The 111,783-nt window shown below is 62.7% G+C and carries 113 protein-coding genes, 1 tRNA gene and 3 pseudogenes; 42 read left to right on the forward strand and 75 right to left on the reverse strand.

Annotated features, from left to right (window positions below):
- Positions 1-22: 22 nt before the first annotated feature.
- From uraH to AYK65_RS11890, 6 genes are all read right to left on the reverse strand, one after another.
- The gene (gene uraH / locus AYK65_RS11865) at positions 23-385 is read right to left on the reverse strand and encodes a hydroxyisourate hydrolase (RefSeq protein WP_026618019.1); all 363 of its coding nucleotides are present in this window, start codon (positions 383-385) and stop codon (positions 23-25) included.
- Entirely contained in the window at positions 382-894 is a 513-nt protein-coding gene (locus AYK65_RS11870) for an ureidoglycolate lyase (RefSeq protein WP_046118584.1), read from the reverse strand. The genes uraH and AYK65_RS11870 overlap by 4 nt, the downstream gene beginning before the upstream one ends.
- 84 nt (positions 895-978) lie before the next feature.
- Complete coding sequence (gene uraD, locus AYK65_RS11875) at positions 979-1,482, reverse strand: 2-oxo-4-hydroxy-4-carboxy-5-ureidoimidazoline decarboxylase (RefSeq protein ID WP_081158484.1); 504 nt, start codon at positions 1,480-1,482, stop codon at positions 979-981.
- Positions 1,482-2,411 carry an allantoinase PuuE gene (gene puuE, locus AYK65_RS11880; protein ID WP_046118582.1) on the reverse strand — a complete coding sequence of 310 codons (930 nt, stop codon included), beginning with the start codon at positions 2,409-2,411 and terminating at the stop codon, positions 1,482-1,484. Before puuE ends, uraD begins: the two co-directional genes overlap by 1 nt.
- A 108-nt stretch (positions 2,412-2,519) precedes the next feature.
- Entirely contained in the window at positions 2,520-3,317 is a 798-nt protein-coding gene (locus tag AYK65_RS11885; protein ID WP_081158486.1) for a DUF1045 domain-containing protein, read from the reverse strand.
- Between the two features lie 171 nt (positions 3,318-3,488).
- The gene (locus AYK65_RS11890) at positions 3,489-4,619 is read right to left on the reverse strand and encodes an NAD(P)/FAD-dependent oxidoreductase (RefSeq protein ID WP_081158488.1); all 1,131 of its coding nucleotides are present in this window, start codon (positions 4,617-4,619) and stop codon (positions 3,489-3,491) included.
- A gap of 39 nt (positions 4,620-4,658) precedes the next feature.
- Between AYK65_RS11890 and mnmC2 the strand changes: the two genes are divergently transcribed.
- On the forward strand, positions 4,659-5,378 hold the full coding sequence (gene mnmC2 / locus AYK65_RS11895; protein ID WP_081158490.1) for a tRNA (5-methylaminomethyl-2-thiouridine)(34)-methyltransferase MnmC2: 720 nt from the start codon (positions 4,659-4,661) through the stop codon (positions 5,376-5,378).
- A 7-nt stretch (positions 5,379-5,385) separates the two neighbouring features.
- Here mnmC2 and AYK65_RS11900 read toward each other — a convergent pair whose 3' ends face one another.
- Positions 5,386-5,838, reverse strand: a complete 453-nt coding sequence (locus AYK65_RS11900) for a host attachment protein (protein WP_026618025.1) — start codon at positions 5,836-5,838, stop codon at positions 5,386-5,388.
- A 323-nt stretch (positions 5,839-6,161) separates the two neighbouring features.
- Positions 6,162-6,836 (reverse strand): helix-turn-helix transcriptional regulator, encoded by a 675-nt coding sequence (locus AYK65_RS11910; protein ID WP_026618026.1) that lies wholly within the window; start codon positions 6,834-6,836, stop codon positions 6,162-6,164.
- 85 nt (positions 6,837-6,921) lie between these two features.
- Between AYK65_RS11910 and AYK65_RS11915 the strand changes: the two genes are divergently transcribed.
- The 3 genes from AYK65_RS11915 (at position 6,922) to AYK65_RS11925 (ending at position 10,141) form a co-directional block, all read left to right on the forward strand.
- The gene (locus AYK65_RS11915; protein WP_081158492.1) at positions 6,922-7,221 is read left to right on the forward strand and encodes a hypothetical protein; all 300 of its coding nucleotides are present in this window, start codon (positions 6,922-6,924) and stop codon (positions 7,219-7,221) included.
- A gap of 18 nt (positions 7,222-7,239) precedes the next feature.
- Complete coding sequence (locus tag AYK65_RS11920) at positions 7,240-8,340, forward strand: DNA alkylation repair protein (protein WP_081158494.1); 1,101 nt, start codon at positions 7,240-7,242, stop codon at positions 8,338-8,340.
- Between the two features lie 298 nt (positions 8,341-8,638).
- Positions 8,639-10,141, forward strand: coding sequence for a DEAD/DEAH box helicase (locus AYK65_RS11925; RefSeq protein WP_081158496.1), 1,503 nt, complete (start codon positions 8,639-8,641; stop codon positions 10,139-10,141).
- Between the two features lie 158 nt (positions 10,142-10,299).
- Here AYK65_RS11925 and AYK65_RS11930 read toward each other — a convergent pair whose 3' ends face one another.
- The 3 genes from AYK65_RS11930 to AYK65_RS11940 form a co-directional block, all read right to left on the reverse strand.
- Positions 10,300-10,857: a cysteine hydrolase family protein gene (locus AYK65_RS11930; protein ID WP_081158498.1), complete on the reverse strand. Its 558-nt coding sequence runs from the start codon at positions 10,855-10,857 to the stop codon at positions 10,300-10,302.
- A 30-nt stretch (positions 10,858-10,887) separates the two neighbouring features.
- On the reverse strand, positions 10,888-11,808 hold the full coding sequence (locus AYK65_RS11935; protein ID WP_046118574.1) for a DMT family transporter: 921 nt from the start codon (positions 11,806-11,808) through the stop codon (positions 10,888-10,890).
- A gap of 104 nt (positions 11,809-11,912) precedes the next feature.
- The gene (locus AYK65_RS11940; protein ID WP_026618031.1) at positions 11,913-12,374 is read right to left on the reverse strand and encodes a GyrI-like domain-containing protein; all 462 of its coding nucleotides are present in this window, start codon (positions 12,372-12,374) and stop codon (positions 11,913-11,915) included.
- Between the two features lie 342 nt (positions 12,375-12,716).
- Between AYK65_RS11940 and AYK65_RS11945 the strand changes: the two genes are divergently transcribed.
- Genes AYK65_RS11945 through AYK65_RS11955 form a run of 3 tightly spaced genes read left to right on the forward strand, consistent with a single transcriptional unit; the run spans position 12,717 to position 15,928 of the window.
- Positions 12,717-14,111, forward strand: a complete 1,395-nt coding sequence (locus tag AYK65_RS11945) for a circularly permuted type 2 ATP-grasp protein (RefSeq protein ID WP_081158500.1) — start codon at positions 12,717-12,719, stop codon at positions 14,109-14,111.
- A gap of 4 nt (positions 14,112-14,115) precedes the next feature.
- Positions 14,116-15,057: an alpha-E domain-containing protein gene (locus AYK65_RS11950; RefSeq protein WP_026618033.1), complete on the forward strand. Its 942-nt coding sequence runs from the start codon at positions 14,116-14,118 to the stop codon at positions 15,055-15,057.
- Between the two features lie 16 nt (positions 15,058-15,073).
- A complete protein-coding gene (locus AYK65_RS11955; RefSeq protein WP_081158502.1) occupies positions 15,074-15,928 on the forward strand; it encodes a transglutaminase family protein in 855 nt (284 codons plus the stop codon).
- Between the two features lie 193 nt (positions 15,929-16,121).
- Here the strand turns inward: AYK65_RS11955 and araD are convergent, their stop codons facing one another.
- The 6 genes from araD to chvE all read right to left on the reverse strand — a co-directional run bounded on the left by araD (position 16,122) and on the right by chvE (position 24,732).
- On the reverse strand, positions 16,122-17,867 hold the full coding sequence (araD, locus tag AYK65_RS11960) for an L-arabinonate dehydratase (RefSeq protein ID WP_026618035.1): 1,746 nt from the start codon (positions 17,865-17,867) through the stop codon (positions 16,122-16,124).
- Between the two features lie 98 nt (positions 17,868-17,965).
- The gene (locus AYK65_RS11965) at positions 17,966-19,399 is read right to left on the reverse strand and encodes an aldehyde dehydrogenase family protein (RefSeq protein ID WP_081158504.1); all 1,434 of its coding nucleotides are present in this window, start codon (positions 19,397-19,399) and stop codon (positions 17,966-17,968) included.
- A 72-nt stretch (positions 19,400-19,471) separates the two neighbouring features.
- A complete protein-coding gene (gene araD1, locus AYK65_RS11970; protein ID WP_081158506.1) occupies positions 19,472-20,467 on the reverse strand; it encodes an AraD1 family protein in 996 nt (331 codons plus the stop codon).
- A 255-nt stretch (positions 20,468-20,722) separates the two neighbouring features.
- Positions 20,723-21,937, reverse strand: coding sequence for a multiple monosaccharide ABC transporter permease (gene mmsB / locus AYK65_RS11975; RefSeq protein ID WP_081158508.1), 1,215 nt, complete (start codon positions 21,935-21,937; stop codon positions 20,723-20,725).
- Positions 21,937-23,472, reverse strand: a complete 1,536-nt coding sequence (gene mmsA / locus AYK65_RS11980) for a multiple monosaccharide ABC transporter ATP-binding protein (RefSeq protein ID WP_081158510.1) — start codon at positions 23,470-23,472, stop codon at positions 21,937-21,939. Before mmsA ends, mmsB begins: the two co-directional genes overlap by 1 nt.
- Positions 23,473-23,664: 192 nt before the next feature.
- Positions 23,665-24,732, reverse strand: a complete 1,068-nt coding sequence (gene chvE / locus AYK65_RS11985) for a multiple monosaccharide ABC transporter substrate-binding protein (RefSeq protein WP_026618040.1) — start codon at positions 24,730-24,732, stop codon at positions 23,665-23,667.
- 272 nt (positions 24,733-25,004) lie between these two features.
- Between chvE and AYK65_RS11990 the strand changes: the two genes are divergently transcribed.
- Positions 25,005-25,988, forward strand: coding sequence for a LysR family transcriptional regulator (locus AYK65_RS11990; RefSeq protein WP_081158511.1), 984 nt, complete (start codon positions 25,005-25,007; stop codon positions 25,986-25,988).
- Between the two features lie 171 nt (positions 25,989-26,159).
- The gene (locus AYK65_RS11995) at positions 26,160-26,615 is read left to right on the forward strand and encodes a hypothetical protein (protein WP_081158513.1); all 456 of its coding nucleotides are present in this window, start codon (positions 26,160-26,162) and stop codon (positions 26,613-26,615) included.
- Positions 26,616-26,618: 3 nt separating this feature from the next.
- Here the strand turns inward: AYK65_RS11995 and AYK65_RS12000 are convergent, their stop codons facing one another.
- The gene (locus AYK65_RS12000; RefSeq protein ID WP_081158515.1) at positions 26,619-26,846 is read right to left on the reverse strand and encodes a hypothetical protein; all 228 of its coding nucleotides are present in this window, start codon (positions 26,844-26,846) and stop codon (positions 26,619-26,621) included.
- A 484-nt stretch (positions 26,847-27,330) separates the two neighbouring features.
- On the opposite strand from AYK65_RS12000, the gene iolG reads away from it, so the two are divergent.
- Positions 27,331-28,323: an inositol 2-dehydrogenase gene (iolG, locus tag AYK65_RS12005; RefSeq protein WP_081158516.1), complete on the forward strand. Its 993-nt coding sequence runs from the start codon at positions 27,331-27,333 to the stop codon at positions 28,321-28,323.
- 54 nt (positions 28,324-28,377) lie between these two features.
- On the opposite strand, the gene AYK65_RS12010 is transcribed toward iolG, so the two are convergent.
- Entirely contained in the window at positions 28,378-29,589 is a 1,212-nt protein-coding gene (locus tag AYK65_RS12010; protein WP_081158518.1) for an ROK family transcriptional regulator, read from the reverse strand.
- Between the two features lie 240 nt (positions 29,590-29,829).
- Here AYK65_RS12010 and xylF point away from each other — a divergent pair, with 240 nt between their 5' ends.
- The 4 genes from xylF (at position 29,830) to AYK65_RS12030 (ending at position 33,490) form a co-directional block, all read left to right on the forward strand.
- The gene (xylF, locus tag AYK65_RS12015; RefSeq protein ID WP_026618046.1) at positions 29,830-30,870 is read left to right on the forward strand and encodes a D-xylose ABC transporter substrate-binding protein; all 1,041 of its coding nucleotides are present in this window, start codon (positions 29,830-29,832) and stop codon (positions 30,868-30,870) included.
- Positions 30,871-31,029: 159 nt separating this feature from the next.
- Entirely contained in the window at positions 31,030-32,343 is a 1,314-nt protein-coding gene (locus AYK65_RS12020) for a sugar ABC transporter permease (RefSeq protein WP_026618047.1), read from the forward strand.
- 14 nt (positions 32,344-32,357) lie between these two features.
- Complete coding sequence (locus tag AYK65_RS12025; RefSeq protein WP_026618048.1) at positions 32,358-33,143, forward strand: ATP-binding cassette domain-containing protein; 786 nt, start codon at positions 32,358-32,360, stop codon at positions 33,141-33,143.
- Between the two features lie 270 nt (positions 33,144-33,413).
- A tRNA-Arg gene (locus AYK65_RS12030) sits at positions 33,414-33,490 on the forward strand.
- Positions 33,491-33,588: 98 nt separating this feature from the next.
- Here AYK65_RS12030 and AYK65_RS33625 read toward each other — a convergent pair.
- The 5 genes and pseudogenes from AYK65_RS33625 to AYK65_RS12055 form a co-directional block, all read right to left on the reverse strand.
- Positions 33,589-33,866 (reverse strand): annotated as a pseudogene (locus AYK65_RS33625) (hypothetical protein).
- 308 nt (positions 33,867-34,174) lie between these two features.
- Positions 34,175-34,552 (reverse strand): DUF488 domain-containing protein, encoded by a 378-nt coding sequence (locus AYK65_RS12040; protein ID WP_081158519.1) that lies wholly within the window; start codon positions 34,550-34,552, stop codon positions 34,175-34,177.
- A gap of 80 nt (positions 34,553-34,632) precedes the next feature.
- On the reverse strand, positions 34,633-35,055 hold the full coding sequence (locus AYK65_RS12045) for an EF-hand domain-containing protein (protein ID WP_026618050.1): 423 nt from the start codon (positions 35,053-35,055) through the stop codon (positions 34,633-34,635).
- Positions 35,049-36,524, reverse strand: coding sequence for a pyridoxal phosphate-dependent decarboxylase family protein (locus AYK65_RS12050; protein WP_081158521.1), 1,476 nt, complete (start codon positions 36,522-36,524; stop codon positions 35,049-35,051). The genes AYK65_RS12045 and AYK65_RS12050 overlap by 7 nt, the downstream gene beginning before the upstream one ends.
- A 79-nt stretch (positions 36,525-36,603) precedes the next feature.
- Positions 36,604-38,043 carry an FAD-binding oxidoreductase gene (locus AYK65_RS12055; protein WP_046119715.1) on the reverse strand — a complete coding sequence of 480 codons (1,440 nt, stop codon included), beginning with the start codon at positions 38,041-38,043 and terminating at the stop codon, positions 36,604-36,606.
- 227 nt (positions 38,044-38,270) lie between these two features.
- Between AYK65_RS12055 and rfbF the strand changes: the two genes are divergently transcribed.
- The gene (rfbF, locus tag AYK65_RS12060; RefSeq protein ID WP_081158522.1) at positions 38,271-38,984 is read left to right on the forward strand and encodes a glucose-1-phosphate cytidylyltransferase; all 714 of its coding nucleotides are present in this window, start codon (positions 38,271-38,273) and stop codon (positions 38,982-38,984) included.
- A 377-nt stretch (positions 38,985-39,361) separates the two neighbouring features.
- Positions 39,362-39,891, forward strand: a pseudogene (locus AYK65_RS12070) (dTDP-4-dehydrorhamnose 3,5-epimerase family protein).
- Positions 39,892-39,902: 11 nt separating this feature from the next.
- Here the strand turns inward: AYK65_RS12070 and AYK65_RS12075 are convergent.
- From AYK65_RS12075 to AYK65_RS12110, 8 genes are all read right to left on the reverse strand, one after another.
- A complete protein-coding gene (locus AYK65_RS12075; protein ID WP_026618053.1) occupies positions 39,903-40,664 on the reverse strand; it encodes an ABC transporter ATP-binding protein in 762 nt (253 codons plus the stop codon).
- Complete coding sequence (locus tag AYK65_RS12080) at positions 40,661-41,494, reverse strand: ABC transporter ATP-binding protein (RefSeq protein WP_026618054.1); 834 nt, start codon at positions 41,492-41,494, stop codon at positions 40,661-40,663. The genes AYK65_RS12075 and AYK65_RS12080 overlap by 4 nt, the downstream gene beginning before the upstream one ends.
- Positions 41,491-42,423 (reverse strand): ABC transporter permease, encoded by a 933-nt coding sequence (locus AYK65_RS12085; RefSeq protein WP_081158526.1) that lies wholly within the window; start codon positions 42,421-42,423, stop codon positions 41,491-41,493. Before AYK65_RS12085 ends, AYK65_RS12080 begins: the two co-directional genes overlap by 4 nt.
- Positions 42,420-43,463, reverse strand: a complete 1,044-nt coding sequence (locus AYK65_RS12090; RefSeq protein WP_081158593.1) for an ABC transporter permease — start codon at positions 43,461-43,463, stop codon at positions 42,420-42,422. The genes AYK65_RS12085 and AYK65_RS12090 overlap by 4 nt, the downstream gene beginning before the upstream one ends.
- 41 nt (positions 43,464-43,504) lie before the next feature.
- Positions 43,505-45,145, reverse strand: coding sequence for an ABC transporter substrate-binding protein (locus AYK65_RS12095; RefSeq protein ID WP_026618057.1), 1,641 nt, complete (start codon positions 45,143-45,145; stop codon positions 43,505-43,507).
- A gap of 50 nt (positions 45,146-45,195) precedes the next feature.
- Positions 45,196-46,251: a dipeptidase gene (locus AYK65_RS12100; RefSeq protein ID WP_026618058.1), complete on the reverse strand. Its 1,056-nt coding sequence runs from the start codon at positions 46,249-46,251 to the stop codon at positions 45,196-45,198.
- A gap of 206 nt (positions 46,252-46,457) precedes the next feature.
- Positions 46,458-46,787, reverse strand: coding sequence for a DMT family transporter (locus tag AYK65_RS12105; RefSeq protein ID WP_034886101.1), 330 nt, complete (start codon positions 46,785-46,787; stop codon positions 46,458-46,460).
- Between the two features lie 83 nt (positions 46,788-46,870).
- Complete coding sequence (locus tag AYK65_RS12110; RefSeq protein WP_026618060.1) at positions 46,871-47,431, reverse strand: TetR/AcrR family transcriptional regulator; 561 nt, start codon at positions 47,429-47,431, stop codon at positions 46,871-46,873.
- Positions 47,432-47,628: 197 nt separating this feature from the next.
- Between AYK65_RS12110 and AYK65_RS12115 the strand changes: the two genes are divergently transcribed.
- Positions 47,629-48,015, forward strand: coding sequence for a globin domain-containing protein (locus AYK65_RS12115; RefSeq protein WP_026618061.1), 387 nt, complete (start codon positions 47,629-47,631; stop codon positions 48,013-48,015).
- A gap of 6 nt (positions 48,016-48,021) precedes the next feature.
- Complete coding sequence (locus AYK65_RS12120) at positions 48,022-48,396, forward strand: DUF423 domain-containing protein (RefSeq protein ID WP_026618062.1); 375 nt, start codon at positions 48,022-48,024, stop codon at positions 48,394-48,396.
- Positions 48,397-48,426: 30 nt separating this feature from the next.
- Here the strand turns inward: AYK65_RS12120 and hmuQ are convergent, their stop codons facing one another.
- The 5 genes from hmuQ to AYK65_RS12145 all read right to left on the reverse strand — a co-directional run bounded on the left by hmuQ (position 48,427) and on the right by AYK65_RS12145 (position 51,140).
- The gene (hmuQ, locus tag AYK65_RS12125) at positions 48,427-48,741 is read right to left on the reverse strand and encodes a heme-degrading protein HmuQ (RefSeq protein ID WP_026618063.1); all 315 of its coding nucleotides are present in this window, start codon (positions 48,739-48,741) and stop codon (positions 48,427-48,429) included.
- Positions 48,742-48,744: 3 nt separating this feature from the next.
- Complete coding sequence (locus tag AYK65_RS12130; protein ID WP_081158527.1) at positions 48,745-49,020, reverse strand: hypothetical protein; 276 nt, start codon at positions 49,018-49,020, stop codon at positions 48,745-48,747.
- A gap of 54 nt (positions 49,021-49,074) precedes the next feature.
- Positions 49,075-49,491: a DUF2325 domain-containing protein gene (locus tag AYK65_RS12135; RefSeq protein WP_026618065.1), complete on the reverse strand. Its 417-nt coding sequence runs from the start codon at positions 49,489-49,491 to the stop codon at positions 49,075-49,077.
- Positions 49,492-49,746: 255 nt separating this feature from the next.
- A complete protein-coding gene (locus AYK65_RS12140) occupies positions 49,747-50,667 on the reverse strand; it encodes an energy transducer TonB family protein (protein WP_026618066.1) in 921 nt (306 codons plus the stop codon).
- 35 nt (positions 50,668-50,702) lie between these two features.
- Complete coding sequence (locus AYK65_RS12145) at positions 50,703-51,140, reverse strand: hypothetical protein (protein ID WP_026618067.1); 438 nt, start codon at positions 51,138-51,140, stop codon at positions 50,703-50,705.
- Between the two features lie 190 nt (positions 51,141-51,330).
- Here AYK65_RS12145 and hemP point away from each other — a divergent pair, with 190 nt between their 5' ends.
- From hemP to AYK65_RS12180, 7 genes are all read left to right on the forward strand, one after another.
- Entirely contained in the window at positions 51,331-51,513 is a 183-nt protein-coding gene (gene hemP / locus AYK65_RS12150; RefSeq protein ID WP_026618068.1) for a hemin uptake protein HemP, read from the forward strand.
- Positions 51,514-51,523: 10 nt separating this feature from the next.
- Entirely contained in the window at positions 51,524-52,585 is a 1,062-nt protein-coding gene (locus AYK65_RS12155) for a hemin-degrading factor (RefSeq protein WP_026618069.1), read from the forward strand.
- 9 nt (positions 52,586-52,594) lie between these two features.
- Positions 52,595-53,545, forward strand: coding sequence for a heme/hemin ABC transporter substrate-binding protein (locus AYK65_RS12160; protein WP_026618070.1), 951 nt, complete (start codon positions 52,595-52,597; stop codon positions 53,543-53,545).
- Positions 53,532-54,650, forward strand: a complete 1,119-nt coding sequence (locus AYK65_RS12165; RefSeq protein WP_081158529.1) for a FecCD family ABC transporter permease — start codon at positions 53,532-53,534, stop codon at positions 54,648-54,650. The genes AYK65_RS12160 and AYK65_RS12165 overlap by 14 nt, the downstream gene beginning before the upstream one ends.
- Positions 54,651-54,657: 7 nt before the next feature.
- Positions 54,658-55,449: a heme ABC transporter ATP-binding protein gene (locus AYK65_RS12170; RefSeq protein ID WP_026618072.1), complete on the forward strand. Its 792-nt coding sequence runs from the start codon at positions 54,658-54,660 to the stop codon at positions 55,447-55,449.
- Between the two features lie 186 nt (positions 55,450-55,635).
- Positions 55,636-55,989, forward strand: coding sequence for a DUF883 family protein (locus tag AYK65_RS12175; protein WP_026618073.1), 354 nt, complete (start codon positions 55,636-55,638; stop codon positions 55,987-55,989).
- Positions 55,990-56,145: 156 nt separating this feature from the next.
- Complete coding sequence (locus tag AYK65_RS12180) at positions 56,146-56,577, forward strand: hypothetical protein (RefSeq protein ID WP_026618074.1); 432 nt, start codon at positions 56,146-56,148, stop codon at positions 56,575-56,577.
- A gap of 25 nt (positions 56,578-56,602) precedes the next feature.
- On the opposite strand, the gene AYK65_RS12185 is transcribed toward AYK65_RS12180, so the two are convergent.
- The 3 genes from AYK65_RS12185 to rsiA1 all read right to left on the reverse strand — a co-directional run bounded on the left by AYK65_RS12185 (position 56,603) and on the right by rsiA1 (position 59,058).
- Positions 56,603-58,105, reverse strand: a complete 1,503-nt coding sequence (locus tag AYK65_RS12185; protein ID WP_081158530.1) for a sensor histidine kinase — start codon at positions 58,103-58,105, stop codon at positions 56,603-56,605.
- Between the two features lie 196 nt (positions 58,106-58,301).
- Positions 58,302-58,856, reverse strand: a complete 555-nt coding sequence (locus AYK65_RS12190) for an RNA polymerase sigma factor (protein WP_026618076.1) — start codon at positions 58,854-58,856, stop codon at positions 58,302-58,304.
- 7 nt (positions 58,857-58,863) lie between these two features.
- Positions 58,864-59,058 (reverse strand): anti-sigma factor RsiA1, encoded by a 195-nt coding sequence (gene rsiA1 / locus AYK65_RS12195; protein WP_026618077.1) that lies wholly within the window; start codon positions 59,056-59,058, stop codon positions 58,864-58,866.
- A 151-nt stretch (positions 59,059-59,209) separates the two neighbouring features.
- Between rsiA1 and AYK65_RS12200 the strand changes: the two genes are divergently transcribed.
- Entirely contained in the window at positions 59,210-60,004 is a 795-nt protein-coding gene (locus AYK65_RS12200) for a response regulator (RefSeq protein ID WP_026618754.1), read from the forward strand.
- Between the two features lie 418 nt (positions 60,005-60,422).
- Here AYK65_RS12200 and AYK65_RS12205 read toward each other — a convergent pair whose 3' ends face one another.
- The 9 genes from AYK65_RS12205 to AYK65_RS12245 form a co-directional block, all read right to left on the reverse strand.
- Positions 60,423-62,006, reverse strand: coding sequence for an FGGY-family carbohydrate kinase (locus AYK65_RS12205; protein WP_046119708.1), 1,584 nt, complete (start codon positions 62,004-62,006; stop codon positions 60,423-60,425).
- Positions 62,007-62,089: 83 nt separating this feature from the next.
- The gene (locus tag AYK65_RS12210; protein WP_026618080.1) at positions 62,090-62,758 is read right to left on the reverse strand and encodes an HAD family hydrolase; all 669 of its coding nucleotides are present in this window, start codon (positions 62,756-62,758) and stop codon (positions 62,090-62,092) included.
- Between the two features lie 4 nt (positions 62,759-62,762).
- Entirely contained in the window at positions 62,763-64,247 is a 1,485-nt protein-coding gene (locus tag AYK65_RS12215; protein WP_046119707.1) for a mannitol dehydrogenase family protein, read from the reverse strand.
- A 39-nt stretch (positions 64,248-64,286) separates the two neighbouring features.
- On the reverse strand, positions 64,287-65,060 hold the full coding sequence (locus AYK65_RS12220) for an L-iditol 2-dehydrogenase (protein ID WP_046119706.1): 774 nt from the start codon (positions 65,058-65,060) through the stop codon (positions 64,287-64,289).
- The gene (locus AYK65_RS12225) at positions 65,057-66,058 is read right to left on the reverse strand and encodes an ABC transporter ATP-binding protein (protein WP_026618083.1); all 1,002 of its coding nucleotides are present in this window, start codon (positions 66,056-66,058) and stop codon (positions 65,057-65,059) included. The genes AYK65_RS12220 and AYK65_RS12225 overlap by 4 nt, the downstream gene beginning before the upstream one ends.
- Positions 66,059-66,088: 30 nt before the next feature.
- Positions 66,089-66,919 (reverse strand): carbohydrate ABC transporter permease, encoded by an 831-nt coding sequence (locus tag AYK65_RS12230; RefSeq protein ID WP_026618748.1) that lies wholly within the window; start codon positions 66,917-66,919, stop codon positions 66,089-66,091.
- A 5-nt stretch (positions 66,920-66,924) separates the two neighbouring features.
- Entirely contained in the window at positions 66,925-67,797 is an 873-nt protein-coding gene (locus tag AYK65_RS12235) for a carbohydrate ABC transporter permease (RefSeq protein WP_026618085.1), read from the reverse strand.
- Between the two features lie 188 nt (positions 67,798-67,985).
- Positions 67,986-69,296 carry an ABC transporter substrate-binding protein gene (locus tag AYK65_RS12240; protein ID WP_046119703.1) on the reverse strand — a complete coding sequence of 437 codons (1,311 nt, stop codon included), beginning with the start codon at positions 69,294-69,296 and terminating at the stop codon, positions 67,986-67,988.
- Positions 69,297-69,504: 208 nt separating this feature from the next.
- Positions 69,505-70,458, reverse strand: a complete 954-nt coding sequence (locus AYK65_RS12245) for a sugar-binding transcriptional regulator (protein ID WP_046119702.1) — start codon at positions 70,456-70,458, stop codon at positions 69,505-69,507.
- Positions 70,459-70,656: 198 nt separating this feature from the next.
- Here AYK65_RS12245 and AYK65_RS12250 point away from each other — a divergent pair, with 198 nt between their 5' ends.
- Positions 70,657-72,018: an NAD(P)-dependent oxidoreductase gene (locus AYK65_RS12250; protein ID WP_081158532.1), complete on the forward strand. Its 1,362-nt coding sequence runs from the start codon at positions 70,657-70,659 to the stop codon at positions 72,016-72,018.
- Between the two features lie 30 nt (positions 72,019-72,048).
- Entirely contained in the window at positions 72,049-73,362 is a 1,314-nt protein-coding gene (preA, locus tag AYK65_RS12255) for an NAD-dependent dihydropyrimidine dehydrogenase subunit PreA (RefSeq protein WP_026618089.1), read from the forward strand.
- 62 nt (positions 73,363-73,424) lie between these two features.
- Here preA and AYK65_RS12260 read toward each other — a convergent pair whose 3' ends face one another.
- Positions 73,425-74,447: a zinc-dependent alcohol dehydrogenase family protein gene (locus tag AYK65_RS12260; RefSeq protein ID WP_026618090.1), complete on the reverse strand. Its 1,023-nt coding sequence runs from the start codon at positions 74,445-74,447 to the stop codon at positions 73,425-73,427.
- Between the two features lie 103 nt (positions 74,448-74,550).
- Here AYK65_RS12260 and AYK65_RS12265 point away from each other — a divergent pair, with 103 nt between their 5' ends.
- Together AYK65_RS12265 and AYK65_RS12270 are read left to right on the forward strand one after the other, a co-directional pair.
- A complete protein-coding gene (locus tag AYK65_RS12265) occupies positions 74,551-75,450 on the forward strand; it encodes a LysR family transcriptional regulator (protein ID WP_026618091.1) in 900 nt (299 codons plus the stop codon).
- 177 nt (positions 75,451-75,627) lie between these two features.
- Positions 75,628-77,301, forward strand: coding sequence for an adenylate/guanylate cyclase domain-containing protein (locus AYK65_RS12270; protein WP_046119700.1), 1,674 nt, complete (start codon positions 75,628-75,630; stop codon positions 77,299-77,301).
- Between the two features lie 50 nt (positions 77,302-77,351).
- On the opposite strand, the gene AYK65_RS12275 is transcribed toward AYK65_RS12270, so the two are convergent.
- Positions 77,352-77,993: a TetR family transcriptional regulator C-terminal domain-containing protein gene (locus AYK65_RS12275; RefSeq protein WP_026618093.1), complete on the reverse strand. Its 642-nt coding sequence runs from the start codon at positions 77,991-77,993 to the stop codon at positions 77,352-77,354.
- A gap of 258 nt (positions 77,994-78,251) precedes the next feature.
- Here AYK65_RS12275 and AYK65_RS12280 point away from each other — a divergent pair, with 258 nt between their 5' ends.
- Both AYK65_RS12280 and hydA read left to right on the forward strand, forming a co-directional pair.
- On the forward strand, positions 78,252-79,502 hold the full coding sequence (locus AYK65_RS12280; protein WP_081158533.1) for a Zn-dependent hydrolase: 1,251 nt from the start codon (positions 78,252-78,254) through the stop codon (positions 79,500-79,502).
- A gap of 82 nt (positions 79,503-79,584) precedes the next feature.
- Complete coding sequence (gene hydA / locus AYK65_RS12285; RefSeq protein WP_046119698.1) at positions 79,585-81,039, forward strand: dihydropyrimidinase; 1,455 nt, start codon at positions 79,585-79,587, stop codon at positions 81,037-81,039.
- A 58-nt stretch (positions 81,040-81,097) separates the two neighbouring features.
- Here hydA and AYK65_RS12290 read toward each other — a convergent pair whose 3' ends face one another.
- Complete coding sequence (locus AYK65_RS12290; protein ID WP_026618096.1) at positions 81,098-81,511, reverse strand: cupin domain-containing protein; 414 nt, start codon at positions 81,509-81,511, stop codon at positions 81,098-81,100.
- Positions 81,512-81,632: 121 nt separating this feature from the next.
- On the opposite strand from AYK65_RS12290, the gene AYK65_RS12295 reads away from it, so the two are divergent.
- From AYK65_RS12295 to AYK65_RS12330, 7 genes are all read left to right on the forward strand, one after another.
- Positions 81,633-82,424: an ABC transporter ATP-binding protein gene (locus AYK65_RS12295; RefSeq protein WP_046119721.1), complete on the forward strand. Its 792-nt coding sequence runs from the start codon at positions 81,633-81,635 to the stop codon at positions 82,422-82,424.
- A 46-nt stretch (positions 82,425-82,470) separates the two neighbouring features.
- Complete coding sequence (locus AYK65_RS12300) at positions 82,471-82,902, forward strand: GNAT family N-acetyltransferase (protein ID WP_244559969.1); 432 nt, start codon at positions 82,471-82,473, stop codon at positions 82,900-82,902.
- A gap of 1 nt (position 82,903) precedes the next feature.
- Complete coding sequence (locus AYK65_RS12305; protein ID WP_026618099.1) at positions 82,904-83,788, forward strand: ABC transporter permease; 885 nt, start codon at positions 82,904-82,906, stop codon at positions 83,786-83,788.
- Positions 83,785-84,654 carry an ABC transporter permease gene (locus AYK65_RS12310; RefSeq protein WP_026618100.1) on the forward strand — a complete coding sequence of 290 codons (870 nt, stop codon included), beginning with the start codon at positions 83,785-83,787 and terminating at the stop codon, positions 84,652-84,654. Before AYK65_RS12305 ends, AYK65_RS12310 begins: the two co-directional genes overlap by 4 nt.
- Positions 84,655-84,683: 29 nt before the next feature.
- On the forward strand, positions 84,684-85,676 hold the full coding sequence (locus AYK65_RS12315; protein WP_046119697.1) for an ABC transporter substrate-binding protein: 993 nt from the start codon (positions 84,684-84,686) through the stop codon (positions 85,674-85,676).
- 590 nt (positions 85,677-86,266) lie between these two features.
- A complete protein-coding gene (locus AYK65_RS12325) occupies positions 86,267-87,457 on the forward strand; it encodes an efflux RND transporter periplasmic adaptor subunit (RefSeq protein ID WP_026618103.1) in 1,191 nt (396 codons plus the stop codon).
- 14 nt (positions 87,458-87,471) lie between these two features.
- Positions 87,472-90,783 carry an efflux RND transporter permease subunit gene (locus AYK65_RS12330; RefSeq protein WP_081158535.1) on the forward strand — a complete coding sequence of 1,104 codons (3,312 nt, stop codon included), beginning with the start codon at positions 87,472-87,474 and terminating at the stop codon, positions 90,781-90,783.
- Positions 90,784-90,919: 136 nt separating this feature from the next.
- Here the strand turns inward: AYK65_RS12330 and ureG are convergent, their stop codons facing one another.
- From ureG to AYK65_RS12405, 15 genes and pseudogenes are all read right to left on the reverse strand, one after another.
- Complete coding sequence (ureG, locus tag AYK65_RS12335; protein ID WP_026618105.1) at positions 90,920-91,531, reverse strand: urease accessory protein UreG; 612 nt, start codon at positions 91,529-91,531, stop codon at positions 90,920-90,922.
- 115 nt (positions 91,532-91,646) lie between these two features.
- Positions 91,647-92,318, reverse strand: coding sequence for an urease accessory protein UreF (locus AYK65_RS12340; RefSeq protein ID WP_026618106.1), 672 nt, complete (start codon positions 92,316-92,318; stop codon positions 91,647-91,649).
- Positions 92,311-92,790 (reverse strand): urease accessory protein UreE, encoded by a 480-nt coding sequence (gene ureE, locus AYK65_RS12345; RefSeq protein WP_026618107.1) that lies wholly within the window; start codon positions 92,788-92,790, stop codon positions 92,311-92,313. The genes AYK65_RS12340 and ureE overlap by 8 nt, the downstream gene beginning before the upstream one ends.
- Before the next feature lies 1 nt (position 92,791).
- Positions 92,792-93,088 (reverse strand): putative quinol monooxygenase, encoded by a 297-nt coding sequence (locus AYK65_RS12350; protein ID WP_051440723.1) that lies wholly within the window; start codon positions 93,086-93,088, stop codon positions 92,792-92,794.
- A gap of 132 nt (positions 93,089-93,220) precedes the next feature.
- Complete coding sequence (locus AYK65_RS12355) at positions 93,221-93,760, reverse strand: peroxiredoxin (RefSeq protein WP_026618109.1); 540 nt, start codon at positions 93,758-93,760, stop codon at positions 93,221-93,223.
- 196 nt (positions 93,761-93,956) lie between these two features.
- Positions 93,957-94,626, reverse strand: a pseudogene (locus AYK65_RS12360) (TIGR02117 family protein).
- 25 nt (positions 94,627-94,651) lie between these two features.
- Positions 94,652-96,364, reverse strand: coding sequence for an urease subunit alpha (ureC, locus tag AYK65_RS12365; RefSeq protein WP_026618110.1), 1,713 nt, complete (start codon positions 96,362-96,364; stop codon positions 94,652-94,654).
- A 4-nt stretch (positions 96,365-96,368) separates the two neighbouring features.
- The gene (locus AYK65_RS12370; protein WP_081158537.1) at positions 96,369-97,019 is read right to left on the reverse strand and encodes a Urease operon accessory protein; all 651 of its coding nucleotides are present in this window, start codon (positions 97,017-97,019) and stop codon (positions 96,369-96,371) included.
- Positions 97,020-97,021: 2 nt separating this feature from the next.
- Positions 97,022-97,444 carry a lysozyme inhibitor LprI family protein gene (locus AYK65_RS12375; RefSeq protein WP_081158539.1) on the reverse strand — a complete coding sequence of 141 codons (423 nt, stop codon included), beginning with the start codon at positions 97,442-97,444 and terminating at the stop codon, positions 97,022-97,024.
- The gene (locus AYK65_RS12380; protein ID WP_026618113.1) at positions 97,441-97,746 is read right to left on the reverse strand and encodes an urease subunit beta; all 306 of its coding nucleotides are present in this window, start codon (positions 97,744-97,746) and stop codon (positions 97,441-97,443) included. The genes AYK65_RS12375 and AYK65_RS12380 overlap by 4 nt, the downstream gene beginning before the upstream one ends.
- Positions 97,747-97,758: 12 nt before the next feature.
- Positions 97,759-98,013 carry a DUF1272 domain-containing protein gene (locus tag AYK65_RS12385; RefSeq protein ID WP_026618114.1) on the reverse strand — a complete coding sequence of 85 codons (255 nt, stop codon included), beginning with the start codon at positions 98,011-98,013 and terminating at the stop codon, positions 97,759-97,761.
- Positions 98,014-98,023: 10 nt separating this feature from the next.
- A complete protein-coding gene (locus AYK65_RS12390; protein WP_026618115.1) occupies positions 98,024-98,326 on the reverse strand; it encodes an urease subunit gamma in 303 nt (100 codons plus the stop codon).
- A 25-nt stretch (positions 98,327-98,351) separates the two neighbouring features.
- Positions 98,352-99,185 carry an urease accessory protein UreD gene (locus tag AYK65_RS12395; RefSeq protein WP_139793172.1) on the reverse strand — a complete coding sequence of 278 codons (834 nt, stop codon included), beginning with the start codon at positions 99,183-99,185 and terminating at the stop codon, positions 98,352-98,354.
- Between the two features lie 128 nt (positions 99,186-99,313).
- Positions 99,314-100,279 (reverse strand): 2-hydroxyacid dehydrogenase, encoded by a 966-nt coding sequence (locus tag AYK65_RS12400; protein WP_081158540.1) that lies wholly within the window; start codon positions 100,277-100,279, stop codon positions 99,314-99,316.
- A 139-nt stretch (positions 100,280-100,418) separates the two neighbouring features.
- On the reverse strand, positions 100,419-101,420 hold the full coding sequence (locus AYK65_RS12405; RefSeq protein WP_081158542.1) for an alpha/beta fold hydrolase: 1,002 nt from the start codon (positions 101,418-101,420) through the stop codon (positions 100,419-100,421).
- Positions 101,421-101,611: 191 nt separating this feature from the next.
- Here AYK65_RS12405 and AYK65_RS12410 point away from each other — a divergent pair, with 191 nt between their 5' ends.
- Entirely contained in the window at positions 101,612-102,064 is a 453-nt protein-coding gene (locus tag AYK65_RS12410) for a MarR family winged helix-turn-helix transcriptional regulator (protein ID WP_026618118.1), read from the forward strand.
- Positions 102,065-102,423: 359 nt separating this feature from the next.
- On the opposite strand, the gene AYK65_RS12415 is transcribed toward AYK65_RS12410, so the two are convergent.
- From AYK65_RS12415 to AYK65_RS12440, 6 genes are all read right to left on the reverse strand, one after another.
- Positions 102,424-103,542, reverse strand: coding sequence for a branched-chain amino acid ABC transporter substrate-binding protein (locus AYK65_RS12415; protein ID WP_026618119.1), 1,119 nt, complete (start codon positions 103,540-103,542; stop codon positions 102,424-102,426).
- A gap of 115 nt (positions 103,543-103,657) precedes the next feature.
- Positions 103,658-104,002 (reverse strand): DUF6867 family protein, encoded by a 345-nt coding sequence (locus AYK65_RS12420; RefSeq protein ID WP_026618120.1) that lies wholly within the window; start codon positions 104,000-104,002, stop codon positions 103,658-103,660.
- Between the two features lie 24 nt (positions 104,003-104,026).
- Positions 104,027-104,752, reverse strand: coding sequence for an ABC transporter ATP-binding protein (locus tag AYK65_RS12425; protein WP_026618121.1), 726 nt, complete (start codon positions 104,750-104,752; stop codon positions 104,027-104,029).
- Positions 104,749-105,636 (reverse strand): ABC transporter ATP-binding protein, encoded by an 888-nt coding sequence (locus tag AYK65_RS12430; RefSeq protein ID WP_026618122.1) that lies wholly within the window; start codon positions 105,634-105,636, stop codon positions 104,749-104,751. Before AYK65_RS12430 ends, AYK65_RS12425 begins: the two co-directional genes overlap by 4 nt.
- On the reverse strand, positions 105,636-107,021 hold the full coding sequence (livM, locus tag AYK65_RS12435) for a high-affinity branched-chain amino acid ABC transporter permease LivM (RefSeq protein ID WP_046119691.1): 1,386 nt from the start codon (positions 107,019-107,021) through the stop codon (positions 105,636-105,638). The genes AYK65_RS12430 and livM overlap by 1 nt, the downstream gene beginning before the upstream one ends.
- A 4-nt stretch (positions 107,022-107,025) precedes the next feature.
- Positions 107,026-107,928: a branched-chain amino acid ABC transporter permease gene (locus tag AYK65_RS12440; RefSeq protein WP_046119690.1), complete on the reverse strand. Its 903-nt coding sequence runs from the start codon at positions 107,926-107,928 to the stop codon at positions 107,026-107,028.
- Between the two features lie 510 nt (positions 107,929-108,438).
- Between AYK65_RS12440 and cysQ the strand changes: the two genes are divergently transcribed.
- The gene (gene cysQ / locus AYK65_RS12445) at positions 108,439-109,215 is read left to right on the forward strand and encodes a 3'(2'),5'-bisphosphate nucleotidase CysQ (RefSeq protein WP_046119718.1); all 777 of its coding nucleotides are present in this window, start codon (positions 108,439-108,441) and stop codon (positions 109,213-109,215) included.
- A gap of 12 nt (positions 109,216-109,227) precedes the next feature.
- Here the strand turns inward: cysQ and AYK65_RS12450 are convergent, their stop codons facing one another.
- The gene (locus AYK65_RS12450; protein ID WP_081158601.1) at positions 109,228-109,614 is read right to left on the reverse strand and encodes a response regulator; all 387 of its coding nucleotides are present in this window, start codon (positions 109,612-109,614) and stop codon (positions 109,228-109,230) included.
- Between the two features lie 220 nt (positions 109,615-109,834).
- Entirely contained in the window at positions 109,835-110,587 is a 753-nt protein-coding gene (locus AYK65_RS12455) for a Crp/Fnr family transcriptional regulator (RefSeq protein ID WP_026618127.1), read from the reverse strand.
- Between the two features lie 272 nt (positions 110,588-110,859).
- Between AYK65_RS12455 and AYK65_RS12460 the strand changes: the two genes are divergently transcribed.
- Positions 110,860-111,720, forward strand: coding sequence for an SDR family NAD(P)-dependent oxidoreductase (locus AYK65_RS12460; protein ID WP_081158544.1), 861 nt, complete (start codon positions 110,860-110,862; stop codon positions 111,718-111,720).
- Positions 111,721-111,783: the final 63 nt, after the last annotated feature.

Raw genomic sequence — 111,783 nt, forward strand, 5'->3', positions numbered from 1 at the left:
AAAGACGCACGGCGCTGTAGTCTCAACTGCCGCGGTAGGTGGAGTAGCCGTAAGGCGAGAGCAGCAGCGGCACATGATAATGGCTGCCGGGATCGGCGATGCCGAAACGCAGGGGAATGAGATCGAGGAAGGCGGGGTCCGGAAGCGCGACCCCCTTTGCCCTGAGATAGTCGCCGGCATGGAAGAGCAATTCATAAGTGCCGGCCGTGAAATCGGTACCCTCGACCAGCGGTCCGTCGACGCGCCCATCGCTGTTGGTGTGGACCGTGCGGATCAGTCTCCGCTCTTCGCCCTCCAGCCAAAAGAGATCGATCCTCAAGCCCTCGGCCGGCTTGCCGAGCGCGGTGTCGAGGACGTGAGTCGTCAGGCGGCCGGTCTTGCTCATGGCGTCTGCCCCTTCAGCGGATCGGGAATGAGGAAGGACTCTTCGTAGAAGAACTCTTCGAGATTGTTGCCCGGACCCTCACGGTCGACGACGATGAACTCGCTGGCGGCGCCGATCGACATCAGCGGATGGTGCCAGACATTGCGGCCGTAATTCACCCCTTGCCGGCCCGATGCCAGGAAGACCCGCGGCCGGCCGGGCTGCCCGCCTTCATCGGCGGCGACCACCACCAGCCAGGGCCGATCACTGAGCGGCGAAAAGCTTTGGCTACCGAGCGGATGGCGCTCCATCATCGTAACGGCATAGGGAAAGATTCGCGGCTGACCACGGAAGATGTTGATGATGACCGCGGAACCCTCGCCCGCCACATCGACCCGGGCAAGTGCGTGATATCGTTCCGTGTTGCCGCCGTTGATGAAGCGCATCGCGGTGGGTTCGGTTTCGATGACGCTGCCGAACGGAGCGAAAGCCTCCTTCGTCAGAGGCTCGATCGAAAGCAGGCGCGACATCAGGCAGCAATTCCAGTTCTCTGCCTTCCGACGCCGAGATGCGCAGGCGTGGCCGCCGTGCTGATAGGACGGTCAGGAACGGCGTCAGGCATTTTCTTCTCCCGGAAGCATCGAACTGAGCCGCAGGCGGGCGATCTTCTCCACCTCGGCACAGGCGGTTTCAAATTCCTCTTCCGCGGAATTGTCAATGCGCCGCTCGAAAGCTGCGAGAATGTCTTCCTTCGTCAATCCCTTGACCGCAATGATGAAAGGGAAGCCGAATTTCTTCGTGTAGGCTGCATTCAGTCGGGTGAACCGCGCATGCTCTTCCGGAGATAGCCTATCGAGGCCGGCCGACGCCTGCTCGGCGCGCGAATCGGCTGTGAGTTCCCCGGCGACCGCCAGCTTGCCGGCAAGATCCGGATGGGCTCTCAAGACCGCCAGTCGCTCGGCGGGAGACGCCGCGCGAAACGCGTTGCAGAGCGCCGAGTGCACGTTGCCCGCAGTCAACCCTGCGGAGGCCGCGCGATCGAAGGCTCGCGCCGCCACCCAGGCCGAATGCTCGAAGACGCCGCCGAAGCGACGGACGAAATCGTCGCGCTCGGACATCAGCGCATCCCTTCGGGCTTGTGATGCTCGTACCAGTGGCGCGCGATGTCGATGCGGCGCGGCACCCAGACCTTCTCGTGCGATTTGACGTAATCAATGAATCGGGCGAGTGCCGCTGCGCGGCCGGGCCGGCCGACGATACGGCAATGCAGGCCGACATTCATCATCTTCGGGCTGCCGTCCTTGCCCTCCGCATAGAGCACGTCGAAGGTGTCCTTGAGATAGGTGAAGAACTGGTCGCCCGAGTTGAAACCCTGACTGGTGGCAAACCGCATGTCGTTGGCGTCGAGCGTGTAGGGGATGATGAGATGCGGCTTCTCGGGCGTCAGCCCCGGTACCCAGTAGGGAAGCTCGTCCGCGTAGGAGTCGCAGGAATAGAGAAAACCGCCCTCCTCCAGGACAAGCTTCAGCGTGTTGGCGGAGGGCTTGCCCTGATAAATGCCGAGCGGCCGCTCGCCCGTGAGTTCCGTGTGCAGCGCCACCACCTCGCGGATATGCTGCCGCTCCACCTCTTCCGGAAAGTCCTTGTATTCTAGCCAGCGTAGGCCGTGGCTGGCGATCTCCCAGCCCGCCTCCTTCATCGCGGCAACCGCCTCCGGGTTGCGCGCCATGGCGAGCGTCACACCATAGACCGTCAGCGTCACGTCGCGGCTCGTGAACATACGCCACAAACGCCAGAAACCGGCGCGCGCGCCATATTCGTAGATCGACTCCATATTGAGGTTGCGCTGTCCTGCCCAAGGCTGAGCACCGACGATCTCGGACAGCAGGCACTCCGATGCCGGATCCCCGTCGAGAATGCAACTCTCCCCGCCCTCTTCGTAATTCAGAACGAATTGCACGGCTATGTTCGCACCGCCGGGCCAGCGCACCTCGGGCGGCGTGCGTCCATAGCCGACGAGATCGCGGGGATAGGAATTCTCGATCATCAACTCACCCTTCGATTCTTCCGGAACGGTAGCACCGCGCACCGGATTGTCGAGATGAAAGTGACAATGGGAAACGACGCTTAGATCACAGTTCGAACGAGCCTTGCTCTAGCGCCCGGCCCGCAGGGCGGCGGCAAGTAGCGATGGCCTCACAGCATCGCCCTGAGCCGGGGGAACCTCCGTGAACCGTCTCGTCTTGTCGCCACGCGGGCGGGCGGAAATCTTGCCGAGCGGATGCTGCGAATGCACGCGCATCGGTGCCCCCGTCTCCGGCTCGACGAAGAGAGCGAGGCTTTCGATCCTGAGCGGGCCGCTCAGAAGCGGTTCGAAAAGACCCCGCAGTGCAGGCTCCAGCCGCCGGCCGACATCGGCATTCAGAGGACCGGTGAGCTTCATGTGGAAACGATATTCGTCCATCACGTAAGGGTCGCCCCACCGATGCAGGTTGGTGAACTGCGGTGCGGTCAATCGGTCGGGGTCGGCGCGCTCGATCTCGTCTTCGCCAAGCGGCGCGCGAAACCTGTCGAACGCCTGCACCACACGGGCGGCAAGCAGATGCATCGCCTGGCTCGGCACTGCCGGCACCAGCCCGAAGCACTGGCTGAGGCGCGCCACCTCCATCCGCTCGATCTCGAACGGCGCCTCCGCGCTCGTAAAGAGCATCAGCGCCTTGAGGAGCTGAGCTTCATCCATGTCCGGGGCGAGGCGGAAAGGCGCCATGATCATTGCATGAAAGCCGAAGCGGCGCGGCACGGCCGTGTGAAACGCAACCTCCGAGACCGCAAGGCCGGCCAAGGCCGGCAACTCCACCGGCTCGCCGGAATAGACGCTGCGGCCGAGCCAACTGGCGGCGGCGGCCGACAGCGGGTCTCCCATCGGCGGGGTAAAACAGATTGCGTAGCGCATCGCGCATGCTCCGGTCCGACCTGAGCGTGATCGTGGGCGTGGCGTTCCGCCCGCATCCCGCTCGAAGTCATCGTGATCTATGGGGCGCGTGTTAAGTGATTTGCGTGACAGATTGACGAAGTTCGCTGCCTATAGCGTGGTCGTGAACCGGCAGTTGGTCCGCCCTTCAACTTACCGCAGCGCCGCGATGTGATGCGCGCAGCGGAACGTTTCCGGCAAAGCGGCCGTCGCTCGGCCGGCGATCTCGTCGATGACGGCGCGCGCCAGAACATGCGCGATGGCGAAGCTGACCTTGAACCCGCCCGTCAGCACAAACAGTTTTCCGTGGTCGGGATGGCGGCCCACCATGGGTTCCCGGCCCGTGGCCTTCGGCCGCAGGCCCGCCCAGCGCTCGATCACCGGGGCGCCGCGCAGGGCGGGCGCCAGGGCAGCCGCCCGCTCGATCAGCGCATCCAGTTGCGCGTCGGTGGACGGCGGCTCGACGAAGTGGTTCTCGCTGGTGCTGCCGACGGCAACGTGACCGTCTTCATGAGCGACGATGTAGAGCCCATCGGTGAAGATGATCGGCGATGCCGGATCGACTGCGGCTCTGAGCAGGGCAGCCTGCCCCTTAACGGCGCCGCCGCTCGGCGCGCTGCGCCGCTCCGTCAGCCGGTCGACCAAGGTGAAGCTCTCGACACCGGCTGCGATGATGCAGCTACCGAAGGTCAACGCCCGCCCGTCCGCGAGCAGAAGCCGGCCGCGCGCCGGATCGACCGCTGTGACCTCCGCCTCCTCCTCGATCCGGACATGGGGAAATTGGTCGAGCGCCGCTCGGAGCGCCTTAAGCAGGCTGCGCGGCGCCACCCGCGCCGCGAGCGCATCGTGAACGATGCCGAAGGGCGCCGCGTCGGCGGCCGGCCAGTCCCCGGCATCGGCTTCGCGGACGTGCCAGTGGAACCGCCGCTCGCCGGCAGTCCAATGTCGCGCCGCGTCCTGCTCGTGGCCTAGCGCGATGTCGCGCAGATGCGGCCTGCCGAGCGGCATGATCCGACCGCAGCGGCAATAGCCGGCCGAAAGACCCGTCGCCGCTTCCAGCGCGGCGATCTCGCCCTCGAGCGAGACGAGAGCGTCGAACTGGAACTGCTTCTTGGCATTCCAGCGATCGGGCATGTGTGGCATCAGCGCGCCGAGGAGCCCGCCGCTCGCGCCAGCGCCGATCTGGCGGCGCTCGAGCAGGCGCGTTTCGATACCGGCTCGCCCGGCCATCATGGCGGCCCACAGACCCATGATGCCGCCGCCTACGATCAAAACTTCGCTCATCGATTGACCTTCTCGGGTCGGAGGACTATCGGCATTGCCATGACAGGCAGCGATCTCCGACAGAGCCATCCGCCATCGCGGCAAAGCCTCGAATGGCATGACGGCGATATGCCCTACTCAAAGGAATTTGGCGACCACTTTTATTGCCGCACCGACGGGCGGCTCGAGTGCGGCCATGTCTTTCTTGCCGGCAACGGACTGCCGGAGCGCTGGCGGGCCGGCGGCGCCTTCACCATCGGCGAGCTCGGCTTCGGCACCGGTCTCAATTTCTGTGAGACCTGGCGGCAGTGGAATGGGATAGGCTCCAGCGGTGGCCACCTACACTTCGTTTCCTTCGAACGCTTTCCGATGGAGGCGGCCGAAATAGACCGGGCGCTTTCCCATTGGCCCGAGATCGAGTGTGAGCGGCGGGCCCTTGTCGCGAACTGGCCGGAAACGCCGAAAGAGCGTGTCGAAATCGATTTTTCCGACAAGGTGCGGCTGACCGTGGTCTGCGGGCCCGCGCTCGAGGGCGTCGCCGCCTCTCCCGAACGCTTCCATGCGTGGTATCTCGACGGCTTCGCGCCGTCGCGAAATCCGGACATGTGGTCGCCGGAATTGATGCAGCTCGTCTTCGACAAGACCGCGGCGGGCGGCACCTTCGCAACCTACGCCGCAGCCGGGTTCGTGCGCCGCAATCTCGTGCGCGCGGGCTTCCTCGTCGAACGCCGACCAGGTTTTGCCGGCAAGCGTGAGATGCTGCGCGGCGACAATGCTTGAGGCTCGCCTATCCAGGGAAGACCACGGACTTCACGGTCGCGATCAATTGGTCGGTCGGCACCGCGACGCAATTCCGATCAATCTCGGCGAGAGTTCTTTCCTTGACCTGGTGCGAGAGCAGCTTTCTGAGATCGCCCAGCGTCCTCGGCGCAGCGCAGATCACGAGATTCTCGAAGGCATGCTCATGCGCATAGTGGTCGAGTTTCCCGGCAATCTCCATGGCAAAGCGATGCTGCTCCTCGCGCACCGGATCGCTGCTGTATTCCATCGCCGAGCGGCCGTGACCGACCGACGAATGGCTGCGGCCCGGTTTGTCGGCCATGATGTCCTGGCGACGTTTGGTTTCGATCTGGAACATCTCCACTTCCGGCTGCTGGCGTCCGTCCTTCAGCAAGTTGACGTCTTTGACGATGCGCGCCGTGTTTCCATCGGCTGCCAGTATCCAAATCCGGTTCCGCACTATTTTTCCCCCGTGTTTGCAGGATAGGTGGGCGACGGTTCACTACAGCGCCGCGCGTCTTATCAGAGGCGCAAAGGGCGCTGTAGCACTTTGAATTGCTGCATGTCTTTGTCTTTAAATCGAGGTCGATTTAAGGAGACATGCAGTAGAGCGCGTCGCCTTCAATCGAAATTCATGCGACGCGCTTTAGGTCTTTGTTTTTGTGCATGTCGTCCCAATACCGCTGCACAGTTTCGGGCGACATGCATTAGTCAGAACGACAAAGGCCGCGTGAGGTTCCTTCGCACCGCCAGTCTCCTGCGTCCGCAATCAGCCGGTGCAGCCTAGATTCGGGCAAGATAGGCATCGAAACTGCGTTCCGGCGCCGGCTCGTACCGCTCGCGCTGAACCTTGAGCGAAACGATCCTGTCGACCCGGAAGTCGCGGAAGTCCTGGCGCAATTCGCACCAGGCCGTCAGCAGCCAATTGTGCCCGAAAATGCTGAGACCGAGCGGCCAAATTGTACGCTCGGACGTGTCTTCTGCAAGGCTTTCATATGTGATGTGAAGCTTCCGCTCATCGGCGATTGCCGCACGGATATTGCCAAGCAGCCCCGGCGGCTCGGGCTGGAGCGCCGAGCGAAAGGCGCGAAGCGGCGCGCTTCTCAATTTCTTCGCATGCTCGGGGGGCAAACCCTGCCCGATCTTTTCCATCGCCTCGCGCGCCGCCTGCGCCAGCCGCCTGTCGCCGAGCATCTGCACGGCGCGCACGCCAAAGGCCAGCGCCTCGAGTTGCTCGAAGGTGAAGGCGAGCGGTGGCGCATCGAAGGCCTCGCGCAGCAGATAGCCGACGCCGCGCTCGCCATCGATCGGCGCACCCGAAGCGATCAGATGTTGCATGTCGCGATAGATCGTGCGGGGCGCGACCTCCATTCTCTCGGCGATCTCGCGCGCCGTCATCGCACGGCCCGTGGCGCGCATGAGCTGGATGATGCGAAACAGTCGGTCGGCGGGCCGCATGGCGTTTCCCGTTTGCGAGATTATGGCCATAAGGCTGGCAGTTGGAGTGTGATTTAGTCAAGCGGTATTCAAGAGGGAGACACCGATGACGACTGAACATGTTCTCGAACTCGCCGTTTGCACCGTGGCGGACAAGGAGCAGGCGCTTGCGGCGCGCAGGCAGGCCATGCAGGCGGTCGCCCGCTATCCCGGCTTCGTCTCCTGGCGTGCGGTAACGGCCTGCGAAACGGCCGATATGCTCGCCGATCTCGTCGAATGGGAAAACCTAGACGCGGCGCAGGCGACCGGCAAACGCGTCATGACGGATCCGGAGTTCGCCCCTTACATGGCGGCGATCAGCTCGGTTCAGCTGATGCAGCATTTCCAAACCGAGCAGCAGATTTGAGCTAAGCTGGAGCCTTTCATGGCCGAACCACTGAAGAATCTTCTGCATCCCGGCGTCGTGCTCGATATCGCCGATCATCTCGCCCTGCATGGCTCGGCTTTCGATCGCGACGGTTTCGTCGCGCTGGCGGGGAACGGGCTTCAATCGCTGGAGCTCATGCAGCGGTCCCTGCAAATCCGGGATGCGCTTGTTGAGACGCTGCCGGCAGACTTCGCCGCGGCGGCTGCGTTGCTTGGAGCGATCCTTCCGAACGGCAATGAGCCTGGCCTCACCGGCTGGGCGCTTTTACCCGTGAGCCAGTTCATCGCTGTGCGCGGGCTTGAGGACTTCGATCTTTCGCTGAGCCTCCTCCACTGCCTGACGCCGCATTTCACCGGCGAGTTTGCGATCCGCCCCTTCATCCACCAGGACCAGGACCGCGCGCTCGCAACGATTTACGGCTGGGTCGAGGACAGCAACCATCACGTCCGCCGACTTGCCAGCGAGGGTACGCGCCCGCGTCTGCCATGGGCGATGCGGCTGCCGAAGCTCGTCCGCGATCCGCGACCGATCCTTCCGATCATCACCGCGCTCCTCGACGATCCAGAGGACTATGTGCGTCGCTCCGTCGCCAATAATCTCAACGACATCGGCAAGGATCATCCCGAACTCGTGGCGGATTTCGTCGCCGAGAACATCGACGGGGCGACGCCGCAGCGGCTTCGGCTGCTGCGGCATGCCTCCCGCACGCTCCTGAAGCAAGGGCATCGCGCTGCGCTCGCCAATTTCGGCTTCCGGCCGCCCTCCGGCATAAAGACCGGTCTTTCGCTTGCCACACCGATTGTCCGCTTCGGCGGCCATCTCGTCTTCGGTCTGACGCTGCGCAATGAAAATCGCGCAAAGCAGCAGGTCATGATCGACTACGCCGTGCATCACCGAAAGGCAAACGGCAGCACGTCGCCGAAAGTGTTCAAATGGACGACGGCAACGCTCCAACCGGGCGCGGCCGTCGCGTTCGAAAAGCGCCATCCCATGCGGCCGATCACTACGCGGCGCTATTATGGCGGCGCCCACCGGGTCGTTGTCCTCATCAACGGCGAGCCGGCCGCCGACGCGGATTTCGAGCTTTCCATCGCGTAAGTCACGGACCGATTTCGCACCTGCGAAAGATGTAGCTTGACTTTCCGGACCAAAACAACGATCTAAAGCTCGCGTCACCTTCCGGCCGCCGCGTGAGCGCGCCCTCGGCAACCACTTTCAAGCCGTGAAGAAGGAAAAGCGCGATACATCCGCCGCGAGTTGCGGCAGCACAGGCGCTTGACGATTTCTCTTTAACCCACAAGTTCCCAATTCACGCGGGGTTCTTGACGCCAGACGACACCGGAACAGCAAGATGCGGTTCCGGCGCGAGCGTTTGGCGCCCCGAAAGGTATACCCATTGTCCAATTTTAAGGCGCTCGGCCTCTCCGAGCAGATCCTTGCGACCCTCTCCGTCAATGGTTTCGAAAAGCCGACGCCGATCCAGGCGCAAGCCATTCCGCTGGTCCTTAAGGGCCACGACCTTATCGGCCTTGCCCAGACGGGCACAGGCAAGACGGCAGCTTTCGGCCTGCCGATGATCGAGAAGCTCGTCGCCGACGGCAAGCGCCCCGATCCGCGCAACATCCGCGCCCTCGTGCTTGCGCCGACGCGTGAACTCGTCAACCAGATCGCGGCCAATCTCAGGCTCTTCGTGCACAAGACCCCGCTCAAGGTCGGCATCGTGGTCGGCGGCGTCTCGATCAACAAGCAGACCGAGCAACTCGCCCGCGGCGTCGACATTCTCGTCGCCACGCCGGGCCGCCTGCTCGACCTCGTCGCCCGCAAGGCCGTGACGCTGACCCAAGGGCGCTATCTCGTCCTCGACGAGGCCGACCAGATGCTCGACCTCGGCTTCATCCATGACCTCCGCAAGATCTCGAAGCTCGTGCCGAAGAACCGTCAGACGCTGCTCTTCTCCGCAACGATGCCGAAGCTGATCGCAGAGCTCGCCGGCGAGTATCTCACTGATCCGGTCAAGGTCGAGGTCACGCCTCCGGGCAAGGCCGCCGATAAAGTCGAGCAATATGTCCACTTCGTCCCCGGCAAGGACCTGAAGACGACGATCCTCAAGCAGTCGCTGACCGCGAACCCCGACGGCCTGTCGCTGGTCTTCAGCCGCACGAAGCACGGCGCCGAGAAGCTTATGAAGCATCTCGACCAGGTCGGCTTCAAGGCCGCGTCCATCCATGGCAACAAGAGCCAGGGCCAACGCGAGCGCGCGCTGAAGGCCTTCCGCGACGGCGAGATCCGCGTGCTCGTGGCAACGGACGTCGCCGCCCGCGGCATCGACATTCCCGGCGTCACCCATGTCTATAACTATGACCTGCCGGAAGTGCCGGATGCCTATGTCCACCGCATCGGCCGCACGGCGCGCAACGGTCGGGACGGCATTGCGATCGCCTTCTGCTCGCCGGATGAAATCCGGCTGCTCCGCGACATCGAAAAGCTCATGGGCATAAAGATCGCGGTTGCAAGCGGTGAGGCACCGGCTGACCAGGCTCGTCCATCCAAAGGCCGCGGCGGTCGCGGCAACGGCCAGCATCGCGGCAACGGCGGTCAGCGTCAGGACGGCGGCCAGCGCGGCAAGCGGCCGGCGCGCGAATCGGCGGTGACCGGCGGCTTTGCCGGCGACGAGCTGCTGCGCGATGACCGCCCGCACGAGCGCCGTGATCACCGTTCGACCGGCCACGGCCACCACGACGGCCGGGCGGAAGGCAACCGCAATCACGAAAACCGCACGCATCACGGCCGTCCGGGAGCGAAGCATGGCGACCCGCGCCGCAGCGCCGGTGAACCCGGAAACCGCCGGGAAGGCGGTCAGGGGATGCGCCGCACCGAAAAGCGCGGCCGCCAGGGCTGACGCAAAACGGTTTGCGAAACATCGCCCCAAGAGCCCGCAGTGCTTTTGGGGCGGATGTGCACGAATAAAGGCTTACAGCGCGCGCCGCATGAATTCGTTTTCAACGTGAAGCGCTTCGATCGCGGAATTCATCTGCGATCAGTCTGGTTGCGCGGCTTTCAGAACGTTATCTCGGCAGCGGCCAGAACCTCCACTTTCGCCATGCCCGCATCGAAACCGTCGAGTGTTTCATTGTGATGTGCGACGATCTCGGGAAACGTAAGGCTTCCTGAATCCGACGTCATATGGCCATCCGCGACGAGCGTCACGTCATATCCAAGCGAAACCGCCCGCCTCACGGTCGTGTCGACACAGAACTGCGACATGCAACCGCCGACGACCAGATGTGTTATGGACCGGTCCTTAAGGCGCTCGGAAAGATCCGTCTCGAAGAAAGAGTCGCAGCTTTTCTTGTGCACGACGACGTCGTTCTCCCGCGGTGCGATTTCGTGGCGAATGGCCCAGCCGTGGGTCCCGATAGCCAAACGGTGCTCCGGAGTGCCGTCATGCTGCACGAGCACCACCGGAACTCCGGCAAGCCGAGCCTCCTGTTGAAGGCCGCGCAAGCGCGCCACCGTCTCATTCAGCGCCGCATCGATATGCGGCTGCCGCTCCGGCGTGCCTTTTCCCGAAAGAATCGCGTTTTGCACGTCGATTATCAGTAGTGCTTTGCTCATTCCGATTGAAGCTCCGAGAATGTACTTCTGTTAGGCCACGGTTGCCTTGGCTGCGCGGTCGCCGGTCGGCGACGGGTTGTCGGCCTTGCGATTGGTGAGATAGACGCCCAGCACGGCGATAATCGTGCCGACGATCATCGGCAGGGTCAGTGCTTCACCGAAGAAGAGCGCTGCCTGAACGGCCGCGAGCGGCGGCACCAGATAGATGAGCGAAGCGGCGCGGGAGACCTGCCCCCGGCGGATGAGATAAAGCAGAAGCGCGATCGCCCCCATGGACAGGCCGAGCACCGACCAGGCAAGCGCCGCTACGAGCTGAAGATTCCATGTCACGCGCAGGTCCTCCAGTATCAAAGCCAGGGGAATGGTGACGATCAGAGCTCCGACATATTGCAGCGTCGCGATCGCCCGAATGTCGCCATTCTGAAGATGCCGCTTCTGATAGAGCGTGCCATAGGTCACGGCCGCCATGCCGAGCACATTGATCGCTACCGGCAGCAGATGGATTGGTGTCGCAGCCGCATCGATCGCCAGCATCTTCGGCAATACGGCGAGCGTTATGCCGAGAAAGCCGAGCACCAGCCCCAGTTTCTGGCGGCCGCTCAGATTTTCGCCGATCAAGAAAGGCGCAACCGCCGCCGTCATCAAGGGTTGCAGCCCGGCGATGATGCCGGAGATCGCCGCGGGCACACCCTCCCCGATCGCCCACCACACGGCGCCGAGATAGAGGCCGTGAAGGAAAATGCCGGACACGACCGCATGGCCGACAACGGTCAAGGAACTCGGCCAGCGCGCCCCGGTCGCCGCACAGAAGCCGATGAAGAGCAGGATGGCGAAACTGTAGCGCAGCGCGAGGAAAGTCAGCGGATCGGCGAAGAATGCCGCGTATTTCGCCACGACCCATCCCGTCGACCAGAGCAGCACAAAGATGGCGGGGGCCAGGCGAGCGAGCATTGTCGGATGTTCCTAAAGATACGGAGAGTGACCGCGCAGGATCGCTGACTGGGCGATAGAGCGGGTGGTGCTCCCCGTCAAAGCAATTTTTCTGATGGCTGTGATCAACGAATCGGAATCATCAGGCGAAGCGAGGAGGCGGACGGGGAGACGAAGCCGGCCTCGTATTCCTCGCGATAGTGCAGACAGCTCGTGTCGACGATATGCCCCTCAGCCGCGATCCAATCGAACATCCTTTGGTACTGGACGAAGACGTCCCCGCCCTCCGGGTGGTGCATCGTCGTCACGAAGCGCATGGCTGGCAGATCCATATGGTCGGGCTCAGCGAAGGTTGCGCGATCTTCCCCGACATAGCCGACGAGATAGCTGAAGCCCTCCGATCGCACGTTCCAGGAAAGGCCGATGAGGGCGGCATGGTCGCGCGGATGGGTGCGCCGGCGATGCTCCTGCGTCTCCGCGATCAGCCGATGAATGGCGCCGTCCGCCGCTTCGACGAACGTGCCCTCCCATAACCGGCCGGTGATCCGTTGCGCCGGCCGTTCCACGATCTCGTAAATTGCCTCCATCGACCCTCCCCGACGTTGCAGGTCGTGCCTATTCTGGCCGATCGCGGCGATTATGCGCCTTTGCGAAGGGTCGGCAAGGCAGGCGAGCATGGAAGCGCTCCCGCCGCACCGCTCAAATTTCAAGCATCTGCCCATTTTCTGGAAAGAGCCCGGGGTTCGTGCCGAAACTAGGCGTGAGTGGCAACGAATTCCGGCGCAGCGACATGCAGTGAAGGCGCCTCAAATCGTCTCAAGACAATTCGAAGATTCTTGAGCGGCGAACGTGCACGCTTCTTGCATTGCACTCGGCGTTGTACTCAAATGGTCAAAAATAAGGGGACCACGCTTTTGGCATTTGACGAAATGATGAATGCGGACAGCAGCCCGCGCCAGCCATATTCGACCTATCATCAATGGTATGCCAGTCAGGACCGAAACCGGCTCATAGCGAAATCGAAAGAAGCCGAGAACATCTTCCGCAAGACCGGTATCACCTTCGCAGTCTACGGACACGCGGACTCCTCCGAAAAGCTCATCCCCTTCGACCTGATCCCCCGCATCATATCCGGCCGCGAATGGCGACGCCTCGCCCAGGGCATCGAACAGCGCGTGATCGCGCTCAACGCCTTCCTCGATGACATCTACCACAAGCAGGAGATCATCCGCGCCGGCCGAATCCCACGCGAACTGATCGAGAAGAACGACGCCTTCCTGCCGCAGATGATCGGCTTCCGGCCGCCGGGCGGCGTCTACACCCATATTGTCGGCACCGATATCGTGCGCACCGGCGAAGACCAGTTCTACGTGCTGGAAGACAATGCCCGCACGCCTTCCGGGGTCAGCTACATGCTGGAAAACCGGGAAACCATGATGCAGATGTTCCCGGAACTCTTCCATCAGAACCGGGTGCGGCCGGTCGAAAACTATCCCTATCTGCTCCGCCAGAGCTTGTCGTCGCTGGCACCTCCCGGTTGCGCCGGCAAGCCGCGTGTCGCCGTTCTCACGCCCGGCATCTACAATTCCGCCTTCTACGAGCACGCTTTCCTCGCAGACATGATGGGCGTCGAACTAGTGGAAGGCTCGGATCTCCGCGTCATCGACGGCAAAGTGAAGATGCGCACGACGCGAGGCTACGAGGCGATCGACGTGCTTTATCGCCGGGTCGACGACGATTTCCTCGATCCCCTTACCTTCCGCCAGGATTCGGCCCTCGGCATTCCCGGCATCATGGATGTCTATCGCGCCGGCAACATCACCATCGCCAATGCGCCCGGCACCGGTATCTCGGACGACAAGGCGATCTACTCCTACATGCCGGAGATCGTCGAGTTCTATACCGGTCGTAAGCCGCTTCTCGAAAACGTGCCAACCTGGCGCTGCTCGGAACCGCAGAGCCTCAAATACGTACTCGAACATCTGGAGGAACTCGTCGTCAAGGAAGTGCACGGCTCCGGCGGCTACGGCATGCTGGTCGGCCCGACCGCGAACAAGAAGGAGCGCGCCGTCTTTGCCGAAAAGCTCAAGGAGCGGCCCGGCAATTATATCGCCCAGCCGACATTGTCGCTCTCGACAGTGCCCATCCTGGTCAATAAGGGCATCGCGCCACGCCACGTCGATTTGCGGCCCTACGTGCTCGTCTCCGACAAGGTGCAGATCATTCCGGGCGGCCTTACCCGCGTCGCGCTCAAGGAAGGCTCCCTGGTGGTGAATTCCAGTCAGGGCGGCGGGACCAAGGATACCTGGGTACTGGAGGACTGAGGCCATGTTGGGAAGAACTGCGAACGGCCTCTACTGGATGTTCCGCTATATCGAGCGCGCGGAAAACGGCGCCCGACTGATAGACGCCGGCCTGCGAATGTCGCTCACCCGCAGCGAAGCGACCGAGGACGACTGGGACGGCGTGCTGCAAAGCGCCGGCGTGCGCGAGCTCTACGACGAGGTGCACGACACGCTGACGAGCAGCGATGCCATCGACTTCCTGCTGCGGGATCACGCCAACCCGTCGAGCGTCATGTCCTGCATCGACGCGGGCCGCCACAATGCGCGCATGGTCCGAACGGCGCTGACGCGGGAGACCTGGGAGGCGACCAACGAATGCTGGATCGAGATGAAGGCGATGCTCGCCAAGAAGGTGCGGCCCGCCGACATGCCTGAAATCATCGACGCCATCAAACGCCGGGCGGGCCTCATCCGCGGCGCCTTTCACGGAACGATGCTGCGGAACGAGATCTTCAACTTCTCGCGCATCGGCACCTTCATCGAGCGGGCCGATAACACAGCTCGCATCCTGGACGTCAAATATTACGTCCTGCTGCCAGCGGTCTCCGCCGTCGGATCGTCGATGGACAATGTGCAGTGGGAATCGATCCTGCGCTCGGTCTCGGCACACCGAGCCTATGGCTGGGTCTATGATGCCGAACTCAAGCCCGCCAACATCGCCGACTTCCTGATCTCGAACGGCCGCATGCCGCGTTCGCTCGCCTATTGCTACGAGAAGATCGTCTCCAATCTGGGTTATCTCGCGCGCGAATACGGCGAAAGGCACGCCGCCCACGAGACGGCTGAAGAGACGCTCGCGTCGCTCCGCAACCGCTCGATCAAGGACATCATGGATCAGGGCCTGCACGAATATCTGGAGGAATTCATCAGCCACAATAACCGTCTGGGGCAGGAGATCTCCGACGGCTACCGGTTCTATCACTGAGGTTCAGGAGAAGAGAATGCACCTGAAAATCAGCCACGCGACCGAATACCGTTACGACGAGCCGGTACAATACGGGCTGCAGCGCCTGCGCCTGACGCCGACGAACCAGCCCGGCCAGACGGTCTTGAACTGGAGAACACTCGTCGAAGGCGCCGTCATCGAGGTCGGCTACGACGACCACTTCGGCAACCGCACGCATCTCGTCAGCATCGACGGGGATCGGGAGAGCTTTCGCATAGAGGCGAGCGGTGAGGTGGAAACGGAGGACCGCGCCGGCGTCCTCGGCCCGCACCAGTCCCACGTGCCGCTATGGCTCTACGCGCGCGAGACCCCACTCAGCAAAGCCGGCAAGTTGATCCGCGAGCTCGCGAAATCGGCCGAAGGCGGGACCGACCTCGAACGCATGCACTCGCTGATGGCGATCATTCACGAAACGGTCAAATACGTGCCAGGCGAGACACAGGTCCAGACCACCGCCGAGGAGGCGCTGGAGCGCGCCAAGGGCGTATGCCAGGACCATGCCCATATCCTGATTTCCGCCGCGCGCGCGCTCGGCCTGCCCGCCCGCTATGTGTCGGGCTATTTGATGACGGAGGACCATCCGGAGCAGACCGCAAGTCACGCCTGGGCCGACGTGCACATCCCCAGCCTCGGCTGGGTCGGCTTCGACCCCGCCAACAAGATCTGCCCGGACGACCGCTATGTCCGGATCGCCCACGGCCTCTGCTACCGCGATGCCGCGCCGGTATCAGGGCTCGTCCACGGGGTTGCCAGCGAGACGTTGAAGGTGGCGGTGACGGTGGAGCGGCAGGGACAGCAGCAGGCGCAAAGCCAGAGCCCGGGTGACCAGAGTCAGACGCAGGGCCGGTGAGTGTCGGTCAGCAAATGGGCGGTCCGCCGCCAGTATTGCCCGTCATCCGCCTGCCGGCCACCTTCTCCCCGCAAGCGGGGCGAAGGGGATTTGCGGCGCCCACTCAGTCCCCTCTCCCCGCCTGCGGGGAGAGGGTTAGGGTGAGGGGGCAAATCTCGAAGCAAGGCGGCAAGCAACCGCCCCGCCACCTCACTCAATGGCTGTCCCGGTCCATCGGGATGCGGTCACCGCGCGCCCCGACTAGGAAGTCGAGGTCGGCGCCGGTGTCGGCCTGCAAGACGGTCTTGATGTAGAGGCCGCCGTAACCGCCGGTGAGCGGCTTGACCGGCGAGACCCAGGCCGCGCGGCGACGGGCGAGTTCCTCGTCCGACACATGAAGGTGCAGCTTACGGTTCGGGATATCGACTTCGATCAGGTCGCCGTTCTCGACGAGAGCCAACGGTCCGCCCTCGGCAGCTTCCGGTGCCGTGTGGAGGATGACGGTGCCGTAGGCGGTGCCCGACATGCGCGCATCCGAAATGCGGATCATGTCGGTGATGCCCTTCTTCAAGACCTTCGGCGGCAGGCCCATATTGCCGACCTCGGCCATGCCCGGATATCCCTTCGGGCCGCAATATTTCAGCACCATGATGCAGTTCTCGTCGATGTCGAGATCGTCGCGATTGATGCGGGCGTGGTAGTCCTCGATGCTCTCGAAGACGACCGCGCGTCCTTTATGCTGCATCAGGCGAGGCGACGCCGCGGAAGGCTTTAGAACGGCGCCCCGCGGAGCGAGGTTGCCGCGCAGCACGGCAATGCCGCCCGACTGCGTCAGCGCCTTTTCGCGCGGCAGGATAACGTCTTCATTGTAGTTGACGACGCCCTTGACGTCGTTCCAGATCGTATCGCCGCTGACCGTGATCGCGTCATTGTGCAGGAGCCCCATCTCGGCAACGGCCTTGATCACCACCGGCAGGCCGCCCGCATAATAGAACTCCTCCATCAGATATTTCCCGGAGGGCTGCAGGTTGACGATCGTCGGCACGTCACGGCCGAGTCTGTCCCAATCGTCGAGTGTCAGGTTGACGCCGACGCGGCCTGCGAGCGCCAGCAGGTGCAGCACCGCGTTGGTCGAGCCGCCGACCGCACCGTTGACGCGGATCGCGTTTTCAAAAGCCTGCTTGGTTAGAATGTCGGAAGGCTTCAGATCTTCCTTGACCATCTCGACGATGCGGCGGCCGGTGAGCTGCGAAATCACCCGGCGGCGAGCGTCGACGGCGGGGATGGCCGCGTTACCGGAGAGCGTCATGCCGAGCGCTTCGGCCATCGACGCCATGGTCGAGGCCGTGCCCATGGTCATACAGCTTCCCGCCGAGCGGGCCATGCCCTGTTCCGCATCCATGAACTCGTCCAGCGTCATCTCGCCGGATTTCACCATTTCGGAGAACTGCCAGATCGCGGTGCCGGACCCGACGTCCTTGCCGCGCCATTTGCCGTTGAGCATCGGACCGCCGGAGACGACGATCGCCGGAATGTCCACGCTCGCGGCGCCCATCAGAAGGCTGGGCGTGGTCTTGTCGCAGCCGCCGAGCAGCACCACGCCGTCGACCGGATTGCCGCGGATCGCCTCTTCGACATCCATCGCCGCAAGGTTGCGGAACATCATCGCCGTCGGACGCAGCGTGCTCTCGCCGGTTGAGAAGACCGGGAATTCCACCGGGAAGCCGCCGGCTTCGTAGACGCCGCGCTTCACCCGCTCCGCAAGGTCGCGCAGATGCGCGTTGCAGGGGGTGAGTTCCGACCAGGTGTTGCAGATGCCGATGATCGGCCGCCCGTCGAAGGTGTCGGCGGGAAGCCCCTGGTTCTTCATCCAGGAACGGTGCATGATGGCATTCTTGCCAGTTCCGCCGAACCATTCCTGCGAACGGAGCTTGCGCGGCCACTCAGCTTTCTTCTTCATCTCTTCCTTCCTTCAGGCCCGCGGAACCGGGCGGGAGCACGTCGGCGTTAGAGCGGGATGAGGGCGCGGCTTTCCGCCCGCATCCCGCTCTCAACTCTTCAAGCCAGCGTGTAGGCTGTCTTGACGATTGTGTAGAATTCGGCGGCGTATTTGCCCTGTTCGCGCGGACCGTAGGAGGAGCCCTTGCGGCCGCCGAACGGCACGTGGAAGTCGACGCCGGCCGTCGGCAGGTTGACCATCACCATGCCGGCCTCGGCATTGCGCTTGAAATGCGTCGCATGCTTCAAACTGGTGGTGGCGATGCCGGAGGAAAGCCCGAAAGGCGTGTCGTTGGCGACGGCAAGCGCCTCCTCATAGTCCTTCACCCGGATCACCGCCGCGACCGGTCCGAAGATCTCTTCACGGGAAATCCGCATCTCGTTGGTCGCCTCGGTGAAGAGCGCCGGCTCAAGGTAGAAGCCGGGCGTGTCGCGCGAAATCAGTTCGCCGCCGAAGGCGAGCTTAGCGCCTTCCTTTTTGCCGATGGTGATATAGTCCGTGTCCTGATTGAGCTGGCTCTGATCGACCACCGGGCCGATATGGGTGCCGGGCTTCAGCGCGTCGTCGACGACGAGCCCCTTCATGCGCTCGCCCATCGCCGCAACGAACCTGTCGTGGATGCCGTCGGTGACGATAATGCGCGACGAGGCGGTGCAGCGCTGGCCGGTCGAGAAGAAGGCCGAATTGACCGCCGCTTCGACGGCGACCGAGAGATCGGCGTCATCGAGCACGACGAACGGGTTCTTGCCGCCCATCTCGAGCTGGAACTTGCGATTGTGTTCGACCGAGGCGGCGGCGACCCGTTTGCCGGTGCCGACGGAGCCGGTGAAGGTGATCGCCTGAACGTCCGGGCTGTCGAGCATCGCCTGACCGACGACTGAGCCCTTGCCCATGACGAGGTTCAAGACGCCCTTGGGCAGGCCGGCGCGATGAAGAATGTCGACAATGGCCCAGGAGCAACCGGGCACCAGCTCGGCCGGCTTGAAGACGACGGTGTTGCCGTAGCAAAGTGCCGGGGCGATCTTCCAGGCGGGGATGGCGATCGGGAAATTCCACGGCGTGATGATGCCGACGACGCCGACCGGCTCGCGGGTGATCTCGACGCCGATATTCGGCCTAACCGACGGGATGACCTCGCCAGCCAAGCGCAGGCACTCGCCGGCGAAGAACTCGAAGATCTGGCCGGCGCGCACCGTCTCGCCGATGCCCTCCGCGAGCGTCTTGCCTTCCTCGCGCGACAGCAGCCGTCCGAGTTCGTCCTTGCGGGCGAGGATCTCGTCGGCGGTCTTCTTCAGGATCGCGTGGCGCTCGAGGATGCCCGAGCGCGACCAGGCCGGAAAGGCGGCCTTGGCCGCCGCGATCGCGGCTTTCGCGTCGTCGGCGGTGGCGCGGGCATATTCTCCGACGACGTCAGCGGTGTTCGACGGATTGATGTTGGCGACACCGTCGCCGCCGACCCATTCGCCGGCAATCAGGTTCTGGTGAAGTGTCATGGGCCTTAAGCCTCCTTGTCTTCCTGTCGCATTCGGCCGCCCGTCGCGACCGCGTCCGCTGTTACAGATATATCAGAGCTGATGTATGGCGATCTCTTCCTCCGCGGCGATTGCCAGCGGATTGCGCAATGGCAGGCCGAACTCCTTGGCCTCGATCTCGAATACGTCGCCCTCCTCCGTCCGGACGCCGTCGCCGAAGGAGAGCGTCGCCGTGCCGAACATGTGCACATGCACATCGCCGGGCACGCGGAAGAGGCCATACTTGAAATGGTGATATTCGAGATTGGCGAAGCTGTGCGACATGTTCGTCTCGCCGGAAAGGAAGGGCTTCTCCCACAGAACCTTTCCGCCCCGCAGGATGCGCGACGTGCCGCGGATGTCGTCGGGAGCGGTGCCTATGCGAATTTCCGGCCCGAAGCTTGCCTGCCTGAGCTTCGAATGTGCCAGCCAGAGATAATTGACCCGTTCGGTCTTGTGATCGGAGAACTCGTTGGCAACGGCAAAGCCGATGCGATAGGGCACTCCCTTGTCGGAGACGACATAGATGCCCGCCATTTCCGGCTCCTCGCCGCCGTCCTCCGCGAAGGAGGGCGACGTCAGCGGCTCACCCGGAGCGACTGCAGCCGTGCCATTGCCCTTGTAGAACCATTCCGGTTGGACGCCCTTTTCGCCCGGCTTCGGCTTGCCGCCATCAAGGCCCATCCGGAACATCTTCATCGAATCGGTCAGCGTTTCTTCCGCCGCCTCGGCGGTCTTCTTGTGCATCGCGTCGCGCGTTGCCGCCGAGCCGAGGTGCGTCAAGCCCGTCCCGGTGAGGTGCAGGTGGGCGGGGTCGGGATGGGTGATCGGCGGGAGCAGCCGTCCTTCGGCGTAGGCCTGCTCGAGATCGATCGTTTCGCCGAGGCCCTTGGCCTCGATCACTTCCTTGAGGCTCTTGCCGCCATTCGCAGCTTCCATCGCCAGCGCGTAGACGCTCTCCGCCCCCCTGACGGCACGCGCCGTTTCGCCCGGCGCCCGCACCGCGACTGCAACCGATCCGTCTTGCTTCCTGACTTGAGAAATCAGCACGTTCCTGTCCTTCCTGATCGCGTTAGCTCCGGCCACGCCCTCCCCTGAGGAAAGGCAATGCGCCGCCCTACTGCATGTTTCCTTAAATCATCCGATTTAAGGATAAGAACATGCAGCACTTCAAAGTGTTACAGCGACCTTTGCGCGTCTGATAAGACGCGCGGCGCTGTAAGGGTGGCACGCGCCACCCAGTTCCGGCGGCCGCCTCGGCCGCCCGTTCATGTCGCGGTCGTTGGGAGCTGACCGGAAATCCGATCAGCCCTTGCCCTTGTTCTTGTTGTAGACGTCGAAGAAGACGGCTGCGAGGAGCACGAGACCCTTGATGAGCTGCTGGTAATCGATGCCGATGCCCATGATCGACATGCCGTTGTTCATCACGCCCATGATGAAGGCGCCGATGACCGCACCGGTGATCTTGCCGACGCCACCCGAGGCGGAGGCGCCGCCGATGAAGCAGGCCGCGATGACGTCGAGTTCGAAGCCGACGCCGGCCTTCGGGGTTGCCGAGTTCAGGCGCGCCGTGATGATCATGCCGGCAAGAGCGGCAAGCACGCCCATGTTGACGAAGGCGTAAAAGGTCAGCCGCTCGGTGTTGATGCCGGAGAGCTTGGTGGCCTTCTCGTTGCCGCCCATCGCATAGACCCGGCGACCGATCGTCGACCGTGTCGTGACGAACGTATAGGCAGCGATCAGCACGCCCATGACGATGAGTACGTTCGGCAGGCCGCGATAGGTCGAAAGCTGGAACCCGATGAACAAGGCAACGAGGCCGATGACTGCCATCTGGACTGCGAAGAAGATGAACGGCTCGTTCTCGGTGCCGTGCTGCTCGTTGATCCGGCGATCGCGCAGGCCCGCATAAATCGCATAGCCGACGAGCGCCAGGACCGCCACGAGCGCCACCATGTTCTTGATGACCTCGGGGCTCGGGTTGAGGAAGTAGAGGAAGTCGGGAACGAAGCCGGTCGAAAGAATCTGAAAGTCCTTCGGAAACGGCCCAATCGGACGCCCGCCGAGGACGACGTAGGTCATGCCGCGGAATACCAGCATGCCGGCGAGCGTGACGATAAATGACGGGATCTTCTGATAGGCCACCCAGTAACCCTGCGCCGCTCCCATGATCGCGCCGACGACAAGACAGGCGGGAACGACGACGAAGGCCGGCAGCCCCCATTTGACGAGCATGATCGCCGAAATGGCCCCGACAAAAGCGACGATCGAACCGACCGACAAGTCGATATGACCGGCCACGATGATCAACAGCATGCCCAGCGCCATGATGACGATGAAGGAGTTCTGCAGCACCAGGTTCGTGATGTTGACCGGCCTGAAGAGAACGCCGTTGGTGACGAACTGGAAGAACAGCATGATGATCACGAGCGCGACCAGCAGGCCGTATTCGCGAATGTTGTTCCTGAGGTAGTCCCCGATCGAGGGTTTGGTGGTGTGAGTGCTCGTATCGACGACCATTAGTGTTTCTCCCCTGAACGCATGATGGCACGCATGATGGATTCCTGGCTTGCTTCCTCCTTGGAAAGCTCCGCCACGATGCGTCCCTCGTTCATGACATAGATGCGATCGCAGGTTCCGAGCAGCTCCGGCATCTCCGACGAGATCATCAGGATGCCTTTGCCCTCGGCCGCGAGTTGGTTGATGATGGTGTAGATCTCATACTTCGCGCCGATGTCGATACCGCGTGTCGGCTCGTCGAGTATGAGGACTTCAGGATTGGTGAACAGCCACTTGGAAAGCACGACCTTCTGCTGGTTGCCGCCGGAAAGGTTCACCGTCTCCTGATAGATCGAATGCGAACGGATCCGGAGCTTCGAGCGGTAGTCCGAAGCGACCTTCCGCTCCTTGCGCTCATCGATGACGCCGTTCGACGCAACCGAGTGCAGGTTGGCGAGCGTCGTGTTGTGCATGATGTTGTTGATCAGGACGAGGCCCAGTTGCTTACGGTCCTCGGTCACGTAGGCAAGCCCGGCCTTGATCGCCTTCGGGATGGTACTCACGTCTACCCGTTGGCCGCGCATCGTCACCTCACCGGTGATCTTGTGGCCCCACGACTTGCCGAAAATGCTCATCGCCGTTTCGGTACGACCGGCGCCCATGAGTCCGGCAATACCCACGACCTCGCCGGCGCGAACCTTGAAGCTGACATCGTGCAGGAACTGCCTGTCGCGGTGATGCTGATGGAAGACGTTCCAGTTCTTCACCTCGAGCAGCGTATCGCCGATCTTCGGTTCGCGCGGCGGATAACGGTCTTCCATCGCGCGCCCGACCATGCCCTTGATGATCCGGTCTTCGCTGATGTCTTCCTTGTGGCAGTCAAGCGTTTCGACGGTACCGCCGTCGCGCAGGATGGTGATCTGGTCGGCTACCTTTTTGATCTCGTTCAGCTTGTGCGAGATGATGATCGACGTCATGCCCTGGGTGCGGAACTCCATGAGGAGGCGCAGCAGCGCGTCGGAATCATTCTCGTTCAGCGACGCGGTCGGCTCGTCGAGGATCAACAGCCGCACCTCCTTGGAGAGCGCCTTCGCGATCTCGACAAGCTGCTGCTTGCCGACGCCGATGTCGGTGATCAGCGTCGCCGGAGACTCGCTGAGGCCCACCTTCTTCAGCAGTTCCTGCGTGCGAGCGAAGGTCTGCGGCCAATGGATGACGCCGTTGCTGGCGATCTCATTGCCGAGAAAGATGTTCTCGGCAATCGACAGCAGCGGAACGAGCGCCAACTCCTGGTGGATAATGATGATGCCGAGATGTTCGCTGTCGGCGATCGTGCTGAAGCGACGGGCCTCGCCGTCATAATAGATCTCGCCCTCGTAGGTCCCGGCGGGATAGACGCCGCTCAGCACCTTCATCAAGGTCGACTTGCCGGCGCCATTTTCCCCGACGAGGGCATGGATTTCGCCTTCGCGGACCTTGAACGAGACATTGTCCAGCGCCTTGACGCCCGGAAACGTCTTCGTAATGCCCCGCATTTCCAGAATGATGTTGTCCATAATCAGCTATTCCAGCGGCAGTCTGCGAGAGACTACAGGCTCTCTTCCCCGCTGCATGATTCCCCGGATCGTTGCCGATCCAGGGAACGATGAGCAGTTCAAACTATTACAGCGACATGGGTGCGCCTGCAAACGCACATCGCGTTAAGCAAAGGGGCTCGCGGCCCAACCGCGACCCCCCTCCGAACCGGATCAGTTGTTGATCTGATCTTCCGTGTAGTAGCCGGAGCCGACGAGGACTTCCTTGGCATTCGTCTTGTCGACCGAAACGGGCTTCAGCAGGTAGGACGGAACGACCTTGACGCCGTTTTCATAGGTCTTGGTGTCGTTCACTTCCGGCTCCTTGCCGTCCATGATGGCGTTGACCATGTTGACGGTGACCTTGGCGAGTTCGCGGGTGTCCTTGAAGACCGTCGAATACTGTTCGCCGGCGAGGATCGACTTGACCGAGGGAAGTTCCGCGTCCTGGCCGGTGACGATCGGCATCGGCATGTCGCCGGAGCCGTAGCCAACGCCCTTCAGAGCGGAAATGATGCCGATGGAGAGGCCGTCATAGGGCGACAGAACGCCGTCGACCTTGGCATCGGTATAGGTGGAGGAGAGCAGGTTCTCCATGCGAGCCTGAGCTACCGCACCGTCCCAGCGCAGCGTGCCGACCTGGTCCATGCCCATCTGGCCGGACTTGACGACGATCTTGCCGCTGTCGATCAGAGGCTGCAGGACCGACATGGCGCCGTCATAGAAGAAGAAGGCGTTGTTGTCGTCCGGCGAACCGCCGAAAAGTTCGATGTTCTTCGGTTCCTTCGCTTCGTCGAGCTTCAGGCCCTGGACGAGCGACGTCGCCTGCAGCACGCCGACCTGGAAGTTGTCGAAGGTCGCGTAGTAGTCGACATTGCCCGAGTCGCGGATCAGACGGTCGTAAGCGATGACCTTGACGCCGGCGTCGGCCGCTTTCTGCAGGATGTCGGAGAGCGTCGTGCCGTCGATGGCGGCAATGACGAGAACCTTCGCGCCCTTCGTCACCATGTTCTCGATCTGCGCGAGCTGGTTCGGAATGTCGTCGTCAGCGAACTGCAGGTCCGGCGTATAGCCGGCTTCCTTGAACAGCTTCTCCATGGTTTCGCCGTCGGAAATCCAGCGGGTCGACGTCTTCGTCGGCATCGAAATGCCGACCGTGCCCTTGTCCTGGGCGAATACCGGCGCAGCGAAGGACGCGACGGTGATCGCCGCGGCTGCGAGAAGCGAAGTAAACAATTTCATCAGATCTCTCCCTGAGTGTTGAAGCCGGCGAGCCGGGCCCCGTCCTATGCGCAGCGATCCACCCGCGCGGAGAATGATCCCCGAGCGGTGATTCAAGATAAAGGAAGTCCTCCCCGTCTCAACATACTTCCGCATGCGCTGGCGCACAGGCTCGGAAACTGGAATCAATTGCCATAACTGTCAAATACAATAATGCATTTCATACATACCAAATTTGGTATACGACTCTTAAAGAGTGTGATTTATGTATCCCTTGAAGAAGGACCGGGAATTTGAACCTCGAGAGCAAGCCGAGCACCGCCATCCCGGCGGGCGAACCGTTCGACAGCGGCCTTTTCCGGTCGGGATTGAAGATAAACCACCTCAGGCTCATCCTGGCAATCGACGACCACCGTCGTATCAGCGCCGCCGCCGATTCGCTCGGCATTTCGCAGCCGGCCGCCTCGCGCATGCTCGCCGAGATCGAGGCGATCGTGAAGGCGCCGATCTGCGCCCGCGTGGCGCGCGGCGTCGAGCTCACGCCCTACGGCGAAGCGTTGGCCCGGCGGGCGCGCACGATCTTCCTGGAACTGCGCGAGGCCGCGCGCGAGATCAACGAGTTGAAGACCGGCAGTGGCGGCTCGGTGTCGCTCGGCTCCGTCACCGGCCCCGCTCTCAACCTCGCCGTGCCTGCAATCCGCCAGGTCTCCACCGCCTATCCTGGCATCGAGATCAATGTGCAGATCGACAACAGCAATGTGCTGACGCGGGAACTCCTCGCAGCGCGCCACGATTTCGTCGTCGGCCGCATCCCCGACGACCTCAATCCCCGGCTCTTCAATCTGGTCGAGATCGGTTCCGAGGATGTCTGCCTTATCGTTCGCGAGGGCCATCCCCTGCTCGACAAGGCGTCCGCCAGCGCCGACGACCTGCCTGGCTACGACTGGGTCTTCCAGCCGCCCGGCACGCTTCTGCGCCGCGCGGTTGAGGACAGTTTCGTTTCCGCCGGCGTCCGGCTCCCCGCCACGGTCATCAACACCTCCTCGATCATCCTGACGCTTTCGATCGTCCGCAACACCAACGCAATCGCCCCCGTCGCCCTCGACGTCGCCAAGCTCGTGGCGGCAAACGGCACGCAGGCCGGCGAGATACGTATCCTGCCGACCGAGTTTCCAATCCGCATCAAACCCTATGGACTGATCACCGCCGAGGGCCGGGCGCTCCCCCCGAGCGCGAAGCTGCTCTACGACCTGATCCTGAAGCAAAGCCGGGCATGATCAGGCCCGCATAATCTTGAGCGGCCAAGATCGGCTGAATTCAGCGTGGGATGAGGAAAAGTGTGCGCGGTTTTCCGCCCGCATCCCGCGCTAACCTATTAGAATCGATCCCGTTCATGACTTTAGGTCGATCCGACCTAAAATCATCGTGATCCGGCGACGAGAGGCTCGATGTTCGGCATGTCGGTATTCCAGTCGGTGCTCGAGCGCCTGAAGGCCGAGCAGGACACGGAGGTGTCGGACGAAGACGTCGCCGGCGATTTCCGAAACGCCGCAGCCGGCTTGCCGCCGGAGTTCATGGCGGAAACGTCCCCATGCGCAGCAATTCCCTTTGGCACGGTGGAGCAGGCCTATCGCGAGCTCGCACCGGTCGAGAGCTCCGAGCCGCTCGTGATGCCCGATTACCTGAATCGCACCAGCCTTGCCGAGGTCGCATCCGAACTTGCGCTCAGTGACCAGGAAACCCCGCTGACGCTTGCGGCCAAGCGGCGGCGCTTTGCCGCCGCGAACCATCCGGACCGCCTGCCCGCCGAGTTCCGGTCCAATGCGACGCTCCGCATGAAGCTCGCCAACATGCTGATCGACGAAGCAGCGCGGCCGCTCGCGCGCACGGCTGCCGCAAGATAGCCGTCACTTCCCTTCGTCGCTCGTCCCGGCCTTCTCTTCCGGCTGCTTCGGCCGATAGAAGACAAGAAGCGCAGCGCCGGCATAGGCGGTCACGACCAAAAAGATCGTTCCCCACATCATCTGACCGCCATAGAATTCCACCGCCGTCCATACCGCACAGAAGACAACGATCAGCAGCCGGATCCACAACGGCCTATAGAAGGGGTGATCCGGATCGATGAATTTGATCATTCCAATGCCTCTGGAAGTATGCGCCGGCAGTCCGGCATCTCATCTATAAGCGCCGCGCGTCTTATCAGACTGTCAAAGCCCGGTGTCCAGCGATATCTGCGGCAAAGCCGCTCGTCGGTACTCGCAGCCGCACGCTCGCACTTGACGGACTCGCCGCAAATGGAATAAAAATTCCGAAACTAAAAAATTTAGCCTTTTCATTCCGACATACAGACAAGATCGGCTTGAAGGGCATGCATGGGAGGGAGGCGCCCTACAGCGCCGCGCGTCCAACCAGAGGCGCAAAGATCGCTGTGGGACATTAAGTTGCTGCATGATTCCTAAATCGGTGCCGATTTAGGAATCATGCAGTGGCGGCGCGGGAGGAAAAGCCACCACATTCCTCTCATCTTTCCGCGGACATCTCCTCCGCGACGCCTTTGCGCGATGAGCGTCATCATCGCGCGTCAACCCGGTCGCAAACCGGAACTAAAGGACGATAGAGATGACAGTGAAATTTGGTCTTCTGGGCGCCGGGCGGATCGGCAAGGTGCACGCGAAAGCCGTCAGCGGCAATCCCGATGCGCGCCTCGTCGCCGTTGCTGACGCCTTTCCGGCCGCGGCGGAAGCGATCGCCAATGCCTATGGTTGCGAGGTCCGCACGATCGACGAGATCGAGGCGGCGGGCGACATCGACGCCGTGGTGATCTGCACGCCGACGGACACCCATGCCGATCTGATCGAACGCTTCGCCCGCGCCGGCAAGGCGATCTTCTGCGAAAAGCCGGTCGACCTCGACGTCGATCGCGTCAAAGCCTGCCTGAAGGTGGTTTCCGAAACCAAGGCGAAGCTCATGGTCGGCTTCAACCGCCGCTTCGACCCGCATTTCATGGCCGTACGCAAGGCGATCGACGAATGCCGGATCGGCGAGGTCGAAATGGTGACGATCACGTCGCGCGACCCCGGCGCGCCTCCGGTCGATTACATCAAGCGTTCCGGCGGCATTTTCCGTGACATGACGATCCACGATTTTGACATGGCGCGTTTCCTGCTCGGCGAGGAACCGGTCTCCGTCACCGCCACCGCCGCCGTGCTCGTCGACAAGGCGATCGGCGAAGCGGGCGACTATGACAGCGTCTCCGTCATCCTGCAGACGGCGTCCGGCAAGCAGGCGATCATCTCGAACTCGCGCCGCGCTACCTATGGCTACGATCAGCGCATCGAGGTGCATGGCTCCAAGGGCGCAGTCGCCGCGGAAAACCAGCGCCCCGTCTCGATCGAAATCGCCACTGGCGAAGGCTATACCCGCCCGCCGCTGCACGACTTCTTCATGACGCGCTACACGGAAGCCTACGCCAACGAGATCGAGAGCTTCATTGCCGCGATCGAAAAGGGCGCCGAGATCACCCCGTCGGGCAAAGACGGCCTTGCCGCCCTGGCGCTCGCCGATGCGGCAGTTCGGTCGGTCAAGGAAAAGCGCCAGATCAGCGTCGCTTGACGCGAGATATCCTTTCCGCAGCGGAAGGCCGGGCAATGCCCGGCCTTCCTTGTTTCAGGGATGGCCGGCCGCGGCGATATCGGCGTCGATGGCGCTGAGCGCCCGGTCGAGATGGCCGTCGAAGACGAGCCGCTGCTCATCCGCGAGGACCGTTATTTCCGGCAGACCCTCCAGCCGCACCTGCAACGATTGCGCAAGCCCCTCCGTGAGCCCCTTGTGCAGAAGGTCGAAATAGCGCGTGCCCTGCCCCGTCACGAAGATCGGCATCGGCTCATAGAGGCTGATGACGCGGGAAATGCCGTTGCCGAGCGCGACGCCGGCCTGCCGGAAAGCATAACCGGCCATGCGGTGCCCCTGCCGCGCGCTCGCGGCGATCTTGTCCATTTCCGAGAGCGGCACGAATTTCGCAGGGATCGTATCGGACGGCACCTGGAAGGCCGTGCGCAGGATGCCGTAAAAACCCGCGGCGGCCTCGATGCAGCCATAGCTGCCGCAGCGACAGAGCCCGGCGGACGTCGCATGCAGCATGTGACCGAAATTCGGCGCGGAGACATCGAGCTCGCCGGACCTCCCCTTCCTCGCGAGGCCGAGACCGATGCTGTGCCCGAGCGAGACGACCGCGAGCGACCTGAAGCCCCCCTCCTTCTCCTCTGCGCGCACCGCAAGCGCCTGCGCCACGAGCAGCGACTCGTTGTTGAGCATGACCCTTGCGCGCCACTCCGGCCGGAGCAGCTTCTCGAAGTCGAGCTGTTCGTCGCCGAAGACCGGCGACCAGACGAGCCGTGCTCCATCTGCGGCCACGAGCCACTTGCTGCTGATGGAGATGGCAAGCACCTCGTCCTTGGCGATATGCGAGCGATTGAGCAAGCGCTCTAGCGCCGCCGTGAACAGGCGCCCGAAAGCCGCCGTGCCGCTCGAGTCGTGACTGCGCGCCTCCTCGAAACGGTCGAGCAGGACGCCCCCGTAGTCGACGAGGGAATATTGCACGGTGTCGGAGGAAATGCGCACGACGATCACGTAGCCTGAGGTGCGTCTCGGAGCAAAGAGAACCCGCGGCCGGCCGCGGCCACCCTGAACATGCTGCTCGATCTTGGCGATGATCCCTGCGCGCTCGAGTTCGGCCGTGATGACGGAAATCGTGGCTGAGGCAAGGCCCGTCTGCGCAGCAATTTCCGTGTGCGAGAGGGAGCCTTTGCGGCGGAGGGCTGCAAGGACAAGGCTGCTGTTCTGCTGACGCACAAGCTCTGTGCTGGACTTGGTCAGCATTGCACGTCCCTGCCGGTGGCGGATTCCTCGAACATGCTCCTCCCAAAGCATCTGCAGAACAGCAACACAAGGAGTGGATGGGCTTGTTGACAGCCTTCTAAAACTCTGACATCTATTTTCTCGACTGTCGAGAAAAAAGCTCCGCGCGCACTGCCGGAGACATTTGCGGCAGCGCTTCACGGCTCGTTGGGGATGCGTGCGGGAGGTTCGCGCGCGCGGCGGGCCCTTTGGGAGGATAAAATGAAGTCCATTTTGAAGCTGATGGCGGGGGCCGCCATCATCGCGTCCATGCATTCCGCGGCGATCGCCAAGGATCTCGTCATCGGCGTTTCCTGGTCCAACTTCCAGGAAGAGCGCTGGAAAACCGACGAGGCCGCGATCAAGGCCGCACTCGAAGCCTCCGGCGACAAATATATTTCCGCCGACGCACAGTCCTCTGCCGCTAAGCAGCTCACTGACATCGAGTCGCTGATCGCTCAGGGCGCGAACGCCCTGATCGTGCTTGCGCAGGATTCCGACGCCATCGCTCCGGCCATCGAAAAGGCGGCTGCCGAAGGTATCCCGGTCGTCGGCTACGACCGCCTGATCGAGAACCCGGCTGCCTTCTACATTACCTTCGACAATAAGGAAGTGGGCCGCATGCAGGCGCGCGAGGTCTTCAAGGCGAAGCCCGAAGGCAACTTCGTCTTCATCAAGGGTTCCTCCTCCGACCCGAACGCCGACTTCCTCTTCTCCGGGCAGATGGAAGTGCTGAAGGAGGCGGTAGACGCCGGCAAGGTCAAGAATGTCGGCGAGGCCTATACGGACGGCTGGAAGCCGGAAACCGCCCAGAAGAACATGGAGCAGTTCCTGACCGCCAACGACAACAAGGTCGACGCGGTCGTCGCCTCCAACGACGGCACTGCCGGCGGCGCGATCGCCGCGCTCACCGCGCAGGGTCTCGCCGGCTCCGTTCCGGTCTCGGGACAGGACGGCGACCATGCCGCGCTCAACCGCGTGGCGCTCGGCACCCAGACTGTTTCCGTCTGGAAGGACGCCCGCGAACTCGGCAAGAAGGCGGCGGAGATCGCCGTGACGCTCGCCGGCGGCAAGACCATGGACGAGATCGAAGGCGTGCAGACCTTCAACGGCGGACCGAAGGGCGTCGCCATGAAGTCCGTCTTCCTGGCGCCGATGGCGATCACCAAGGACAATCTGAACGTCGTCATCGACGCCGGCTGGATTTCCAAGGACGCAGCCTGCCAGGGTGTTGCAGCCGGCTCCGTTGCCGCCTGCAACTGACGGACGGGCGCTTTGCATTGACTTCGAAACGCCGCAACGGAACCCCGTTGCGGCGTTCGCATGAGGTCCGAACGGTCGCGCTCGCGCGGTGATATGATTGCGGCAACACCACGTGGGCCAACCGCATCAACGAATATAAACAGTGGGGGAACGCCGGCCATGGCCGACACGACAGACACCGCACATTTCAACCGCGCGCGCAACGCCGCCGAAAGCCCGGTGAAGCGCTTCTTTCGCGCCACGGAGATCGACACGCGCCTGCTCGGAATGGTCGGCGCCATGCTGATCATCTGGATCGGCTTCGATTTCCTGTCGAACGGCCTGTTCCTGACGCCGCGCAACCTCTGGAACCTTTCGGTGCAGACCGCCTCGATCGCCGTGATGGCGACCGGCATGGTGCTGGTCATCGTCACCCGCAATATCGACCTTTCGGTCGGCTCGATCCTCGGCTTCGTCGGCATGATCATGGGCGTGCTGCAGGCCGAGCTGCTGCCGCAGCTCCTCGGCTTCAATCACCCGGCCACCTGGATCATCACGCTCCTTGCCGGCCTCGCGCTCGGCGCGGCGATCGGCGCGCTGCACGGCATGATCATCGCCTTCCTGAACGTTCCCTCCTTCATCGTGACGCTCGGCGGCCTGCTCGTCTGGCGCGGCGCCACCTGGTTCGTGACAAGCGGCCGCACCGTCGCGCCGATGGACGCGACCTTCCGCCTGATGGGCGGCGGCACGGAAGGCTCGATCGGCGCTACGGCAAGCTGGATCGTCGGCCTGATCGCCTGCCTCGCCATTGTCGTCAGCATCCTGAACGCCCGCAAGCAGCGCAAGCGCTTCGGCTTTCCGCGCCGCCCGGTCTGGGCCGAATACCTGCTCTCCGCGGTCGGCTGCCTGCTCGTTCTCGGTGCCGTGACGATCGCCAACAGCTATCCCTGGCCGACCAATATTGCCCGCAGATATGCCGAGGCGAACGGCATCGCCTGGCCGGAAGGCGGCCTCTTCATCGCCCACGGCATCGCCATTCCGGTGTTGATCGCAATCGTCATCGGCATCGTCATGACCTTCATCTCGACGCGGCTGCGCTTCGGCCGCTACGTCTTCGCGATCGGCGGCAATCCGGAAGCGGCCGAGCTTGCCGGCATCAAGACGCGCTGGGTGACCGTCCGCATCTTCGCGCTGATGGGCATGCTCTGCGCAGTCGCCGCCGCGATCTCGACGGCGCGCCTCAACGCCGCCACCAATGCGCAAGGCGAGCTTGACGAGCTCTATACCATCGCCGCAGCTGTCATCGGCGGCACCTCGCTTGCCGGCGGCATGGGCACGATCGCCGGCGCCATGCTCGGCGCGCTCGTCATGCAGTCGCTGCAATCCGGCATGGTGCTCCTCGGCATCGACAGCCCGCTGCAGCGGATCGTCGTCGGCGTCGTGCTCGTCACCGCCGTCTGGCTAGACACCGTCTACCGCGCCCGCGCGAAATAATCAGGAGTTCGAACATGACTGAACAACGCACTCCGCTCGTGGAAATGAAGAACATTTCCATCTCCTTCGGCGGCATCCATGCGGTGGACAACGCCTCCGTCGATCTCTATCCCGGCGAGGTCGTCGCCCTCCTCGGCCACAACGGCGCCGGCAAGTCGACGCTGATCAAGATTCTCTCCGGCGCCTACCGGCGCGATGCCGGCGAAATCCTGATCAATGGCGAACCGGCCGAGATCAACAATCCGCGCGACGCCAAGAAATACGGCATCGAGACGATCTACCAGACGCTCGCCGTCGCCGACAACGTCGACGCCGCCGCCAACCTCTATCTCGGTCGGGAGCTGCGCACCCCCTGGGGCACGCTCGACGACGTGGCGATGGAGGCGAAGGCGCGCGAGGTGATGGGCCGCTTGAACCCCAACTTCCAGCGCTTCAAGGAGCCGGTGAAGGCGCTTTCCGGCGGCCAGCGGCAATCGGTGGCGATCGCCCGCGCCATCCTCTTCAACGCCCGCATCCTGATCATGGACGAGCCGACCGCAGCCCTCGGGCCGCAGGAGACGGCACAGGTCGGCGAACTCATCAAGCAGTTGAAGCGCGAGGGCATCGGCATCTTCCTGATCAGCCACGACATCCACGACGTCTTCGACCTCGCCGACCGCGTCTCGGTAATGAAGAACGGCCAGGTCGTCGGCCACGCCCGCACCGAGGACGTCACCAAGGACGAGGTGCTCGGCATGATCATCATGGGCAAGGTGCCGCCTAAGGCGATCCCCGGCCCCGGCGCCATGCAGATGGCGTGAGCGCGGGTCGTGACGGGGAGTGCGGGCGGTTTCCGCTCCGCCTCTCCGCTCGGATTCATCGAGACGTCTGCTCCTAAACCAATGCCACATCGCCACAGATGCGGCATTTTTCTTCGACCGCGAGACACCGTGAGCGACGCGCCGCGACCACAGGCGGGCCGAGGAAAGCAAATTTCCCCCACAATCTCCTGCAATTGACCATTGAAGCGGCACGCAAGCTAGGCTAAGAACCGCTCACAGCCTGCTTCGGCGGCCCTGCCGCCAACGGATGCACCCGTAGCTCAGCTGGATAGAGTGTTGGATTCCGATTCCAAAGGTCACAGGTTCGAATCCTGTCGGGTGCGCCAATTTCTTGCATGTCCAGCCCGGAGACATAGGTAACAGTTTTTACCTAAGACATGGGTGACAATCTTGTGCCGCCCATTGGGCCGCCTCATTTGGGGAACTAATGTACCGTCGGCCGCGGCGCTCCCCGCCGAAAAAGCGCAATCAGCGATATGCCTTGCTGCAGGAGAAGCTCAGCGATCGACAAGTCCCCTGTCACGACGTCGTCGGCGCAACCGCGTATAATCCTGGCCAGACTGATCGAGTTTGCTGCCTATCTTTCATCCCCGATTTCCTGCGACTTGTCGGCTGTAGCCCCCAGCGCGTTCGCGACTGAGGTCATCAGGTTTGAGCGCTCGCGAGGCGTCATCTCATTCAAGGTTTAGCAGAATCCCGCATTGCCAGCTCCTCAAGTCATCAACGCGACACCATCACGTGCGGCCGGTCAGCCGCACGGAGGTCTGCCACGTCATTTTTGGAGTACGGGAGGCTGAAGCTCCCATCGTGTAAATCGGGATCGGGCGCGGCGAATGCAAGGAATGGCTACTATGCGGCTACCGCATGCCCTCCCTGTCCTGACCGGCGACCGAGAGGGGCTCGCGCGAAAGCGCAGAATCTTAGAGCAATTCCAAGAAGAGCGTGTAACGTTTTCCGCCGGATTGCGGAGTTTCAAGAGCTAGATCATTTCATTGTTTCAATGAAATGATCTAGGAGGCCAATCCCCTTCCCCGCTTTCCCTCCAGCCACGCCTTAAGCGCAACAGCATTATTGCGGCGCTCATCCCGCGCCGCATAAAGCAGCGTCACCGGCCCCTCTTTCAGCCGCTCACGTAACTCACTCACCGCCGCCTGCGCCACCTCGCCTTCCAGCTCCGCCGCATAGGCCTCACAAAACGCCTCCCAATCCTCCGGCTTCCCATGAAACCGCTTACGCAGCGCGTCGCTCGGGGCGATGTCCTTGAGCCAGAGGTCGATCCGCGCCTTGTCCTTGGCGATGCCGCGCGGCCAGAGGCGATCGACGAGGATGCGCGTTCCGTCGGACGCCTCCGGCGCCTCGTAGACGCGCTTCAACTGGAGTGATGGCATTGGGCCCCCGCAAGAATTCCCGGGCCGACCGCCGCCGTCCCGGGGACGAGACTGTTTCCATCGAAGGTAGCGGAGCCTTCCTAATTGTGGAAGAAGGTCTGGATCTCGTCGGGTGTGACCTTGCCGTCCCGGTTGACGTCCACCTTGTCGAAAATCCGCCGGTGGATGGTGCTGATCTCCTCGAAGGAAAGCGCGCCGTCATTGTCCGCATCGGTGATGGCGAACATGATTTTCATCGCCTGCCGGTGCATCATCATTCCGCGCATCCTGTCGCGGTACCTCATGCGATCGCCCCGCATCCCCTCACCACGCATCATGTCACCACGCATCATCTCCATCTGCCTGTCCTGCGCGGCTTCGTCCTGCGCCGGCGCGTCGTCGGTCGCGGGCGCCTCGTCCGGCGGTGGGGGTGTGTCCGGCGCCTGGGCGGCAGCTATGCTCGTTGCGCTGATCGTCATGAGCGCCGCAAGGGCGGCCGCGACCGGCAATCGCATCGTCAACATGTGCTCTCCTCCTCCAACTGGGTTTGAGTGTGATCCAGATTTTCACCACTTTCAGATCGGGCGTCTCCCGCCGCCTGCCAGGCGGCAACGATCGCGTCCGCTGCCACTTCTCCTGCCCGATCATCCGTAAGCCAGGAGATCACCGACAGCCGCATCACCTTTCGCCCGCGCCAGCTCGCCCCGCCGGCGAAGCAGATGCCGTCGGCCTGCAGCCTCTCGATCGTCGACTGGGTCAGCCGGTCGCCCTCTTCGTCCGGGCGGTCGGCGCCAAACCTGACTATGAACTGATTGAGAACGACGTCGTTCAGCACCGCGATTCCGTTCTGGCGGCTCAACCGCTCCGCCATCGCACGGGCGACCCGGCAGTGCCGCTCGACCATGGCCGCGATGCCTTCGCGGCCGAGATGCTTGATCATCGCCCAGGTGGCAAAACCTCGGGCGCGGCGCGACCGTTCCGGCACGAAATGGCTGGGATCGCGTTCGCCCTCGTGGCTCGGCGGCAGGTAGCTCGCGGCGATCGTCATCGCCCGGCGATGGGCTTCCTGGTCGCGAATGATGGCATAGCCACAGTCATAGGGCGTCTGCAGCCATTTGTGGCCGTCGGTGGCCCAGGAGTCCGCCTGCTCGACATGATCGGTGAGCGCGCGTCTCCCGGGACAGGTGCGTGCCCAGAGACCGAAGGCGCCATCTATATGGACCCAGGCGCCCATTCGCCGCGCAATCGGCATGATACCGGTAAAATCGTCGAAGGCGCCGGTATTGATCTGCCCCGCCTGGAGGATCGTGATGCATGGTCCTGAGAGTCCGGCCGCGGCTTCCGCAAAGGCCGGCGTAGTAATGCGGCCGGTGTTATCGGTCTTCACGCGAACGACGCGATCGCGCCCGAGGCCTAGAAACTGCAACGCCGAGAAGACCGTGGTATGCGCGTCATCACCGATCAGCACCGTCGCAGGTGGCGCGCCGAACAGCCCCTGCGCCTCCACGTCCCAGCCGACCTTTCGCAGCACCTCGCCGCGCGCGGCGGCAAGGCAGACGAAATTCGCCACCGTCGCCCCCGTCACGAAGCCAACAGAACTTTGCCGCGGCAGATCGAGAAGATCGATGAGCCATTTGGCCGCAACCGCCTCAGCGGCGGCCGCGGCTGGCGCCGCATGATGGTTACCGGCGTTCTGCCCCCAGGCGCTGGTCATCCAGTCGGCCGCGACGCCCACGGGATGCGAGCCGCCGATGACCCAGCCAAAAAAACGCGGCCCCGTCATGGCGTTGAGCCCGGGCTCCGCCTTGGCGGCAAGCTCGTCGGCGACATCGAGCCCGGGGCTTCCCTGCTCCGGTAGCGGCTCATGGAACGTCTCCAGTGCGGCGGGGTATGAAACCTCCGGCCTTTGCGGAGCCTCCGCTATCTTCTCGCGGAAGCGCGCGGCATGCTCCGCCGCACGCCGAAAGACATCCCTCGCCGACTCCTCACCCATGCCGCCCTCCTCTTAAAATGAAGCGCCTGCCCGCCGGACCGCCGCTCGCAGCCGGTGGGGCAAGGCTCGGGACCACCGGCTAAGCCGCCCCGCGCTCCTCGATCGGCCGCACATTCTGGTTCATGCGGAAGAGATTGAGCGGGTCGTAACGCCGCTTCACCTCAACGAGCCGCCGATAGTTGCCGCCATAAGCAGCCTCGACCCGGTCGATCTCGTCTTCCGGCATGAAGTTGATGTAGGCGGTGCCCGCGGCATAGGGTTTCGCCGCCTCGAATAGCCGCCGTGCCCAGTCGATGCAGGTCCGATCCATCGCCGGATCGCGCCAGCGAGCGTGCACATTCATCACGAAATGCGAGCTGCGCTGCGGGAAAGCGGTTTCCTCCACGGCGACGCGACCGGCGGCGCCGCCGACATGGCCGATGAAGATTTCGCATTCCGGTCCCGGCAATTGCCGGACGGCATCGGTGAGCACGCCGATCGTTTCATCTGAAAGCTCCGTGAAATCATGGCTCTTCCAGTAGTTGCGGGCACCCGGCGTCAGCAGCGGATCGAAGGCCTGTTGCCAGCCGACGAAGGGAATGGGGCCGACGACGTCGGCGATCGGCTCACCGATCGAACGCAGCTCCGCGGTTGGCTTCTCACCTGCTTCGGGATCGCCGCAATAGCAGATCGCCAGCAGCAGGATCTCCTTGCCGTGCCACTCGGCGGGAAGGAACGGCAAGGGCGGCGCCTGCCGCATCACGGCCCAGCAGGTGAGTTCGTCCGGCGCCTTCTCGAGCGCCTGGCGGTATTGCTTGAGCACGCTTGGCGCGTCGGCGAAGGGATGCACGACCAGCCCGGCGACAACCTCGGGACCGAGGTCATTGAGCGCGAATTCGAAGGCCGTGACGACGCCGAAATTGCCGCCGCCGCCCCGGAGCGCCCAGAAGAGGTCGCGGTGTTCCGTCGGGCTCGCACGCACAAGCTCACCATTCGCCGTCACCACGTCCACTGAAAGCAGGTTGTCGACCGTCAATCCGAACTTGCGCGTCGTCCAGCCGAAACCGCCGCCGAGCGTCAGGCCGGCAATCCCGGTCGTCGAGTTGATGCCGGTCGGCAGCACCAGACGGAAGGCCTGCGTTTCCTTGTCGACATCGGCAAGCGTCGCGCCGGGCTCCACCCAGGCCCGTTTGGTCGTCTGATCCACGCGCACCGATTTCATCGGGGTGAGATCGATCATCAGGCCGCCGTCGCAGACGGCATTGCCGGCGATGTTGTGGCCGCCGCCGCGCATGGCGACCAGCAACTGGTTCTCCGCCGCGAAGCGAACCGCATTGACGACATCGGCAGCCCCGGCGCACTGCACGATCAAGCCCGGCCTTCGATCGATCATGGCGTTCCAGATCGTGCGCGCCTCGTCATAGGCGGCGTCGGTCGGCATGAGGACACGGCCGCGCAGCCGTCCCGCCAGCGCCTCGATGGCCGCGGCGCTGATCATTGTTGTTCCTGCTTGCAGATTGGTGAGGCTCATATCGTTCATGATTCGCTCCTCCCACGGTGAACCATTGCCCCAGCAGCGCGGCATTCTGCGCCTTTGCCGGGCGCCTCGCAAGGCGCGCCGGGTGCCGCCCGATACACTTATGCGGGAGCATGGGGAGCGGGGTTCTCGGCCCGCAATTGTTGCAATTGTGCTGAAAATGCTCCAATGAACCGCAGCACGCGGAAGCAGCTCTGGAAAAGGCTGGTTTGGAAGAGGCAGGTTTGGGCATGAAGGTCGTCATTCTCGCCGGCGGATACGGCACCCGCATCTCCGAGGAGAGCCACCTCAGACCCAAGCCGATGATCGAGATCGGCGGGCGCCCGATCCTCTGGCACATCATGAAGATCTATAGCCACCACAGCTTTTCGGATTTCGTGATCTGCCTCGGCTATCGCGGCTACATGATCAAAGAATATTTCTCCAACTACATCCTGCATTCCTCCGACGTCACCTTCGACATGGCGACGGGCGAAACCACCTATCATACGAAAACGGCCGAGCCCTGGCGCGTGACGCTCGTGGATACGGGGCCAGACTCGATGACCGGCGGTCGCCTGAAGCGCGTGGCTCCCTATCTCGGCGATGCATTCTGCCTGACCTATGGCGACGGCGTCGCCGATATCGACATCCGCGCGCTCGCCGATTACCACCGCAGCCACGGCCGCGAGGCGACGGTGACGAGCGTCGTGCCGCCGGGGCGTTACGGCGCACTCGCGATCGAAGCGGGGCAGGTCAACAATTTCGCGGAGAAGCCCGCCGGCGACAATGGCCGCATTAATGGCGGATTTTTCGTGCTCAATCGCTCCAGCCTTTCCGAAGGACGGCGCCGTCCAGGATCACCGAATTCGCTCCGATCCAGACATCGACGACGATGCCGCCGCGGCTCGGCTGAAAGCCCTGCTCGCGGATCACGCGATTTTTGTCGCTATAGGCGTGATTGACGGGGGCGAAGGTGCAGTTGGCGGCGATCAGCACATTGTCGGCGATGCGTATTCCGTTCCCGGTATAGAAGACACAGCCGCTATTGACGTAGCAGAAGCGGCCAATCTCGAGATCCCCCGAACCGCCGGCGGGCTTGACCTTGACGAAGCTGTCGATGACGGAGGCCTCGCCGACGACGATCCGCGTGCCGCGGACCGAATCCTCGATGTCGCTGAGCGGACTGATCTTCGCCGTCGGATGCACCTCGATCATTGTGGCTCCAATTTTTCTCCGCCGCTTAATTTCATTTCGGCACTCTTTTCCAGTTACCGCTTGCCGCGTCAACGCCTGATCGTGCAAGAAGCGCTCACAGGAAATGCCATCGGTCGAGGAATTCATGTCGCGGTTCAATCGCCTTCCCACTCCCCTTGCAGGCCTCGCGATCATCGAGCGCGAGCAGATAGGCGACGAGCGTGGCTTCTTCTCGCGCTTCTTCTGCGGCGACGAATTACCCGAGTTCGGGGGCGTGATCGCGCAGATCAACCATACCTTGACGCGCAGCAAGGGTGCGATCCGCGGCATGCACTTTCAGCGGCCGCCGCACGACGAGACGAAGTTCGTGTCCTGCATACGAGGCGCCGTCTTCGATGTCGCGGTCGACATAAGGCCGGACTCGCCGACCTACCTACAATGGCACGGCGAAATCCTGAGCGCCGAAAAATGCCCGCTCGATGATGATCCCCGGGCGGCTTCGCGCATGGGCTCCAGACGCTGACGGAGGACTGCGAGATGCTCTATCTGCATGACAAGCCCTATGCGCCGGAGGCGGAAGGCGGGCTCAACCCGCTCGATCCGCGCCTGGCTATCGCTTGGCCGCTCGAAGTCAGCCAGATGTCGGAGCGCGACCGCGCCTTGAGCTTCCTGTAAGCCTTTTCGGCTTATGCCGTCTGCGCCTCGCGACGAAAGCCCCCGCTCGCCACCATCAGGCTTCGCGTATAGTCCTCGGCAATGCGGCCGGCCACAAGGTCGGCCGACGACAGCCGCTCGACGACGCGGCCGCCCTGCATCACCGCCAGGCGGTCGCACATATGGGTGACGACACCCAGATCATGGCTGACCATGATGAAGGTGAGCTTGCGATCGCGCCGCACCTGTTCGAGAAGGTTCAAAACCTCCGCCTGTACGGAGGCATCGAGCGCCGAGGTCGGCTCATCGAGCAACAGGATGGACGGCTCGAGGATCAGGGCGCGAGCAATGGCGATGCGCTGCCGCTGGCCTCCGGAAAGCTGGTGCGGGTAGCGGAAGCGGAAGCCGGAGCCCAAGCCCACCTCGTCCAAAGCCTTGAGGATCCGGCGCTCGCCGTCGCCGATGCCGTGGACCGCGAGCGGTTCCATCAGCTGCCGGTCGACCGTCTGGCGCGGGTGCAGCGAGCCGTAGGGATCCTGGAACACCATCTGCACCGCGCGGTAGAAGGCCTTGTCGCGACGCGTGCCTTTGACCTCTCGCCCCCCCACGCGAATCGTGCCCTCAGTCGCCGGAGCCAGCCCGGCGATCGCTCTCAAAAGCGTCGATTTGCCCGAGCCGGACTCGCCGACAAGGCCGAAGGATTCGCTCGAGGCGACCTCGACGCTAACGTCATCCAAGGCTTTGAAGTCATCGAAGACGACGCTGAGATTCTCGACGGCAACGGCCTGGGTCATAGCGCCCACTCCGGTTTACGGTCGAGCACGGGCAAGGGGTGGCGATCCGCACCGATGACCGGCATGCAGTTCAAGAGGCCGCGCGTATAAGGATGCTTCGCGTTGGGGAGGTCCGATGCAGCAATCTCCTCAACGATCTTGCCCGCATACATCACGAGCACACGATCGCAGAAGGACGAAACGAGCCTGAGGTCATGCGAGACGAAGATCAGCCCCATGCCGCGCTCGGTCACCAGCTTGTCGAGGATCGACAGGACCTCGAGCTGCACCGTCACGTCCAAGGCCGATGTCGGCTCGTCGGCGATGAGCAATTCCGGCCCGGCAATGAGCATCATGGCGATCATCGCCCGCTGGCCCATGCCGCCCGAAACTTCGTGCGGATAGAGATCGAAGACGCGGGCCGGATCGCGGATCTGCACCGCCGCCAACATGTCGAGCGCCCTCTGCCGCGCCTCGCCGCGGCTGACCTTTTCGTGCCGCCTCAGCGTCTCGACGATCTGCCGGCCGATGCTCATCACCGGGTTCAGCGAATATTTCGGGTCCTGCAGGATCATGGCGATCCGCTTGCCGCGCAGGTCCCGCCGAACCTTCGCCGGAGCCGAGACGAGATCGATGCCGTCGAAGGCGAGCCGCTTCGCCGTCACTTGCGCCTGCAGCGGCGTCAGCCCCATGATCGCCCGCCCCGTCTGCGACTTGCCGGAGCCGCTTTCGCCGACGATGCCGAGACGTTCGCGCCCGAGGGTAAAGGAGACGCCGCGCACCGCCTCGATGACGCCAGTGCGGGTCGGGAATCGGACCCTCAGGTCTTCGACCGTCAGGAGCGCGCTCATTGGCCGCTCTCCCGTGGATCGAGCGCGTCGCGCAGACCGTCCCCGAGCAGGTTGAAGCCGAGACTGACGATCAGGATGGCGATGCCGGGCATGGTGGCGACCCACCATTGATCGAGGATGAAGCGGCGGCCGGAAGCGATCATCGCGCCCCATTCGGGGAGCGGCGGCTGCGCACCGAGGCCGAGGAAGCCGAGCCCGGCCGCCGTCAGGATGATGCCGGCCATGTCGAGGGTCACCCGCACGATCAGCGACGACATGCACATAGGCATGACATGGCGAAAGACGATGCGCGCCGGCGAGGCTCCCATCAGGCGAACGGCGGCAATGTAGTCGGAATTGCGCACCGTCAGCGTCTCGGCGCGGGCGATGCGCGCATAGGGCGGCCAGGAGGTGATCGCAATCGCTATGACGGCGTTTTCGATGCCGGGTCCGAGCGCCGCGACGAAGGCGAGCGCCAGAACGAGCTTGGGGAAGGCGAGGAAGATGTCGGTGAGGCGCATGAGGACCGCGTCGATCCAACCGCCGGCATAGCCGGCGACCGCACCGACGATCAGCCCCACCGGTGCCGCGATGATCGCGACGAGCACGACCACGACGAGCGTCAGCCGCGAGCCGTGGATCAGCCGCGACAGGATATCACGGCCCTGGTCGTCGGTGCCGAGCAGATACCCCTCGCTGCCGGGCGGCAGCAGCCGCGCCCCGGCGAGATTGCCGACGAACGGCGAATGCGGCGCGAGGAGATCGGCGAAGGCGGCGACAAGGATGAGCGCCAGCAGGATGAGGAGGCCGAGCACGGCGAGGCGATTTGCCGAGAACCGGCGCCAGGTCATATAGGCACGGCCCAGCCGCGCCTGCAGCCGCGACTGCGGACGGTCGGAAAGAAGCCACTCGCGGCGCGTCATCGGGCGTGTTTCACTGGCAAGGCTCATCGCGCGCGCGTCCTCGGGTCGAGCGTCCGGTAGAGCAGATCGGACAGGAGATTGATGCCGATGAAGACCGACCCGATGATGATCGTGCCGCCGAGGACGGCGTTCATGTCGGCATTCTGCAGCGAGTTGGTGATGTAAAGGCCGAGGCCCGGCCAGGCGAAGACCGTCTCTGTCAGCACCGAGCCTTCGAGCAGCCCCGCATAGGAAAGCGCGATAACCGTCACCAACGGTACGGCCGCATTGCGCAACGCATGGCCCCAGATGATCCGCGCCTCCGAAAGCCCCTTGGCGCGCGCGGCGACGATATATTCCTGCTGCAGTTCGTTCAGCATGAAGCTTCGCGTCATGCGGCTGATATAGGCGAGCGAGAAATAGCCGAGCAGCGAGGCCGGCAGGATGATGTGCCGGAAGACGTCGCGGAAGACGTCCCACTGCCCCTGCCAGAGCGCGTCGACGAGATAGAGACCGGTGATCGGCGAAAACGTGTACTCGTAGACGATGTCGATGCGTCCCGGATAGGCGACCCATTGCAGCCGCGCATAGAAGACGAGGAGCGCCAGGAGCGCCAGCCAGAAGATCGGCACGGAATAGCCGACGAGGCCGATGACGCGCACGATCTGGTCGGCGATGCTGCCGCGTTTGACCGCCGCGAGCACCCCAAGCGGCACGCCGATGAACGCACCGATCAGCGTTCCGAGCGTCGCAAGTTCCACGGTCGCGGGGAAAGCGCGGCGGATATCCGTCATGACCGGATTGGTGGTCAGCACCGAAGTTCCGAAGTCGCCCGAAAGCGCCTGGCGGCAATAGATGAAGAACTGCTGGTAAAGAGGCAGGTTGAGCCCCATCGCCTCGCGCGTCCGCTCCACGACATGCTGGGGCGCCCGATCGCCGAGAACGGCCAGAACCGGATCGATGGGGATCACCCTGCCGATGAAGAAGGTGACGGCAAGAAGGCCGAGATAAGTGGTCGCCACGACGACAAGGAATTGCAGCACCGTGGCGAAAGCCTTGCGGGAACGGGCGCGCCGGCGCCCGCTCATTCGCACTGTATCGATCATGCTCAAGGAAACGGTCCTTTCGACTATTCCTTCGAGACGTTCCAAACGTAGTTGGTATCGAAGCTCGGGCCGAGCTTGAAGCCTTTCAGACTACCCCGAACACCGGCGACCTCGATCTGCTGGAAGATGATGATGAAGGGACTATCTTCCAGAACGCTCTTCTGGAGTTCCTTGTAGATCTCCGCACGCTTGGCGCCGTCGCGCTCGAGGAGCGCTTCCTTGGTCTTCTTACTCAGTTCCGGAACGTCCCAGGCGTTGCGCCAGGCAAGGGTCTTGTTGGTACCCTCGTCGGAATTGTCCGGATTGTTGGTAAAGGTGTCGGCGTTCGAGTGCGGGTCGAAATAATCCATGCCCCATTGGCCGATATACATATCGTGGTTGCGGGCGCGGTACTTCGTCAGCGTCTGCTTGCCGTCGCCTGGGATGATTTCGAGCTTCACGCCCGCCTGGCCCAGCGTCTGCTGGAAGGATTCGGCAACGCCCGTGACCGGTTGGGTGTTGCGCACGTCCATAGTGACCGTGAAGCCGTCCGGATAGCCGGCCTTCGCCAACAGTTCCTTCGCCTTTGCGACGTTGAACGTGTAGGGGTTCTCGTTCAAAGCACCGAGCACGTCCTTCGGGAGGAAGCTCTGGTGGATTTCGCCGATCCCCTTGATCAAGGTCGCGCCGATCGCGTCGTAATCGACAAGATATTTGAAGGCCTGCTGTACCTCGGGCTTCGCCAGCTTCTCGTTCTTCTGGTTGAGGCTGATGTAGTAGACCGTGCCCTTGGGCGCGCTGGTCGTCGAAAGGTCCGCATTCTTGGAAACCGCCTCGTAGTCACCCGGCTCGAGATTGCGCGCGACGTCGATATCGCCGGCTTCGAGCGCGAGCCGCTGGCCGGAGCTCTCCTTCATGTGGCGGTAGATGACACGGGCGAGCTTTGCCGGTTCGCCGTAATAATTGTCGTTGCGCTCCAGAACCACGACTTCGTTCGCCCGCCATTCGCGCAGCTTGAACGGCCCGGAGCCGGCATAGCCGGTCTTCAGCCATTCATTGCCGAAATCGTTGTCGTATTTGTATTCGTTGCTCGGCGTCACGGGCTTCACATGTTCGAGCACGAGCTTCTTGTCGACGACGGAAGCGACCGTCGCAGTCAGGCAATTCAGGACGAAGCTCGGTGCATAGGGCTGGTCGACGGTGAAGACAAAAGTCTGCTCGTCGACGGCCTTCGCCTTTTCGGTGACGTTGTCGCCGGTAAGGCCGAACTGCGTGAGAATGAAGGCCGGGCTCTTGTCGAGCTTGACGGCGCGTTCGAAAGAATAGGCGACGTCCTCGGCAGTAATCGGATTGCCGGAGGCAAACTTCATGCCCTGCTTCAGCTTGAACGTATAGGTCAGGCCGTCATCCGAAACCGTCCAGCTTTCGGCGAGATCGCCGACGACCTTGGAGGTGTCGTTGAGATCGAGCCGGACGAGCAGGCTGTAGGTGTTGCTGGTCATCTCGGCGGTCGAAAGCTCGAAGGCCTCGCCCGGATCCATGGTAATGATGTCGTCGAACGCGAAGCCCTCGACCAGCGTGTCCTTCGGCGTTTCCGCGAAAGCCGGCTGCGCCGCACCCATCGCAAGCGCGAGCGCCGCAGTTGCAGTCAGAAGTCGAAAACGTCCATGGAGCTTATGCATCATTTTGCGCTTCCCTCTTTTTTGCACCCTTTGCGGGCTCTTCTTCATGGGGATCAGGCAGGCTCGTGCCACGCCTGCCCCAGAACTCTCAGCCAGTTCTCCCGGCATATCTTCGCCAGGTCGCGGTCACCATATCCGGCGTCTTTCAGTGCGGCAACGAGCTTCTGATTGCCCGCTGCATCGCCGATTTCCTCCGGGATCGTCGCGCCGTCAAAGTCCGATCCAAGTGCGACGCAGTCGATGCCCATGCGCTCGACCAGGTGGTCGAGGTGGCGCACCATGTCGGAAAGCGGCGTCGCCGCACTCTCCTGCCCGTCGGGGCGCAGCATGGTCGTCGCATAGTTGAGACCGACGAGACCGCGGCTTTCGCGGATCGCGTCAAGCTGGCGGTCGGTCAGGTTGCGCGCGACGGGCGTCAGCGCGTGAACATTGGAATGGCTGGCGATGAGCGGCTGATCGGTCGTCTTCGCCACGTCCCAGAAGCCTTTCTCGGTGATGTGGGCGAGATCGATCAGGATACCCATCCGATTACAGGCGCGCACGAGCTCGAAGCCGGCCTCCGTGAGGCCCAGGCCCGTGTCCGGCGACCGTGGATAGGCAAAAGGCACGCCATGAGCGAAGACGTTGGGACGGCTCCAGACAGGGCCGAGCGAGCGCAATCCGGCGGCATAGAAGGTTTCGAGCGCGGCAAGATCCGGCCCGATCGCCTCGCAGCCCTCCATATGCAGCACAGCGGCGAAGACGCCATCCTCGATCGCCCCCCGAATCTCGCCGGTCGAACGGCAGAGCCGCCATGCTCCGCCCCGGTCGAGCTTGAACGCGATGTCAGCGATTTCCATGGCTGTTGCAAGCGACGGCAGATGGTCGAGCGGTGCGGCAAGCGGCGTCGCGTAGTGACCGTTCTCGTCCGGCGTCCTCAGCGCGAGATCGCCGGACGGAATGTAGATCGCGCAAATGCCGCCGATGAGTCCGCCCGCCCTGGCACGCGGTCCGTCGATATGGCCCTTGTCGGTTCCGCCGATGAATTCCGTAACCGGATCGCTGCCTCCGCGCGCGCGCTGCCAAAGCCGCAAAAGCACATCGTTATGGCCGTCGAAAACCGCCTGCATTCCGAAAATTCCTTTGCTATATCAGGGAGATCGGATGGAAACCGCCATCCCGCATCCGGAAAGGACAAGGGGCGATGCTATTGAAACGCATCGCTGATTTCAATGAATATCCCCGGCGTTGGCGGCGTATGCTGTGGCGAAAAGTTGCAAGCGGACCGCAAGCCGTGGCCGTAGACCCCAAAACTTCTCGGGAGATGTGCCCGCCATCAGTGGAATGTCGACTTGGAGAAGAGATTGAGGACCAGCACCCCAGAGATGATGAGCGCGAGGCCGAGGATCGCCGGCAGATCGAGCTTCTGGTCGAAGGTCACGTAGCCGACGGCCGAGATCAACACGATCCCGAGACCGCTCCAAAGCGCATAGGCAATGCCGACGGGGATATAGCGCAGCGTATAGGACAAGAAGAAGAAGGCGACAGCGTAACACACGACCATGAGCACTGTGGGCGTCGGCCGGGTGAAGTGCTGCGCCGCCTGCATGGCCGAGGTGCCGAGCACTTCGAAGACGATGGCGATCACCAAAACGGTATAAAGCATGGCGGGGTTCAAGTGACGTCTCCGGGATGATTCCAGTAAAATGAAGGGTATGATGGCTCGCGCTCACATCTTTCGCGGTCGTGCTACTCCAGCGACAGCGCCTTGAGTTTCTGGAGCAGCGCCGCACGCGTCGACGCATCGATGTCGTGGCTCTGCATCAGATCGGCGAGCCATACGCCATCGGCGGCAAATCGGGCGAGGAGGCAATTGGGCGAGGAGTCGGTGGCTGGGAACTCCGCCGCTCGCCACGCCACCCAATCACGCCAGCGTGCCTTGAGATGCGGTTCGGCGAGCAGCGCGACGGTGAGGACCTGCCACCCCTGCGCCTCCGCTTCCCGATCGAGCGCAAAGCAGACGGTGAGATAGGCACGCGTAAACCGTCCCTTCTCGACATCGTCCGCCGCCATCGCTTCCTCGATCGACCTGTCGAAGCGCGCGACAAGCTCGTCGAAGAGCCCGTCGAGCAGTGCAAGCTTGTTGGGGAAGTGATGCAGCAGGCCGCCCTTGCTGACACCGGCCGCCTGCGACACCGCATCGAGCGTCACCGCGGCGATCCCCTGCTCCAGCGACAGACGCGCGGCGACATCCAGCAACTGCCGCCGCACCAGCTCCGGCTGCTTCTTTCTTTGATAAGCGTTCTTCATGACTCAATAAAGATACCGTCTGGACGGTTTGTCAAGAGATTGAACGCGAGATTGATTTGCCGCGATGAAACGCCGCAAGCGGCCAGCCGCCATTGTCCGTCGCTGCCGGCCGCGATACGAAGGCGGAAGTCGAGCGGATAAGGAAAAGCATGTGCGGTTTTCCGTCGGCATTCCGCTCCAACCCTTGAGAGCCGATCATGACGGAAACGACGACGCTCTATGAGGCGATCGGCGGCGATGCTACCGTCCGCGCGCTGACGCGACGCTTCTACGAGCTCATGGATAGCCTCCCGGAAGCGGCCCGCTGCCGCGCCATTCACCCGCCGGATCTCTCGGGCAGCGAGGAGAAGCTCTACGAATATCTGACCGGCTGGCTCGGTGGTCCGCCGATCTATGTGGAAAAGCGCGGCCATCCGATGCTGCGCCGCAGGCATTTCATCGCGGAAATCGGTCCCGCCGAGCGTGACGAATGGCTCCTCTGCTTCACCCGCGCACTCGAGGAAACCGTTTCCCATCAAAAGCTCCGGGAAATCATTCTCGAGCCGATCACCCGGCTCGCCTTTCACATGCAGAACAAGGAATAGCCGCCGATGTCGAACAGCGGACTGCGCGCGACCATGCTTTTCGTCGCTGGACTCATGGGCATTTTCGGCGTCGCGAGCGCCGCTGCGGCCTCGCATGGGGCCGACCCGAGGCTCCTCGGCGGCGCCTCCGCAATGTGTCTTGCCCATGCGCCGGCGCTCGTGGCGCTCCACGCGGGCTGGGCGCTTTTTCGGACGGCCGGCCTCGCCGCCCTGCTGCTCGCGGCCGGTACCGCGCTCTTCGCCGCGGATCTCACGATGCGCCATTTCTCAGGCCACGGGCTCTTCCCGATGTCGGCACCACTTGGCGGCATGACGATGATGGCCGGGTGGCTGGCGGTGGCGCTCGGAGCGTTGCTGCCCCGGAAGGCTAACGCGGGATGAGAAAAGTGTGCGCGGCTTTCCGCTCCAGCATCACGCGCCTTCGACGACGGTGAAGCCCTCGAACTTCGGCGGACTGAGATACATCGACCTGTTGTCGCCGGCGCTCCTGTGCGCCGTCCGGAAGTTTTCCGATTTGGTCCAGTCGATGAATGCGTCCCTGCTCTCCCATGTCGATTTCGAGATGTATGGCGTATAGCCCTCTTCCGGCACGCTATCGCCGCGAAGCAGATGAAAATCGATGAAGCCGGGCATGTCCGCGAGAGCGGAGTCGCGCCCCTTCCAGACGGCCTCGAAGGCTGCCTCCTGCCCGATCGCGACACGGAAACGGTTCATGGCGAAATACATGGCCTACTTCTCCAGCGCCTTCTTTTCCGGAACGGCTCCCGCAACCGCGCGCGGAAACGGCAGGATAGCGCCCTCCATGGGTGCCGCAAGCCCGAGGGGGTCCCTGCCCGTCGGACGGGCCTGCCAAGTGGGGAACTCGGTGACATTCGCGTTTTCTTCGATCATCCGGGCGCGGCGCGTCAACAGTTCGTAAAGTTCGGGAACCAGTCCGTCGCCGAATTGCGCGGCGAGTTTGTGCAGACCGATCATCATCATCTGATCGGGACGTTCGTCATGCATTGATAGAACTCCAAGTGGCCGGCGGCGAGATAGGTCCCGCCGTCGTTTTCTCATTCAGCCATCGCGGCCGTTGCCGGTGGTCAGGTCCTGAAGCGCCCGCTCGAGGCTCGACTTCGAACCATTGCGCAGCGGCACGAAGGCCTTGCCCCACTTCTTGCAGCCGGTCTTCACGCGAAGACACGCATCATGGCTGATGCAGTCGATCGGGCAGAATACGCAGTCGACCGACGGAAGGACGCGGTCGATGCGCGATACCGCTTCTCGTAAACCGCCATCGTGATGGATGAGTTCCGCCCCGAAGGCACTAGCGATCTCGCGCAGATGGGCGACCTGGCAGTCGCGGCCGCCGACATAGAGGAAGCTGCGGCCCTCGAGCGTCACCTTGCCGGCGCCAGGCGGCACCGCGAGCGTCTCGTCCTTCGCCCTGCCCTTGCCGCCCTTGCCTGCATTCTGGTGCCGCTTGCCGCGCATCCATCGTCTCCATCTTGCTCCGCGACGCCAGCATGGCCGTCGATCGCCAATCAGAATTGCCTTTGGGCACACACCGAACGGTTGCGTGACGGCGGCAACTTATTAAACTTGATAACCGGAGTAAAGTATAAACATGAGTTTTTAAATCATATTAATTCACGCAAGAAGCGCTCGGCAATGCATGCCTCAAATCATTGGAATCGTTCGCATTCGCGATCCAGGCTCGGCGCGAGATCAGATCCGAATGGGAGTAATTCAGCGGTTGAAGGCGAGCGGAATGGTAAAGACCCAACTGTCGCGGCCAGCACCCGCCGGGATCGCGGGGAACGGGGCGGCACGCTGGACGGCTGCCAATGCGGCTTCGTCAAGAATCGGCGAACCGGCGCTCTTCGCCAGACTGACGCTCGCAACGCCACCACCGGAGGTTACGGTGAAGCGGACATGGGCGACACCGCGTAGCCGTTGCCGTTTGGCCTCGGCGGGGTAGCGAAAGGCCCTGTTCAGTTTGTTTCTCACCTTGCCGGGATAGTTGGAGACGGCGGCGTTGCCCGCTTGCTGCGCGACCCTGCCTTTTTCGCCGCTAGCCGCGGCCGCAGCCGCGTTTTCCACGCCATCCGCCTGCCCCTTGTTCTGCGATTTCGCCTGTGTACCCCCATCTCCGGCCTTCTTGCGGGCAACCTTCTTTTTCTTCGCCGGTTCCTTTTTCGGCTCCGGCTTCTCGACCTTGGGCGGCTCGATCTTTTTGGGTTCCGGCTTCTCTTCCGGAACGACGGTTTCGACCGGAGCGACGCTGGCGGTAACCGGGGCTTCGGTGACCTGGGCCACCGGCACCTCCTCAGCGGGCAGAACGACATCCGCCTCGACGGGTGTCACGTCCTGAGGCTGCGTGGCGGCGACATCGGTCGCCGACGGTTCGACCGCCTCGGCCGCCTCTTCCGTCGGCTCGATCTCGGTGGGCTTCAGTTCCTCGGGTGCCTCTTCCGTCGGCTCGACGATGTCGGAGGGGTTGCCTGCCTGCAGCGTCTGCTCGAAGGCGTTGCCAAGCAGCGTCACTTCCATTGCGGCACCGCCGGCAAGCTGAACCTCTTCTTCCGCAGGGGCAAACAGCATAGCGCCGCTCGCATGCGCCAGCAGGGAGAGGCCGACCGCCGCGGCCCATTTTGCGATGTGCTTCATTATGCCTTGCCTTCCGTCGGCAATCTCAGGCCGCCTCAGCCCTTGAGCTCAACTGCCGATTTGGAACCGGTCTTCAGGCCCGTCATGCAAGCAGCCTTGTCGACACCCTCGCCGACGCAGGCCGGCGCATCGTTGATAAGAAGGCTCTTCACGGCCTCGCACTTCGTCCCCGGCAGATCGAACTGCCTGACCTTCGTCTTGCCTGCCGGCAGGTCGCGGAAATCGAGCACGGCCATGCGCTCGACCCGCCCCTCCTGGTCGAAGAGGACGAATTCGAACGAAACCTTTGAAAGCGATTGGGCTAGCGCACTGCCGGCGACGAAGGTGAGCTTGCAGCCCTTTTCCGAAGGCGCGATCTCGTTGAGTTCGACCGTGAGCCCCGCGGGAGCGGCGTCCTGCGCTGCGGCCGCTCCGGCGATCAGGAGAACTGCGACTGCCGACGAAAGAGCAAAACGGAAAAGATGCGTCGTCATAACACCACTCGCTGCGCGTATTTCGGGATTTCGCCCGTCGCCGCGCGGTCCCGATCGGTTAACTTGACTGTATTAATCCGGTATTGCGTCCTTAAAGAAATATGAGTAATGAAGTCAAGATACTAAATGGGGTAGGCGGCGGGACCGCGAGGGAATCGCCTCGTCTCCTGCTCGCGAGCTGGCCGAAACCGTGACACCGAACGAAACCGATACTCAGCGATCCCCACAGACGGCAAGCCCGGTCAACCGAACGCAACGGGTCGTAGAGAGCCACGATCTTTTCCGTGGCGACAACGAGATCCTCATTTCCCATGACGGCGCGATCTACCGGATGAAGATCACCCGCCAGGGCAAATTGATTCTGAACAAATAGCGAGACGACGATGAGCGAGAGCATGCGCCCCACCCCCTCCGAAATACGCGCCTACCGCGCTGCCAATCCGAAGCTGCGCGAGCGGGACGTCGCCGCGCAACTCGGCATTTCGGAGGCCGCTCTCGTCGCCGCCGAGTGCGGCCTCGGTTCGATCCGCATCGACAGCGACGCCAATCGCTTCCTTGAGCGCGTACAGGAGCTCGGCGAAGTGCTCGCCCTGACCCGCAACGAGAGTGCCGTGCACGAGAAGATCGGCGCCTACGAGAACATCAAGGCAGGACATGCGGCGGCCCTGGTGCTCGGCTCCGAGATCGACCTGCGCATCTTCCCCGGCGCCTGGGCGCACGGCTTCGCCGTGACCAGGACCGACCCCAAAGGGGAGATCCGCCGCAGCCTGCAGTTCTTCGACAAGTGGGGCAATGCCGTCCACAAGATCCATCTGCGCCCCGCGTCGAATGCGACCGCCTATGAAAAAATCGTCGAGGACCTTCGTCTCGACGATCAGTCGCAGGATTTCGTGGCCGACGCCGGCGCGCCCCCGAGCGACGATAAGCCCGATGCCGCAGTTGACGCCGCGGAACTGCGCGATCGCTGGTCGAAGCTCACCGATACACACCAGTTCCCCGGCATGCTGCGAAAGCTGAATATCGGCCGACGCCGGGCCCTGCACTCGGTCGGCGACGACTTCGCCTGGCGGCTCGACAAGGCCGGCGTTGAACTGATGATGCGGAGCGCCGCAGAAGCGGCGCTGCCCATCATGTGCTTCGTCGGAAACCGCGGCGTTATCCAGATTCACTCCGGTCCGGTCGCAAAGATCGGAACGATGGGGCCGTGGCTCAACGTCATGGACGATACCTTCCACCTGCATCTGCGCACCGACCACATTGTCGAACTCTGGGCGGTGCGCAAGCCGACGGCGGACGGACATGTCACCTCGCTCGAAGCGCTCGACGCGAAGGGAGAGATGATCATCCAATTCTTCGGCAAGCGTAAGGAAGGCTCCTCCGAAAGGACCGAGTGGCGCGGCCTGGTCGAGAGCCTGCCGCGTCTGAACACCGTCGTCGCCGCCTGAGGATAGCTGATGATGAACGGCCTCGATTTTCGACGTCTACGCCGCTGGGAGCTGGCGCTCGCGGCCTTCGCCCTGTCGGCGCCCTTCGCGCTGCCCCTGCTCGCGCCCGGAGCGCCATCGCTCATGCGGCCTGCGATGGCGCAAGGCCTCGAGCAGCCGGACGTCTCCCGTATCGTTTCGGTCGGCGGCGCGATTACCGAGATCATCTACGCCCTCGGAGAAGAGAGCCGCCTCGTCGGCCGCGATTCGACCAGCACCTATCCCGAAGCGGCGAGAAAGCTGCCGGATGTGGGATACATGCGGCAATTGGCTCCGGAAGGCATCATCGCCGTCAACCCGACTGCCATCGTGGCGATCGAAGGCAGCGGTCCGCCCGAGGCGCTCGCGGTATTGAAAGAGGCGAACATTCCCTTCACCAGCATCGCCGAGACCTACGACCGCGACGGCATCCTCGCCAAGATACGGGCGGTCGGGACGTTCCTCGGCGTGAAGGACAAGGCCGAAGCCCTCGCCCAGACGGTGGAAAAGGATCTCGACGCCGCGGTCGCCGTTAGCGCCGGCCGTCCCGAAGGCGAGCGCAAGCGTATCCTCTTCATCCTCAGCACGCAGGGCGGCAAGATCATGGCCTCGGGCACCGGCACGGCGGCCAACGGCATCATTGAACTTGCCGGCGCGGTCAATGCCGCCAGCACTTTTCCCGGCTATAAGGCGCTGACCGAGGAAGCGATTGTCGAGGCCAAACCGGACGTGATCCTGATGATGGACCGAGGCGGAAGCCATGCGGCAAGCCCGGACGAGCTCTTCGCCCTTCCGGCACTCAGCCTGACGCCGGCGGCGAAGAGCAAGGCGCTAATCCGCATGGACGGGTTGCACCTCCTTGGTTTTGGCCCGCGCACGGCAAGTGCGATCCGGGAACTGAATGCAGCAATCTACGGGAAGAAGCCCAATGCCTCACAGTGAGGCCATGGAAGGCGCCATGCGCGCACCCTCCTTCGCCGCAAGGATCGCCCGCGAATGGCGCGGCGGAAACCGCGCGGGCTTGGCTCGCCTGGTGATTGGAGTGCTGGTGGTACTCGCTGCCGCCACGTTTGCGACCTCGATCATGACGGGCGCCGCGGACGCTTCGCTTGCGAATGTCTTCCGCTGGCTTGCCGGCGAAGCCGATGAGGCATTGAGTGCGCGCGATCGCATCATCATTCTCGATATCCGCCTGCCGCGCGCCGTGCTCGGCATGCTGGTCGGCGCATCGCTGGCGGTTTCCGGCGTCGTGATGCAGGGACTCTTCCGCAATCCGCTAGCGGATCCCGGCCTCGTCGGCGTTTCGGCAGGGGCAAGCCTCGGCGCGGTGCTGCTGATCGTGCTCGGCGCCGCTGCTTTCGCCCCCCTGTTTGCGCTCTTCGGTTTCTATGCGCTACCGCTCGGCGCCTTCCTCGGCGGCCTTGCCACGACGCTCCTTCTCTATCGCATCGCTACACGCGGCGGCCAGACCTCCGTCGCGACAATGCTGCTCGCGGGGATCGCGCTCGGCGCACTCGCAGGGGCCGTAACCGGCGTTCTCGTCTTTCTCGCCGACGACCAGCAGTTGCGCGATCTCACCTTCTGGGGTCTCGGATCGCTCGCCGGCGCCAACTGGACGAAAATCGCTTCCGCCGGCCCGATCATCCTTTTGTCGCTCGCGGTCGTTCCCTTCCTTGCGCGCGGGCTTAACGCGATCACGCTCGGCGAGGCAGCGGCCTTCCACATGGGCATCCCGGTGCAGCGCCTGAAGAATATTGCGATCTTCAGCGTCGCCGGTGCGACCGGCGCGTCAGTCGCCGTCAGCGGCGGCATCGGCTTCGTCGGCATCATTGTCCCGCATCTTCTGCGACTGGTCATCGGGCCCGATCATCGCTACCTGTTGCCGGCCTCCGCTCTGCTCGGCGGCACGATGCTGATCTTTGCCGACATGCTCGCCCGCACGATCGTCTCGCCGGCTGAACTGCCGATCGGCATCATCACCGCCTTCGTCGGAGCGCCGTTCTTCTTATGGGTTTTGTTGCGCGGCCGTTCGAACATGGGACTTTGATTTCGAAATGATCAGGGCATCCGACATTTCCGTCCGCCTTGCCGGCAGGCAGGTGCTGCACGGCGTTTCTTTCGAAGCCGTGCCCGGCGCCATGACCGCGATCGTCGGCCCGAACGGGTCCGGCAAGACGACGACCCTGAAGGTGGCCTCGGGCGAACTTGTCCCGTCCGCCGGCAAGGTCACCATCAACGGTCGCGATATCGCAAGCTTCAAGCCGTGGGAACTCGCGCTGAAACGCGGAGTCCTGCCGCAATCGACCGTAATTTCCTTTCCGTTCACGGTCCGCGAGATCGTGCGCCTCGGCCTTTCGGCAGGCGGCAGCGCCGACACCCCCAGTCATGATGGGGTCGCCGACGAGGCGCTCGAGGCGGTCGACCTCGCCGGTTTTTCAGGGCGCTTCTATCAGGAGCTGTCGGGCGGCGAACAGCAGCGCGTCCAGCTTGCGCGCGTCCTCTGCCAGATTTCCGCGCCCGCTACCGACGGCGAGCCGCGCTATCTCCTTCTCGACGAGCCCGTATCGAGCCTCGACATCCGCCACCAGCTCACGATCATGCGGCTAGCACGGCAATTCTGCACCGAAGGCGGTGGCGTCATCGCGGTGATGCACGATCTCAACCTTACGGCGATGTTTGCCGATCAGATCGTGATGATGAAGGCGGGCCGCATCCGCGCGCGCGGAGCGCCAAGAGACGTCCTGACCGACGAGACCATGGAAGCCGTATTCGGGTGCCGGATGCGGGTGAGCGTCGCGCCTGGACGCGATATGCCCTTCGTGCTGCCGCAGTCCGCAGCCGTTTAAACTCTGGCGGCGCGCCCGCGGCAACGTCAAGATTTATCGAAACAAATTCCATCTTCACGCGTTGTTCCCCAACGCCGGTGCGGGCACCGCATCGGCGACGTATGGGCGTTTGCGTTCCATACCGATTTGCACGCCTCGATCACGCGCCGGCCAACTTGGCCGGCGTGCCAGCAAGGGAGTAGACAGATGGCGACAGGCCTCTTCTCAAGCTCGAGCACCAGGAGACGCAACGGTGGCGCGAGCGACACGTCGATCGAAGACCAGCTCCAGCAGGTTCGCGAGGACATCGCAAAGCTCGCCACACTGATCGCCGACCGCGGCGTTGCCGACGTCAAGACCAGGGCGCGAGGCGCTCGGGAGCAGGCCGAAGCCGACCTGCAGGATCTACTGGCAAGCGGCGAGCAGATGCTTTCCGATCTCCGCAGCCGCTACGCCGATACCGAAAGGGAAATCCGCAGAGCGATGCGCGAACATCCGATCGCCACTGTCGGTGCCGCCGCGGCAATCGGGCTTATCGCTGCAGCGCTCCTGCGCCGATGAGCTGGCAGCTACGATCTCGGGCGGACACCCGAAAAACGCCGACGGAAATGAAACGGAACCGGCGAAGAAAGATGCGCCGGCTCCCGCCCGCGATCCCGCGCTTTCACGTTGGCGGATGCAAAGTCGTCGTGATCTCGTGTGATCGGGAGTAATTCCATGGGAACGCTCGGGACTGCCTTGTCTGCCTTGCTCGCGGTCGACGTCGCCGCCGCCACCTCACGCTACAGACGCAACGCCGTCTTGTGGATCATCATCGCCGTATTGCTCGGCACTGCCTATGTGTTCGCCCTCGTGGCCGTCGCGCTGTTCCTCGCCGAACGCTATTCGCCGGTCGCCGCCACCGTCTCGATCGCGATCGCACTCGTGGTAGCGGCCTTGATCCTCTTCGCCATCATGGCGGGCCTTTCCGCCCGCGACCGCCGGCTTGCCGAGGAACGCCGCCGTCGCTCGGCACTGCAGGCGAATCTGGCGCTGATCGCCACTACAAACATCCTGCGCAGGCAGCCCCTTCTCGGCGTCGCGACCGCCATTGCCGTCGGCGCCTTTCTTGGGCTCGGGAAGGGTCGGCGACGCAGGGAACGACGGTGAACTCGTTCTCGACCGCCGAAATGCGCTACAGCGGCAGCCGGATGAGCGCCGTAACGCCGGCGGGCAAATATTCGACCTTCACCGAGCTGCCGATGACCTTGTCCAGGCTGCGCTCGATCAGGATCGAGCCGAAGCCGCGTCGCCGTGGCTCGCGAACCGCAGGTCCGCCCACTTCGGTCCATGTCAGGTGCAGCACCGACTCGCCATCCTCGACGACGCGGCGCGCAGTCAGCACGACCTTGCCCTTCGGCACCGAGAGGGCGCCGTACTTCACCGCATTCGTGGCCAACTCATGCAGCACCAGCCCAAGCCCTACCGCCTGGTCCGGACCCAGCGATATCTCGTCCTTGTGCAGTTCGACCTGCTCGCCATAGTCGCTGACATAGGGCAGCAACTGCTTGGAGATCAGCTCCGCCAGGCGGATCGTACCCCATTCATAATCGGACAGGAGCCCATGGGCTTCGGAAATGGCCTGAAGCCGGCCGGCAAAAGCGGTCATGAATGCTGCTGGGTCGCTGGTCTGGCGAAGCGTCTGGCGTGCAAGCGACTGCAACATTGCCAGCGTGTTCTTGACCCGGTGGTTCAATTCCTTGAGCAGGAGCCGTGTTCGTTGAACGGCGGCCTGCTGCTCGGAGACGTCGACCGTCATGCCGAGAAAGGTCAATGGTGCGCCCTTGCTGTCGCGGTCGTGCACGCGTCCGCGACCGAGCAGCCACCGCCCGTTCGCGCCGATGCGAAACATGCCGTCATATTCCTCGTTGGCCGCCATTGCCTGCCGCAGCTTCGAGAAGGTCGGGATGCGATCCTCGGGATGGATGGCCGAGAAAACGGCCTTGGCGGCGATCGTCCGCTCCGACGGAAGCCCGAACATGCGCATCATCGCGCCGTTTCCGGCGACCGTGCCTGAGCGAATGTCCCAGAGCCAGCTACCGACATTGGCGGCGTCAAGCGCCATGGCAAGCCGCTGCTCCTCGCGCGAGAGTGCGGCTTCCTTGAGCGCTCGCCGGCGCGCCTCCTCCTTCAGCTTGAGCATAGAGGCGGCGATGCCGGCGATCTTTTTGAGCTCGTCCTGCTGTTTTGCCGTGACCTCGAGGCGCGGCGCGACATCGAGAACCGAGACCGTACCCACTGCCTGGCCGTCCAGAACGATCGCGACGCCCGCATAAAACCGCAGGAACGGCGCTCCCGCGACCTTTCGCCAGGAGCGGAACGCCGGATGGCGGGAGGCGTCGAGTACGACAAAGGCGTGATCGTCGGCCTCTGTGATCGTATGGATGCAGAAGGATTCCTCCGAGCGAAAACGCGCTTCCGTCGTGCCGACTGCCGCCTTGACCCATTGCCATTCACGATCGACCAGGCTGACGAGGGCGATCGGAGCGTCGAACAGGCTCGCCGCAAGCCGCGCCAGCCCTTCGAAATCCCCATCCGGTATCGCCATATCCGGAACGGCGGCGTAAAGAGCGCCAAGCCGTTCCGGGGCGTCGAGCACCTCGGTCACGGGAAGCATCGCCTCTGTCTTTTCATGCATACGATCTGAACCCAAGAAAATCCGATTGCGGCAGAGGATTACCCGGCCAAGCCGCGGAGGCGGCCGGAACGCCTGCCGGATCATTAGATCGGCACCGATTTAAGGGCAAATTATGCAGCAATTGCGGATACCGCGGCAACTCTCCGCACCCGAACATCGGACAGAAGGAGTGGCTTGGAGCGGAAGGCACGCCGGATCAGGAAACGAAGGCACGCGACGTGATCGGGGCGGAGGTTTCGTCCGGCCCATAGTCGTTCTCGCCCTTCACTTGAAGAATTTCCTGCAGGCGCTGGCGAGCGCGGTTGACGCGGCTCTTGATCGTACCGAGCGCGCAGCCGCAAATCGTGGCCGCCTCTTCATAGGAAAAGCCCGATGCGCCGACAAGGATGATCGCCTCGCGCTGGTCCGGCGGCAACTGGTCGAGCGCCCGTCGGAAATCCTGCAGATCGAGCGAACCATATTGCTCGGGGTGATGGGCAAGTGTCTCCGTCAGATGGCCGTCGCTGTCCTGGACCTCGCGGCCGCGCTTGCGCATCTGGCTATAGAGCTCGTTGCGCAGGATGGTGAAGAGCCATGCCTTCATGTTGGTGCCCATCTCGAAGTGGTCCTGCTTGGCCCAGGCCTTCATGATGGTGTCCTGCACGAGATCGTCGGCGCGGTCATGGCGCCCTATCAGCGACATGGCGAAGGCGCGCAGGCTCGGTAGCGCGGCAAGCATCTCACGCTTGAACTCTTGGTTTTCGGATGGCATCCGGCGCCTACTCCTTGCCGTGCGGAATCGATTGTCGCTCCGCGGCTTCCAGCTTTTCCAGAAGATCGAGAAAGCGGGCCGGTATCGCTTCCTCCTGCACCGACTGATAGAGGGCTTTCAATTTTACCGCAATCTGTACATTCGGATCGTCGCCCGATGGACTTTGGCCGATCGTCCGCCCTACCCCTGAAGTATATCTCATTGTTGTAGCTGTCGCCCTTGAAAGTTCGCCTGCACCATAACGCAGCAGAAAATTGAAATGTTCCCCGGCGGAACCTTTTTTTCGGCGGAACGTTTCCGCGAGGCATCAGCATAAATACCAGCATTGATACATGAATTGAGGGACACCCTGCATGACACTGTCCACGCGGATTGCTCCATTCCTTCCTTACCTTCGCCGCTATTCACGCGCCCTGACCGGATCTCAGACCTCAGGCGATGCCTATGTCGCGGCGGTGCTGGAGGCCCTGATAGCCGACACGTCGATCTTTCCTGGCGCTAGCAGCGACAGGGTTGCGCTGTTTCGGCTTTTCACATCGCTCTTCGGCTCGTCATCCGTGCTGATCCCCGAACCGGTTTCTCCCTTCGCCTGGGAACAGCGGGCGTCCGTCAACCTGGCTGCAGTGTCGCCGCTTGCCCGGCAGGCCTTCCTCCTCGTCTCGGTAGAGGGCTTCAGCCCGCAAGAGGCTGCCGAAGTGCTCGACGTCGATATTGCAAAACTCACTGATCTCCTTGACCGCGCATCCCAGGAAATCTCCCGCCAGGTTGCAACCGACATCATGATCATCGAGGACGAACCGCTGATTGCGATCGACATCGAACAGATGGTCGAAAGCCTCGGCCACCGCGTGACCGGCATTGCACGCACCAAGGACGAAGCCGTTGCGCTCTTCAAGTCGACAAAGCCAAGCATGGTCCTCGCCGACATCCAGCTCGCCGACGGCAGTTCCGGCATCGATGCGGTGAACGAGATCCTGAAAAGCCACGCGGTCCCGGTGATCTTCATCACTGCCTTCCCGGAGCGGCTTCTGACCGGCGAGAGGCCCGAGCCCACTTTCCTGGTCACCAAGCCCTTCAATCCGGAAATGGTGAAAGCCCTGATCAGCCAAGCGCTGTTCTTCAATGAGGCAACTAGGGCTGCTGCCTGAACGCCTTTTCTACTGCGCCGTGCGTCTTTTCAGACGCACAAGGGACGCTGTAGCACTTTGAATTGCTGCATGTTTTTGTCCTTAAATCGGGTACGATTTAAGGACACATGCAGTAGCGCGCGTATTCCACGAATTCTTGCGTCGCGCTTCGGGCGTCTGCGCTGTTATCCAACCGCCGCACATTTCCGGGATGACATGATTAGCCCCATCCTGACGCAAAACAGCCAGTGCCGAGGGAAAGGGCACTGGCTGAGCTTAAGCAACTCACTGAGGGGGGATGTGAGTTGGCAACCGGCGGTATGCCTCCGACGTCACATTGGGGGCCATGTGCGTCACCGTCCGGTTATCGCCAATAATTCACGAGAAAGAAAAAAGTTCCCGAAAAAATTCGATGGGACGATGGCGAGTGGCAGCCACTCTATTCCATCGACTCCAGCTCGGCGCGATGTCGGTAAAGCGCAAGGAAACGCCGGTAATCCCGGTCGTAGACGTGACGCAAGGCCGGATTCGGAAGTCGTTCCTTTCCGCCCGAGGACATTGCGTCACCGGCCCCAGCCAGGTCACGATAGAGCTTCCCCGCGACGGCCGCCGTCATTGCCGTGCCGAGCAGGACCGCATCCGGGGTCTCGGGCGCGACGACGCGGCAGCCCGTGGCGTCACTATAGAGCTCCATCAACAGAGGGTTGCGCACGTGACCGCCGGTCACGTGCAGCGTATCGAGCTGGTAGCCCGCTTCCTTCATCATTTCGAGGATATGGCGAATGCCGAGCGCGATCGCGACGCAGGTCCGCCAGTACAGGCGGCAAAGCCCGTCGAAGGAGGAGTCGAGAGCAAGGCCGCTGATCACGCCGAGCGCGTGCGGATCGGCAAGGGGCGAACGGTTGCCGTGAAAATCGGGAAGGACATGGAGGCGATCGGCAAAGTCGACGCCATGAATGGCGCGCAGCTCCTGTACGCGGTCGATGATTTGTCGATGGGTATCAACCGAAGGAACGAGCCCGCCTCCGTGCACGCGCACGATGTGGTCGAGCAGCGCTCCCGTCGCCGATTGACCGCCCTCGATCAGCCACAGCCCGGGCAATACCGCCTCGAAATAGGGGCCCCACATGCCGAAACCCGGCTTCAGCTCCTTCGAGAAGGCGACGATGCAGCTCGATGTTCCCGCGATCAGCGCAAGCTGACGTTCGAGCTTTTCCGGATCGCCCGCAAATCCGCCAAGCACACCAAGCGCTCCCGCATAGGCGTCGATCAAACCAGGCGCGACCCGGCATTCGGTATCGAGCCCAAGTTCCGCCGCCGCATCAGCCGTCAGGTTTCCGACGGCGCGTTCCACCGGCAGCGTCTCTTCGGGCAATCCGCCGCGGTCTAGAAGGTCTTCAAGGCCGATGCGGTCGAGGTAGTCCTGCTGCCAGCCGCGCTCTCTGTGTGCGAGATAGTTCCATTTCGCCGTCAGCGTGCAGCGCGAGCGGGCCGTGCTCCCTGTGGTCCGCCAGGACATATAGTCCGCGAGGTCGAAGAAATAGCCCGCCTTCTGCCATTGATGCGGAAGGTTCCGCTTCAGCCACATCAGCTTCGGCATTTCCATCTCCGGCGACATCACTCGGCCGGAATGGTCGAGCACCGGATGCTGCGTCGCCGTACAGAAGTCCGCTTCCGCCAAGGCTCTGTGGTCGAGCCAGACGATGGTGTCCCAACGCGCTTCACCCTGGCGATTGACCGAAAGCGGCGCACCGTCACGGTCGCGCGCGACCAGCGAGCAGGTCGCGTCGAAGCCGATCGCCGCAATGCTCGCGGCGGACACCTGGGCCCTCTCCCGCGCCTCCCTCACCGCTGCGCATACCGCCGCCCAGATGTCTTCGGAATCATGTTCGGCGTGGTTTTCTTCCGGCCGGTTCATCGCGATCGGCCGGTCGGCCCGCGCCAGAAGCGTGCCGCGCTGGTCGAAGACGCCGGCTCGCGCGCTGCCGGTTCCGATATCGACCGCCACGACATGTTCGCGCATCAATGGAGTCCCCGTCCCGAGATGGTGTTGAATCTTGCGTTCGCCAGGACGGCGCGGCCGGAAGTCGCCTCGTCCCGCTCTCCCTATTGCCGGACAAACTGTATCAATTCGCCCATATCGTCAAACAGAGCGTCGGGATTAAGACTTGCGAGCGCCCGCCGGTGGCGCTCGTTTCGGGCGTGGCTGGCCCCCGCGAAGGCGAAGACGCGCATGCCGGCGGCCTTGGCTGCCTCGATTCCGGCCGGACTGTCCTCGACAACGATGCAGTCGGACGGCTCGTAGCCCATTTCGGCGCTCGCGTGCAGAAAGAGGTCGGGGGCCGGCTTACCGCGCGCCACCATGCTGGCGCTGAAGATATTTGGCTCGAACAGATCGAGGAGTCCCGTCACCGTCAGCGAAAGCCGAATGCGTTCCGGCTGGCTCGATGAAGCGACGCAGCAGGCGATATCCAGCCCCTCGACCGCCTGGCGTATGCCGTCAACCGGCCTCAGCTCCTCGCGGAAGCGAGCATAGAGCCGGGTCCGCATGCCTTCGAGGAAAACTTCGTCGGTTGCAAGGCCGTGTTCATCGTGCAGGATTGCCGACATGCTCTTCAGGCTACGGCCGAGGAAGCGCTCGCTCGCCTCTTCCGTCGTCATCGAGACGCCGGCGGCATCCAACGCCTCGACCAGCACTTCGAGCGAGATCGGTTCGCTGTCCACCAGCACGCCGTCGCAGTCGAATATCACCAACCTGGAGGCGTGCTCCGCCATCGCGCTAATCCCCGAGTTTGCCGTCCAGATAAAGCTGCAGCGTGGCGCGCGTACCCTGTTCCCAAAGAGTTTTCAAGGCATGTGCGAAGCGACGGCGAAATAGATCCGACTGCGCGACCTCTCCGAAAATGTCGGAAAGCGCGAGGAAGGCCATCGGATCGTCCTTGGCCGCAAGTGCTGCCGCATGCAGTCGGTCGGCGCTCGCATCGTTGAAGGCGATGTCTTTGCCGCTGTCGGATTTGCCCGCGAAGTAGCGGCACCAGAGCGCCGAGACCAGCGATAGTCCGGTGACGTCCTCGCCGCGGCGCAGGCGATCGGCCGTCGACGGCAGGATGAATTTCGGCTGCCTGTTCGAACCGTCCTGCGCCAGCCGTGCGATCGTATCGCCGATCTTCGGATTGGCGAAGCGCGTCTCGATGAGCTTGTAGTAATCCCGGAGATCCGTATTCGGTACCCGCGGAATGACCGGGATGATTTCCTCGTGCTCGAGCTTTGCCAGGAAGGAGCGAATCAGCGGCTCCTCCATCGCCTCGTGCACGAAATGAATGTCGAGCAGTGCCGCCGGATAGGCGATCGCCGCATGGCCGCCGTTGAGGATGCGGATCTTCATGTGTTCGTAGGGTGCGACATCGGGTACGAACTGCACGCCGACTTCCTCGAGCGCGGGGCGACCTTGAGGGAAATTGTCCTCCAGCACCCATTGCTTGAACTCCTCGCAAAAGACCGGCCATGCGTCGTCAATTCCGTAGTCCGAAGCGACGATGCCGATTTCGCGGACGCCGGTCGCCGGCGTAATGCGGTCGACCATACCGTTCGGAAAGGCGACATTGGCATCGATCCAGTCGGCGAAAGCCGGGTCGGCGAGGCGCGCGAGGCCGGAAACGGCCGCATGGGTCACCTCGCCATTGCCCGGAATATTGTCGCAGGACATGACGGTGAACGGAGCGATCCCCCGGGCCCTGCGCTCGGCAAGACCCGCCAGGATGAGCCCGAAGACTGTCTTCGGTGCAGCCGGGTTCTGCGCATCCTCGACGATCGCCGGATGGGTGGGATTGAACACGCCCGAGGCCGGATCGATGAAATAGCCGCCTTCGGTGATCGTCAGCGACACGATGCGGATGAACGGGCTTGCGAGCTGGGCAATGATTGCCGGCGTGTCGCCGGGTTTCAGATAGGCAATCATCGCGCCCGTGACATGTGCGCCGGTCCGGTTGTTGTCCTGCTCCACCACTGTTGTCAGCAAATCCTGCGCCTCGAGCTTGGCGCGCATGATCTCGTCCGACGGCAGCACGCCCGCTCCGATGATCGCCCAGTCATGATCGCGCCCGAGATTGAATAGATCGTCGAGATAGACGGCCTGATGCGCGCGATGAAAGTTGCCGACGCCGAAATGGACGATGCCGGCTCGAAGATCATGCCGATCATAATTCGGAACGCCGGCGTTGGCCTTGATCGCGTCGAGCGTGGCAAGCGAGAGTTTGGTCGTCATCCTATCGTTCCTTTCGAGAACCCATCCTTCGGACCGGCCTCAACTCATCCAGTTGCCGCCGTCGACGTTGTAGGTCTGCGCCACGACGTAGTCGCTTTCCGACGAGGCAAGAAAGATCGCCATGCCCGTCAAATCCTCGGCAGTGCCCATGCGGCCATAGGGAACGGCCTCGCCCACGAGCCGCTTCTTTTCGCCGAGCGGACGGTTTTCATACTTTGCGAAGAGCGCATCGACGCCTTCCCAGTGCTCACCCTCGACAACGCCGGGAGCAATCGCGTTCACATTGATGCGGTGTTTGATGAGGTCGAGCCCGGCCGACTGGGTGAGGCTGATGACCGCCGCCTTGGTGGCGCAATAGACCGCGACCAGGGCTTCGCCGCGCCGGCCCGCCTGGCTCGCCATGTTGATGATCTTGCCGCCCCGCCCCTGCGTGATCATCTGCTTCGCTGCCGCCTGCAACGTGAACAGTGTGCCGGCGACATTGATCGAAAACAGCCTCTCGTAGCTCTCGCGCGTGATCTCGACGATCGGCGCGAGATCGAAGAGCGCCGCGTTGTTGACGAGGATGTCGAGCCCGCCGGCGCGTTCGACCGTTGCGGCGATCGCCGCATCGATCGACTCCTGCCGGGTCACGTCCAGCTCGACCGCATAGGCCGCAGCTCCGATTTCCGCAGCCGTCTGTTTCGCGCGCTCGATATTGACGTCGGCGATCGCGACCGTGGCGCCTTCGCGCACATAAGCCTCGGCAAAGGCGCGGCCGATGCCCCGCGCCGATCCGGTGATCAGCGCGCTCTTTCCTTCAAGACGTTTCATCGAATTGCCATTCCCTTTTCATCAAACCTGTGCAGGCGCTGCGGGTCCGGCGTGAGGAAGACCCGATCGCCATGGGTAACGGCAAAGTCGCCGCTGACGCGCGCCGTCAGTGTGCCGATGCCGTCGGCATTCACGTGCAGGAACGTATCGGAGCCGAGATGCTCTGCCACGCCTACCGTGCCCTGCCATGTGCCATGGTCTTTCGAAAGCACTAGGTGCTCCGGACGAATGCCGATCGTGTGAGCTTGATGGTTTGCCGCTTGCGCGCCCGAAATGAAGTTCATCTTCGGCGAGCCGATGAAGCCTGCAACGAAGAGATTGTCGGGCCTGCGATAGAGCTCGAGCGGCGAGCCAACCTGCTCGATGCGGCCGCGGTTCAGGACGACGATCTTGTCGGCCATGGTCATGGCCTCCACCTGGTCATGGGTGACGTAGATCATCGTCGTCTTCAACTGCTGGTGAAGCTGGCTGATCTCGAGCCGCATGTTGACGCGCAGCGCCGCGTCGAGGTTCGAGAGCGGCTCGTCGAACAGGAAGGCTTCCGGCTGGCGGACGATCGCCCGGCCGATCGCCACGCGCTGGCGCTGGCCGCCGGAAAGCTGGCGGGGTTTGCGGTCGAGATAGTCGGTAAGGTTCAGCACGCGGGCCGCATCCTCCACCTTCTTGTCGATCGCCGCCTTGTCCTCGCCCGCCATCTTCAAGGGGAAGGCGATGTTCGAGCGCACGCTCATGTGCGGATAGAGCGCGTAGGACTGGAACACCATCGAAAGGCCGCGCCTTGCCGGCGGCAGCTCAGTGGCGTTCCTGCCATCGATGATGATCTCGCCGTCGCTGACGTCCTCCAGGCCGGCAATCAGCCTCAGAAGCGTGGACTTGCCGCAGCCGGACGGGCCGACGAAGACGACGAACTCGCCGTCGGTGATATCGAGGTCGATCGACGGGATCACGGCGTGGGCGCCGAAGACCTTCGATACGTTCTTGAGTGTGATGCTTCCCATGGTCGTATCCTTATTTGAGCCGCGCCGTCCTTATTTGACCGCACCGAAAGTGAGGCCGCGTACGAGCTGCTTCTGGGAGAACCAGCCGAGAATGAGGATGGGGGCGATCGCCATCGTCGAGGCCGCCGAAAGCTTGGCGTAGAAGAGACCCTCCGGGCTCGAATAGGAGGCGATGAACGCGGTGAGCGGCGCCGCCTTCGCAGCACTGAGGTTCAAGGTCCAGAACGCCTCGTTCCAGGCGAGGATGATGTTCAGGAGCAGCGTCGAGGCAATGCCGGGGATCGCCATCGGCGTCAGGACATAGATGATCTCCTTGGCAAGGGAAGCACCATCCATGCGTGCCGCCTCAAGGATCTCGCCGGGGATCTCCTTGAAATAGGTGTAGAGCATCCAGATGATGATCGGCAGGTTGATCAGCGTCAGCACGATCACGAGCCCCGTCCGCGTGTCGAGCAGGCCCCAATTGCGGAACATGAGATACATCGGCACCAGCACGCCGACCGGCGGCATCATCTTGGTGGAGAGCATCCACATCAAGACGTCCTTGGTGCGCTTGGTCGGCGCAAAGGCCATGGCCCAGGCCGAGGGAATCGCAATTAGCAGCCCAAGCAGCGTCGAGCCGAAGGAAACGACCACCGAGTTCATGAAGTGCTTCAAGTAGTCCGAGCGGCTCTGCACTTCGGAATAGTTCTCGGTCGTCCAGTCGAAGAACAGGAAGACCGGCGGCGAGGCGATCGCCTGGGCTTCCGTCTTGAAGCTCGTCAAGAAGGTCCAGAGGATCGGAAAGAAGATCAGGATGGCGATCGTCCAGGCGACGACCGTGGTGATGAGCTTGCGCCCAGTCGAGACGTTGCGTGCCATCGGTATCAGGCCTCCAGAGTCTTGCCGATCATGCGCATCAGGAAGAATGCGACGATATTGGCGAGGATGACCGCGATAATGCCGCCCGCCGACGCACCGCCCACGTCGAACTGCAGCAACGCCTGAGCGTAGACGAGGAAGGTCAGGTTCGTGCTCTGCGTGCCCGGGCCGCCATTCGTGGTGACGAGGATTTCCGCGAAGACCGAAAGCAGGAAGATCGTCTGGATCAGGATGACCACGGTGATCGCGCGCGAAAGGTGCGGCAGGACGAGATAGATGAAGCGGCTCCAGGCGCCGGCCCCGTCCATCTGCGCGGCCTCCTTCTGCTCCTCGTCGAGCGACTGCAACGCCGTCAGCAGGATGAGCGTCGCGAAGGGCAGCCATTGCCAGGCGACGATGAGGATGATCGAGAGGAGCGGCGCGTTGGCGAGAAAGTCGAAGGGCTGCAGCCCGAGGAGCTTGGCGAGCCAGGCGAAGAGCCCGTTCACGGGATTCATGAACATGTTCTTCCAGACGAGCGCAGCAACGGTTGGCATGATCAGGAAAGGCGCGATGACCAGGATACGCACGATCCCCTGCCCGAACATCTGCTGGTCGAGCAGAAGCGCCAGCCCGATACCGCCCGCTACAGTGATGAAGAGCACGCCGAGAACGATCGCGAGGGTGTTGAAGATCGCCTGGAAGAATGCCGGATCGGTGAGGAAATAGGTGTAGTTCGAAAGGCCCGCGAACTCCTCCATTCCCGGCATCAGCAAGTTATAGCGCAGGAGCGAGAAATAGATCGTCAGCGCCAGCGGCACGATCATCCAGGCCAGAAGCAGAAGCACCGAAGGTGCGATCATCAGCCGCGCGGCGGAGCGGGTATGCAAGGTCGCCATGGCGTCCCCCGTATGGTGTCAACGCTGTTTCCAAGGAGAGGCAAGCGCCTGGCGCCTGCCGGACGCGTGAAGCATCCAAAAAAGCAGAGCGGGACGGGGGCGGAAGGTGATGTCCCCCTTGCCTCGTCCCGCTCCGAGGTTGCCGGAGCACCGGCCGTTGCCGGCCGGCACTCCAGCCCTTGGGAGCCTCACTTGATGTAGCCGGCCTTGGTCATCTCGCGTGTCGTGAGCTGCTGCGCACTGGCAAGCGCCTGGTCGACACTCATCTGACCGGCAAGCGCGGCCGAGAACACCTGACCAACCGCCGTGCCGAGACCCTGGAACTCGGGGATCGCCACGAACTGCACGCCGACATAGGGCACCGGCTTCACCGCGGGGTTCTTCGGGTCAGCCGCATTGATCGAGTCGAGCGTCATCTTCGCAAACGGCGCCGCCTTCTGGTACTCCGGGTTCTCATAGAGCGAGGTGCGGGTGCCGGGAGGCACGTTCGCCCAGCCTTCCTTCTCGGCGACGAGCTTCAGATAGTCCTTGCCGGTCGCCCAGGCGATGAACTTCTGCGCTGCGTCGGCCTTCTGCGAGCCGGCAGGGATCGCGAGGTTCCAGGCCCAGAGCCAGTTGCCGCGCTTGCCTAGACCGGTGTCGGGAGCGAGCGCGAAGCCAACCTTGTCGGCAACCGTCGATTCCTTCGGATTGGTCACGAAGGAAGCGGCCACCGTCGCGTCGATCCACATGCCGCACTTGCCCGTCTGGAACAGCGACAGGTTTTCGTTGAAGCCATTGGAGGAGGCGCCGGGCGGACCGGCGTCGTTCATCAGCTTGACGTAGAAGTCGAGCGTGTTCTTCCACTCGGGTTGGTCGAACTGCGGTTTCCAGTTCTCGTCGAACCAGCGCGCGCCGAAAGCGTTGGCGGTCGCGGTCAGGAAGGCCATGTTCTCGCCCCAGCCGGCCTTGCCGCGCAGGCAGATGCCATAGATCTCATTGTCCTTGTCGGTGATCTTGCGGGCCGCGTCAGCGATGAAATCCCAGGTCGGCGCGTCCGGCATGGTCAACCCGGCCTTCTCGAACAGGTCCTTGCGGTACATGACCATCGAGCTCTCGCCGTAGAACGGCGCCGCATAAAGCTTGCCGTCGATGGTGAGGCCGCTGCGGATCGCCGGCAGAAGGTCGTCGACATCGTAATCCGGGCCGAGCTTGTCGAGCGGCAGGAGCCAGCCCTGCTTCGCCCAGATCGGCACTTCATAGGTGCCGATCGTCATGATGTCGTACTGGCCGCCCTTGGTTGCGATATCCGTCGTCACACGCTGACGCAGTACGTTTTCCTCGAGCGTCACCCACTCGAGCTGAATGTCCGGATTCTTCGACGTGAAATCGTCCGTCAGCTTCTGCATCCGGATCATGTCGCCATTGTTCACGGTCGCAATGGTCAGTGTTTCTGCTTGGGCCAGACCTGCCAGAGCAACTGCCGAGCACGTGCCCAGCAGGAAAGTTCTCAAATTCATCGACTTCCTCCCAGAAGAAATGAGCATTTGCTTCGCTCGTGAGCAATTACTCACCCATTGCCGAAAAATGTCAATCCGCAATCGTTGCTGCAACGCAGCGGATCCGCTAACGACCGGTTTTCACTCAGGATTTTTTGTTGCGAAAGACCCGTCCACAGGCGGGCGATCATGCGAACGCCGCGCTCTTCCGAGCCAGCATGCTCGCCGTTCAGACGCTCAGAAGGTACTCGGCCGTGGTTTCGTCGGTGATGAGACCGTTGATAATCCGGCCCTTCAAGGCGGCGCGCAGGGCCTCGTATTTGCGGCCGCCCTTGGCGATGCCGATGACCGACGCCCGATCGCGGGGCGGCAGCGGGACAGAGGCGACGCGCTCGTTGATGCTGCCGGAGAGCAGCGCACCGTCGTGATCGAACATCCAGCCGCAAATCTCGCCGGCCGCGCCCGCCGCCATCAGACGGGCCATTTCCTCCCGGGCGAGAAAGCCGTCCTCGCAGAGCGGCGCGTCCGGCCCGAGTTCGCCCACGCCGACGAAGGCGGCATTGGCCTGCGCCCCGAGTTCGAGCGCGATTTTCACGAGGCTTTGATTGTGGAGCACTTCCCGCTCCTCGGCAGAGGAGACGAGAACCGGCAAGGGCATCGGAAAATGGCGCGCGTTGATCGTGTCGGCCATGCTGAAGATGACGTTGTAATAGGCAGCCGAACCGTCGAGCCGGATATTGCCGGTGAGCGAGACGATGCGGTGCTGCGGGCAATCCATGACCGGCAGCTGGTCGATGGTCGCCTTCAGTGTCCGCCCCGTACCGATCGCCAGGACGACCGGATCGGGCGATTTCAGCCAGCGCTCGATTTCTGCCGCACCGGCCTCCGCTATGCCGACTGTCGCCGAGGCCGACCCCGGATCGCTCGGCACGACGTCGATGTAGGACAACTCGTACTTATCCTTTAGCCGCGCCGCCGTCTCCAGACACGCGGCAATCGGATGGTCGAGGCGCACCTTGATCAGCCGCTCGGCCATGGCCAGAGACACGAGGCGCTGCGCCGATTGCCGCGAAATCCCCATGATCGACGCAATCTCGTCCTGCGTCCGGCCGGCAACATAATAGAGCCAGCCAGCGCGGGCAGCATCGTCCAGCCTGTTGTTGCTTTCCGCCTTGCGTGCCATCGATCGCCTCCTTCCCTTTGATTTGCTGCCACTATTTGCCGTGCGATGTCAAACGAGAGGTGCGATCGAGCGGCGATGCATGCGGCAAGAACCGTTTTCCCGGCATTTGCGCTGGATGCGAAGGAAATTTTACCGTTTGATAAAAAAATAAAGCGTGTTACCGTTCCCTGATCCTGAGAAAACATTGGGAGCCAAAAAATGGGAACGACGCAATCTGGGATTCTCGGCGGGCGGTTGCCGCTTGCCGAGTATGAAGCCAATTTCTCCGACCTTCATCCGCCGCTCGACAAGCACGAGGCGCTGGTCGCTGCGGACCGCTGCTATTTCTGCTATGACGCGCCCTGCATGACGGCCTGTCCCACCTCCATCGACATCCCGCTGTTCATCCGCCAGATTGCAACCGGCAATCCCATCGGCTCGGCGAAGACAATCTTCGACCAGAACATCCTGGGCGGCATGTGCGCCCGCGTCTGTCCCACCGAGACGCTCTGCGAACAGGTTTGCGTGCGCAACACGGCGGAGGAGCGGCCGGTCGAGATCGGCCGGCTGCAGCGTTACGCGACCGATACAGCGATGCGGGAGAACAAGCAGTTCTACACGCGCGCCGCCCGATCCGGCCACAAGATTGCCGTCGTTGGCGCCGGCTCCGCGGGGCTTGCCTGCGCCCACCGCCTCGCCGTCAAAGGCCACGACGTGGTGATCTACGACGCGCGCGAAAAATCCGGCGGCCTTAACGAATACGGCATCGCCGCCTACAAGACCGTGGACGATTTCGCGCAGAAGGAAGTCGACTATGTGCTTTCGATCGGCGGTATCGAGGTGCGCCACGGCCAGGCACTCGGCCGCGACTTCTCCCTCGCCGATCTGACCGAGCAATATGATGCCGTCTTCCTCGGCCTCGGCCTTGCCGGTGTCAATGCACTCCGGATCGAAGGCGAGAATGCCGAAGGGGTCGAGGACGCGGTCGGTTTCATCGCGGCGCTTCGCCAGTCGAAAACCAAGGCTGACATTCCGGTCGGGCGTCGCGTCGTAGTGCTCGGCGGCGGCATGACCGCGATCGACGCCGCCGTCCAGGCGAAGCTGCTCGGCGCCGAGGAGGTGACGATCTGCTATCGCCGCGGCAAGGAGCACATGAACGCCTCCGAGTTCGAGCAGGACCTCGCGGCATCGAAGGGCGTCACCATCCGCCATTGGCTGCAGCCGAAGCGCATTGCCGTGAAGGACGGCAAGGTGGCGGGCATCGAGCTCGAATACACCACGCTCGCCGATGGCAAGCTGGCGGCGACCGGGGAAACCGGTATCATTGCCGCCGACCAGATCTTCAAGGCCATCGGCCAGACCTTCGAAGCCTCCGGGCTCGGCGCGCTTCAGATGGAGGGCGGTCGCATCGTCATCGATCAAGAGGGCCGCACCTCGCATGCCAAGGTCTGGGCCGGCGGCGACTGCGTGCTCGGCGGAGAGGATCTGACCGTTTCCGCCGTTGCCATGGGCCGCGATGCTGCCGAATCGATCAACCGGGCTTTCGCCGTGGCTCAGCCGCTGGCGAGCGCTGTCGCGTAAGAATCGGAACAGGATCGAGAGGACGAAACAATGGCTGATCTCCGCAACAATTTTGTCGGCATCAAATCCCCGAACCCGTTCTGGCTCGCCTCGGCGCCGCCGACGGACAAGGCCTACAACGTCGAGCGCGCCTTCAAGGCGGGCTGGGGCGGCGTCGTCTGGAAGACGCTTGGCGAGGAAGGACCGCCCGTCGTCAACGTCAACGGCCCGCGCTACGGCGCGATCTGGGGCGCCGACCGGCGGCTGCTGGGGCTGAACAATATCGAACTCATCACCGACCGCGATCTCTATGTGAACCTGCGCGAGATGAAGCAGGTGAAGATGAACTGGCCGGATCGCGCGCTGATCGCCTCGATCATGGTGCCCTGCGAGGAGAACGCGTGGAAGGCGATCCTGCCGCTGGTCGAGGAAACGGGGGCCGACGGCATCGAGCTCAACTTCGGCTGTCCGCACGGCATGTCCGAACGCGGCATGGGCTCCGCGGTCGGCCAGGTGCCGGAATATATCGAGATGGTCGTGCGCTGGTGCAAGCAGTACACGCGCATGCCGGTGATCACTAAGCTGACGCCGAACATCACCGATATCCGCAAGCCCGCACGCGCCGCCAAGGCCGGCGGCACCGATGCGGTGTCGCTGATCAATACGATCAACTCGATCACTGCGGTCAACCTCGACACCTTCTCGCCCGAGCCTTCGATCGACGGCCGGGGCAGCCATGGCGGCTATTGCGGCCCGGCGGTGAAACCGATCGCGCTCAATATGGTCGCCGAGATCGCCCGCGATCCGGAGACCTACGGCCTGCCGATCTCCGGCATCGGCGGCATCACCACCTGGCGGGACGCGGCCGAATTCCTGGCGCTCGGCGCCGGCAACGTGCAGGTCTGCACGGCGGCGATGACCTACGGCTTCAAGATCGTCCAGGAGATGATCACGGGTCTCTCCGACTGGATGGATGCCAAGGGCCACCGCACGCTCGACGACATCTGCGGCCGCGCCGTGCCCAACGTCACCGACTGGCAGTACCTTAACCTCAACTACGTCAGCAAGGCGAAGATCGACCAGGATGCCTGCATCAAATGCGGCCGCTGTCACATCGCCTGCGAGGACACCTCGCACCAGGCGATCACGCAGTTCGTCAATGGCGTGCGCCATTTCGAGGTGATCGAGGAGGAATGCGTCGGCTGCAATCTCTGCGTCAATGTCTGTCCGGTCGAGAACTGCATCACCATGGAGCCGCTGCCCGCCGGCGCACTCGACAAGCGCACCGGCAAGCCGGTCGATCCCAACTACGCCAACTGGACGACCCACCCGAACAACCCGATGGCCCGCCAGGCCGCCGAATAAGGAACGGTCGACGAGGCAGTGAGGCCGCCGAAGAACATCGGCGGCCTTCTGCATTGATACGGTCAGAACTCGATCACCAGCTTGCCGAAGGGACCGCGATCGAGATGCGCGAGAGCCTCCCGAAACTCGGTGAACCTGTAACGTTTGTCTATCACCGGCTTCAGCCCGATGCGATCGACCGCACCGACCAGATCTTCGAGCGCTCTCCGGTGACCAACGCTGATACCTTGTACCACCGGCGACTTCAAAAGCAGCGGCGCGACCGGACCGGAAACCTCGAAACCCTCAAGCACGCCGATCACCGAGATGCGCCCATCCGGCGCAACCGCCTTCAGCGACTGACCTAGTCCCGCGCCGCCGGCGATCTCGAGAATGTGGTCGGCACCGTGGTCGCCGGTCAGCGCATAGACGCGCTCCACCCAGTCCTCCGTCAACCGTTTGACGCCATGATCGGCTCCGAGCGCAAGAGCGCGTTCGAGCTTTTCCGGGCTGCCCGAGGTCACGATGACCTCGGCCCCGGTCGCCTTGGCGATCTGCAGGCCGAAGAGCGCGACACCGCCCGTTCCCTGCACCACCACGCGGTCACCGGGCCTCAACTGCCCCTTCTCTATCAGGGCGAACCAGGCCGTCAGCCCCGCGCATGGCAAAGTGCTCGCCTCCGCGGCATCGAGGCTTTTCGGCGCCGCGGCGAACCAGCCTTCCGGGAAGGCGACGTATTCCGACATGACGCCCGGATGCACGCCGCCGAGGGTCGCATAGGATGGCGTTCTGCCGTTGCCCGGACGCAGGCCGTCGAGCCAGCCGGGCGCAAAGGTCGAGATTACGCGCTCGCCCGGCCGGAAACGCGTCACGCTCTTGCCGACGGCCTCCACGACACCGCTCATGTCCGAGGCCGGCACGAAAGGGAAGGCCAGGTCGAGACCCATGCCGGTTTCGAGCACGAGCTTGTCGCGATAGTTGAGCGACACTGCCAGCGTGCGCACAAGGACCTCATGATCTCCGATTTGGGGCATCGGGCGCTCGGTGATTTTGAGATCATGCGGACCGACCGCCTCTGTGCTCCATTGCTGCATCCATTTCGACATGCTCGTTCCTTTCGTCAATCGTTATTGGACGAGCATACTGTTGAACATGGGTCGCCAGTTGCGATAAGATTTCGCCTTATTGTTTCCTAACGGGATGCAATCGATGGAGCGACTGAACGGCATTTCCGTGTTCGTGGAAGTGGCGGAGGTGGGAGGATTCTCAGCCGCCGCCGAGCGCCTGCATCTCTCGCGCTCCGCCGTAGGCAAGACGATCGCGCGGCTCGAGCAAAGGCTCGGCGTACGCCTCTTCCATCGCACCACACGGGCGCAGAGCCTCACCGAAGAAGGGCAGCTCTTCTACGAGAGCTGCCAGCGGGCACTCGGCGAGATCAAGACGGCAGAAGATCTCCTCGAATCCGGCAGGCGGGAAATTCGCGGCCGTCTGCGCATCTCGATGCCGGTTCTCTTCGGTCGCCAATGCGTAGCCCCGTTGCTTCGTGACCTCCTGCGCGCGCATCCTCGGCTGGAGCTCGATCTTTCCTTCAACGACCGCGTCATCGACCTGCTCGAAGAGGGCTTCGATCTCGCCATCCGCAACGGCTCGGTCGGCAATGACAGCAACCTGATGACCCGCACGGTCGCGGAACAGCGCATGACCGTCTGCGCCTCCCCCGTCTATCTTGAGGCGCATGGCACGCCCAACACCGTCTCGGATCTAGCTGCCCATCACGGCGTGGTCTATGCCCGCAGCAGTGAGCCGCGGCCCTGGTCCTTTCCCGCCGAAGACAGAGCGAGCGAGACCGTACTGCCGAGAACGCGACTCAGACTCGACGACCTCGCAGCAATCGCCGATGCCGCCGCCGAGGGCCTCGGTCTCGCCTGGTTGCCCTGCTGGCTGGTGCGCGAGCGGGTGCAGCGTGGCGAACTCGTGCGCGTGCTCACCGATCGGCCGGGCATTATCTTCAAGGCGCATGCTGTTTGGCCGCGAACACAGCACATGTTGCCGAAATTGCGTGTGGTGATCGATAAGCTCGCCGCGGGCTTGCCGCGCATCATGGAGTAGAAAAGCGTCTTAACTCGTTCACGCCACTGCATCCTCAAAATTGAGGGGAATTCCAGGAGCGATCACAAAAGCGAAACAGTTTGTGTCCGAAACGTAAGTTGTCGGCACTAGCGATCTGGTTAATAAGGAAGAAAATCAAACCGGCCGGGCCTCGGCCGGCAGACCCAGGCAGCCCGTTTGACAATTCTTTCCACCAGCAGACGCAAACAGATACACCTGATCTCCGGCAGCGTGCTCGGAGTGTTCGTGCTCTGCCATTTTCTCAATCATTCGCTCGGCCTCGTTTCCATCGGAGCCATGGAAGCGGGCCGGCATGTGTTCACGCTTGTGTGGCAAAGCTTGCCCGGAACCGTCGTGCTTTATGGCGCCTTGCTCACGCACTTCCTGATGGCGCTCGACAGCCTCTATCGCCGCCAGACGCTGAGGATGCCGGTCGGCGAAGCCTTGAAGATCATCTTCGGCCTGAGCCTGCCCTTTCTGCTGATACCCCATGTGGTCGCCACCCGAGTGGAGCCGCTCCTGGCCGGTATCGGCGGCGACTATCCGACCATTCTGCGGGCGCTCTGGTCGAGCTCCGCCAACACGACGCGCCAGACGATCGCCCTTCTCTTCGTCTGGAGTCATGCCTGCCTCGGCGCCTGGTTCTGGATGCGAGGGCGCGACTGGTTTCCGCGTTACGAGACACTGCTCTATACCGTCGCTCTGCTCGTGCCGATCTTCGCGCTGCTCGGTTTCGTAAATGGCGCACGCTCGCTCGGGCGCGAATATGCCGAACATGGAGGTTATGGCGACAGGGCCTATGCAAGCCTGCAACAGCGCGCCGACCCGGCCCTCCTCGAGAATATCCGCCTCGCCTTTTATGGCGGCTTTGCAGGACTGATCGGCGGAACCCTGGCGCTTCGCGCCTTGCCGTCGCGCGGTCGTATCCGCATCCGTTATCCCGATGGGCGCGTCGCCGCCGTCAGCCTTGGCTTCAGCGTGCTCGAGGCGAGCCGCGCCGCCGGCATATCGCATGTTTCCGTTTGCGGCGGCCGAGGCCGCTGTTCGACGTGCCGCGTGCGGATAATCCAGGGCCTCGAAGGCCAGCCAGTGCCCGAAGCAGCAGAACGCGCAACGCTCGCCCGCATCGGCGCTCCCGACAATGTGCGCCTCGCCTGCCAGTTCCGGCCCGCCCACGACGTCAGCGTGGTCCCCATCCTTGATACCGACAGTCTCGGTATCAAGACGCAGCTCGCCCGGCAGAACGGGGGCGGTCGGGAGCGGCGGGTCGCGGTGCTCTTCTGCGACCTGCGCGATTTCACTCGCATCGCCGAGCACAGGCTGCCCTATGACACGGTCTTCCTGCTCAACCGCTATTTCGAAATGGTCGGCGAAGCCGTCGAAAGCTCCGGCGGCGTGATAGACAAGTTCATCGGCGACGGGGCGCTTGCGATCTTCGGGCTGAAGACTCCTCTCCCGCAAGCCTGCCGCCAGGCGCTGAATGCCGCCTCCCGACTGTCCCAAGGCATCCGAGCGCTAAACCAGACTTTCGAAGGCGAACTCGATCAACCGCTGAGGCTCGCCATCGGCCTGCACGCCGGCCCGGCGATCATCGGCGAGATGGGCTATGGCCAGGCGACGTCGCTGACCGCCGTCGGCGATACGATCAATACCGCGAGCCGGCTCGAGGGTCTCGCCAAGGAACACGATGCCGAACTTGCTGTTTCCGTCGAACTGGTGCAGCACGCCGGCTTCGACCTTCAGGGCCACAGGCGGCTCGATATCGGCCTGCGTGGCCGCCAAGCGCGCCTTGAGACCTGTATCGTTGATGATGCTTCGGAGATTTCCGAGTTGCTGCCGGCGCGTGGTTAGTCGCTGAAAGGCCAATGAAGCCTAACTTCCCACTCGCGCTGTGCCGCCAGCTATTCGCGCACCTGCAGGCCGTCCACGAATAGCCGTTCCAGGAAGCGCGCGGCGTCTTCGAAACGTCCGTCACCGGCGTTTTCCTGGCCGAGCACGGCGCGCACCTGCACGTCAAAGTCGGCATAGTGCTGGGTTGTCGACCAGATCGCGAAGATCAGGTGGTAGGGATCGCACTTGGCGATCTTGCCGGCCTTGGCCCAGGCGCGAATGACTTCGGCCTTCTCGTCGACCAGTTGCTTCAGCGGCCCTTTGAGCTCGTCCTCGATGTGCGGAGCACCCTGCAGAATCTCATTGGCGAACAAACGGCTTTCGCGCGGGAACTCGCGCGCCATCTCGAGCTTGCGGCGAATATAGCTGCGGATTTCCGCGACCGGGTTACCCTCGGCATCGAGCTCGCGGAGCGGATCGAGCCAGGTATCGAGCACGCGGTCGATCAGCGCCCGGTGCATCGCCTCCTTGGTGCGGAAATAATAGAGCAGGTTCGGCTTCGACATGCCGGCCACTTCGGCGATCTGGTCTATGGTCGAGCCGCGAAAGCCGTTCGCTGAAAAGACTTCGAGCGCCGCTTCGAGTATCTGCTCCTCTTTTTCCTCCTGGATGCGTGTACGCCTTTGCGTTTTGGCCGCTCTTGGAAGTACCATCTCGCCCCCTACCGATGCCCGCCCCCGGATGCCCAAAATTCGGACGCGCCATTTTTTTGGGCACCAGCTCCGTTTTTTGTTTTTCCGGCTTGAGTGCCGCCACGGAAGTTGTAATGTTTACCAACCGGTCAAATTATCAGTCAGAATGCCGACAAAGGCAACGGCTGATCGAAGGGCAACAAACAAGGCCCCGATTTGGCCAACGGGAACATGAGGGCTATCCCCGGGGGGATCGGCCGCCAAAAAGAGGAGAGCGCCATGGGAGCACCTGGCGAGAATAGGCGCGTCAATGCCGACCGCCTGTGGGATTCCTTGATGGATATGGCGAAGATCGGCCCCGGCGTCGCCGGCGGCAACAACCGCCAGACGCTCACGGACGCGGACGGCGAAGGCCGCCGGCTTTTCCAGTCCTGGTGCGAAAAGGCGGGGCTCAGCATGGGTGTCGACAAGATGGGCACCATGTTCATGACCCGCCCTGGAACCGACCCCGATGCGCTGCCCGTCCATATCGGCTCCCACCTCGATACGCAGCCTACCGGCGGCAAGTTCGACGGTGTGCTCGGCGTCCTGAGCGGTCTTGAGGTTGTGCGCACGATGAACGACCTCGGCATCAAGACGAAACACCCGATCGTGGTGACCAACTGGACTAACGAGGAAGGCGCACGCTTTGCGCCGGCGATGCTTGCTTCCGGCGTTTTCGCCGGCGTCCACACGCTGGAATATGCCTATGCCCGCAAGGACCCGGAAGGAAAGGCATTTGGCGACGAACTGAAGCGCATCGGCTGGGTGGGCGACGAGGAAGTCGGCGCCCGCAAGATGCACGCCTATTTCGAGTACCACATCGAACAGGGGCCGATTCTCGAGGCCGAGAACAAACAGATCGGCGTCGTCACCCACTGTCAGGGCCTGTGGTGGCTGGAATTCACCCTGACGGGCAAGGAGGCGCATACGGGCTCAACGCCGATGAACATGCGCGTCAATGCCGGCCTTGCCATGGCTCGCATCCTCGAAATGGTGCAGACCGTCGCGATCGAAAACCAGCCGGGGGCCGTCGGCGGCGTCGGCCAGATGTTCTTCTCGCCGAATTCCCGTAACGTGCTGCCGGGCAAGGCCGTTTTCACGGTCGATATTCGTTCGCCCGACCGGGCAAAGCTCGACGGCATGCGCGCGCGCATCGAGGCTGAGGCGCCGAAGATCGCCGAGGCGCTCGGCGTCGGCTGTTCGATCGAGGCGGTCGGCCATTTCGATCCCGTGACCTTCGATCCGAAACTCGTATCCACCGTCCGCGCCGCCGCCGAGAAACTTGGCTACACCCACATGGACCTCATTTCGGGCGCCGGCCACGACGCCTGCTGGGCCGCAAAGGTGGCGCCGACCACGATGATCATGTGCCCCTGCGTCGATGGGCTCAGCCACAACGAGGCGGAAGACATCTCCAAGGAATGGGCCGCGGCTGGCGCCGACGTCCTCTTCCACGCCGTCCTCGAAACGGCAGAAGTCGTCGAGTGAGATTTTGCGGGCGGGACGGTGGTTCCGCCCTTTTTCTTGGCGACCCCGGCCGCCGAAAGCACCATCCAGAGGAACATAACCAATGAGCACTGTCATCAAGGGTGGAACCATCGTCACCGCCGACCTCACTTACAAGGCGGACATCAAGGTCGAGGGCGGCAAGATCGTCGAGATCGGACCTAATCTCTCCGGCACGGAGACGCTGGACGCCAGCGGCTGCTATGTCATGCCGGGCGGGATCGATCCGCATACCCATCTTGAGATGCCCTTTATGGGCACTTATTCCTCGGACGACTTCGAAAGCGGCACCCGCGCGGCCCTTGCCGGCGGCACGACCATGGTCGTGGATTTCGCCCTCCCCTCGCCCGGGCAGTCGCTGCTAGAAGCGCTTACCATGTGGGACAACAAGTCCACCCGCGCCAATTGCGACTATTCCTTCCACATGGCGATCACCTGGTGGAGCGAGCAGGTCTTCAACGAGATGGAGACCATCGTCAAGGACAAGGGCATCAACACCTTCAAGCACTTCATGGCCTATAAGGGCGCGCTGATGGTGGACGACGACGAGATGTTCTCCTCGTTCCAGCGCTGCGCGGCGCTCGGCGCTCTGCCGCTCGTCCACGCGGAAAACGGCGACGTCGTCGCCCAGCTCCAGGCGAAGCTGCTTGCGGACGGCAACAACGGCCCCGAGGCGCATGCCTATTCGCGCCCGGCGGAAGTCGAGGGCGAGGCCACCAACCGCGCGATCATGATCGCCGACATGGCCGGCTGTCCCGTCTATATCGTCCATACCTCCTGCGAGCAGGCGCACGAAGCGATCCGGCGTGCTCGCGCCAAGGGCATGCGCGTCTTTGGCGAGCCCTTGATCCAGCACTTGACGCTGGACGAAAGCGAGTATTTCAACAAGGACTGGGACCACGCCGCCCGCCGCGTGATGTCGCCGCCCTTCCGCAACAAGCTGCACCAGGACAGCCTCTGGGCGGGGCTCGCCTCCGGCTCGCTGCAGGTGGTCGCGACCGACCATTGCGCCTTCACGACGGCGCAGAAGCGCTTCGGTGTGGGCGATTTCACCAAGATCCCGAACGGCACCGGCGGGCTTGAAGACCGCATGCCGATGCTCTGGACCTACGGCGTCGCCACCGGCCGCATCACCATGAACGAATTCGTCGCGGTCACCTCGACGAACATCGCCAAGATCCTCAACATCTATCCGAAGAAAGGCGCGATCCTCGTCGGCGCCGATGCCGATCTCGTCGTCTGGGATCCGAAACGCTCGAAGACAATCTCGGCCAAGACCCAGCAATCGGCGATCGACTACAATGTCTTCGAGGGCAAGACCGTCACCGGGCTGCCGCGCTTCACGCTGACCCGCGGCGTCGTCGCGATCGAAGAAGCAACGGTGAAGACGCAGGAAGGCCATGGCGAATTCGTGCGGCGCGATCCCTTCCCGGCGGTCAGCACGGCGCTTTCGACCTGGAAGGAAGTGACTGCGCCTCGTGCAGTGCAACGTACCGGCATTCCCGCAAGCGGGGTTTGACGGACACGAGATGCCACGCCCGCCGTCCCAAATGCGCGAAACGCCGACTGCTGAAAACTCAGGCCGGCACCAGACCGTCAAGTTCCGGGAGCAGGACGACACTCTCCTGCTCGTTCGGATCTGTCCGGGCGATCACCGCCGTGCAGGGAGCGTCCGAGAGGTTTGCCGGCAGGTGCGGCACGCCGGCGGGGATGTAGAACATCTCGCCAGTCTTGACGATGACATGCTCCTCAAGCCGCTCGCCAAACCAGGTGTGCGCCTCGCCGGAAAGAACGTAGATGGCCGTCTCATGGCTTTCGTGAAGGTGCGCCTTGGCGCGCGCACCGGGCGGCATCGTCAGGAGATGCATGCATATCCCGGTGGAGCCGACGGTCTCCGCCGCTATGCCTTCGAAATAGTTGAGCCCCTGCTTGCCGGCATAGGCATCGCCGGGGCGAACCACACGACAGCCAGGATTGGATGATCGAACCATGAGCGTTCTCCAGAATTCGCTGAAAAACCTGCAACAGAAGTCGTCAGCGGCAAATCCCCGATTGCATGTTGCGGGTCCGGATAGCAGTCTGACACAGACAAGCCATGATGAGAATCCGCTGATGACATCCAATCCCGCCTCCGTGGTCTCGGCCCGGAATCTCGGCCTGACGTTTGAGACCAGCGACGGGCCGGTCAATGCACTTACCGGCGTGAACCTCGATGTGGCGAAGGGCGATTTCGTCTCCTTCATCGGCCCGTCCGGCTGCGGCAAGACCACGTTTCTTCGCGTCATCGCCGACCTGGAGCGACCGACCGCCGGCACGATCGCCATCAACGGCATGACGCCAGAGGAAGCCCGCCGGCGGCGCGCCTATGGCTATGTGTTCCAGGCGCCCGCCCTTTACCCCTGGCGCACGATCGAGAAGAATGTCGCGCTGCCGCTCGAAATCATGGGCTATCCGAGGGAGGAGCAGAAAGCGCGCATCGAGCGGACGCTGGAGCTCGTCAATCTCTCGGGTTTCGGCAAGAAATATCCCTGGCAGCTTTCGGGCGGCATGCAGCAGCGCGCGTCGATCGCCCGCGCACTTGCCTTCGACGCCGATCTCCTGCTGATGGACGAGCCCTTCGGCGCCCTCGACGAAATCGTCCGCGATCACCTGAACGAGCAGCTTCTGAAGCTCTGGGCGCGCACCGACAAGACCATCTGCTTCGTCACCCATTCCATACCGGAGGCGGTCTATCTCTCGACCAAAATCGTCGTCATGAGCCCCCGCCCAGGCCGCGTGACGGACATCATCGAATCGACGCTGCCGAAGGAACGGCCGCTCGGTATTCGCGAGACGCCGGAATTCCTGGAAATTGCACATCGTGTACGCGAAGGTTTGAGAGCGGGGCACAGCTATGATGAATAGTGCTTGCGCCGCCCAGGTTCGCTGCCGGGATGCGGCCTTGGCGGACGTGGAAGCATGCGCCGACATCTTCAACCGCTGGGTAGACGGTACGGAGTGGATGCCTCGGATTCATACGCCCGACGATGTGCGGCGTTATTATCGCGAAACGCTCTTTGTGAACGGAGTAGTGACCGTCGCCGATTGCCAGGGAGAAATTGGAGGCTTCCTCGCTCTCGTCGAAGACCGCTTCGTGTCCGCGCTGTATCTGGATCAACCCTACAGGAGCAGGGGAATCGGGGCCGCCCTTCTCGGGGAAGCAAAGAGGCGGGCGAAAACCGAACTCCGGCTGTGGACCTTTGAACACAATACGGGCGCTCAGCGCTTCTATGAACGCGAGGGTTTCGCGCCGGTGCGCAGAACGAGCGGCGACAACGAGGAAGGCTTGCCGGATATCCTTTATCTTTGGCGCGCCGAGCCGTTGAGCAGAGAGGAGGCCTGACATGCGCCAAGAGACCTTCCTCCGAGACAAACTCCTCCCTATCAGCACCGTCATCGTCCTGCTGATCGCCATCTGGTACGTCGCCGCCGTCTTCCTGAACGCCCCTTTCGAGCGCGACACCGCGGCACGCGCCGGCACCGAGATCGGTTTCTCCGATCTCCTCCGCAACACCATGGCGCAGGAGCGCCCCGTGCTGCCGGCACCCCACCAGGTTGTCGCCGAAATCTGGGACACGACCGTCAACAAGGCGGTCACCTCGAAGCGCAGTCTCGTCTATCACGCCTGGATCACGCTTTCGGCGACCCTGCTCGGCTTCGGCATCGGCGCAGCACTCGGCATCCTGCTCGCGATCGGCATCGTCCACAATCGCGCGATGGACCGCTCTCTGATGCCCTGGGTGATTGCGAGTCAGACGATCCCGATCCTGGCAATCGCGCCGATGATCATCGTCGTCCTAAACGCGATCGGCATTGCCGGGCTGCTGCCGAAGGCGTTGATTTCCACCTATCTGTCGTTTTTCCCCGTGGTCGTCGGCATGGTCAAGGGCCTGCGCAGTCCAGAGACGATCCAGCTCGACCTGATGCACACCTACAACGCCTCGCCGGCCCAGACCTTCTGGAAACTGCGCTGGCCCTCCTCCATGCCCTATCTCTTCACCTCGCTCAAAGTGGCCGTCGCCATCTCGCTCGTAGGCGCAATCGTCGGCGAGCTGCCGACCGGTGCGGTCGCCGGGCTCGGCGCCCGTCTGCTCGCGGGCTCTTATTATGGGCAGACGGTGCAGATCTGGGCCGCGCTGTTCATGGCGGCGGCGCTCGCCGCTGTCCTTGTCATGATCGTCGGCGCGGCGCACGGCGCCGTCTTGAAGCGCATGGGAGCCAAGCCATGAATCTCCCCGTTCTCGCCGGCGCCATCCTCTTCTGGCTCTGCGCCTGGGCCCTCAACGAATGGCTGGTCCGACAGCGCTTTCAAAGCGGTGCCGCCAACAATGCGGCGCGCTTCGCCGTGCCGCTCCTCTTCGGCGTGACGATCCTGGTCCTGTGGGAGGGCATCGTTCGTGGCTTCGGCATTCCGTCGGTCCTACTGCCTGCGCCGTCGATGATCTGGCAGCGGCTCGTCAATTCGCTGCCGACGCTTGCTGCCGATTTCCGGCAGACCTTCCTGAAATCCGTGCTGACCGGCTACGTGCTCGGCTGCGGCCTCGGTTTCCTTGTGGCGATCCTCATCGACCGTTCGCCCTTCCTGCAGAAGGGGCTGCTGCCGCTCGGCAATTTCGTCTCCGCCCTCCCCGTCATCGGTGTCGCACCGATCATGGTCATGTGGTTCGGCTTCGACTGGCAGTCGAAGGTCGCCGTCGTCGTTATCATGACCTTCTTCCCGATGCTGGTGAACACGGTTTCGGGCCTTGCCGCCGCAAGTCACATGGAGCGCGACCTGATGCGCACCTATGCCGCCACCTGGTGGCAGACGCTCGTCAAACTGCGCCTGCCGGCCGCCTGGCCTTTCATTTTCAACGCACTCAAGATTAACTCCACGCTGGCGCTGATCGGCGCCATCGTGGCCGAGTTTTTCGGAACGCCCATTGTCGGCATGGGCTTCCGGATCTCCACGGAAGTGGGGCGCATGAACGTCGACATGGTCTGGGCCGAAATCGCCGTGGCGGCGGTGGCTGGCTCCGTCTTCTACGGGGTGGTCGCGCTCATCGAGCGGGCCATCACGTTCTGGCATCCGTCCGTCCGCGGTGGCCGGGCCTGATAACAAAGTAATGATAAGAGGGAACTGACATGAAGAAGAAAATTGCATCTCTGCTGGCAGCGGGCGTCTTCTCGCTTGCCGCTTTCCATGCCAATGCCGCCGACAAGGTCACGCTGCAACTGAAATGGGTAACCCAGGCCCAGTTTGCCGGCTACTACGTCGCCAAGGACAAAGGCTTCTACGAGGAAGAGGGCCTCGACGTCGAAATCAAGCCGGGCGGTCCCGATATCGCTCCGCCGCAGGTGATTGCCGGCGGCGGCGCCGACGTCATCGTCGACTGGATGCCCTCCGCTCTCGCTACGCGCGAAAAGGGCGTGCCGCTCGTCAACATCGCCCAGCCCTTCAAGAGATCCGGCATGATGTTGACCTGTCTCAAGGAATCCGGCGTGAAGACCCCGGAAGACTTCAAAGGCAAGACGCTCGGCGTCTGGTTCTTCGGTAATGAGTATCCTTTCCTCTCCTGGATGGCACAACTGAAGATCCCGACCGACGGCGGCTCGAACGGCGTGACGGTGCTCAAGCAGGGCTTCAACGTCGACCCGCTGATCCAGAAGCAGGCGGCCTGCATTTCCACGATGACCTACAATGAATACTGGCAGGTCATCGATGCCGGCATCAAGCCGGAGGATCTTGTCACCTTCAAATATGAGGACCAGGGCGTCGCCACCCTCGAAGACGGCCTCTATGTTCTCGAGGACAAACTCAAGGACGCCTCCTTCAAGGAAAAGATGGTGAAGTTCGTTCGTGCCTCGATGAAGGGCTGGAAATATGCCGAGGAGAACCCCGACGAGGCGGCGGATATCGTGCTCGAGAACGACTCGACCGGCGCCCAAACGGAAAAGCACCAGAAGCGGATGATGGGCGAAATCGCCAAACTGACCGCCGGTTCCAACGGCGCGCTCGACGAGGCGGACTACAAGCGCACGGTCCAGTCGCTGCTTGCCGGCGGTTCCGACCCGGTCATCTCCAAGGAGCCGGAAGGCGCCTGGACGCATGAGATCACGGACGCCGCACTGAAATAGCCTATGCGGAGGAAGCTCGGAGCGCGCGGCCCTCGCCGCGCGCTCCTTTCTTTGGAGGCGGGCCGCCCGCTCCACGGTCAAAAGGTCGCAGCCAACGCGGCAAACACGCACCACACCGACTGCAATGACACAAGGCGAATGATTTCGGCGATTTAGAGCCGTCGGCGGCGGCATTATCCGTTATTTTTCGTCGACCCGCTTGAGTTGTTAAGACTGCCTTCAGGTTGCATCGCTATTGCGCTATGAAAGGCAGCAGAATAGAAATAATGAGGCACCATCGCTTCGCCGCCCTTGTAAGCATTTGCTCCGGCGATTACATAGGCCGGAACGTTTGACTGGAGGGCAAGCGTATGGAGGAATCCATATTTCGTCAGCATTGCCTTTTTGGGAATTTTCTTCCCGCCCGGCATCTTCGGTCTGAAACCGCTGTATCGGGCAGAGATTTGAGGTTGTAGACCGTGAACGTCTCCCGCGGTCAGTCGCCGGAGACGTTGTACGGAAAACGAGTGAGATAGCGTGATTGCGGCCGGCCCCTGCCTCCATAGGCGGCGAGCGGTCATGATTTGCTTCAGTTTCGGGAAAACAAGCCTATGGCTCAGAAGCTCCTGCCTGTCCTCGGCGCTTGCGCAGCGATGATCCTGTCTGCCCTTTCCGGCGCCTCCGCGGACGAAGCCGTCGAACCCCAACAGCAAAAACAGACACTACCCTCCATTGTGGTGACAGAGGCGGCGGAGCGGACGATTACCGATCGCGTCGTTGCCACCGGTTCGATCGAGGCCGTCGAGGAGACCTATGTATCGCCGCTGGTGGACGGTCTTTCCATCCGGTCGCTCAATGTCGACATCGGCGATCGCGTCGAAGAGGGAAGTACGCTCGTCGTTCTAAACGATGACGCGCTGCTCTTGCAGAAAAGCCAACTCGAAGCCAATCTCGCCAAGACGGAAGCGGCCCTTGCGCAATTCCGAGCCCAACTCGGCGAAGCCGAGGCAAATTCCGAGGAGGCACAGCGTGTCGCCGATCGTGCCGTGCGGCTATCGGAAAACGGCACCGTCTCCACTGCCGAAGCCGACCGCCTCAAGGCGCTCGCCGCCGCCGCGCGCGCGCGCCTGCGTTCGGCCGAGCAATCGGTGAGCGTCGCGACCGCGGATATCAAGGTGGTGCAGGCCCAGATCGACGATGTTGACCTGCGTCTTGCACGCACCGCCGTCAAGGCGCCGGTGAGCGGCGTGGTCTCGGCCAAGAACGCCAAGATCGGCGCGATCGCGAGCGGCAACGGCGAACCGCTCTTCGCTATCATCCGCGACGGCGCGGTGGAAATGAAAGCCGATGTCACCGAGGCCGATATCGTCAAGCTTACGGTCGGACAGCCCGCGACAGTCAAGCTCGCCGGCAGCGATACGATCATCGAAGGCAAGATCCGGCTGATCGCGCCGACGGTCGACCCGCAGACCCGCCTCGGCAAAGTCCACATCAGCCTCGCCGACACGGTGACGGCGCGCGCCGGCATGTATGCGAGCACGGTAATAACGGTAGAAGAGAAGCAGACGGTGGTCCTGCCGCAAACGGCTGTTACCTCGGAAGATGGCAAGTCCATCGTGCGTAAGGTGGAGGACGGCGTCGTGCGCCTGATTCCCGTTGAAACCGGCATCCAGGACGGGCAATTCGTGGAAATCCTCTCCGGCATCAAGCCCGGTGAGCAGGCGGTGGCGAAGGCCGGCGCCTATGTCCGCGATGGCGACCGCATCAGCCCGGTCAAGTCCGCCGAGCCGGCAACCAACTGACGGGAACCGTGACCATGAATTTCTCCGCCTGGTCTATCCGCAATCCGGTCGCGCCGATCCTGGCGTTCTTCGTGCTCGTCGTGCTGGGATGGCAGTCGTTCAACTCGCTGCCGATCACCCGCTTCCCGAACATCGACGTGCCGATCGTGCAGATCAGCGTCACGCAAAGCGGTGCGGCCCCCGCCGAACTCGAGACCCAGGTCACCAAGGAGATCGAGGACGCGGTCGCCGGCGTCTCCGGCGTCGATCATATCGAATCGACGATCACCGACGGCAGTTCAACGACCGCCGTCATTTTCCGCATGGAAGTGCCGACGACGCAGGCCGTGCAGGATGTCAAGGACGCGATCGACCGCATCCGCAGCGACCTGCCGACCTCGATCGAAGAGCCGATCGTTTCCAAGGTCGACGTCGAGGGCCAAGCGATCCAGACATTTTCCGTCTCCTCCCCCGGCATGACGCTGGAGGAGCTCTCCTGGTTCGTCGACGACACGATCAAGCGCGCGATCCAGGGCCAGACCGGCATCGGCCGCGTCGACCGGTATGGCGGCTCCGACCGGGAAGTTCGCATCGAGCTCGACGAAGACCGCCTGAACTCCTACGGCATTACCGCCGCCGACGTGAACGGCCAGCTTCGCCGGATGAACATGGACCTCGGCTCCGGCCGCGGACAGGTCGGCGGCAGCGAGCAGGCGATCCGGACGCTCGGCGACACCCGCGACGTCTCCACCCTTGCCGAGACGATGATCTCGCTTCCGAACGGTCGTTTCGTCCGCCTGTCGGAACTCGGCAAGGTGATCGACACCTACGAGGAGCCGAAATCGTTCTCGCGTTTCAACGGCGAGCCGGGCGTGACCTTCGCCGTCTTTCGCGCCAAGGGCGCAAGCGAAGTCACCGTCGCCGAAACCGTTGCCAAGACGCTTGACGAAATTCGGGCAAAGCATCCGGACGTTACCATCGAGATGGTCGACGATTCCGTCTATTTCACCTATGGAAACTACGAGGCGGCGATTCACACGCTGATCGAGGGCGCGCTTCTTGCCGTCGTGGTCGTGATGCTGTTCCTGCGCAACTGGCGCGCCACCCTGATCTCGGCCGTCGCCCTGCCGCTCTCGGCCATTCCGACATTCTGGGTCATGGAGCTCCTCGGCTTCTCGCTGAACCTCGTCAGCTTCCTGGCGATGACGCTCGCGACCGGCATCCTTGTCGACGACGCGATCGTCGAGATCGAGAACATCGAGCGGCACATCCGCATGGGCAAGTCGCCCTACAAGGCGGCGATCGAAGCGGCGGACGAGATCGGCCTCGCCGTCATCGCCACCACCTTCACCATCATCGCCGTCTTCGTGCCGGTCTCCTTCATGCCCGGCATCCCGGGGCAGTATTTCATTCAGTTCGGCCTGACCGTCGCCGTCTCCGTCTTCTTCTCGCTGCTGGTCGCCCGCCTTATCACGCCGGTGATGGCGGCCTATCTGATGAAGCCGACGGATGTCGGCGGCGGTCATGACGATGAAGGATTCATGATGCGCCAGTACACGCGCGTCGTGCGCTTCACGACGAAACGCTGGTACACGCGCTATTCGACGCTGCTCGCCGCAATCGTGCTCTCGGTCGGCTCTGTGATCGCGCTTATCCTTTTCGTGCCGGGCAGCTTCCTGCCGCCTGAGGATAATTCGCGCGTCAGCCTGTCGATCGAGCTGCCGCCGGATGCGATGCTCGCGGACACGGATCGTACCACCACGGAGATCTACAACCGCATCAAGGACATCGACGGCGTCGAAAACGTCTTCGTGCTCGGCGGCGCCTCGCCGAAGGGCGACCTGGAACTGCGCCGCGCCGCCGTCACCGTGCTTCTCAAGAAGCTTGACCATTCGCTCGTCAACAAAGTGGTCAACGATGTGATCGGCCGCACACCGCTGATCGGTGAATACCTGCCGAAGCTGCCGCCGGCCGGCCGTATCAAACCGCAGTCGCAAATCGAAAAGGAAATCCTCGCGGAGCTTCGGTCGATCCCGGACGTTCGCGTCACCAAGCTCAACGACCGCGGCGAGCGCGACCTGTCGTTCAACCTGCTTTCCAACAACGAGGCGGATCTCGACCACGCCGTCGCCACCCTCGAAACGAAACTGCGCCGAGACCCGTTACTTGCCAATGTGAGCCCCGACGGCGCGTTGCCGAGACCGGAATTGCAGATACGACCGCGTGACGACCAGATGTCCCGTCTCGGCATCACGACGGCGCAGATCTCCGAAGTCATCCGCGTCGCCACCATCGGCGATATCGACGCGCAGCTGACGAAGATCGCGCTCGACGGGCGCTTGATCCCGATCCGGGTCCAACTCAACCGCGATTTCCGGACGGATTTGGCGGCGATCCGCAACCTCAAGGTCCAGACGGCATCCGGCGCTACGGTTCCGCTCTCGAGCGTCGCCGACATCAACTATGCGGAGGGACCCAGTTCCATCAAGCGTTACGACCGCTATCGCGTTGTCAAGCTCGGCGCCGACCTGCCTGTGGGCGTAGCACTCGACACCGCATCGGCCCGCTTCAAAGAGATCGCCGCCGCGGCCGAGCTGCCTGGAACCGTCGAGTTCCTCGAAAGCGGCGACGCCGAGGTTCAGGCGGAGATGCAGCAGAGCTTCGGCAACGCCATGCTCTTGGGCCTGATGATGGTGCTGGTGGTGCTCATTCTCCTGTTCAAGGACGTGATCCAGCCCTTCACCATCCTGTTCTCGCTGCCGCTCGCCATCGGCGGCGTGGCGGCAGCGCTTATCCTGACGCAGAATGCGCTCTCGATGCCCGTTCTGATCGGCATTCTGATGCTGATGGGCATCGTCACCAAGAACGCCATCCTGCTGGTCGACTTCGGCATCGAGATGATGCATCACGGCATGGACCGGACGCTGGCGATGATCGAGGCTGGCCGCAAGCGCGCCCGCCCGATCGTCATGACCTCCATCGCCATGTCGGCGGGCATGCTGCCTTCGGCACTCGGCGTCGGCGAAGGCGGCTCCTTCCGCGCGCCGATGGCGATTGCCGTCATCGGCGGCATCATTGTCTCCACGGTCCTGAGCCTTGTCGTCGTCCCCTCTTTCTTCCTGATCATGGACGACCTCTCACGGCTTCTCGCCTGGATCTTCGGCCGCTTCATCGGCAAGAAGGAAGAAGAAGACCTCCCGCTCGACCCCGAGGCTCTCAGCAAGCTCGCCGCCGAGCAGGGCGACACGATCGAGAGCCTGGAGGAGCGCGTAAGGGCGCTGGAGAGCGAGCGACACGGCAAGTCCGACCGCAAGGTCATCAGCCATCCGGCCTTGGCTGCGGAATAGGACCTCAGGAACGGGAATGCGCTGAGGCGGCATCTGCCCCAATGTGATACTTGGGCACACGTCGCTATATCTCGGCGCATTCGTACCTTGCGCTTTGATGGAGCGCCCCTTCGCGGAAACGCTCGCCCAAAACGCGTCAAAGCCCTCCGTGCACCGTCAGGAATTCGACGATCCGGTCGACGCCTTCGCCGCGCTTCATGTCCGAAAACACGAAGGGCTTCTCCGCACGCATCCGCGCCGCATCCCGTTCCATGACCTCGAGATCGGCGCCGACATGAGGGGCGAGATCCTTCTTGTTGATCACCAAGAGATCGGACTTGGTGATCCCCGGACCACCCTTGCGCGGGATCTCCTCGCCCTGACAGACCGAGATCACATAGATGGTCAGATCGGCGAGGTCCGGCGAAAAGGTCGCCGCCAGATTGTCGCCGCCCGATTCGATGAAGACCACGTCGAGATCGGGAATGCGGCGGTTGAGTTCGGCGATCGCCTGGAGATTGATCGAGGCGTCCTCGCGGATCGCCGTGTGAGGGCAGCCGCCGGTCTCGACGCCGACGATCCGCTCAGAGGGCAGCGCCTGCATGCGCACCAGCGCCTCCGCATCCTCCTTGGTGTAGATGTCGTTGGTGACGACGGCGACGGAGTATTTCTCCCGCATCGCCTTGCAGAGCTTGTCGGTCAGCGCCGTCTTGCCGGATCCGACCGGGCCGCCGATGCCGACGCGAAGCGGACCGTTTTTCGATGGCATGTTCATATGTCCTTTCCGATGCGGGCGGGAAACCGCGCACACCTTTCCTCATTCCGCTCTGACTTCCATGCATGTCGTTGCCCCAAAACCGCTGCACATTCTTGGGCGACCTGCATCAGGAGCGGAACAGGCGCGAATGCAGGGTTTCGTGTCTCAAGGCGGCAATATCGGCCATGATCACAGCCGAGCCAAGATCGTCGAGCGAGCCTCGCACGGCGCGGGCTGCCACGTCGGCTATCACCTCCTCCAGCACGGCAAGCACACCGACGCCAGCGCGCTGACCCAAGATGCCACAGCGAATGGCGACCGATACCGCATTCGATGCACTCGCGTTGAGAAAGGCGGCGAGCGCCGGCTCGAGACCCGTTCGGTGCGCGCCGGCAACGGCGCCGACCGCCACCGGATAGGCGACTGTCGATCCGAGTGTTTCGAGCACCGGATGCGGCCAATGGCGGGCTGCCGCGAGAAAGGCCTCACCGAGGAGCATGGTTTCCATATGCCGTTCGCGCGAGCCGGCCAGCGCCTCCGCCAGTTCGCAGACCGCCCTCAATCGCGAAGCGTCGTCATGGCAACGATAGCCTTCGGCCACAAACAGCGCATCGTTCCACGCCGCGCCGTGGTTCATCAGCGTCTCGAGCCACCGCCGCAAGTCCTCGGCATTCGTCACGAGACCGTCGTGTACCGCCTGCTCCAGGCCGCCAGAATAAGAGAAGGAGCCGATCGGAAAGGCTGGTGAGAGCCAGGTGACGAGGCGGAGCAACGCCTGCGTTTCGGCACGCTCAGCCATGATGGTGGTGATCGTCGTGTCCATGGTGGTGATGTCCGCCGCCGTGATAGGCGCCGCGAAGGGGGTGGAACGGCTCGGTCACCTCGTCGACCTTTGCGCCAAGGCCTTCCAGCATCGCCCTGATCACGGGATCGCGGGCGATCAGGATCCGCCCTTCTTCCATCGCCGCCGGCAGATGCCGGTTGCCGAGGTGCCAGGCAAGCTCGATGAGGTGTAGCGCGTTTCGCGGATGGACCTCGTAAAGCGCTTCCTCCGCCGCCTTGACCTCGATGTAGCCGCCGCCTTCGAGCACCAGGAGGTCGCCATCGCCGAGCATCACCGGCTCCTTGAGATCGAGCATCACCACATCGTCGTTTTCGAGGTGCAGGAGCTTGCGACGCAGGTGCCGCTGGTCATGGGTGAGCGTCACGCGGTGGAGCGGCGTGGCCCCGGCGAAGCCGGGCGAAAGAATCTCGGTTGAGCGATAGGGCACGTCAGAGAACCTCGACCTTCTCCGGATGCACGACCTCGATGCGAGCCTCTGCGAGCAGGTCAGCCATCGCCGCCTTGAAGCTCTGCAGATGCGGCTCGGCGAAATGCGCATCCACCGCTGCTCTATCCTTCCATGTCTCGACGAAGATGAGCGTGTCGGGATCGGTGGGCTTGCGGTAAAGCTCGTAGCCGATGCAGCCCGCCTCCTTGCGCGTCGCCTCGATCAGCGGTCCGGCAAGCGCCACGACCTCATCGCCCCTGCCCGCATGCGCCTTCAGATGTGCGATAACGTAAACCATTGAATTCCATGTCTCCGATCGGCGCACTTTACCAAGAAAAGGCCCCGGCGCCAGCAAGAAGGCAGGAATCCTGTTGATTTTCAGGAGCCTGCTTGCGGCAACCGGGGCCTTCCCATTGTCGATAAAATAGGATCAGGCAGCGAGCTTTTGCGACTTCAAGGCCGCGAGAATGTTCTGCGGTGAGGAAATGCCATAGGGATCGCTGTCGCAATTGTCGGAATAGCCTTCCTCTTCGAACCACTGTTCGACGACGCCGTTGTTGATGACGGCGGCATAGCGCCAGGAGCGCATGCCGAAGCCGAGATTGTCCTTGGCGACCAGCATGCCCATCTTGCGGGTGAACTCTCCCGAGCCGTCCGGAATGAGCTTGACATTTTCGAGCCCCTGCGACTTGCCCCAGGCGTTCATGACGAAGGCGTCGTTGACAGAGATGCAGTAGATCGCGTCGATGCCGAGAGCGCGGAACTCAGGCGTGAGCTTCTCGAAGTCGGGAAGCTGGTAGGTCGAGCAAGTCGGCGTAAAAGCGCCCGGCAGCGAGAACAGCACGACGCGCTTGCCGACGAAATAATCGTCCGACGTGACGTCCTGCCAGCGGTACGGATTGGAACCACCGACGGCTTCGTCGCGGACGCGGGTGCGGAAGGTTACAGCGGGAACTTTTCTGCCGAGCATCATCATCTCCTTCGAACCGGCTGCCGGCGGCATCAAGTCTTGGGAGGAAGAAACGCGGCCGGCGGAAAACGAGTGCCCTTCCTACCGGAGATTCCGCTGCAGTGCAGCATCAAAGCGGCGCTTCAGGCGGCGACGCATAGCAGGCATGCGAGTGACGCATGGCTGGTGGCGTTGGGCCGAAACGCGCCTGTTCAGTTCAGTTGTAAATACCGAGGGAAAGATCCAGCGTGACCGGAAGCGGGTTCCACAGACCGGTCCGCAACCCCGCCTTTCTGAGCGCGCTCGCGGTCCACGTATTGCAGCCGAACAAGGCGTTGAAATAGCCCTTTGCCTCAAAGAAGCGGTCGGTGGGGCCATAGGAGAGCCCGCAACAGGTGCGATCTCGCCCTCCTGCCGCTGGAAGCTCTCGAACACGAATTCCATCAACCGCTGGAACTCCTCGACATCCACGTCGAACCCCGTGACCGACTCCTGCGGCTCGACAATTCGTCCCGCAACATCGACATGCAGCACGGATCGGTCGAAGCTGAGCGCCCGAAGGACGGGCAGCGGCTTCAACTCGCTCCAGGTCGGAGTCTCGAGATAAATGAGCGCCCTCCCCAGCCGAAGATCAGCCACCGGGCGTCCGGATGCAGAACAGGCACGCCCGCATCTTCGACGAATGCGAATTTCTCCCGCACGTCGTCATCGAGTAGTATCGCTTTGTCGGTGTGGATCGGACCGGACAGCAGGAGTATCCGGCGTAGCCCCTCCACGTCTGCCGAAGCATAGGCGGGCATCAGCGGCCGCGGGACCAAGGCTCCGCCAGTGATGGCGAGCACGAAGGCGAAGATGGCCCCGCAAAACCATTTGGCCACACGCTTCATTTACGGTTCAGGGCAAACGCAGCGCTCAGAACAGGAAGTAGCGCTGCGCCATCGGCAGCACCGTCGCCGGCTCGCAGGTGAGCAACTCCCCATCAGCACGGACCTCATAAGTTTCCGGGTCCACCTCGATATGCGGCGTCAGGCTGTTGTGGATCATCGACGCCTTGCCGATGCCGCCGCGAGTGTTCTGCACCGCGACGAGCTCCTTGGCGACGCCGAGCCTTCCCGCAAGCCCGGCGTCGAGCGAGGCCTGCGAGACGAAGGTGACGGAGGAATTCGTCCGCGCCCTTCCATAGGCCGCGAACATCGGCCGGTAGTGGACCGGCTGCGGCGTCGGGATCGAGGCATTCGGATCGCCCATCGGAGCCGCGGCGATCGAGCCGCCCAAAAGCACCATGTCCGGCTTCACGCCGAAAAAGGCCGGGTTCCAGATGACGAGATCGGCGCGCTTGCCGACTTCGAGAGAGCCGATTTCGTGGCTGAGACCATGGGCGATCGCCGGGTTGATCGTGTATTTGGCGATGTAGCGCTTGACTCGGAAATTGTCGTTGTCGCCCGTCTCCTCCTTGAGCCGGCCGCGCTGGCGCTTCATCTTGTCGGCCGTCTGCCAGGTGCGGATCGCAACCTCGCCGACGCGGCCCATAGCCTGGCTGTCCGACGAGATGATCGAGAAGGCGCCGATGTCATGGAGAATGTCTTCCGCCGCGATCGTCTCCTTGCGGATACGGCTCTCGGCAAAGGCGATGTCTTCGGGAATCGAGGGCGACAGATGGTGGCAGACCATCAGCATGTCGAGATGCTCGGCCACTGTGTTCAGCGTATAGGGCCGGGTCGGATTGGTCGAAGACGGGATGACGTTCGGCTGGCCGCAGATCTTGATGATGTCCGGCGCGTGACCGCCGCCCGCCCCTTCCGTGTGGAAGGCATGGATCGTCCGCCCCTTGATCGCCGCGATCGTATCCTCGACGAAGCCGCTCTCGTTCAGCGTGTCCGTATGGATCATCACCTGCACGTCGTATTCGTCGGCAACGGAGAGGCAGCAGTCGATCGCGCCCGGCGTGGTTCCCCAGTCCTCGTGCAGCTTCAGCGAAGTGGCACCGCCGAGCACCATTTCGACGAGCGCGCCCGGCAGCGAGGCATTGCCCTTGCCGGCAAAGGCGAGATTCATCGGGAAGGCATCGGCCGCTTCGATCATCCGGGCAATATGCCACGGCCCCGGCGTGCAGGTGGTGGCGAGAGTGCCGTGGGCCGGCCCCGTGCCGCCGCCGAGCATGCAGGTGAGACCGCTCATCAGCGCCTCTTCGATCTGCTGCGGGCAGATGAAGTGGATGTGGCTGTCCATGCCGCCGGCGGTGACGATCTTGCCCTCGCCGGCTATCGCCTCGGTGCCCGGGCCGACGATGATGTTCACACCTGGCTGCGTGTCGGGATTTCCCGCCTTGCCGATCGCCGCGATTCGCCCGTCCTTGACCCCGATATCCGCCTTCACGATGCCCCAGTGGTCGACGATCAGCGCATTGGTTATCACCGTGTCGACGGCACCGCCTTCGCGCGTCACCTGGCTCTGGCCCATACCGTCGCGGATCACCTTGCCGCCGCCGAATTTCACCTCTTCGCCGTAGGTCGTGAAATCCTTCTCGACCTCGATGAAGAGCTCGGTGTCAGCGAGCCGCACCTTGTCGCCCACGGTCGGACCGAACATGTTGGCATAGGCCGCGCGCGACATTTTGTAGGACATGGACTCAGGCTCCTTGGGGCAAGTCTGACGAAGAAGAATGAGGAAGGCGGCGGAGCCGCCCTTGCGCCACCAGCGCATCGACATAGCGGCGTTCGGCGGCAAAGGGATGCCACTCCCAGCCGCTATGGCCGAAACCGGCGAGGACGATGTCGTCGCCGGCGGATGCGAAGCTGGAAAGAACGTCGGCGATCACCACCACGCCGCTCGAGGGTGCCACGTAGGGCGGTGGTTCGAAGCGCGCGAGATTGCGGTCGAGACGCTCGTGCGTCTCGGTCGCAATGACCCGATGCTTTCGCCCCGTGGCGCGGGCGAAGCTCTCGAAACCGATTGTGTAGTCGTCGCAGAAATCGTCGAGGTCCGGGTGACTCTCCGCGAGCGCCCTCCGCATCGCAGCGAATTTGACGCCGGAGCGCACGCTCCATATCTCGCGGGCCTGCCGGACCGCCGCGCTCGTCTTCCATCGCCCGCCGCCAAGCATCGAAAGCGCGGGGCGGCCCGTATTGCAGACGGCGACGATATCGGTCTTGACGCCGCCTCGGCCGACCGAGCGGCAGTCGTTGAACCGGATCACAAGGTGCGCGGCATCGATCGCGAGGCCAGCGCCGTCTGGCACCGAGCCATTGCCCACGATCATGATGACACGGCGACTTTGCAACGTCAGTTCTCCGCCGATTCCACAAGCTCTTTGAGCTCGGCGGTACGCTTGCGCGTCAGCTCCGCGAGGCAGCCGGAGACCAGCATGGGTTCCATCGAGCCGCCTCGCGCCTCGAATCCTGCCAGTTCACACTGCCCGTCGCGGTAGCCGACCCAGGCGCGCTGGGCCTTTTTCAACGCCTCCACGGCGCCGACGTAAGCACGATCAATGTCACCGAGCTCCTTGTCGGTTGCCTGCATCGCGGTCATTGCCTGCTTGTAGACCTTGTTCAGCTCCCCGTCCGCCGTCTGGTATTCCCGATCGGCACAGATGTTCATATCCATCTGCGTGACGGCTTTCCCGCAGTCCACTTTCGGCTCTTCCTGAGCGAACGCAGACGTCACAGAGACGAACAGCAAGCCAATGATGCGAGCGACTGCCCTCATAGCTTGCCCATCACCTGCTGGCGAAAGCCGAAAACCTCGCGCTTGCCCGAAAGCGGGATGAGCGTCACCTGCCGCGTTTGCCCGGGCTCGAAGCGCACGGCAGTGCCGGCCGGAATATCGAGCCGCTTGCCGCGCGCAGCATCGCGATCGAAGAGAAGCCCTGGATTTGTCTCGGCGAAGTGATAATGGCTGCCGACCTGCACCGGCCGGTCGCCGGAGTTGGAGACTTCGATCGTAACGGTCTCAAGACCGGCGTTGAGCTCGATATCGCCCGCGGCTGCGATGATCTCTCCTGGAATCATGATCGTTTCCCCTTACGCGGCTCGCTCTCGTGCGCAGCCTTCCGGCTTCAAGACGCGCTCCGTCGATGCCGGATATTTCTTCAGCATTGCCGCCGGACGCACCGGGCGACGAACGAGCTCGCCGCCACAATTCGGGCAGGTACCGCCAAGCCTTGCCTCGACGCAATCGGCGCAAAAGGTGCATTCGAATGTGCAGATCATCGCCTCGCGGCTTTCGGGCGGCAGGTCTCGATCGCAGCATTCGCAGTTCGGGCGCAGGCTCAGCATTTTTCGTCTCCTAGCGTATGGGCTCGTGAACGGTGACGAGCTTCGTCCCGTCCGGGAAAGTCGCCTCGATCTGGATGTCGTGGATCATCTCCGGGATGCCCTCCATCACTTGATCGCGCGTCAGCACATGGGCGCCGGCCTCCATCAATTCGGCGACGGAACGGCCGTCACGCGCGCCCTCGACGACGAAGTCGGTGATGAGGGCAATCGCCTCGGGATGATTTAGCTTCACACCTCGCTCCAGCCGCCGGCGCGCCACCATCGCCGCCATGGAAATCAACAGCTTGTCTTTTTCGCGCGGAGTGAGATTCATGCGTCGCCATCCAGATTAGTACGGGTCAGAGAGTCCAGACTTTCGGCACAGATGCGTCCTTACGCAAGTGCGAAATGAGGGGGATCAGGATTTTTCTGAGCGCAAAACCGTCCGCGGCCGCAACGCGTGCGACGATCTTGTCGCGGCCTGCGACTCGATAATGGCTAGCACCCGCTTGCGCGCATCCCTCGAGCAAGCCGCGCAGTTTCGAAAGCATGGCTTCGCAATCCGGCGCAGCGTAGAACAGCGTCGCAAATGCGGCCGCTCCATCCAGCACCGCGCGCCGGGCCACGAGATTGGCGACGTCACCACCAAAGGCGAGGTTCTCCGCGTGGATCAGCTTGCCGCCACTCGAGATTCGCCAACGATCGCGGAAGAGCGCCGTGCGGACCACTTCGCCCATGGCCTTGCGCCCGAGCAGCACGGCTTCGACCGCCAGGAAGGATGCGTCATAGGCAAGCTCGACCTCGAGCGAGCGCGACAGCGACGCGCGATCGAAGAGGATCGTTTCCTGCGGCAGCCAATCGACCCGGCCTCCGGCCGCGACCGATATTCGGGTCACGACGTCGGCCATTCCCGCACTTGCCTTATAGATCTTCTCGCAGGCCTGCGTCGTCAGCGTGAGGTTCGTCCCCTCGCCCGCCTCGAACGCCCAGCTCAGCCGGTCGCCGCCGGTAACGCCGCCCGACGAATTGATGAGCACTGCTTCCATCGAGTTATCGAAGGTCTTTGGCAGGCGAATCTTGGCGCAGCCTTCCTGGTAAAGCTCGGCAATGCGCGTGCGCCCGTCCTGGGCCTTGGCAACGAGCCGCCCCTTTCCCCACGCTCTTTGCGGAGCGATCATTGCTGCTTCGGTCAAAGTCCTCGGATTTCCCCTGCGGCACGCCTTGCCGACGCGCATCATCGATCCGGCATCGTCGGAAACCCGACGGCCAAAGTCAAGCTGCTGTTTCGCAAGCGAAATTGCCGCATTTCTATGTGCCGAGCTCAAGCCACCCGGTCCGGCGGCTCCTGCCCCGCGAAGAAGGCGGTGATGTTGTCGACGACCTTCATCCCCATCGCCGTGCGCGTCTCTTCCGTCGCGCTGCCGAGATGCGGCAGAAGCACGACGTTTTCGAGCGCCCTCAGGCGCTGAGGAACGGCCGGTTCTGCCTCGTAGACTTCGAGACCGGCGCCGCGGATCACGCCTCTTTCGAGCGCGTCGATCAGCGCGGCTTCGTCAACGACGTCGCCGCGCGCGGTATTGATGAGATAGGCGCCCGCCTTCATCGCCGCAAAGCGGGCGGCATTCATGAGGTACCGGTTCTCGCCGCCGCCGGGGCAGTGCAACGACACGAAGTCCGCCGCCTTGAGCACGTCCTCGACTGTCTCGAGCTGACGGGCGCCGAAGCGTTTCGCCTCCTCCTCCGCGACCTTCGAACGGTTGTAGAAGACGACGTCCATGTCGAAGCCGAAGCGGCAGCGTTTCGCCATGGCCTTGCCGATGCGGCCGAAGCCGATAATGCCGAGCGTCTTGCCGCTCACCTTCGTGCCGATCATGTGTGTGGGACGCCAGCCGTCCCAGGCGTCTGCCCTCACCTGCCGCTCGCCTTCGCCGGTTCGGCGGGCAACGGCAAGCAACAGCGACACGGCAAGATCTGCGGTGCAATCGGTCAGAACGCCCGGCGTGTTCGTCACCACGATGCCGGCGGCCTTCGCGGCGGCGACGTCGATGTGATTGTAGCCAACGCCGAAATTGCCGAGGATTTTTGCGCGTAGATTTCCGCCGGCGAAAAGCGTATCCGGCAGCCGGTCGGATACGGTCGGCAGCACCGCGTCGAAATTGCGCAATGCCTCTGCAAGGGCGGCCGCATCCATCGGCCTGTCCCCTTCGTTGAGGACGGTTTCGAACCTCGCAGCAAGGACCTGCTCCACGGCCCCGGGCCAGCGTCGAGTGAGAAGAATGCGTGTCATCGGACGTCTCCCAAATATCGGCTCGGGATAGTGCACGAAATTCACCCGCTGGACAGCCGCCCCGCACAAAAAAGAGGGCGCCGGTCGAGGCGCCCTCCAGCCACGGCATCTGTGCTTACAAGTACAGGCCGAGGCGCTATCAGGACCGAGCAAATTCCAACAGGTCCTTGTTCAGTTGTTCCTTGTGCGTGTCGGCAATACCGTGCGGGGCGCCCGGATAGACCTTCAGCACCGCATGGGGAATGAGCTTCTTCGAGGCGCGCGCGGCGGCGTCGATCGGCACGATCTGGTCGTCGTCGCCGTGGACGATCAGCGTCGGCACGTCGAACTTCTTCAGATCCTCGGTGAAATCGGTCTGCGAGAAGGCGACGATCGAGTCGTATGTGTTCTTGTGCCCTGCCATCATGCCCTGCAGCCAGAAGCTGTTGATCATGCCCTGCGAAGGTTTGGCGCCCGGCCGGTTGAAGCCGAAGAACGGGCCTGAGGCGATATCTTTGTAGAGCTGCGAACGATCGGCAAGGCTTGCCGCCTGCAGTCCGTCGAACACCTCCTTCGGCAAGCCGCCGGGGTTCTTGTCGGTCTTGACCATCAGCGGCGGCACGGCAGCGATCAGCCCGGCCTTGGCGACACGACCGGTGCCGTGGCGGCCGATATAGCGGGCGACCTCCCCACCGCCGGTGGAAAAGCCGGCAAGGAAGATGTCCTTCAGATCCAGCGCCTCGATCACATCCGCAAGGTCGTCCGCATAGTGATCCATGTCGTTGCCGTCCCAGGGCTGGCTCGAGCGCCCGTGGCCGCGGCGGTCATGCGTGACGACACGAAAGCCGTTGCTGGCAAGGTGGAACGCCTGCGCTTCCCAGCTATCGGAAGAGAGCGGCCAACCATGGCTGAGTATGACGACCGGCGCGTCCTTCGGGCCCCAGTCCTTGTAATAGATCTCGACGCCGTCGCGCGTGGTGATCCGGCTGCCGATTGTCTTTGCGCCCGCGGCGGTTGCGGACGTCGCCGGGCTGGGGCTCGCCGCTTCAGCCGGCTTGACCGCAGAGATTGCCGCTGCTGCGCCGGCAGCACCCAGCGCACCGGCCAGCATCTCTCTCCTTGAGACGCTGTTCGCTCTTGCCTTTACCTGAACCTTAGTCATGGAAATGCTCCTTGTTGGCGCTATTCAAAACGAGTTTATAGAGCATGCGATTAAATCGCGTGCGATGCCCATCTCAATCGCTAACGATTAGATCGTGCACGATATTTATCCTATCGATTTTTGGCTGTCAATACCTTGCGATTATATCGCGAACGATTTATTTTTCTGGTTCGATGAATCGGATAACGGCCATGGCAAAGGCAGACCTTCCCTCCTCGGAGGACCTGATGAAGCTCGACAATTTCCTGTGCTTTGCGATCTATTCCGCAAACCACGCCTTCACGCGGGTCTACAAGCCGCTCCTCGACGCGCTGGATCTCACCTATCCGCAATATCTGGTGATGGTGGTGCTTTGGGAGAAAGACGACCAGACCGTCGGCAGCCTGGGCGAGAAGCTCTTCCTGGAATCGAGCACGCTCACCCCCATGCTGAAACGCCTCGAGGCCATGGGCTACATTGCAAGGGTGCGCGACAAGACCGACGAGCGGCAAGTGCGCGTGCGGCTGACCGGCACCGGCAAGGCCTTGAAGGAAAAGGCGAGCGGCGTTCCGCTCGGTATCGCCGACGCGACAGGAATGGAGCCGGCGGAGATCGTACGGCTGAAACAGGAAATCGCGGCCCTGCGCGCATCGCTGTTGCGATAGATCACGACGATTTTAGGTCGGATCGACCCAAAATCATGAATGTGATAGATTCTAATAGGTTAGCGGGATGCGGGCGGAAAACCGCGCACATTTTTCCTCATCCCGCGCTACTGCATGTCTCCTTAAATCGACCTCGGTTTAAGGAGACATGCAGTAATTCAAAGGGCTACAACGCCGCGCGTCTGATAAGACGCGCGGCGTTGTAGCCGACAAGAGCATTACGCGACGGCATCGCCAGACTTTGCGAAACGCGGCGGCCGCTACAGCATTCGCAACGCCGCGCCTTTCGTCTCACCGAAACAAAGGACCCGGCGCTTTCACGCCGGGTCCAGAAGTCGTTTTCACAGCGTCAGAGCGGACTATTCGTTCTGGAAGTAGCTGTACTTGCCGTCGTCACCCTTCTTCCAGGTGTACATGACGTAGTCCGGGCGGGTGATGTCGCCCTTTTCGTCAAAGCCGAGTTCGCCGATCGCCGTCTTCCACGGACCCTTGGCCTTGAGTGCTTCCGCGACGGCCTGCGGGTCGTTGCCGCCGGCTGCCTTGGCGCCGTCAGCAATCACTTGCAGGGCCGCGTAAGCATAGAGCGTGTAGGCTTCCGGTTCGAAGCCGGAGGCGCGGAACTTCTCGACGAGTTCCTTGGCGGCCGGGCTCTTGCGCGGATCGGGTGCGAAGGTCATCAGTGTGCCGTCGACGGCGTCGCCGGCGATCGAAGCCAGCTCGTTCGAGACGATGCCGTCGCCGGACATCATCGTTGCCTTCAGGCCCTGATCCTTCATCTGGCGCATGATGAGGCCGGCTTCGGTGTGCAGACCGCCGTAATAGACGATCGAAACGCCGGCTTGCTTCATCTTGGCGATGAGCGCGGAGAAGTCCTTGTCACCGGTATTGATGCCTTCGTAAAGCGCTTCGGTGACGCCGGCTTCGTTCATCGCCTTCTTCGTCTCATCGGCAAGGCCCTGACCATACGGGGTCTTGTCGTGGACGACGGCGACCTTGGCGTCCTTGAAATTGGCAGCTATATAAGCGCCCGCGACGGCGCCCTGCTGATCATCACGGCCGCAGGTGCGGAAGGTGTTCCACAGGCCGCGTTCGGTGAACTGCGGGTTCGTCGAGGCGGGCGTGATCTGCAGGATGCCGTTTTCGGCATAGATTTCCGACGTCGGAATGGAAACGCCCGAGTTGAAGTGCCCGACGACGAACTTCACGCCATCGGCGACAAACTTGTTGGCGACGGAAATGCCCTGCTTGGGATCCGAAACATCGTCACCAAGAACGATCTTGATCTGTTCCCCATTAATGCCGCCTGCGGCATTGATGTCGGCAGCCGCCTGCTCCGCACCTTTCTGGAGCTGGGCGCCGAACGCCGCATTCGGGCCGGTCAGCGGACCACCGACACCGACCAGAATGTCAGCCCATGCGGTGCCGCTGAAGGCAACCATTGCTGTCAGCGCCACAGCCGACAGAAGAGACTTTTTCATCTTGTTACTCCCAAATATTCGAGCGGGTCTCGTTACTAAGCCTGCGCAATGCCCACCATCAATTGCGCCGGTGTTCTTTCGCACCGGCCGCTGCCGACCGGCACGCGCTGTTCCCTTATTTGGCCTTCCAGGAGAAAGGCGAGCTCTTTTCGTAGAGCCAGTAGTACATGTTCGCCATTTGCTTGGTTCGGTAGTACCGGAAGCCGGCAGTAGCAAACAACAAAAGCACGAGCGTGTCTACGACATAGTATTGGAGGCTGAACATCGTGCCGCCGAAGAGCGCATGATGGATGAAGCGGATGCCCCATCCGAGCAGCGCCACATAGATCAACAGTCGCGGAGCGCCGTACCAGCTCTCGGCAACGCTCTTACCGGTCCGCCATGCGGTCCAGCCGCCGAGTACCCAGGTGATGAAGAGAAACTGCCAGATTGAGGCTTCTTCGTAGAGAATTCCCTGCATGTCACTTAACTCCAGCGCGGCGCGTCAATGACGTCCGCCTTCGAGATAGGCCGAGCGCACCTCCGGATTGGCGAGGAGATCCTTGCCGGTCCCGCTCATCGTCACCCTGCCATTGACCATGACGTAGCCTCGATCGGAGAGCTTGAGCGCTCCGAAGGCGTTCTGCTCCACCAGGAACACGGTGAGGCCCTCTTTCTTGTTGAGCGTCTTGATCGCTTCGAAGATGCCCTTGACGATCAACGGCGCAAGACCGAGCGATGGTTCGTCGAGCAGGAGCAGCTTTGGCCGCGCCATCAGGGCGCGACTGATCGACAGCATCTGCTGTTCGCCGCCCGACAGAGTGCCGCCGCGCTGAGCCTGCCGCTCCTTGAGGCGCGGAAATAGCGTGAAGACCTTCTCCACGTCCTCGTTGAAGTGCTTCAGATTGTCGAGGCCCGCGCCCATCTGAAGATTCTCGAGCACCGTCATGCGCGGAAAGATGCGCCGCCCCTCCGGGGACTGCGCTATCCTCAAGCGCGCGATCTCGTGCGTCGGCATGCGCGTGATCTCTTGGCCATCGAAGTGAATCGAACCGGTGCGCGCCTGCGGACTGCCGCAGATCGTCATCATCAGCGTCGACTTTCCGGCGCCGTTGGCGCCGATCAACGAGACGATCTCGCCGCGATGGACCTCGATATCGACGCCGTTCAAGGCGCGGATGTTGCCGTAATAGGTCTCGACGCCTCTCACATTCAGCAGCGCAGCAGTCATGGATTGATGCCTCCCTGCTCGCTTTCGATTTCCTCGATCTCTTCGATCACCTCTTCAACCTCTTCATCCTCGACACCCAGATAGGCCGCGATGACCTTTGGATCGTGCTTCACGAAGTCTGGATTGCCGTCGGAAATCTTCTGCCCGTATTCGAGCACCACGACGTGATCGGAAATTTCCATCACGACAGACATGTCGTGCTCGATCAACAGGATGGACGTGCCGGTGTCGCGGCGAATCTCCTGCAGGAGTTGGTTCAGGGCGAGCGACTCGCGCGGGTTAAGACCGGCCGCGGGCTCGTCGAGGCAAAGAAGCTCCGGCCCCGTGCACATCGCGCGGGCGATCTCCAGCCGCCGCTGCGCGCCATAGGGCAGGTCGCCCGCTGGATCGTCGGCACGATCGATGAGGGATGCCTTTTCGAGCCAATGTCTGGCAAGTTCGATCGATTCCTTGGAGGCCTGGCGATAGGCGGGGAAGCCGAAAAGGCCGAGCAAGGTGTAACCTGAAGCCTGCATCAGCTTATTGTGCTGCGCAACGAGCAGATTCTCCAGGACCGTGAGCCCCGAGAACATCCGGATGTTCTGGAACGTGCGAGCGACCTTGGCCTGCTTGGTGATCTCGAAATCGGGCAGCCGCTCCAGGAGGTATTCCTTGCCGGACCTCTGCCGCAGGGTGATCATGCCCATCGTCGGCTTGTAGAAACCGGTGATGCAGTTGAACACCGTTGTCTTGCCCGCCCCGTTCGGGCCGATCAGCGCGGTGATGTCGCCGCGCGCGGCCTCGAAGGAGAAGTCGTTGATGGCCATGAGACCGCCGAAGCGCATCGACAGGTGCTCGACCTTGAGGATGGGGTCTTTTGTCATTGTGCTTGTCTCGAAGGTCATCAGCCGTGCCCTTCCTTGGTGAAGCTGCCGGAAACGGCCTTGCGCTTGTGGAGGAACGCGGTGGGCTCGCGCGACCCGACGAAGCCGCGCGGCTTCCAGACCATGACGATGACCATGGCCAGGCCAAAGATCAGCATGCGATAGAGTTCAGGCGTGAAGTTGGGACCGAAGATCATCTTCAGGAAGGTGAGCTCGCGCAGGATCTCGGTGCCGCCAATCATCACGATTGCCGCAATGGCGATTCCCGTCAGCGAGCCCATGCCGCCGAGGACGACGATGGCGAGAATGACCGCCGATTCGAGGAAGACGAAGGACTCCGGCGAGACGAAGCCCTGGCGAACGGCGAAGAAAGAGCCGGCGAAGCCGCCGAACATCGCACCGGTGGCGAATGCCGTCAGCTTGGTAGTCACCGTGTTGATACCGAGGGAGCGGCAGGCGATCTCATCCTCGCGCAGCGCTTCCCAGGCGCGACCGATCGGCATCCGGCGCAGCCGGATGGTGACGAAGGCCGTGATCATGCAAAGGGCGAGAGCCAGATAGAAGAGGAAGATCTTGTAATAGGCAGACGAGATCGGCAGGCCCATCAACGCCGCGAAGCCGTCCTTTGAAGCGTCGAACTTGATGCCGAAAAGCGTCGCCTTGGCAATGCCGGAGACGCCGAACGTACCTTTGGTGACCTCGGTCCAGTTGATCAGCACGAGGCGGATGATCTCGCCGAAGGCGAGCGTCACGATCGCCAGATAGTCGCCCCTGAGGCGCAGCACCGGGAAGCCGAGAATGACGCCCCAGCAGGCGGCGAGCAGCCCGGCGACCGGCAACAGCACCCAGAAGGACAGGCCGAAATAGCTGGAGAGCAGCGCATAGGAATAGGCGCCGACCGCATAGAAGGCGACATATCCGAGGTCGAGCAGGCCGGCGAGGCCGACGACGATGTTGAGGCCCCAGGCGAGCATCACATAGATCAAGATCTGGATGCCGAAGTTGTCGACCCATTTAAGCGAGCCTTGTACGCCGAAAAGCGCGACGATGACGGGCGGATAGAGCACCAGAGCGGCAATCGCGATTTTGGAGAAGTTGCGGCTGAAGAAGCCCTCCTCCTTCACCACCTCGGCTGCGGCCGCCTTTGTGGCCTTGCGCTGCGCAAGCCACGGCTGGGCATAGGCGACCATCAGGAAGCGACCGACCATGGCAACGATGATAAAGGTCGCGAGCAACCCCCAGCGCTGAGTAAGGATCAGCTCGTTGCGGATGTTCTGGTCGGTCTTGAGCCCAACGAAGAGCACGAACAATCCGAGCGTGATGAGACCCGCAAAGACGGCCTCTCGCAGGGCCCGCGCCGTCAGTTCACTGCCGGCGCTTGCGGTTGTGGATGCAACATTTGCCATGGAATTATACCTTCTCGACTTCCGGTCGTCCGAGAATACCCGACGGCTTGAAGATCAGGACGATCGCGAGAATGGAGAAGGTCGCGACATCCTTGTAGTCGATGGTGAAATAGGCCGACCACAGCGACTCAATGAGGCCGATCAAGAGCCCGCCGAGGACGGCGCCGGGTAGCGAGCCGATCCCCCCGAGAACGGCCGCCGTGAACGCCTTGACGCCCGGAGCGAAGCCGTCGGTGAACACGACGACCCCATAATACATCAGATACATCGTGCCAGCGACGGCGGCGAGCGCCGCACCCATGATGAAGGTCACCGAGATCGTGCGATCGACATCGACGCCGAGCAGCGCCGCCATCTTGCGATCCTGCTCGGTAGCGCGTTGCGCACGTCCAAGCGGCGTGTGGTTGACGACGTACCAGAAGACCGAAAGCAGGATTGCCGTGATGACGACGATGACGATCTGCTTCAGCGAGATCGCGATGCCCAGGATCTCATAAACCGAGGAAACAAGCGGCGGGATCGGCTTGTTGCGCGGCCCCTGAGTTACCTGGATGAAGTTCGACAGGACGATCGACATGCCGATCGCCGTAATCAGCGGCGCCAGACGGAAGGACCCGCGCAGTGGCCGGTAAGCCACCCGTTCGATGGTCCAGTTCCAGAGCGCTGCTGTCAGCATACCGACGATCATCATAAGCAAAAGCGCCAGCACAACTGGTACGCCTGCCATAAATGTCGTGAGAAGCAAGAAGACAATCAACGCGGCAAAGCCGCCTAGCATGAAGATATCGCCGTGGGCGAAGTTGATCATGCCGATGATGCCGTAGACCATGGTATAACCGATCGCGATCATACCATAAATAGACCCAAGCGTCAGCCCGTTGACGAGCTGCTGGATGAAATACTCCATCAATCTTCCCCTGGACCGGATCCTGATGGTCCGATCTCTTGTTATTAGTTATCATTCCCGAGCGTGCTCTGAGCCCGATTTCATACCTCTTTCAAATGAAAATGAAAGCAAAAAAAATGCGCCGTCGGTGGATTCTTCCGAGATAAAATCGATTTGACGCTTTTGAAGCCAAAAAAATCAAACTTTCGGCAGCGTTCGCTCGCGAAATGGCCAAATCCGGCGGCAAAAACAAGAAAACGGCACGCAAACGTCGCCTGGGGTCACGCAGACGCCCCCCAAACTGGCACCCTTGAGCTGGGTGCCGGTGCCATCGGCGGCAGCGGCGCGGTGGCCAATTCGCTCAGCCTCACGCAGCCGGGAAAAATACGATCGGCAACAGGCATTCTTCCCGGCCCCCAATGCCTTACCCTTCGTAGCCCGTGGCAAAGATGACTTTCTCCCGCCGCGCCATCGATGCTATCGGGGCATTGCATGGGAATCGATGCGGCGACGCCGGAAAGACGAAAGAAGATGCTGGAGATACTGGAAAAATCGGCGATCGTCGCCGGGCAGGCAATCCTGGACATATACGGCGCCGGCCCCGCCGTGATCTACAAGGCCGACACCTCGCCGGTGACCGATGCGGACCATCGCGCCGAACACATTATTCTTGCCGATCTTGCCGCCGCCTTCCCCGGCATTCCTGTCGTTGCGGAGGAAGCCGTTGCCGCCGGGCACGTGCCCGACATCGCCGGCGGGCGCTTTTTCCTCGTCGACCCGCTCGATGGCACCAAGGAATTCGTCGAGCGCAACAGCCATTTCACCGTCAACATCGGACTCATTGAGAACGGCGCGCCCACCGCCGGTGTCATCTATGCGCCCGCACTCGGTGTGCTTTATTCGGCCGCCGCCGGACGGGCGAGGAAGGCGATCGTCGAGGCAGGCAGCGTCGTCAGTTCCTGGACCTCCATCGGCTGCCGCCGCTGCGCTGACCGGCCGCTCGCGCTGACCAGCCGCTGGCACAACAGCGCAGAAACGATCGCCTATCTCGCAGAACGGGGCATCACCGACTACGAGGCCGTGGGCTCGTCGCTGAAGTTCTGCCTGCTGGCCGAGGGTCTTGCCGACATTTATCCGCGCTTCAGCCGGACGATGGAGTGGGACACGGCGGCGGGTGACGCGATCCTGAGGACGGCCGGTGGCGAAACGCTCACCGTGGCGGGCAAGCCGCTCGCCTACGGCAAGCGCGACCAGCCGGAGGATAGCGACTTCGCCAATCCCTGGTTCATTGCGCGCGGCAGAGTCTGACAAGCATCCGCGTCATATGCTCTTCGGGCCGCTAGCGGTCGCAATGAGACTGCTGAGCGTTCCTTCGCTGAAGGGCTTGTCAATCCTCGGGACATCACGCAGATGGCTGGGCAGGGCCAGTAGCTCGCCATAACCGCTGGTAAAGCCGATGCCGATGCCGCGTGCAATCAGCGCGTCGGCAACGGTGAAGCTCGTGTCGTCTCCGAGATTGATGTCGAGAATGGCGAAATCGATGGCATGACCGGCGATGAACTCCATCGCCTTTTCCTTGGTCGTGGCCACGTGGACGCTTGTGACGCCGAGAGCGTTGAGCATTTGCTCCATGTCCAAGGCGATAAGGAAATTATCCTCCAGGACGAGTACCGACCTGATGGCCAGTGGAATCTGATTGAATGGCATATATATCCGCATCCTACTGCATGTGTCCTCAAATCGACCTCGATTTAAGGACGAAGGCATGCAGCAATTCAAAGTGCTACAGCGATTTTTGCGCGTCTGATAAGACGCGCGGCGCTGTAGGTCCCCCGAGTGGCCGAGACTTGAACGACGCTAGTGCACTTGGACGTGGAAGGCATTTAAAAAAGACAAGTTGCACGTAATTGACATACGGTGACCCCGTTCAAATGAACGGCCGTTTCGGTTCGCTCAACCCGTCCCATCCCGCAAGCGTCAACAGTCCATCGATGTCGCGAACATCGCAGCCCTTTTCCGCCCAGCGGATGAGTCCCCGATCGGCCAGTTTCCTGAGCGTCTTGTTGGTATGGACGATCGAAAGGCCGAGCGTGTCCGCAACATGCTGCTGGGTGAGGGGAATGCTACCCCACCCGCCACTGAAAAGCTCCAGCGTCGTCGCCCTTTGATAAAGAAGAGCGATGAGGTACGCCGCCCGCTCGAGAGCGGAGCGACGGCCGATGCTCAACAGGTTCTCGTCCAGCATCCGCTCCTCGCGCGCAGCGATCCAGGTCAGGTCATAGGCGAGTTCGGGATATTCTCTGTAGAGTTCCGAGAGCTTGCTCCGCGGGAACACACAGACCCTGATCGGCGAAAGCGCCTCGATCGAATGCTGCATTTCGCCCGTGAGGCTGCCCTGCAACCCGATGAGATCGCCGGGCATCACGTAGTTCAGGATCTGCCGCCGACCGTCGTCAAGCGTCTTGTAGCGAAAACCCCATCCGGAAAGCACAGTAAAGAGATGCTCGCATTCTTCGCCCTCCAGGAATACCGCCGCGCCACTACCGAATGCGAGTTCACCGAGCTTGAGATGGTTGACGAATGCGAGTTCGTCCGCCTTGAAGGAACGGAACACTTGAAGCGGGCGCAAGGGGCAGCCGTTGCAGGATGTTCCTTTGATGAATTTGCCTTCGGTCGCCATGAAATATCTCGAAGCCGCACAAACGGCGCGTTTGCAGCGCCGCGCGTTAATCAGACGCGCAAAGGTGCTGCAGCACTTTGAAACGCTACATTTTTCCCTGGATCGGCTGCGATTTAAGGAAAGATGCAGTGATTAGACTCGTAAATTAGCGTGGTGCGAGGCGACAACAAGGCCGAAGCCCTTAAAGCTGGTGAAGGCCAATTCGCGTCATGGACTTGCCCGCCGCCGGGCCCTATTTCTGCTCGATGTCCCCGCAAGCAGGATTGAGAGCCATGTTGTCCTATTCCGCCATTGCCAAGAACAATGTAGCCGTCATCACGGGCGCCGCCTCCGGCATCGGCCTTGCCACGGCGAAGCGCTTCGCCGGCCTCGGAATGAAGGTCGTGCTTGCAGATCTGGCCAGTGAACGGTTGCAAGAGGCCGCGGCAGAAGTAGCAAAGGCCGCTGCCGGCGGGGCAGATGATGTTGCCGCGATCGCGACGGATGTCTCGCGGGCCGACGAACTTGTGGCGTTGGCGCGCGCGACACGCGAGCGTTTCGGCCGCGTGCATGTGCTGATGAACAATGCCGGCATCCAGCCCGGCTCGTCGATGTTCGGCCCGCTGGAGAACTGGGAGGCCGTGATCAGCGTCAATCTCTGGGGCGTGATCAACGGCTCGCGCATTTTTGCACCCGCCATGATTGCCCACGGAGAGCCCGCGCTGATCATCAACACAGGCTCGAAACAGGGCATCACCACGCCGCCCGGCGATCCGGCCTACAACATCTCGAAGGCAGGCGTGAAGGTCTTCACCGAAGCCCTTCAGCACGAATTGCGCAACACGGAGAACTGCCAGGTCAATGCCCACCTCCTGATACCGGGCTTCGTCTATACCGCTCTGACCGCGCACGGCCGCACGGAAAAGCCCGCCGGCGCCTGGACGCCCGAACAGACGGTGGACTTCATGATGGAGAGCCTTGCCCGCGGAGATTTCTATATTCTCTGCCCCGACAACGAAGTCGCGCGTCCGACGGACGAAAAGCGCATCCTCTGGGCAGCCGGCGATATCGTCGAGAACCGGCCGCCGCTTTCGCGCTGGCATCCCGACTATGGCGAGGCCTTTCAGTCTTTCCTTGCCGCAAAGAAAGATTGACGGTGATCTCGGTCGAAACCGCGCGATCGGCTCGCGCTCGCCACCGTTTGCAGGGAGGACAGA

Origin of the sequence: Ensifer aridi (genome assembly GCF_002078505.1) — a bacterium.
GTDB lineage: Bacteria > Pseudomonadota > Alphaproteobacteria > Rhizobiales > Rhizobiaceae > Sinorhizobium > Sinorhizobium aridi.

Coding starts and splice junctions, on each gene's coding strand:
- AYK65_RS11935 (WP_046118574.1), bottom strand. CDS start 11,808: ATGCTCGCTCGCCTGGCCCCCGCCATCTTTGTGCTGCTCTGGTCGACG.
- AYK65_RS11910 (WP_026618026.1), bottom strand. CDS start 6,836: ATGCGGCCCGCCGACCGACTGTTTCGCATCATCCAGCTCATGCGCGCC.
- AYK65_RS12325 (WP_026618103.1), top strand. CDS start 86,267: ATGGCTCAGAAGCTCCTGCCTGTCCTCGGCGCTTGCGCAGCGATGATC.
- AYK65_RS11885 (WP_081158486.1), bottom strand. CDS start 3,317: ATGCGCTACGCAATCTGTTTTACCCCGCCGATGGGAGACCCGCTGTCG.
- hydA (WP_046119698.1), top strand. CDS start 79,585: ATGAGCACTGTCATCAAGGGTGGAACCATCGTCACCGCCGACCTCACT.
- AYK65_RS12025 (WP_026618048.1), top strand. CDS start 32,358: ATGACTGAACAACGCACTCCGCTCGTGGAAATGAAGAACATTTCCATC.
- AYK65_RS12315 (WP_046119697.1), top strand. CDS start 84,684: ATGAAGAAGAAAATTGCATCTCTGCTGGCAGCGGGCGTCTTCTCGCTT.
- AYK65_RS12450 (WP_081158601.1), bottom strand. CDS start 109,614: ATGCCATTCAATCAGATTCCACTGGCCATCAGGTCGGTACTCGTCCTG.
- AYK65_RS12245 (WP_046119702.1), bottom strand. CDS start 70,458: ATGGCACGCAAGGCGGAAAGCAACAACAGGCTGGACGATGCTGCCCGC.
- AYK65_RS12380 (WP_026618113.1), bottom strand. CDS start 97,746: ATGATTCCAGGAGAGATCATCGCAGCCGCGGGCGATATCGAGCTCAAC.
- araD (WP_026618035.1), bottom strand. CDS start 17,867: ATGAAGAAGAAAGCTGAGTGGCCGCGCAAGCTCCGTTCGCAGGAATGG.
- AYK65_RS12120 (WP_026618062.1), top strand. CDS start 48,022: ATGTCGAACAGCGGACTGCGCGCGACCATGCTTTTCGTCGCTGGACTC.
- AYK65_RS12115 (WP_026618061.1), top strand. CDS start 47,629: ATGACGGAAACGACGACGCTCTATGAGGCGATCGGCGGCGATGCTACC.
- AYK65_RS12405 (WP_081158542.1), bottom strand. CDS start 101,420: ATGACTAAGGTTCAGGTAAAGGCAAGAGCGAACAGCGTCTCAAGGAGA.
- AYK65_RS11930 (WP_081158498.1), bottom strand. CDS start 10,857: ATGAGCAAAGCACTACTGATAATCGACGTGCAAAACGCGATTCTTTCG.
- AYK65_RS11950 (WP_026618033.1), top strand. CDS start 14,116: ATGTTGGGAAGAACTGCGAACGGCCTCTACTGGATGTTCCGCTATATC.
- AYK65_RS12410 (WP_026618118.1), top strand. CDS start 101,612: ATGGCAAAGGCAGACCTTCCCTCCTCGGAGGACCTGATGAAGCTCGAC.
- AYK65_RS12295 (WP_046119721.1), top strand. CDS start 81,633: ATGACATCCAATCCCGCCTCCGTGGTCTCGGCCCGGAATCTCGGCCTG.
- AYK65_RS12310 (WP_026618100.1), top strand. CDS start 83,785: ATGAATCTCCCCGTTCTCGCCGGCGCCATCCTCTTCTGGCTCTGCGCC.
- AYK65_RS12430 (WP_026618122.1), bottom strand. CDS start 105,636: ATGACCTTCGAGACAAGCACAATGACAAAAGACCCCATCCTCAAGGTC.
- AYK65_RS12420 (WP_026618120.1), bottom strand. CDS start 104,002: ATGCAGGGAATTCTCTACGAAGAAGCCTCAATCTGGCAGTTTCTCTTC.
- AYK65_RS12240 (WP_046119703.1), bottom strand. CDS start 69,296: ATGAATTTGAGAACTTTCCTGCTGGGCACGTGCTCGGCAGTTGCTCTG.
- AYK65_RS12085 (WP_081158526.1), bottom strand. CDS start 42,423: ATGAGCCTTGCCAGTGAAACACGCCCGATGACGCGCCGCGAGTGGCTT.
- ureG (WP_026618105.1), bottom strand. CDS start 91,531: ATGCCATCGAAAAACGGTCCGCTTCGCGTCGGCATCGGCGGCCCGGTC.
- mnmC2 (WP_081158490.1), top strand. CDS start 4,659: ATGACAGGCAGCGATCTCCGACAGAGCCATCCGCCATCGCGGCAAAGC.
- AYK65_RS12130 (WP_081158527.1), bottom strand. CDS start 49,020: ATGCATGACGAACGTCCCGATCAGATGATGATGATCGGTCTGCACAAA.
- AYK65_RS12210 (WP_026618080.1), bottom strand. CDS start 62,758: ATGGCGGAGCACGCCTCCAGGTTGGTGATATTCGACTGCGACGGCGTG.
- AYK65_RS12155 (WP_026618069.1), top strand. CDS start 51,524: ATGAGCGAGAGCATGCGCCCCACCCCCTCCGAAATACGCGCCTACCGC.
- AYK65_RS12140 (WP_026618066.1), bottom strand. CDS start 50,667: ATGAAGCACATCGCAAAATGGGCCGCGGCGGTCGGCCTCTCCCTGCTG.
- AYK65_RS12000 (WP_081158515.1), bottom strand. CDS start 26,846: ATGATCAAATTCATCGATCCGGATCACCCCTTCTATAGGCCGTTGTGG.
- AYK65_RS11890 (WP_081158488.1), bottom strand. CDS start 4,619: ATGAGCGAAGTTTTGATCGTAGGCGGCGGCATCATGGGTCTGTGGGCC.
- AYK65_RS12235 (WP_026618085.1), bottom strand. CDS start 67,797: ATGGCGACCTTGCATACCCGCTCCGCCGCGCGGCTGATGATCGCACCT.
- AYK65_RS12050 (WP_081158521.1), bottom strand. CDS start 36,524: ATGGGTGAGGAGTCGGCGAGGGATGTCTTTCGGCGTGCGGCGGAGCAT.
- livM (WP_046119691.1), bottom strand. CDS start 107,021: ATGGCAAATGTTGCATCCACAACCGCAAGCGCCGGCAGTGAACTGACG.
- AYK65_RS11870 (WP_046118584.1), bottom strand. CDS start 894: ATGTCGCGCCTGCTTTCGATCGAGCCTCTGACGAAGGAGGCTTTCGCT.
- AYK65_RS12340 (WP_026618106.1), bottom strand. CDS start 92,318: ATGGCTGAGCGTGCCGAAACGCAGGCGTTGCTCCGCCTCGTCACCTGG.
- AYK65_RS12100 (WP_026618058.1), bottom strand. CDS start 46,251: ATGCAGGCGGTTTTCGACGGCCATAACGATGTGCTTTTGCGGCTTTGG.
- AYK65_RS12180 (WP_026618074.1), top strand. CDS start 56,146: ATGGGAACGCTCGGGACTGCCTTGTCTGCCTTGCTCGCGGTCGACGTC.
- AYK65_RS12075 (WP_026618053.1), bottom strand. CDS start 40,664: ATGACCCAGGCCGTTGCCGTCGAGAATCTCAGCGTCGTCTTCGATGAC.
- puuE (WP_046118582.1), bottom strand. CDS start 2,411: ATGATCGAGAATTCCTATCCCCGCGATCTCGTCGGCTATGGACGCACG.
- AYK65_RS12090 (WP_081158593.1), bottom strand. CDS start 43,463: ATGAGCGGGCGCCGGCGCGCCCGTTCCCGCAAGGCTTTCGCCACGGTG.
- AYK65_RS12440 (WP_046119690.1), bottom strand. CDS start 107,928: ATGGAGTATTTCATCCAGCAGCTCGTCAACGGGCTGACGCTTGGGTCT.
- AYK65_RS12055 (WP_046119715.1), bottom strand. CDS start 38,043: ATGAACGATATGAGCCTCACCAATCTGCAAGCAGGAACAACAATGATC.
- AYK65_RS12415 (WP_026618119.1), bottom strand. CDS start 103,542: ATGAAAAAGTCTCTTCTGTCGGCTGTGGCGCTGACAGCAATGGTTGCC.
- AYK65_RS12225 (WP_026618083.1), bottom strand. CDS start 66,058: ATGGGAAGCATCACACTCAAGAACGTATCGAAGGTCTTCGGCGCCCAC.
- AYK65_RS12455 (WP_026618127.1), bottom strand. CDS start 110,587: ATGGCGACCGAAGGCAAATTCATCAAAGGAACATCCTGCAACGGCTGC.
- xylF (WP_026618046.1), top strand. CDS start 29,830: ATGAAGTCCATTTTGAAGCTGATGGCGGGGGCCGCCATCATCGCGTCC.
- AYK65_RS12230 (WP_026618748.1), bottom strand. CDS start 66,919: ATGGCACGCAACGTCTCGACTGGGCGCAAGCTCATCACCACGGTCGTC.
- AYK65_RS11955 (WP_081158502.1), top strand. CDS start 15,074: ATGCACCTGAAAATCAGCCACGCGACCGAATACCGTTACGACGAGCCG.
- AYK65_RS12280 (WP_081158533.1), top strand. CDS start 78,252: ATGGGAGCACCTGGCGAGAATAGGCGCGTCAATGCCGACCGCCTGTGG.
- AYK65_RS12105 (WP_034886101.1), bottom strand. CDS start 46,787: ATGCTTTATACCGTTTTGGTGATCGCCATCGTCTTCGAAGTGCTCGGC.
- preA (WP_026618089.1), top strand. CDS start 72,049: ATGGCTGATCTCCGCAACAATTTTGTCGGCATCAAATCCCCGAACCCG.
- AYK65_RS12250 (WP_081158532.1), top strand. CDS start 70,657: ATGGGAACGACGCAATCTGGGATTCTCGGCGGGCGGTTGCCGCTTGCC.
- AYK65_RS12330 (WP_081158535.1), top strand. CDS start 87,472: ATGAATTTCTCCGCCTGGTCTATCCGCAATCCGGTCGCGCCGATCCTG.
- AYK65_RS12390 (WP_026618115.1), bottom strand. CDS start 98,326: ATGAATCTCACTCCGCGCGAAAAAGACAAGCTGTTGATTTCCATGGCG.
- iolG (WP_081158516.1), top strand. CDS start 27,331: ATGACAGTGAAATTTGGTCTTCTGGGCGCCGGGCGGATCGGCAAGGTG.
- ureC (WP_026618110.1), bottom strand. CDS start 96,364: ATGTCCTACAAAATGTCGCGCGCGGCCTATGCCAACATGTTCGGTCCG.
- AYK65_RS12220 (WP_046119706.1), bottom strand. CDS start 65,060: ATGAAACGTCTTGAAGGAAAGAGCGCGCTGATCACCGGATCGGCGCGG.
- AYK65_RS12185 (WP_081158530.1), bottom strand. CDS start 58,105: ATGCATGAAAAGACAGAGGCGATGCTTCCCGTGACCGAGGTGCTCGAC.
- AYK65_RS12260 (WP_026618090.1), bottom strand. CDS start 74,447: ATGTCGAAATGGATGCAGCAATGGAGCACAGAGGCGGTCGGTCCGCAT.
- AYK65_RS12020 (WP_026618047.1), top strand. CDS start 31,030: ATGGCCGACACGACAGACACCGCACATTTCAACCGCGCGCGCAACGCC.
- AYK65_RS12135 (WP_026618065.1), bottom strand. CDS start 49,491: ATGCGCGGCAAGCGGCACCAGAATGCAGGCAAGGGCGGCAAGGGCAGG.
- AYK65_RS12460 (WP_081158544.1), top strand. CDS start 110,860: ATGTTGTCCTATTCCGCCATTGCCAAGAACAATGTAGCCGTCATCACG.
- AYK65_RS12165 (WP_081158529.1), top strand. CDS start 53,532: ATGCCTCACAGTGAGGCCATGGAAGGCGCCATGCGCGCACCCTCCTTC.
- AYK65_RS12175 (WP_026618073.1), top strand. CDS start 55,636: ATGGCGACAGGCCTCTTCTCAAGCTCGAGCACCAGGAGACGCAACGGT.
- AYK65_RS12305 (WP_026618099.1), top strand. CDS start 82,904: ATGCGCCAAGAGACCTTCCTCCGAGACAAACTCCTCCCTATCAGCACC.
- AYK65_RS12400 (WP_081158540.1), bottom strand. CDS start 100,279: ATGACACGCATTCTTCTCACTCGACGCTGGCCCGGGGCCGTGGAGCAG.
- chvE (WP_026618040.1), bottom strand. CDS start 24,732: ATGAAATTGTTTACTTCGCTTCTCGCAGCCGCGGCGATCACCGTCGCG.
- AYK65_RS11940 (WP_026618031.1), bottom strand. CDS start 12,374: ATGGAGGCAATTTACGAGATCGTGGAACGGCCGGCGCAACGGATCACC.
- AYK65_RS12095 (WP_026618057.1), bottom strand. CDS start 45,145: ATGATGCATAAGCTCCATGGACGTTTTCGACTTCTGACTGCAACTGCG.
- cysQ (WP_046119718.1), top strand. CDS start 108,439: ATGCTGGAGATACTGGAAAAATCGGCGATCGTCGCCGGGCAGGCAATC.
- AYK65_RS11945 (WP_081158500.1), top strand. CDS start 12,717: ATGATGAATGCGGACAGCAGCCCGCGCCAGCCATATTCGACCTATCAT.
- AYK65_RS12355 (WP_026618109.1), bottom strand. CDS start 93,760: ATGCTCGGCAGAAAAGTTCCCGCTGTAACCTTCCGCACCCGCGTCCGC.
- AYK65_RS12170 (WP_026618072.1), top strand. CDS start 54,658: ATGATCAGGGCATCCGACATTTCCGTCCGCCTTGCCGGCAGGCAGGTG.
- AYK65_RS12080 (WP_026618054.1), bottom strand. CDS start 41,494: ATGAGCGCGCTCCTGACGGTCGAAGACCTGAGGGTCCGATTCCCGACC.
- mmsB (WP_081158508.1), bottom strand. CDS start 21,937: ATGGTCGTCGATACGAGCACTCACACCACCAAACCCTCGATCGGGGAC.
- AYK65_RS12040 (WP_081158519.1), bottom strand. CDS start 34,552: ATGCCATCACTCCAGTTGAAGCGCGTCTACGAGGCGCCGGAGGCGTCC.
- AYK65_RS12200 (WP_026618754.1), top strand. CDS start 59,210: ATGACACTGTCCACGCGGATTGCTCCATTCCTTCCTTACCTTCGCCGC.
- AYK65_RS12265 (WP_026618091.1), top strand. CDS start 74,551: ATGGAGCGACTGAACGGCATTTCCGTGTTCGTGGAAGTGGCGGAGGTG.
- AYK65_RS12145 (WP_026618067.1), bottom strand. CDS start 51,140: ATGACGACGCATCTTTTCCGTTTTGCTCTTTCGTCGGCAGTCGCAGTT.
- AYK65_RS12190 (WP_026618076.1), bottom strand. CDS start 58,856: ATGCCATCCGAAAACCAAGAGTTCAAGCGTGAGATGCTTGCCGCGCTA.
- rsiA1 (WP_026618077.1), bottom strand. CDS start 59,058: ATGAGATATACTTCAGGGGTAGGGCGGACGATCGGCCAAAGTCCATCG.
- AYK65_RS12010 (WP_081158518.1), bottom strand. CDS start 29,589: ATGCTGACCAAGTCCAGCACAGAGCTTGTGCGTCAGCAGAACAGCAGC.
- AYK65_RS11995 (WP_081158513.1), top strand. CDS start 26,160: ATGTTCGGCATGTCGGTATTCCAGTCGGTGCTCGAGCGCCTGAAGGCC.
- uraH (WP_026618019.1), bottom strand. CDS start 385: ATGAGCAAGACCGGCCGCCTGACGACTCACGTCCTCGACACCGCGCTC.
- mmsA (WP_081158510.1), bottom strand. CDS start 23,472: ATGGACAACATCATTCTGGAAATGCGGGGCATTACGAAGACGTTTCCG.
- AYK65_RS11915 (WP_081158492.1), top strand. CDS start 6,922: ATGACGACTGAACATGTTCTCGAACTCGCCGTTTGCACCGTGGCGGAC.
- AYK65_RS12275 (WP_026618093.1), bottom strand. CDS start 77,993: ATGGTACTTCCAAGAGCGGCCAAAACGCAAAGGCGTACACGCATCCAG.
- AYK65_RS12110 (WP_026618060.1), bottom strand. CDS start 47,431: ATGAAGAACGCTTATCAAAGAAAGAAGCAGCCGGAGCTGGTGCGGCGG.
- AYK65_RS12385 (WP_026618114.1), bottom strand. CDS start 98,013: ATGCTGAGCCTGCGCCCGAACTGCGAATGCTGCGATCGAGACCTGCCG.
- uraD (WP_081158484.1), bottom strand. CDS start 1,482: ATGTCCGAGCGCGACGATTTCGTCCGTCGCTTCGGCGGCGTCTTCGAG.
- AYK65_RS12425 (WP_026618121.1), bottom strand. CDS start 104,752: ATGACTGCTGCGCTGCTGAATGTGAGAGGCGTCGAGACCTATTACGGC.
- AYK65_RS11965 (WP_081158504.1), bottom strand. CDS start 19,399: ATGACACTTCACCAGAACCTGATTGCCGGCGAATGGGTCGGCGGCGAC.
- AYK65_RS11920 (WP_081158494.1), top strand. CDS start 7,240: ATGGCCGAACCACTGAAGAATCTTCTGCATCCCGGCGTCGTGCTCGAT.
- AYK65_RS12160 (WP_026618070.1), top strand. CDS start 52,595: ATGATGAACGGCCTCGATTTTCGACGTCTACGCCGCTGGGAGCTGGCG.
- AYK65_RS12045 (WP_026618050.1), bottom strand. CDS start 35,055: ATGTTGACGATGCGATTGCCGGTCGCGGCCGCCCTTGCGGCGCTCATG.
- AYK65_RS12205 (WP_046119708.1), bottom strand. CDS start 62,006: ATGCGCGAACATGTCGTGGCGGTCGATATCGGAACCGGCAGCGCGCGA.
- AYK65_RS12375 (WP_081158539.1), bottom strand. CDS start 97,444: ATGAGGGCAGTCGCTCGCATCATTGGCTTGCTGTTCGTCTCTGTGACG.
- rfbF (WP_081158522.1), top strand. CDS start 38,271: ATGAAGGTCGTCATTCTCGCCGGCGGATACGGCACCCGCATCTCCGAG.
- AYK65_RS12290 (WP_026618096.1), bottom strand. CDS start 81,511: ATGGTTCGATCATCCAATCCTGGCTGTCGTGTGGTTCGCCCCGGCGAT.
- AYK65_RS12215 (WP_046119707.1), bottom strand. CDS start 64,247: ATGACGACCAAACTCTCGCTTGCCACGCTCGACGCGATCAAGGCCAAC.
- hmuQ (WP_026618063.1), bottom strand. CDS start 48,741: ATGTATTTCGCCATGAACCGTTTCCGTGTCGCGATCGGGCAGGAGGCA.
- AYK65_RS12350 (WP_051440723.1), bottom strand. CDS start 93,088: ATGGTTTACGTTATCGCACATCTGAAGGCGCATGCGGGCAGGGGCGAT.